Origin of the sequence: Paraburkholderia sp. BR14374 (assembly GCF_040948685.1) — a bacterium.
GTDB classification, from domain to species: domain Bacteria; phylum Pseudomonadota; class Gammaproteobacteria; order Burkholderiales; family Burkholderiaceae; genus Paraburkholderia; species Paraburkholderia youngii.
In genome coordinates this window covers 745,182-859,536 of the sequence record NZ_JBFPKF010000001.1, presented here as the reverse complement: position 1 = coordinate 859,536, position 114,355 = coordinate 745,182, and the positions used below count along the sequence as shown (strand labels likewise).

The 114,355-nt window shown below is 63.2% G+C and carries 100 protein-coding genes, 2 tRNA genes and 2 pseudogenes (2 of these 104 only partly in view); 51 read left to right on the top strand and 53 right to left on the bottom strand.

The features are described 5' to 3' along the window. Positions 1-24: the 3' portion of a type II secretion system protein N gene (locus AB3X86_RS03880; protein ID WP_176380605.1), read on the top strand. 756 nt of this gene lie to the left of the window's left edge; the window shows 24 of its 780 coding nt (coding positions 757-780); its start codon lies off the left edge, out of view; its stop codon occupies positions 22-24. Between the two features lie 106 nt (positions 25-130). Here the strand turns inward: AB3X86_RS03880 and AB3X86_RS03875 are convergent, their stop codons facing one another. Together AB3X86_RS03875 and AB3X86_RS03870 are read right to left on the bottom strand one after the other, a co-directional pair. Next, complete coding sequence (locus AB3X86_RS03875) at positions 131-1,726, bottom strand: efflux transporter outer membrane subunit (protein WP_368594974.1); 1,596 nt, start codon at positions 1,724-1,726, stop codon at positions 131-133. A 256-nt stretch (positions 1,727-1,982) separates the two neighbouring features. Further along, a complete protein-coding gene (locus tag AB3X86_RS03870; RefSeq protein WP_368594973.1) occupies positions 1,983-2,387 on the bottom strand; it encodes a hypothetical protein in 405 nt (134 codons plus the stop codon). A gap of 259 nt (positions 2,388-2,646) precedes the next feature. On the opposite strand from AB3X86_RS03870, the gene AB3X86_RS03865 reads away from it, so the two are divergent. Then, positions 2,647-3,153 (top strand): MarR family winged helix-turn-helix transcriptional regulator, encoded by a 507-nt coding sequence (locus tag AB3X86_RS03865; RefSeq protein ID WP_368594972.1) that lies wholly within the window; start codon positions 2,647-2,649, stop codon positions 3,151-3,153. A 212-nt stretch (positions 3,154-3,365) separates the two neighbouring features. Next, positions 3,366-4,928 carry a DHA2 family efflux MFS transporter permease subunit gene (locus AB3X86_RS03860; RefSeq protein WP_368594971.1) on the top strand — a complete coding sequence of 521 codons (1,563 nt, stop codon included), beginning with the start codon at positions 3,366-3,368 and terminating at the stop codon, positions 4,926-4,928. A gap of 51 nt (positions 4,929-4,979) precedes the next feature. Here AB3X86_RS03860 and AB3X86_RS03855 read toward each other — a convergent pair whose 3' ends face one another. From AB3X86_RS03855 to ada, 4 genes are all read right to left on the bottom strand, one after another. Continuing rightward, positions 4,980-5,495, bottom strand: coding sequence for a hypothetical protein (locus tag AB3X86_RS03855; protein ID WP_368588288.1), 516 nt, complete (start codon positions 5,493-5,495; stop codon positions 4,980-4,982). 220 nt (positions 5,496-5,715) lie between these two features. After that, positions 5,716-7,332 (bottom strand): glutamate--cysteine ligase, encoded by a 1,617-nt coding sequence (gene gshA, locus AB3X86_RS03850; RefSeq protein ID WP_368594970.1) that lies wholly within the window; start codon positions 7,330-7,332, stop codon positions 5,716-5,718. A 217-nt stretch (positions 7,333-7,549) separates the two neighbouring features. Continuing rightward, entirely contained in the window at positions 7,550-8,470 is a 921-nt protein-coding gene (locus AB3X86_RS03845; RefSeq protein ID WP_368594969.1) for a DNA-3-methyladenine glycosylase, read from the bottom strand. Then, positions 8,467-9,627 (bottom strand): bifunctional DNA-binding transcriptional regulator/O6-methylguanine-DNA methyltransferase Ada, encoded by a 1,161-nt coding sequence (gene ada / locus AB3X86_RS03840; protein ID WP_368595006.1) that lies wholly within the window; start codon positions 9,625-9,627, stop codon positions 8,467-8,469. Before ada ends, AB3X86_RS03845 begins: the two co-directional genes overlap by 4 nt. Before the next feature lie 437 nt (positions 9,628-10,064). Between ada and AB3X86_RS03835 the strand changes: the two genes are divergently transcribed. Continuing rightward, positions 10,065-10,490: a VOC family protein gene (locus tag AB3X86_RS03835; RefSeq protein ID WP_368594968.1), complete on the top strand. Its 426-nt coding sequence runs from the start codon at positions 10,065-10,067 to the stop codon at positions 10,488-10,490. A 44-nt stretch (positions 10,491-10,534) separates the two neighbouring features. Here the strand turns inward: AB3X86_RS03835 and AB3X86_RS03830 are convergent, their stop codons facing one another. Together AB3X86_RS03830 and AB3X86_RS03825 are read right to left on the bottom strand one after the other, a co-directional pair. Further along, complete coding sequence (locus tag AB3X86_RS03830) at positions 10,535-11,089, bottom strand: YaeQ family protein (protein ID WP_368595005.1); 555 nt, start codon at positions 11,087-11,089, stop codon at positions 10,535-10,537. A gap of 142 nt (positions 11,090-11,231) precedes the next feature. Beyond that, on the bottom strand, positions 11,232-12,209 hold the full coding sequence (locus tag AB3X86_RS03825; protein ID WP_176109880.1) for a LysR family transcriptional regulator: 978 nt from the start codon (positions 12,207-12,209) through the stop codon (positions 11,232-11,234). A gap of 170 nt (positions 12,210-12,379) precedes the next feature. Here AB3X86_RS03825 and AB3X86_RS03820 point away from each other — a divergent pair, with 170 nt between their 5' ends. The 4 genes from AB3X86_RS03820 (at position 12,380) to araH (ending at position 17,743) form a co-directional block, all read left to right on the top strand. After that, positions 12,380-13,828 carry an aldehyde dehydrogenase family protein gene (locus AB3X86_RS03820; RefSeq protein ID WP_368594967.1) on the top strand — a complete coding sequence of 483 codons (1,449 nt, stop codon included), beginning with the start codon at positions 12,380-12,382 and terminating at the stop codon, positions 13,826-13,828. 178 nt (positions 13,829-14,006) lie between these two features. Next, a complete protein-coding gene (locus AB3X86_RS03815) occupies positions 14,007-15,011 on the top strand; it encodes an arabinose ABC transporter substrate-binding protein (protein ID WP_176122396.1) in 1,005 nt (334 codons plus the stop codon). Between the two features lie 93 nt (positions 15,012-15,104). After that, positions 15,105-16,664 (top strand): L-arabinose ABC transporter ATP-binding protein AraG, encoded by a 1,560-nt coding sequence (araG, locus tag AB3X86_RS03810; protein WP_368594966.1) that lies wholly within the window; start codon positions 15,105-15,107, stop codon positions 16,662-16,664. A gap of 74 nt (positions 16,665-16,738) precedes the next feature. Further along, positions 16,739-17,743 (top strand): L-arabinose ABC transporter permease AraH, encoded by a 1,005-nt coding sequence (araH, locus tag AB3X86_RS03805; RefSeq protein WP_368594965.1) that lies wholly within the window; start codon positions 16,739-16,741, stop codon positions 17,741-17,743. A gap of 254 nt (positions 17,744-17,997) precedes the next feature. Here the strand turns inward: araH and sap1 are convergent, their stop codons facing one another. Further along, positions 17,998-18,336, bottom strand: a complete 339-nt coding sequence (sap1, locus tag AB3X86_RS03800) for a surface attachment protein Sap1 (RefSeq protein ID WP_013091020.1) — start codon at positions 18,334-18,336, stop codon at positions 17,998-18,000. A gap of 493 nt (positions 18,337-18,829) precedes the next feature. Here sap1 and AB3X86_RS03795 point away from each other — a divergent pair, with 493 nt between their 5' ends. Next, positions 18,830-19,009 carry a hypothetical protein gene (locus AB3X86_RS03795; RefSeq protein WP_176109876.1) on the top strand — a complete coding sequence of 60 codons (180 nt, stop codon included), beginning with the start codon at positions 18,830-18,832 and terminating at the stop codon, positions 19,007-19,009. A 204-nt stretch (positions 19,010-19,213) separates the two neighbouring features. Here AB3X86_RS03795 and AB3X86_RS03790 read toward each other — a convergent pair whose 3' ends face one another. Together AB3X86_RS03790 and AB3X86_RS03785 are read right to left on the bottom strand one after the other, a co-directional pair. Then, a complete protein-coding gene (locus AB3X86_RS03790; RefSeq protein WP_018436978.1) occupies positions 19,214-19,639 on the bottom strand; it encodes an HIT family protein in 426 nt (141 codons plus the stop codon). A 103-nt stretch (positions 19,640-19,742) separates the two neighbouring features. Continuing rightward, positions 19,743-20,678 (bottom strand): GlxA family transcriptional regulator, encoded by a 936-nt coding sequence (locus AB3X86_RS03785; RefSeq protein WP_368594964.1) that lies wholly within the window; start codon positions 20,676-20,678, stop codon positions 19,743-19,745. A 175-nt stretch (positions 20,679-20,853) separates the two neighbouring features. On the opposite strand from AB3X86_RS03785, the gene AB3X86_RS03780 reads away from it, so the two are divergent. Then, positions 20,854-21,693, top strand: a complete 840-nt coding sequence (locus tag AB3X86_RS03780; protein ID WP_368594963.1) for an SDR family NAD(P)-dependent oxidoreductase — start codon at positions 20,854-20,856, stop codon at positions 21,691-21,693. A 27-nt stretch (positions 21,694-21,720) separates the two neighbouring features. Here AB3X86_RS03780 and AB3X86_RS03775 read toward each other — a convergent pair whose 3' ends face one another. After that, on the bottom strand, positions 21,721-22,836 hold the full coding sequence (locus tag AB3X86_RS03775) for a diguanylate cyclase (RefSeq protein ID WP_368594962.1): 1,116 nt from the start codon (positions 22,834-22,836) through the stop codon (positions 21,721-21,723). A 235-nt stretch (positions 22,837-23,071) separates the two neighbouring features. Between AB3X86_RS03775 and AB3X86_RS03770 the strand changes: the two genes are divergently transcribed. Beyond that, on the top strand, positions 23,072-23,419 hold the full coding sequence (locus AB3X86_RS03770; RefSeq protein ID WP_368594961.1) for an ecotin precursor: 348 nt from the start codon (positions 23,072-23,074) through the stop codon (positions 23,417-23,419). Positions 23,420-23,500: 81 nt separating this feature from the next. On the opposite strand, the gene AB3X86_RS03765 is transcribed toward AB3X86_RS03770, so the two are convergent. The 3 genes from AB3X86_RS03765 to mnmE form a co-directional block, all read right to left on the bottom strand. Then, positions 23,501-23,662 carry a hypothetical protein gene (locus AB3X86_RS03765; RefSeq protein WP_176109870.1) on the bottom strand — a complete coding sequence of 54 codons (162 nt, stop codon included), beginning with the start codon at positions 23,660-23,662 and terminating at the stop codon, positions 23,501-23,503. 245 nt (positions 23,663-23,907) lie between these two features. Further along, positions 23,908-25,098, bottom strand: coding sequence for a tyrosine-type recombinase/integrase (locus tag AB3X86_RS03760; RefSeq protein ID WP_368594960.1), 1,191 nt, complete (start codon positions 25,096-25,098; stop codon positions 23,908-23,910). Between the two features lie 188 nt (positions 25,099-25,286). Continuing rightward, positions 25,287-26,681, bottom strand: a complete 1,395-nt coding sequence (gene mnmE / locus AB3X86_RS03755; RefSeq protein ID WP_368594959.1) for a tRNA uridine-5-carboxymethylaminomethyl(34) synthesis GTPase MnmE — start codon at positions 26,679-26,681, stop codon at positions 25,287-25,289. Between the two features lie 379 nt (positions 26,682-27,060). Between mnmE and AB3X86_RS03750 the strand changes: the two genes are divergently transcribed. Further along, positions 27,061-27,468 carry an XRE family transcriptional regulator gene (locus AB3X86_RS03750; RefSeq protein WP_176109867.1) on the top strand — a complete coding sequence of 136 codons (408 nt, stop codon included), beginning with the start codon at positions 27,061-27,063 and terminating at the stop codon, positions 27,466-27,468. Between the two features lie 123 nt (positions 27,469-27,591). Here AB3X86_RS03750 and yidC read toward each other — a convergent pair whose 3' ends face one another. From yidC to rpmH, 4 genes are all read right to left on the bottom strand, one after another. Beyond that, positions 27,592-29,250 (bottom strand): membrane protein insertase YidC, encoded by a 1,659-nt coding sequence (gene yidC, locus AB3X86_RS03745; RefSeq protein ID WP_368594958.1) that lies wholly within the window; start codon positions 29,248-29,250, stop codon positions 27,592-27,594. 30 nt (positions 29,251-29,280) lie between these two features. Beyond that, entirely contained in the window at positions 29,281-29,511 is a 231-nt protein-coding gene (gene yidD / locus AB3X86_RS03740) for a membrane protein insertion efficiency factor YidD (protein ID WP_013091032.1), read from the bottom strand. Between the two features lie 112 nt (positions 29,512-29,623). After that, complete coding sequence (locus AB3X86_RS03735) at positions 29,624-30,112, bottom strand: ribonuclease P protein component (RefSeq protein WP_368594957.1); 489 nt, start codon at positions 30,110-30,112, stop codon at positions 29,624-29,626. A 10-nt stretch (positions 30,113-30,122) separates the two neighbouring features. Then, positions 30,123-30,257, bottom strand: a complete 135-nt coding sequence (gene rpmH, locus AB3X86_RS03730) for a 50S ribosomal protein L34 (RefSeq protein ID WP_004198824.1) — start codon at positions 30,255-30,257, stop codon at positions 30,123-30,125. 383 nt (positions 30,258-30,640) lie between these two features. On the opposite strand from rpmH, the gene dnaA reads away from it, so the two are divergent. The 3 genes from dnaA to gyrB all read left to right on the top strand — a co-directional run bounded on the left by dnaA (position 30,641) and on the right by gyrB (position 36,422). Beyond that, complete coding sequence (gene dnaA / locus AB3X86_RS03725; protein WP_368594956.1) at positions 30,641-32,248, top strand: chromosomal replication initiator protein DnaA; 1,608 nt, start codon at positions 30,641-30,643, stop codon at positions 32,246-32,248. 484 nt (positions 32,249-32,732) lie between these two features. After that, entirely contained in the window at positions 32,733-33,836 is a 1,104-nt protein-coding gene (gene dnaN, locus AB3X86_RS03720; protein ID WP_176122385.1) for a DNA polymerase III subunit beta, read from the top strand. A gap of 114 nt (positions 33,837-33,950) precedes the next feature. Then, positions 33,951-36,422 carry a DNA topoisomerase (ATP-hydrolyzing) subunit B gene (gene gyrB, locus AB3X86_RS03715; protein WP_368588301.1) on the top strand — a complete coding sequence of 824 codons (2,472 nt, stop codon included), beginning with the start codon at positions 33,951-33,953 and terminating at the stop codon, positions 36,420-36,422. 295 nt (positions 36,423-36,717) lie between these two features. Here gyrB and AB3X86_RS03710 read toward each other — a convergent pair whose 3' ends face one another. The 9 genes and pseudogenes from AB3X86_RS03710 to AB3X86_RS03670 form a co-directional block, all read right to left on the bottom strand. Further along, on the bottom strand, positions 36,718-38,169 hold the full coding sequence (locus AB3X86_RS03710; RefSeq protein WP_368594955.1) for a hypothetical protein: 1,452 nt from the start codon (positions 38,167-38,169) through the stop codon (positions 36,718-36,720). 78 nt (positions 38,170-38,247) lie between these two features. Then, on the bottom strand, positions 38,248-38,958 hold the full coding sequence (locus AB3X86_RS03705) for a SprT family zinc-dependent metalloprotease (RefSeq protein WP_368594954.1): 711 nt from the start codon (positions 38,956-38,958) through the stop codon (positions 38,248-38,250). 3 nt (positions 38,959-38,961) lie between these two features. Next, positions 38,962-40,710 (bottom strand): type I restriction enzyme endonuclease domain-containing protein, encoded by a 1,749-nt coding sequence (locus AB3X86_RS03700; RefSeq protein ID WP_368594953.1) that lies wholly within the window; start codon positions 40,708-40,710, stop codon positions 38,962-38,964. Between the two features lie 1,060 nt (positions 40,711-41,770). Further along, on the bottom strand, positions 41,771-42,673 hold the full coding sequence (locus AB3X86_RS03695) for a plasmid partitioning protein RepB C-terminal domain-containing protein (RefSeq protein WP_368594952.1): 903 nt from the start codon (positions 42,671-42,673) through the stop codon (positions 41,771-41,773). After that, a complete protein-coding gene (locus AB3X86_RS03690) occupies positions 42,670-43,572 on the bottom strand; it encodes a plasmid partitioning protein RepB C-terminal domain-containing protein (RefSeq protein WP_368594951.1) in 903 nt (300 codons plus the stop codon). The genes AB3X86_RS03695 and AB3X86_RS03690 overlap by 4 nt, the downstream gene beginning before the upstream one ends. Next, a complete protein-coding gene (locus tag AB3X86_RS03685) occupies positions 43,569-45,134 on the bottom strand; it encodes a recombinase family protein (protein ID WP_368594950.1) in 1,566 nt (521 codons plus the stop codon). Before AB3X86_RS03685 ends, AB3X86_RS03690 begins: the two co-directional genes overlap by 4 nt. A 167-nt stretch (positions 45,135-45,301) precedes the next feature. Then, positions 45,302-47,179, bottom strand: a complete 1,878-nt coding sequence (locus AB3X86_RS03680) for a hypothetical protein (RefSeq protein WP_368594949.1) — start codon at positions 47,177-47,179, stop codon at positions 45,302-45,304. 9 nt (positions 47,180-47,188) lie between these two features. Further along, positions 47,189-48,862: an EH signature domain-containing protein gene (locus tag AB3X86_RS03675; RefSeq protein WP_368594948.1), complete on the bottom strand. Its 1,674-nt coding sequence runs from the start codon at positions 48,860-48,862 to the stop codon at positions 47,189-47,191. A 4-nt stretch (positions 48,863-48,866) separates the two neighbouring features. After that, positions 48,867-49,058 (bottom strand): annotated as a pseudogene (locus AB3X86_RS03670) (AraC family transcriptional regulator); the annotation flags it as partial. 324 nt (positions 49,059-49,382) lie between these two features. Between AB3X86_RS03670 and AB3X86_RS03665 the strand changes: the two are divergent. Continuing rightward, on the top strand, positions 49,383-50,777 hold the full coding sequence (locus tag AB3X86_RS03665; protein ID WP_368594947.1) for an ethanolamine ammonia-lyase subunit EutB: 1,395 nt from the start codon (positions 49,383-49,385) through the stop codon (positions 50,775-50,777). Next, positions 50,774-51,565 (top strand): ethanolamine ammonia-lyase subunit EutC, encoded by a 792-nt coding sequence (gene eutC / locus AB3X86_RS03660; protein WP_368594946.1) that lies wholly within the window; start codon positions 50,774-50,776, stop codon positions 51,563-51,565. The genes AB3X86_RS03665 and eutC overlap by 4 nt, the downstream gene beginning before the upstream one ends. A 29-nt stretch (positions 51,566-51,594) precedes the next feature. On the opposite strand, the gene AB3X86_RS03655 is transcribed toward eutC, so the two are convergent. After that, on the bottom strand, positions 51,595-53,745 hold the full coding sequence (locus AB3X86_RS03655; RefSeq protein ID WP_368594945.1) for a heavy metal translocating P-type ATPase: 2,151 nt from the start codon (positions 53,743-53,745) through the stop codon (positions 51,595-51,597). A 357-nt stretch (positions 53,746-54,102) separates the two neighbouring features. Here AB3X86_RS03655 and cadR point away from each other — a divergent pair, with 357 nt between their 5' ends. From cadR to AB3X86_RS03625, 6 genes are all read left to right on the top strand, one after another. Further along, positions 54,103-54,534, top strand: coding sequence for a Cd(II)/Pb(II)-responsive transcriptional regulator (cadR, locus tag AB3X86_RS03650; protein ID WP_176109857.1), 432 nt, complete (start codon positions 54,103-54,105; stop codon positions 54,532-54,534). A gap of 125 nt (positions 54,535-54,659) precedes the next feature. Beyond that, positions 54,660-54,860, top strand: a complete 201-nt coding sequence (locus AB3X86_RS03645) for a hypothetical protein (RefSeq protein WP_176109856.1) — start codon at positions 54,660-54,662, stop codon at positions 54,858-54,860. A 23-nt stretch (positions 54,861-54,883) separates the two neighbouring features. Beyond that, positions 54,884-56,287, top strand: coding sequence for an ATP-dependent RNA helicase DbpA (gene dbpA, locus AB3X86_RS03640; protein WP_368594944.1), 1,404 nt, complete (start codon positions 54,884-54,886; stop codon positions 56,285-56,287). A gap of 331 nt (positions 56,288-56,618) precedes the next feature. Continuing rightward, on the top strand, positions 56,619-57,773 hold the full coding sequence (locus tag AB3X86_RS03635; RefSeq protein ID WP_368594943.1) for a pyridoxal phosphate-dependent aminotransferase: 1,155 nt from the start codon (positions 56,619-56,621) through the stop codon (positions 57,771-57,773). 64 nt (positions 57,774-57,837) lie between these two features. Further along, positions 57,838-58,632 carry an ABC transporter substrate-binding protein gene (locus tag AB3X86_RS03630; RefSeq protein ID WP_176109853.1) on the top strand — a complete coding sequence of 265 codons (795 nt, stop codon included), beginning with the start codon at positions 57,838-57,840 and terminating at the stop codon, positions 58,630-58,632. Between the two features lie 141 nt (positions 58,633-58,773). After that, the gene (locus AB3X86_RS03625) at positions 58,774-59,640 is read left to right on the top strand and encodes an AraC family transcriptional regulator (protein ID WP_368594942.1); all 867 of its coding nucleotides are present in this window, start codon (positions 58,774-58,776) and stop codon (positions 59,638-59,640) included. Positions 59,641-59,689: 49 nt separating this feature from the next. On the opposite strand, the gene AB3X86_RS03620 is transcribed toward AB3X86_RS03625, so the two are convergent. Continuing rightward, the gene (locus AB3X86_RS03620; protein WP_368594941.1) at positions 59,690-60,277 is read right to left on the bottom strand and encodes a LysE family translocator; all 588 of its coding nucleotides are present in this window, start codon (positions 60,275-60,277) and stop codon (positions 59,690-59,692) included. 422 nt (positions 60,278-60,699) lie between these two features. On the opposite strand from AB3X86_RS03620, the gene AB3X86_RS03615 reads away from it, so the two are divergent. Together AB3X86_RS03615 and AB3X86_RS03610 are read left to right on the top strand one after the other, a co-directional pair. Beyond that, positions 60,700-60,993 carry a hypothetical protein gene (locus AB3X86_RS03615; protein WP_368594940.1) on the top strand — a complete coding sequence of 98 codons (294 nt, stop codon included), beginning with the start codon at positions 60,700-60,702 and terminating at the stop codon, positions 60,991-60,993. 26 nt (positions 60,994-61,019) lie between these two features. Beyond that, complete coding sequence (locus AB3X86_RS03610; protein WP_368594939.1) at positions 61,020-62,537, top strand: diguanylate cyclase; 1,518 nt, start codon at positions 61,020-61,022, stop codon at positions 62,535-62,537. Positions 62,538-62,824: 287 nt separating this feature from the next. Here AB3X86_RS03610 and AB3X86_RS03605 read toward each other — a convergent pair. Next, positions 62,825-62,900, bottom strand: a tRNA-Lys gene (locus AB3X86_RS03605). Positions 62,901-63,100: 200 nt separating this feature from the next. Between AB3X86_RS03605 and AB3X86_RS03600 the strand changes: the two genes are divergently transcribed. Both AB3X86_RS03600 and AB3X86_RS03595 read left to right on the top strand, forming a co-directional pair. Next, the gene (locus tag AB3X86_RS03600; RefSeq protein WP_176122373.1) at positions 63,101-63,505 is read left to right on the top strand and encodes a PaaI family thioesterase; all 405 of its coding nucleotides are present in this window, start codon (positions 63,101-63,103) and stop codon (positions 63,503-63,505) included. 70 nt (positions 63,506-63,575) lie between these two features. After that, a complete protein-coding gene (locus AB3X86_RS03595; protein ID WP_368587352.1) occupies positions 63,576-64,454 on the top strand; it encodes a patatin-like phospholipase family protein in 879 nt (292 codons plus the stop codon). Positions 64,455-64,512: 58 nt separating this feature from the next. Here AB3X86_RS03595 and AB3X86_RS03590 read toward each other — a convergent pair whose 3' ends face one another. After that, a complete protein-coding gene (locus tag AB3X86_RS03590) occupies positions 64,513-65,526 on the bottom strand; it encodes a D-2-hydroxyacid dehydrogenase family protein (protein WP_368594938.1) in 1,014 nt (337 codons plus the stop codon). Between the two features lie 385 nt (positions 65,527-65,911). On the opposite strand from AB3X86_RS03590, the gene AB3X86_RS03585 reads away from it, so the two are divergent. Next, positions 65,912-67,768 (top strand): phosphoenolpyruvate carboxykinase (GTP), encoded by a 1,857-nt coding sequence (locus AB3X86_RS03585; RefSeq protein WP_368594937.1) that lies wholly within the window; start codon positions 65,912-65,914, stop codon positions 67,766-67,768. A 16-nt stretch (positions 67,769-67,784) separates the two neighbouring features. Here the strand turns inward: AB3X86_RS03585 and AB3X86_RS03580 are convergent, their stop codons facing one another. Then, on the bottom strand, positions 67,785-68,069 hold the full coding sequence (locus AB3X86_RS03580; protein ID WP_368594936.1) for a hypothetical protein: 285 nt from the start codon (positions 68,067-68,069) through the stop codon (positions 67,785-67,787). Positions 68,070-68,108: 39 nt separating this feature from the next. Here AB3X86_RS03580 and AB3X86_RS03575 point away from each other — a divergent pair, with 39 nt between their 5' ends. Then, positions 68,109-69,212: a LysR family transcriptional regulator gene (locus AB3X86_RS03575; RefSeq protein WP_368594935.1), complete on the top strand. Its 1,104-nt coding sequence runs from the start codon at positions 68,109-68,111 to the stop codon at positions 69,210-69,212. Positions 69,213-69,407: 195 nt separating this feature from the next. Here AB3X86_RS03575 and AB3X86_RS03570 read toward each other — a convergent pair whose 3' ends face one another. The 3 genes from AB3X86_RS03570 to dprA form a co-directional block, all read right to left on the bottom strand. Continuing rightward, positions 69,408-72,074 carry a DNA topoisomerase III gene (locus AB3X86_RS03570; protein WP_368594934.1) on the bottom strand — a complete coding sequence of 889 codons (2,667 nt, stop codon included), beginning with the start codon at positions 72,072-72,074 and terminating at the stop codon, positions 69,408-69,410. A gap of 310 nt (positions 72,075-72,384) precedes the next feature. Beyond that, entirely contained in the window at positions 72,385-72,762 is a 378-nt protein-coding gene (locus AB3X86_RS03565) for a thioredoxin family protein (RefSeq protein WP_176380643.1), read from the bottom strand. A gap of 101 nt (positions 72,763-72,863) precedes the next feature. Then, complete coding sequence (dprA, locus tag AB3X86_RS03560) at positions 72,864-74,093, bottom strand: DNA-processing protein DprA (protein ID WP_368594933.1); 1,230 nt, start codon at positions 74,091-74,093, stop codon at positions 72,864-72,866. A gap of 278 nt (positions 74,094-74,371) precedes the next feature. Here dprA and def point away from each other — a divergent pair, with 278 nt between their 5' ends. The 14 genes from def to AB3X86_RS03490 all read left to right on the top strand — a co-directional run bounded on the left by def (position 74,372) and on the right by AB3X86_RS03490 (position 87,113). Beyond that, positions 74,372-74,875 carry a peptide deformylase gene (def, locus tag AB3X86_RS03555; RefSeq protein ID WP_368594932.1) on the top strand — a complete coding sequence of 168 codons (504 nt, stop codon included), beginning with the start codon at positions 74,372-74,374 and terminating at the stop codon, positions 74,873-74,875. A gap of 29 nt (positions 74,876-74,904) precedes the next feature. Further along, entirely contained in the window at positions 74,905-75,900 is a 996-nt protein-coding gene (fmt, locus tag AB3X86_RS03550; RefSeq protein ID WP_368594931.1) for a methionyl-tRNA formyltransferase, read from the top strand. A gap of 116 nt (positions 75,901-76,016) precedes the next feature. Further along, on the top strand, positions 76,017-76,658 hold the full coding sequence (locus AB3X86_RS03545; RefSeq protein WP_176367364.1) for a LysE family translocator: 642 nt from the start codon (positions 76,017-76,019) through the stop codon (positions 76,656-76,658). Positions 76,659-76,763: 105 nt separating this feature from the next. Beyond that, a complete protein-coding gene (htpX, locus tag AB3X86_RS03540; protein WP_013088049.1) occupies positions 76,764-77,621 on the top strand; it encodes a zinc metalloprotease HtpX in 858 nt (285 codons plus the stop codon). A gap of 196 nt (positions 77,622-77,817) precedes the next feature. Next, a complete protein-coding gene (gene rsmB, locus AB3X86_RS03535; protein WP_368594930.1) occupies positions 77,818-79,257 on the top strand; it encodes a 16S rRNA (cytosine(967)-C(5))-methyltransferase RsmB in 1,440 nt (479 codons plus the stop codon). Continuing rightward, complete coding sequence (locus AB3X86_RS03530; protein ID WP_176109835.1) at positions 79,254-79,853, top strand: DUF4390 domain-containing protein; 600 nt, start codon at positions 79,254-79,256, stop codon at positions 79,851-79,853. The genes rsmB and AB3X86_RS03530 overlap by 4 nt, the downstream gene beginning before the upstream one ends. Continuing rightward, positions 79,843-82,269 (top strand): ATP-binding protein, encoded by a 2,427-nt coding sequence (locus AB3X86_RS03525; protein ID WP_368594929.1) that lies wholly within the window; start codon positions 79,843-79,845, stop codon positions 82,267-82,269. Before AB3X86_RS03530 ends, AB3X86_RS03525 begins: the two co-directional genes overlap by 11 nt. Next, the gene (esaR, locus tag AB3X86_RS03520) at positions 82,270-82,959 is read left to right on the top strand and encodes a response regulator transcription factor EsaR (protein ID WP_176109833.1); all 690 of its coding nucleotides are present in this window, start codon (positions 82,270-82,272) and stop codon (positions 82,957-82,959) included. 94 nt (positions 82,960-83,053) lie between these two features. Beyond that, positions 83,054-83,129, top strand: a tRNA-Phe gene (locus AB3X86_RS03515). A 395-nt stretch (positions 83,130-83,524) separates the two neighbouring features. Then, positions 83,525-84,256, top strand: a complete 732-nt coding sequence (queC, locus tag AB3X86_RS03510; RefSeq protein ID WP_176109832.1) for a 7-cyano-7-deazaguanine synthase QueC — start codon at positions 83,525-83,527, stop codon at positions 84,254-84,256. Between the two features lie 54 nt (positions 84,257-84,310). After that, on the top strand, positions 84,311-84,943 hold the full coding sequence (gene queE, locus AB3X86_RS03505) for a 7-carboxy-7-deazaguanine synthase (protein WP_368594928.1): 633 nt from the start codon (positions 84,311-84,313) through the stop codon (positions 84,941-84,943). Positions 84,944-84,952: 9 nt separating this feature from the next. Beyond that, the gene (gene queD, locus AB3X86_RS03500) at positions 84,953-85,396 is read left to right on the top strand and encodes a 6-carboxytetrahydropterin synthase QueD (RefSeq protein WP_368595004.1); all 444 of its coding nucleotides are present in this window, start codon (positions 84,953-84,955) and stop codon (positions 85,394-85,396) included. 203 nt (positions 85,397-85,599) lie between these two features. Next, positions 85,600-86,382 (top strand): HpcH/HpaI aldolase/citrate lyase family protein, encoded by a 783-nt coding sequence (locus AB3X86_RS03495; RefSeq protein ID WP_368594927.1) that lies wholly within the window; start codon positions 85,600-85,602, stop codon positions 86,380-86,382. Then, positions 86,379-87,113, top strand: a complete 735-nt coding sequence (locus tag AB3X86_RS03490) for a tetratricopeptide repeat protein (RefSeq protein WP_368594926.1) — start codon at positions 86,379-86,381, stop codon at positions 87,111-87,113. Before AB3X86_RS03495 ends, AB3X86_RS03490 begins: the two co-directional genes overlap by 4 nt. 80 nt (positions 87,114-87,193) lie before the next feature. Here AB3X86_RS03490 and rodA read toward each other — a convergent pair whose 3' ends face one another. The 5 genes from rodA to AB3X86_RS03465 form a co-directional block, all read right to left on the bottom strand. After that, positions 87,194-88,342, bottom strand: a complete 1,149-nt coding sequence (rodA, locus tag AB3X86_RS03485; protein ID WP_176109829.1) for a rod shape-determining protein RodA — start codon at positions 88,340-88,342, stop codon at positions 87,194-87,196. 10 nt (positions 88,343-88,352) lie between these two features. Continuing rightward, positions 88,353-90,728 (bottom strand): penicillin-binding protein 2, encoded by a 2,376-nt coding sequence (gene mrdA, locus AB3X86_RS03480; protein ID WP_368594925.1) that lies wholly within the window; start codon positions 90,726-90,728, stop codon positions 88,353-88,355. A 79-nt stretch (positions 90,729-90,807) separates the two neighbouring features. Next, positions 90,808-91,320: a rod shape-determining protein MreD gene (mreD, locus tag AB3X86_RS03475; protein WP_176109827.1), complete on the bottom strand. Its 513-nt coding sequence runs from the start codon at positions 91,318-91,320 to the stop codon at positions 90,808-90,810. After that, the gene (gene mreC / locus AB3X86_RS03470; protein ID WP_368594924.1) at positions 91,317-92,453 is read right to left on the bottom strand and encodes a rod shape-determining protein MreC; all 1,137 of its coding nucleotides are present in this window, start codon (positions 92,451-92,453) and stop codon (positions 91,317-91,319) included. The genes mreD and mreC overlap by 4 nt, the downstream gene beginning before the upstream one ends. 154 nt (positions 92,454-92,607) lie before the next feature. Then, positions 92,608-93,651 (bottom strand): rod shape-determining protein, encoded by a 1,044-nt coding sequence (locus tag AB3X86_RS03465; RefSeq protein ID WP_004189550.1) that lies wholly within the window; start codon positions 93,649-93,651, stop codon positions 92,608-92,610. Positions 93,652-94,024: 373 nt separating this feature from the next. Here AB3X86_RS03465 and gatC point away from each other — a divergent pair, with 373 nt between their 5' ends. From gatC to AB3X86_RS03440, 5 genes are all read left to right on the top strand, one after another. Further along, a complete protein-coding gene (gene gatC, locus AB3X86_RS03460) occupies positions 94,025-94,324 on the top strand; it encodes an Asp-tRNA(Asn)/Glu-tRNA(Gln) amidotransferase subunit GatC (protein ID WP_176109825.1) in 300 nt (99 codons plus the stop codon). 155 nt (positions 94,325-94,479) lie between these two features. After that, entirely contained in the window at positions 94,480-95,967 is a 1,488-nt protein-coding gene (gene gatA, locus AB3X86_RS03455) for an Asp-tRNA(Asn)/Glu-tRNA(Gln) amidotransferase subunit GatA (protein WP_368594923.1), read from the top strand. Positions 95,968-95,972: 5 nt separating this feature from the next. Further along, positions 95,973-97,448 carry an Asp-tRNA(Asn)/Glu-tRNA(Gln) amidotransferase subunit GatB gene (gene gatB, locus AB3X86_RS03450; protein WP_368594922.1) on the top strand — a complete coding sequence of 492 codons (1,476 nt, stop codon included), beginning with the start codon at positions 95,973-95,975 and terminating at the stop codon, positions 97,446-97,448. Positions 97,449-97,580: 132 nt separating this feature from the next. Further along, on the top strand, positions 97,581-98,420 hold the full coding sequence (locus AB3X86_RS03445) for a PPK2 family polyphosphate kinase (protein ID WP_368594921.1): 840 nt from the start codon (positions 97,581-97,583) through the stop codon (positions 98,418-98,420). A gap of 52 nt (positions 98,421-98,472) precedes the next feature. Further along, positions 98,473-99,252: an exodeoxyribonuclease III gene (locus tag AB3X86_RS03440; RefSeq protein WP_176109821.1), complete on the top strand. Its 780-nt coding sequence runs from the start codon at positions 98,473-98,475 to the stop codon at positions 99,250-99,252. 60 nt (positions 99,253-99,312) lie between these two features. Here the strand turns inward: AB3X86_RS03440 and AB3X86_RS03435 are convergent, their stop codons facing one another. From AB3X86_RS03435 to argB, 7 genes are all read right to left on the bottom strand, one after another. Further along, positions 99,313-100,560 carry a M48 family metallopeptidase gene (locus tag AB3X86_RS03435; protein ID WP_368594920.1) on the bottom strand — a complete coding sequence of 416 codons (1,248 nt, stop codon included), beginning with the start codon at positions 100,558-100,560 and terminating at the stop codon, positions 99,313-99,315. After that, the gene (locus tag AB3X86_RS03430) at positions 100,557-101,951 is read right to left on the bottom strand and encodes an AmpG family muropeptide MFS transporter (RefSeq protein ID WP_176122350.1); all 1,395 of its coding nucleotides are present in this window, start codon (positions 101,949-101,951) and stop codon (positions 100,557-100,559) included. Before AB3X86_RS03430 ends, AB3X86_RS03435 begins: the two co-directional genes overlap by 4 nt. Before the next feature lie 14 nt (positions 101,952-101,965). Further along, the gene (metW, locus tag AB3X86_RS03425) at positions 101,966-102,574 is read right to left on the bottom strand and encodes a methionine biosynthesis protein MetW (protein ID WP_368594919.1); all 609 of its coding nucleotides are present in this window, start codon (positions 102,572-102,574) and stop codon (positions 101,966-101,968) included. Further along, positions 102,571-103,716 (bottom strand): homoserine O-acetyltransferase, encoded by a 1,146-nt coding sequence (locus tag AB3X86_RS03420; RefSeq protein WP_368594918.1) that lies wholly within the window; start codon positions 103,714-103,716, stop codon positions 102,571-102,573. The genes metW and AB3X86_RS03420 overlap by 4 nt, the downstream gene beginning before the upstream one ends. A gap of 320 nt (positions 103,717-104,036) precedes the next feature. Further along, the gene (slmA, locus tag AB3X86_RS03415) at positions 104,037-104,735 is read right to left on the bottom strand and encodes a nucleoid occlusion factor SlmA (protein WP_176380663.1); all 699 of its coding nucleotides are present in this window, start codon (positions 104,733-104,735) and stop codon (positions 104,037-104,039) included. 41 nt (positions 104,736-104,776) lie between these two features. Beyond that, positions 104,777-105,544, bottom strand: a complete 768-nt coding sequence (locus AB3X86_RS03410; RefSeq protein ID WP_368594917.1) for a pyrimidine 5'-nucleotidase — start codon at positions 105,542-105,544, stop codon at positions 104,777-104,779. 163 nt (positions 105,545-105,707) lie between these two features. Beyond that, positions 105,708-106,607, bottom strand: coding sequence for an acetylglutamate kinase (gene argB / locus AB3X86_RS03405; RefSeq protein ID WP_013088074.1), 900 nt, complete (start codon positions 106,605-106,607; stop codon positions 105,708-105,710). 266 nt (positions 106,608-106,873) lie between these two features. Between argB and AB3X86_RS03400 the strand changes: the two genes are divergently transcribed. Next, positions 106,874-107,101, top strand: a complete 228-nt coding sequence (locus AB3X86_RS03400) for a cysteine-rich CWC family protein (protein WP_368594916.1) — start codon at positions 106,874-106,876, stop codon at positions 107,099-107,101. A 34-nt stretch (positions 107,102-107,135) separates the two neighbouring features. Here AB3X86_RS03400 and AB3X86_RS03395 read toward each other — a convergent pair. Further along, positions 107,136-108,770 (bottom strand): annotated as a pseudogene (locus AB3X86_RS03395) (tetratricopeptide repeat protein). Positions 108,771-108,896: 126 nt separating this feature from the next. Here AB3X86_RS03395 and AB3X86_RS03390 point away from each other — a divergent pair. Beyond that, a complete protein-coding gene (locus tag AB3X86_RS03390) occupies positions 108,897-110,207 on the top strand; it encodes an ATP-binding protein (protein WP_368594915.1) in 1,311 nt (436 codons plus the stop codon). Further along, entirely contained in the window at positions 110,204-110,746 is a 543-nt protein-coding gene (locus AB3X86_RS03385) for a response regulator transcription factor (RefSeq protein WP_013088076.1), read from the top strand. Before AB3X86_RS03390 ends, AB3X86_RS03385 begins: the two co-directional genes overlap by 4 nt. 92 nt (positions 110,747-110,838) lie before the next feature. Here the strand turns inward: AB3X86_RS03385 and hslU are convergent, their stop codons facing one another. The 4 genes from hslU to AB3X86_RS03365 all read right to left on the bottom strand — a co-directional run. Next, positions 110,839-112,185, bottom strand: a complete 1,347-nt coding sequence (gene hslU / locus AB3X86_RS03380) for an ATP-dependent protease ATPase subunit HslU (protein WP_176109812.1) — start codon at positions 112,183-112,185, stop codon at positions 110,839-110,841. 10 nt (positions 112,186-112,195) lie between these two features. Further along, positions 112,196-112,732 (bottom strand): ATP-dependent protease subunit HslV, encoded by a 537-nt coding sequence (gene hslV, locus AB3X86_RS03375; protein WP_368594914.1) that lies wholly within the window; start codon positions 112,730-112,732, stop codon positions 112,196-112,198. A gap of 339 nt (positions 112,733-113,071) precedes the next feature. After that, the gene (dksA, locus tag AB3X86_RS03370) at positions 113,072-113,491 is read right to left on the bottom strand and encodes an RNA polymerase-binding protein DksA (RefSeq protein WP_008923580.1); all 420 of its coding nucleotides are present in this window, start codon (positions 113,489-113,491) and stop codon (positions 113,072-113,074) included. A 683-nt stretch (positions 113,492-114,174) separates the two neighbouring features. Further along, on the bottom strand, positions 114,175-114,355 hold the end of the coding sequence (locus AB3X86_RS03365) for a GTP-binding protein (RefSeq protein WP_368594913.1). The gene runs 920 nt beyond the window's last position; the window shows 181 of its 1,101 coding nt (coding positions 921-1,101); its start codon lies beyond the right edge, outside the window — the gene reads right to left on this strand; the stop codon is at positions 114,175-114,177.

Genomic DNA, 114,355 nt, shown 5'->3' with positions numbered 1-114,355 from the left:
GTGGCGCTGACGTTCATGCACTGAGGTGCGCTTCGCGCGCGTAGCGCGATGAAAAAAGAGGCATGGCCGCGAATTGCGGTCATGCCTCTTCTATATTGCGATTCTGCTGCGCGGCGGGCGCAGCGGGCAATTATTTGCTTTGCACCCGCGCTTGCGGCGCATTGCCCTGTGCGATGGACGCCGCGCCGACTTCCGCAGCCGCACCCGCCGGAGCCGATGCCGGCAGCGGCGCGGGCGCCGCGACATCGCCGGTCTCGCGATTCATCTGCGACGCATCCCAGCCGCCGCCGAGCGCCTTCACGAGCCCCACCGACGACACCATCCGCTGCCCGGCGATATTTTCGAGCTTCTGTTCGGCCGTGAACGCCGTGGTCTGCGCGGTCAGCACGTTGACGAAGCCGACCGTGCCCGCCTTGTACTCGTTCGTCACGATGGCGAGCGCCTGGCGCGCCGAGTCGACCGCCTGCCGCTGCACGACGATTTCCTGCTCGAGGATGCGCAGCGACGCCAGGTTGTCCTCGACGTCCTGGAACGCGGCGAGCACCGTCTGCCGATAGGTCGCGACATCCGCGTCATAGGTGGCGCGCGCGGCCTCGGTTTGGGCCTTGCGCAGGCCGGCGTCGAAGATCGTCCCGGCCAGTTGCGGGCCGAGCGTCCAGAAGCGCGACGGCAACGTCAACAATTGCGAGAACACCGAGTTCTCGAAGCCTCCGGTCGCCGACAGCGTGAGCGACGGGAAGAACGCGGCGATCGCCACGCCGATCTGCTCGTTGGCCGCCGCGGCCTTGCGTTCCGCCGATGCGATATCCGGCCTGCGTTCGAGCAGCGCGGACGGCATCTGCGCGGGCACGGCGGGCGGCGTCGCGGTGAGCGGCATCGGCGGCAGCGAGAACATCGACGCGGGCACGCCGATCAGCACCGCGATCGCGTGCTCGTCCTGCGCGCGCTGGATGCCGTTCTCGATCGCGGCGGCCTGCGCCGATTGCAGCTGCGTTTGCGCCTGGATCACGTCCGAGCGCGCGGCGACGCCGGCCGCGTACTGATTCTGCGTGAGCTGCAGTGAGCGCTGATAGGCGAGAACGGTGTCGTCGAGCAGCTTCTGCGTGGAGTCGAGCGCGCGCAGCAGGAAGTAGGTCTGCGCGAGCGTTGCCTGAGCGGACAGGCGCGCGTTTGCGAGTTCGGCGGCCGCGCCCTGCTGGCCGGCTTTCTGTGCGTTGACCGAGCGCGTGACCGAGCCCCACAGGTCCGGCTCCCAGCTCGCCGTCATCTGGACGTTGAAGCTGTTATTGATGCCTTCGCGACTCGTCGCCGTCGTCGCATTGCCGCCGGTTTGCGCGCCGTTGCCCGAGCGGGTCGCGCCCGCCGACGCACCGATGGTCGGGAAGTACGCGGCCCGCGCTTCGCCGACGAGCGCGCGCGCCTGCCGGTAGTTCGCGGCGAATTGCGCGATGGTCTGGTTCGCTGCGTTGAGCTTGTCTTCGAGTTCGTTGAGCTTCGGGTCTTCGTAGATCGCCCACCAGTCGCCGCGGTCGTGTTGATCGGCGGGCTCGGCAACCTTCCAGCCGGGCGCGGCCTCCTTGAACGACGCGGGGATCTCGGTGGCCGGCCGCTGATAGTTCGGGCCGACCGCGCAGGCGGCGACGAGTGCCGAGCAGGCCGCGCTGACGGCAAGGGATAGGACGCGCGGTGCAAATGCCCGCGCGCGCGAGATTCGAACAGACTGCATGCAATGAATTCCCTCTGGACGCCGCGGTATGGCTGGGAAGGGCGCCAGCGACCGGGCGAGATCGTGGTCTGCCGGCATGTTAGCGTATGGGCCCGCGCAAGCGCGGGAAACCGAAAGCTGAAAGGTTAATGCGGGGCGGTGCGCAGGTGTGTTACTTGCGGTGACGCGATGGTTACGCGTTGTTACCGGCGGAGCGAGGAGCAGCGGGTTTGCGGTGTTTGAAATGGCGAGAAAGGCGCGGTGAATCGGTACCCCTTCAGAGCCTCGTTTCCGTTGATTGGGTCTGCTGGCGTTGACGCTGACGCTGACACGCGAGCCTGCCAGCCGCGGCCCGGCACGACGCATCACCGGATGCGAGGCAAGCGTTGCCGCTGTTGGCTGTCGCGGCGACGACGTTTTCCGTCTCAATCGCGAAGCTTTCCTTCGGCAATACGATTTCGCTGGATTCCACGATTACGGCGTTGCCCTTCTTCGCCCGCTTCGTTTCCCGTCGATGCTCGGCCCAAGCGAGCAGCGCGACGCCCACGGACCCGCCCGGCAGCACGAACAATCCCGCGAATAGCGCGAGCTTCCACCAGCGGTGCCGGCCCTGGAAGCTATGGAGTGCGGAATCGGTCAGTGAGCGGCTGAGGCCGCCAAGCGTGTTTTTGAGGTACAGCATCGGGGAAATCCTTTGGCGCGCGTCGCGAGGCGGGCGGCGTGCGGTCGATCGGTCAGAACATGGTCTCGAATGGCGCAGGACGCGCGAAACTCATTGCTTGTCATAATATTGACCATGCAAGCAAATTTCAAGGTACTGTGCGGCGCAAAAGATTCGACTGTTGTTTTTTTAGGTTGGCTCGTTGCGCACCGCAAAATGTGATTTGACTTGTCTGCTTAGGCAGCTAAACTTCGTCTTGCGTGGATGTTTCGGACCCCCCATGGTTGATGGCCCCTACAAAGCGGACGAAGTCGAGCTCACGAGCAGTCTTGGCTACTACCTGACGAAAGCGCGCAATGTGCTGGTCGAGCGCACGGACCGTGCGGTCAAGCCGCTCGGACTCACCGCGCAGCAGATCGGCGTGATTCTGATGCTGTCGTCGCGACGCGCGAGCACGCCTTTCGAGCTGTCGCGCGCGATGTCGTACGACAGCGGCTCGATGACGCGACTGCTCGATCGCCTGGAGAAGAAAGGCTTCGTCGTGCGCACGCGCAGCAACGACGACCGACGCATGGTGAAACTGGAGCTGACACCGCAAGGCCATGAGGCCGCGCGGCAACTGCCGAACCTCGGCGCGACCGTGCTGAACGACCAACTGCGCGGCTTTACCGCCGAGGAACACGCGACGCTGATTCACCTGCTCGCCCGCTTCATCGCAAACGGTCCCGAGGGGGAAGCCGACGTGGGTTGCGGACCGGCGCCACCGCCGGACGAGCCGCAGCGATGAGCCGAAGCATGCGTCGAGGCGCGGTCGTCGTCGGAGGGCGGCGGCGCTCCATCACGAAGTACTAGCAAGACAATCACAAGGCGCCTTTCCAAGGCGCCATTGTCATCAGATATCTGTCTGGGCAGAGGGTGATGCGGCACGTAAGCATCATGTCTGGGACGCCCGATAAAGCTGCCACGACAAGCTTTTGCCGCCTGAGGAGAACCAAAGTTATGGATGCCACGGCTTCCAACGCCGCGCTGCCCGCAGCCGAACCCGCTCCGCTCAAAGGCGGCACGCTCGCGCTGCTGACCGTCGGGCTTGCGCTCGGCACCTTCATGGAAGTGCTCGACACGTCGATTGCGAACGTCGCAGTGCCGACCATTTCCGGCAGTCTCGGCGTCGCGGCCAGTCAGGGCACCTGGGTGATCTCGTCGTACTCGGTCGCCTCGGCGATTGCCGTGCCGCTGACCGGCTGGCTCGCGCGACGCGTCGGCGAGGTACGACTCTTCACGCTGTCGGTGCTGCTGTTCACGATCGCGTCGGCGGCCTGCGGTTTCGCGCATAACTTCGAATCGCTGATCGCATTCCGGCTCGCGCAAGGGCTCGTGTCCGGGCCGATGGTGCCGCTGTCGCAGACGATTCTGATGCGCTCGTACCCGCCCGCGAAGCGCGGCCTCGCGCTCGGCTTATGGGCGATGACGGTGATCTGCGCGCCGATCTTCGGCCCGGTGATGGGCGGCTATATCACCGATAACTTCACGTGGCCGTGGATCTTCTACATCAACGTTCCGATCGGCCTGTTCTCGGCGTTCTGCGCGTATCTGCTGCTGCGTGGCCGCGAAACGCAGACGACGCGCCAGCGCATCGACGTGGTGGGCCTCGTGCTGCTCGTGACCGGCGTGTCTTGCCTGCAGATGATGCTGGACCTCGGCAAGGACCGCGACTGGTTCAACTCGACGTTCATCGTCGCGCTCGCCGTGATCGCGCTCGTGTCGATTGCATTCCTGCTCGTGTGGGAGTTGACCGAGGAGGAGCCGATCGTCGACCTGTCGCTGTTCAAGGACCGCAATTTCGCGCTTGGCGTCGTGATCATTTCGTTCGGCTTCATGGCGTTCTTCGGCTCGGTGGTGATCTTTCCGCTATGGCTGCAAACGGTGATGGGCTACACGGCGGGCCTCGCCGGTCTCGCCACGGCGCCGGTCGGACTGCTTGCGTTGTTTCTATCGCCGATGATCGGCAAGAACATGCATCGGCTGAATCTGCGCATGGTCGCGAGCTTCGCGTTCATCGTGTTCGCGATCGTGTCGTTCTGGAACTCGACCTTCACACTCGACGTGCCGTTCGGCCACGTGATCCTGCCGCGGCTCGTGCAGGGCATCGGCGTCGCGTGCTTCTTCGTGCCGATGACGACGATCACGCTGTCGAGCGTGCCCGACGAGCGTCTTGCGAGCGCGTCGGGTCTGTCGAACTTTTTCCGCACGTTGTCGGGCGCGATCGGCACTGCGATCAGCACGACGTTCTGGGAAAACGACACGATCTATCACCACGCGATGCTCGCCGATACGGTCAACACGTATTCGGCCAACACCAGCGCCTATACGAATGCGCTCGCGGGCGCCGGGCTGTCCGGCGACAGTCTCACCGCGCAGTTGAACCAGGTGGTGACTAGCCAGGCGTACATGATGGCCACCAACGATTTTTTCCGCATCTCGTGCGCGGCGTTTATCGTGCTGGCCTTGCTCGTGTGGATCACCAAGCCACGCAAGGGCAGCGGGCCCTCGTTAGGACACTGAAGCAAAAACGCGGCAGCGGCGAATGCATCGCCGCTGCCGCCACAGCTTCAGCTATTGCGACATCGCCTCGCCATTCGGCAGCCTGGTGGTCTTTCCGGGCATCGTCTCCGGATGCGTCGCATCGGGCGCGTTCTGCGATGGCGTCGCACTGCCTTGCGGCGCGCTGGCGGCTGTGCCCGTGGTGCCTCTCACATACTGCTTGAAATCAGCACCGGCTTCCCACGGATTCGGCTTGCAGCCGAGCGAGCTGTCGCAGTGCGCGGAAAAGCCGATCGTAACGGTGCCATCGGGTTCCGAGGCGCGCGTGATCTGAAACGCGAGAGCCCGCTTGCCACCGTCGGGGCCGGCGGTCTGGATCAGCGAGTCGTTAGCGGTCTCGATCTTGTACTTCGAATGACTCGCGACCCACGATTGCGCCCGTTGCCACCAGAGATCGCATTCGGCCTTGTTCGAACACGTCAATGGCTTAGTCGCGATCTGCATGACGTCCGGATTGACCTGACCCTGCGTTGAGCATCCCGCAGTCGCTACGAGACACAGTGCGGCCAACAGAGCTTTGTTCTTCACGTCGGTACCTCCCCTGCGAAGCCTGTCATAACATTTTGGACCACCCCATCCGGGCGGTGTTTCACCCAGATCAGAGAATCGCGACGGCGCGTGGAGAATTTGCCGATTGCGCGCGCTCGAAGAGAGCAATCCGTAGAGCTTACTTGCGGTTTCGCACGACAAAGAAAAAGCGGCCACGTGGGCCGCTTGATCACTTCTCGAGTTGCTGTGGTCCGAGCGCTCAGACACTGAAGCGATTGAGCGTATAGGCGCGATACGCGGCGACGAACGCGTCGAACGAACCAACCTCCTCGCGTTCGAGCTTCGCCTGTTCGTCGAGCGATTGCACTGCGAGGTCCGCAAACGCCTTGGACTGCTCGGCATCGAGCGGACGCGCGCGGAAGTACGCGGCGTGCGCTTCGCTTTGCGCGAGGCCGAACGCGAGAAAGCTCTGCTGCTGGTCACGCATCGTTTGCAGCACGCGCGCCGATGGCGTGAGCGATACGTCCGCGAGCTTCGCGCGTTGCGCGGCGACCGCGCGCGCGTGTTCGTCGCCGCCCCTCAAGCCGTCGAGCACGGCCGCCGCGGCGTCGATTTTCACGAGCAGTTCGTCGGCCCATTCGGTCATCGCGACCGGCTTGCCGTCGCGAACCAGTTCGAGGCCTGGCTTGCGGCCTTCCATCGTCACGCGGCCGAAGTTCTGATTCGCTTCGGTGTAGGCGGGCGGAGGCAATGGCGCGCTGTCGTCGAGCGCGCACACGAGCAGGTACGCGTCGAGAAAGCGCGATGTTTCGAGCGAAATGCCGCTTGGCTCGAACGGATCGATATCCATGCAACGCACTTCGACGTATTGCACGCCGCGCACGGCGAGCGCATGGAGCGGCCGCTCACCCGGATACGTGACGCGCTTCGGACGGATCGTCGAATAGAACTCGTTTTCGATCTGCAGCACGTTGGTGTTGATCTGCACCCACTCGCCGTCGCGTTGCGTACCGATTTGCTCGTAGGCGGGATACGGCTGGCTCACGGCTTTCGCGAGCGCGTCGAGATAGCCCGGCAGCGTGTCGTAGTCGGCGTGCAGCGCGGCTTGCGCGGTCGTGTTCGAATAGCCGAGATCGCTCATGCGCAGGCTCGTCGCGTACGGGCGATACAGCGTGTCGGCGTCGAACGTGTCGAGAGTGTGTTTGCGATCGCGGAGGAATCGACGATCGAGCGCGGGGGACGCGCCGAACAGATACATCAGCAGCCAGTTCGTGCGGCGGAAATTGCGGATCAGCGCGAGGTAGCGGTCGGACTGGAAGTCGACGGCGTTCGCGGTGGATTGCTGATCGGCGTGCAGCAGGCGCCACACTTCTTCGTTCAGCGAATAGTTGTAGTGGATGCCCGCGATGCACTGCATCGTGCGGCCATAGCGCAGCGCGAGGCCGACCCGGTACACGTACTTCAGCTTGCCGATGTTCGATGTGCCGTAGTGCGCGATCGGAATGCCGTCGTCGGTGTCGGGCAACAGCCCCGGCATCGAGTTGTTCCACAGGATCTCGTCGCCGAGCTCCGCGTAGACGAAACGATGCAGCACGTCGAGCTGCGCGAGCGTTTCGGCGGCGTCCTGCTCGGCCGGCGTGATCAGCTCGAGCAGCGCCTCGGAGTAGTCGGTCGTCAGCGACGGATGCGTGAGCGCCGAGCCGAGCGCGCGCGGATGCGGCGTCATCGCGAGCTGGCCGTCGCGCGTTACGCGCAGGCTTTCCCTTTCGATGCCGCGCAGGCCGCGTATCAGCGCATCGCGCTGCGGGCTCGAGTCGAGCACGGACAGGCGGTGCGAAAGCACGTCGGTCGTGCCGGATGGTGTGGTGTTTGGCATTGATGCAGGTCGGGCGTTGCCGGTCGCCGTGTATCGCCAGACGATTCACAGGCGATACAGCGGCTGACAACGTTCGGCGGAATTTTCAGTAGCGGGCACTTTAACATCTCGCCAGAACGGCTGCTTGCGGCCGCTTCGGCGGGATTTGAGCGCGCATGGGGGGGCGCGCTGAACTGCGCCATCGCCATCAGCGCGTCGTGACGACGCTCAGCTCAACTTACCCGCCGCGCGCCGCGCCCGCCCGATCCGCTACCTCGTTCCACAGATGCATCGCGGCATACGCGCGATACGGCCGCCACGCGTCGCTGCGGCTGCGCTGCTGTGCAGGCCGTATCAGCGAAGGATCGCGCGCACAGATCGATTGCATCAGCACGAGATCCGACGCGGGCCATGCATCGGGATCGCGCCATGCGCGCATCGCGACGTATTCGACGGTCCATGGGCCGATGCCCGCGAGCGCGAGCAACGCAGCGCGCAGGCTCGCGGCGTCGACGGTGTCGCTGCTGTCGAGCGGGACGTCGCCGCTCGCGACCGCGCGCGCGAAGCCCTGTAACGCGGCGACGCGTTTGCCGGGCATGCCGATCTGCGCGAGATCGACTTCGGCGAGCGCGGCCGGCGTCGGAAAACGCCACGCGGTGTTCTGGTGCGGATGGCCGTCGATGCGTTGGCCCGCGCGCTGCACGAGCCGTCCGATGATGGTCGTCGCGGCCTTCACGCTGACCTGCTGACCGACGATCGCACGCACCACCAGTTCGAAGCCGGACCACGCGCCCGGCACTCGCAGGCCAGGCACCGCGGCGACGAGCGGCGCGAGCCACGGGTCCGCGGCGAGTCCGGCGGCGATCTTCTTCGGATCGGCGCGCAGATCGAACATCTTCGCGATCGGCGCGGCGAGTGCATCGGCATGCCGGCTCGCCGGCCCTTCGATGCTCGCGACGACGCAGCGCTTGCGAGGATGCAGCCGCACGCTGAGTGTGCCGCTGTCGCCGTTCCAGTCGATCGCGCGACGATACGCGCCGTCCTCGACGGCTTCGACGCCAGGCGTCGCGCGGCCGCTGAAAAAACGCAGCAGCCGCAGCCAGTCGAACGGTGCGTTGAACGGTAATTCCAGAGTTGCGACGTCGTTAAGCGTGCTCAAGCGGCGTGATCCAGGTTGGAGTGGCGGGAATCGCCATCGGGGCGGCTTGCGTGGCGGCGGGGCGCGTCGCCGGCTGAAGCGCCGCCTGCGTGCTGCGCCTCATTGTCGAGCAACGCGGCCTTGCGCGGCAGCCCCCAGCGATAGCCGGCGAGCGACCCGCCCTTTTGCACGACGCGATGGCAAGGAATCGCGAGAGCGACCGGATTGGTCGCGCATGCGCTCGCGACAGCGCGCACCGCGCGCGGCGAGCCGACCGCCTCGGCGATCTGCGAGTAGCTGCGCGTTTCGCCGTACGGGATGCGTCGCAAAGCATCCCACACGCGCTGCTTGAACGCGGTCGACGCGATGTCGAGCGGCAGGTCGAAGTCCTGGCGCGTGCCGCGCAGATACGCATCGATCTGCGCGATGAACGGAGCTAGGCGCCCCGCGTCTTCGCGCAGCTCGGCGTTCGAGAACTCGCCGCGCAATTCGTCGATCAACAGCGCGGTGTCGTCGCCGAAACCGATCTTGCAGATGCCCTTATCGGTCGCCGCGACCAGCACGAAGCCGAGCGAGGTCGGCGCGCTCGCATAGCGCACCGTGAGCCCGGCGCCCTTGCGCCGGTATGCGGACGGCGCCATGCCCAGCTCGGCCGGCGCGCTGTCGTACATGCGCGACGGCGAGCCGAAACCGGCGTCGAGTGTCGCTCGCGTGACATCGGCGCCGCCCTGTAGCGCGTCGCGCAGCGCGGCGCCGCGCTGCGCGGCCTGGTACTGACGCGGCGACACGCCGACGACGCGCTTGAACAGGCGCTGCAAATGAAACGGGCTCACGTGCACGGCGTCGCTCAGCTGCGCGAGCGTGAGGCGCTGCTGCGGATCGGCGTCGAGCGCCGCGCACGCCCTCGCGACGATGTCGAGCTCGCGTGGCAGGCCGCCCGGCTGGCAGCGCTTGCAATCGCGGAAGCCCGCGGCGCGCGCGGCGGCGGCATCGGTGAAGAAGGCGACGTTTTCGCGGCGCGGCTGGCGGGATGCGCACGACGGCCGGCAGAACACGCCGGTCGTCCTGACCGCGTAGAAGAATGCGCCGTCGGCATCGTGGTCGCGGTGGGTGACGGCGTCCCAGCGCTCGTCGTCGGTGCGCCACTGGGTGGCGTCGGCGTCCGCGGCGGTGCGCATAGGGGTGGAATGGCGAGTGGTGGCGTTCATGATGTCTTGGGGCCAGAATGGGCAGTCAGTGTCGATGCTCATCAATCTAGGCCTGTTCGCTACACAGTACGCGCCGGTTCTTGCTCTGTCATTCGGACGCGCTTGTCCTCACCCCTAGTGGGGTCAAACCGGGCAAATCGCAATCCAAAACGCCGCGGAACGTCCCGGCGGCCGGGCGTTTTGCCTCAAAGTGCGACAATTTCGCACGATATCGGGTTTTCCCTTAAAAAGTTATTGCGTCGCACCAAGCCGATGTGTATATTAGTCCCTGTCTCCTCCATGTCTCCTCCTGATATGGATTCAGCCCGCTCCACTTGAGCGGGCTTTTTTTTGCCCGCCGATCCGCCCCCCGCCCTTTCTCCTACACTTCCTAATCGGTTCTCCGAACTAGCGAAAGGGCGTTCCACATGAAAATCCACATTCGCGAGATCGACCACGTCGTGATCCGGGCGACGCACGTCGAGACCCTCGCGCGCTTTTACTGCGACGTACTCGGTTGCAGCGTTGAAAAGGAGCAGCGCGAACTCGGCCTCACGCAGCTGCGCGCGGGCCGATCGCTGATCGATCTGCTGCAGGTCGGCGCTAAGCTCGATCGCGCGGAAAACGGTGAGGCGGGCGCGGGGCGCAACATGGATCACCTGTGTCTGCGCGTCGAGTCGTTCGACGCCGACGCGCTGAAGGCGCATCTGAGCGCGCATGGCGCGCGGCTCGGCGAACAGGGGGTGCGTTATGGCGCGGACGGGTTTGGACCGTCGCTGTATCTGTTCGACCCGGAGGGCAACATGGTCGAACTGAAGGGGCCGCCGGAGGCGGCGCGAATCACGTCGCTCTGAAAGCGAAAACGAAACTGCGCAAAAACCGGTTCAGACCGGTTCCATCACGCGTCGGCGGGCGCTTTCAGTACGGTCCAGTCGATCTTCACCGCGTCGGCTTCGGCACTGCCGAGCCAGGCTTCGCCGTCCTGCACCGTGCATTGCAGCCGCATCGTGCGCTCGGTGAGTGAGCCGAGCGATGCCGCGACGTCCTCGCCCAGTGTCCAGACCGTCACGTTGCGCAGGCGCTCGACCTTGTTGCGCACGCCCTGCCACCAGATTTCCGAGGTCCGCCCGCCATACGCGATCAGGATCACGTGATTGGCACGGCCGCTCGCCTTCGCGATGCGGCGCTCGTCGGGCTGGCCGACCTCGATCCAGGTGTCGATCGCGCCGGTCAGATCCTTCGCCCACAGATCCGGCTCGTCGACATCCGACAAACCTTTGCAAAACTCCAGCCGCTCCTGTGCGAACAGCGCGAACGCGGCGACGCGGACCATCATCCGTTCGTCGGTTTCCGAGGGGTGACGGGCGATCGTCAGTGAATGGTCGGCGTAATAGTGCCGGTCCATGTCCGCGATCTGCAATTCAGCCTTGTATATCGTCGATTTGAGAGCCATGCCGTTGCTAAACCAGGCGCTCGCTCCACCGGAGCGCAGCGAAAATGAATCGTCGACGGCGCGTTGCCGTTTCTTGTGTTTGCTGTACATCGTCTGTTCCTCCCGCGCCGTCGGCCGGTGCCTATGACACGGAAGGAAGCATTTAGCGGGCCACCACCGGTTCCATGGCGGTGCCGTACACGTCGCGAGCCGCCTCCCGCAGCGCCTCGAGCACGACGGCGGCCGCCGGAGACAACAGATGCGACTGGCGCGTGATGATACCGAATGTGTCCATCCTGCACGGTAAATCGATCGGTACGCGTTTCAATACCCCGTACTGTTGGTACTGACGCGCCACTTCATCGGGCAATACAGCCAACATGTCGCTTTGCAGGAGCAGGCTCGAAATCGCGAGGAAGTTATTCGTATTGACGACGTTCTGCGGCGGATTCAGGCCAATCTGCGAAAACATCAGATCGAAGCGGTGGCGCAGCACGCTGCCAGGCGGATGCAGCACCCACGCCGCGTTGACGATACCGCGCAGCGTCAATCCCGTTTCGTTTTCGAGCGGATGGCCAGGACGGGCGACCACGCACAGCGGTTCGTCGGCGAGCGGTTCGTAGCGCACGTCGGTCTTGAACTGATTCTGCCGTTCGAGCACGCGGCCGATCATGATGTCGAGATCGCCTTCGGCGAGCCGCGGCAGCATCACGTCGGAGGTCTCGACCTCGGTCCAGATCTGCAGCTGCGGATAACGCTCCTTCACGCTCGCGATCGCGCGCGGCACCATCGTCGCGGCAGCCGCGGCGATCACGCCGATGCGCACCTGACCCGCGAGCCCCGAGCGCAGCGCCGAGATTTCGTCGTGCGCCTGGCTCAGGTTCGACAGCACCATGCGCGCGTGGCGGATCATCACCTCGCCGTACAGCGTCGCGTGCATACCGTGCGGCGTGCGGTCGAACAGGCTCACGCCGAGCATGTCCTCGAGTTCTTTCAACAGGCGCGACGCGGCCGGCTGCGTCATGCCGAGCACGTCAGCCGCGCGGCGCACGTTGCCCTCCTCCTCCATCGCGGCAAGCAGCAGCAACTGGCGCGTCTTCAGGCGCGCGCGCACGAACCAGTTCGAATAGCTACGCGTCATCGCAGGGGTCTCCAGGTTTTTATGGCGATGTTTGTACGTTCTGCTTTGAAGTTCCCATGATGCCATATCGAAACTGATATCGGAGAAGCCTAAAAAGGGATTGGAAAGTTATTGGGACGACTCATACCATTCGTGGACTTTTGTGAACTTCCGGTGCGCCTTTTCCGCCGATGAACCGCGATCCGCTCGTCCCCCTCGTTACCAGCCCGTTTCGCCATTACATCAATGGCGGATGGGAGACGGGTGCGACCGCGGGCGTGTCGCTCAATCCGTCGGATCTCGACGAACCGGTCGGCGAATACGTGCGGGCCGACGTGCGGCAGACAGACAGCGCAATCGAGGCGGCGCACGCGGCGTTTCGCGACTGGTCGCTCGCCTCCGCGCAGCGCCGCGCCGACGCGCTCGACGCGATCGGCAGCGAAATGCTCGCGCGCCGCGAGGAACTGGCGCGTCTCCTCGCGCGTGAAGTCGGCAAGGTGCTGCCCGAGGCGCTCGCCGAAGCGACGCGCGCGGGGCAACTGTTCAAGCTGTTCGCCGCCGAGGCGCTGCGCGCGTTCGCCGAACCGCTCGCGTCCGCGCGTGCCGGCGTCGAAATCGACGTGACGCGGGAGCCGCTCGGGGTGGTCGGCGTCATCGCGCCGTGGAGCGCGCCGCTCGCGATCGCCGCGGCGAAGATCGGTGCCGCGCTCGCGCATGGCAACTGCGTCGTGTACAAGCCGGCCGAATCGGTGCCGGCCTGCGCGGCGGCGCTCGCGTCGATCGTCAGTCGCGCGGGCTTGCCGGCCGGCGTGTTCAACCTCGTGATGGGCAGCGGCCGCAAAGTCGGTGCGCGAATCGTCGCGCATCCGCTCGTCGCCGCGATCAGCTTCACCGGTTCGTCCGATACCGGCACACGTGTGCTACAGGCCGCCGCGACGCGCCAGGCACGCGTGCAGCTCGAGATGGGCGGCAAGAATCCGTTCGTCGTGCTGGCCGACGCCAATCTCGACGGCGCGGTCGATGCCGCGCTGACCGGCGCCTTCAGCGCGACGGGCCAGCGCAGCACCGCGGCCGCGCGGCTGATCGTCGAGCGCGCGGTATTCGCGCAGTTCGTCGACGCGTTGCAGGCGAAGCTCGCGAAACTCACCGTCGATCACGCGCTGAAGCACGGCAGCGACATCGGCCCGGCGGCGAACGCCGCGCAGCTCGAACGCAATCTCGAATACGTGCGCATCGGCGAACAGGAAGGCGCGCAGTTGCTGCGCGGCGGTAGGCAGCTGCAGCGCTCGACGCGCGGCTATTTTTTCGAGCCGGCGCTGTTTGTCGGCGAACCGGAGCATCGCATCGCGCGCGAAGAGATTTTCGGGCCGCTCGCGGTCGTGCTGCGTGCGGACGATTACGAACACGCGCTGCATCTCGCGAACGACACCGCGTACGGATTGTGCGCCGGCATTTGCACGCGCTCGCTCGAACGCGCGCGGCATTTCCGCCGCCACGTGCAGAGCGGTCTCGTCACGATCAACCTGCCGACCACGGCCGTCGAACATCACGGACCCGGCGGCGGGCGCAAGGCGTCGGCCTATGGCGCGAGCGATGCCGCGTTCTGGACCGCCGTGAAAACAGCGTACGTGGCGGGCTAGAACCGATGGGCCGCACCACGGTTTTCGCCGCGCCACTGGCCGTGCGCCCCGCTCCACGAATCGCCGGGCTTGCCGAGCCGAGCTCCACCGCGATCCGCGCGTCGGCTGGCGCCGCCCGCGTTACCCCGCTGCAACTACCACGACATCAATGCAGCTTTTCAACCTCAGGAGACAGTAGATGACCAGCAAGCTTCGCCGTTTGACTCTGACCGCGATCGCCGCCGCCGCCCTCGCCGCGCCGTTTGCCGCGCAACTGTCCGCGCATGCGGACGAGCCGCTCAAAGTCGGCTTCCTCGTGAAGATGCCGGAACAGGCGTGGTTCATCAACGAACAGAAAGCCGCGACCGCGCTCGGCCAGAAGGACGGATTTTCGGTAGTCAACATCGGTACGCCCGACGGCGAGAAAGTGCTGGCCGCGATCGACAACCTCGGCGCGCAAGGCGCGAAGGGCTTCGTGATCTGCGCGCCCGACGTGCGTCTCGGACCGGCGATCCAGGCGCGCGCGAAGCGCTACAACATGAAGTTCGTGACGGTCGACGACCAGCTGGTCGATTCGACCGGCAAGCCGCTTGCCAACGTGCCGCACCTCGGCATGTCCGCGTTCAAGATCGGCAATCAGGTCGGCACGGCGATCTCCGAGGAAATGAAGCGCCGCGGCTGGAAGCCCGAGGAAGTCGGCGCGCTGCGCATCACCGACTACGAACTGCCGACCGCGAAGCTGCGCACCGACGGCGCGACGCAGTCGCTGCTCGCCGGCGGCTTCAAGAAGGAAAACATCTTCGACGCTCCGCAGAAAACCACCGACGACGAAGGCGGCTTCAACGCGGTGTCGCCGGTGCTCGCGCAGCATCCGAACATCAAGAAGTGGGTGATCTTCGCGCTCAACGAGGAAAGCGTGCTCGGCGGCGTGCGCGCGACCGAACAGCTGCATATTCCGGGCACGGACGTGATCGGCGTCGGCATCAACGGCGCGGGCGAGGCGTTCGCCGAGTTCCAGAAGAAGGAACCGACGGGCTTCTACGGCACGATTGCGGTCAGCTCGACGAACCACGGCAAGGAGAGCACCGAAAACCTCGTCGAATGGATCAAGAACGGCAAGCAGCCGCCCGCTGATACGCAGACCACCGGCAAGCTGATGGTCCGTAGCAACTGGCAGGACGTGCGCAAGGAACTGGGTATTTAAGCGAAGTTCTCGCAGCAGACGGCGGGCCGCATCGCGCGTTGCGTTTAGCGTGAGCGTGGCCCGCTCTGGTTCCATCCGTTCGAGGTTTTTCCGATGACGTCCTTATTCACCGGGTCTCATGCCGGCGACGCGGCGCTTGCGCCCTCGCCTGCACCGACGCCCGCATCCGATGCTCCCTATCTCCAGCTCGAGGGGATCACCGTGCGCTTCCCGGGCGTGCTCGCGCTCGACCAGGTGTCGCTCGAAGTGCGCCGCGGCGAGGTGCACGGCCTGATGGGCGAAAACGGCGCCGGCAAGTCGACGCTGCTGAAGGTGCTGTCCGGCGTCAATCATCCCGTGTCGGGCACGCTGTCGCTCGATGGCGTCGAGCAGCAGTTCGCGACGACCAAGGCGGCAATCGCCGCGGGCATCGCGATCATCTATCAGGAACTGCATCTGGTGCCGGAGCTGACCGTCGCCGAGAACCTGATGCTCGGCGCGCTGCCGAATCGCTTCGGGGTTCTGGACGAAAAGGCCCTGGTCGCGCGCGCGATGCGGGAGCTCGAACGGCTCGGCGAAAAGCTCGATCCGTCGCAGCAGGTCAAGCATCTGTCGATCGGTCAGCGGCAGATGATCGAAATCGGCAAAGCGCTGATGCGCGACGCGCGGGTGATCGCGTTCGACGAACCAACCAGCTCGCTGTCGTCGCGCGAAACCACGCAACTGTTCCGCATCATCCGCGCGCTGAAGGCCGAAGGCCGCGCGATCATTTACGTCACGCACCGGATGGATGAAGTCTACGAACTGTGCGATCGCGTTACCGTGTTTCGCGACGGCCGCCGCATCGACACCTTCGAGGCCGGTGCGGGACTCGATCGCGATCGGCTGATCAGCTGCATGGTGGGCCGCTCGATCACCGATGTGTACGGCTATCGCGCGCGCGAGCACGGCGACGTGCAGCTTCAGGTCGACGGTCTGATGGGGCCGGGCCTGCGCGAACCGGCGTCGTTTTCGGCGCGCAAGGGCGAGATCGTCGGCTTTTTCGGGCTCGTCGGCGCGGGCCGCTCCGAGTTGATGAAGCTGATCTACGGCGCGGTCAAGCCGAGCGCCGGCGGGGTCGCGCTGAAAGGCAAGCGTGTGCAGTTCGCCACGCCGCGCGACGCGGTGCGCGCCGGTGTCGCGCTGTGTCCCGAGGATCGCAAGCAGGAAGGCATCGTGTCGATCGCGTCGGTGTCGGACAACCTGAACATCAGCTGCCGCCGCCACTTCAGTCGCTTCAACGTGCTCAACGGCCGCAAGGAAGCGCAGACCACGCGCGAGTTCATCGGCAAGCTCGCGATCAAGACCCGCAACGGCGACACGCCGATCGGCACGCTGTCCGGCGGCAATCAGCAGAAGGTGATCCTGTCGCGCTGGCTCGCCGAAGAGATCGACGTGTTCCTGATGGACGAGCCGACGCGCGGCATCGACGTCGGGGCGCGCAGCGAGATTTACGGGCTGTTGTATGGGCTCGCCGAGGCGGGCCGCACGGTCATCGTCGTATCGAGCGATCTCGCCGAGGTGATCGGCGTGACCGATCGCGTGATCGTGATGAAGGAAGGCTGCATCGTCGGCGATCTGCCGAAGGCGCAAGCCACGCCGGATGCGCTGATCAAGCTGGCGTTGCCGCGCTGATCGGCCAACGGCTCTCGCCACCAGACCTCTTATCGAATACCGCAACGAAAACGGCATTGAATGGAACAGACATCATGAGCATACCTTCCACCGATTCCTCGACCCCCGCCGTCGCCTCCGCCGGCTTGACCGCGCGTGCCGCGCGCACCTGGGACCTGATCAACAAATCCGGCATCGTGATGGTGTTCATCATCCTGTTCACGGTGCTGTCGTTCACGGTCCCGGGCTTTCTGAGCTCGCGCAATATCCAGGGCTTGCTGCTGTCGGTCACGCTGATCGGCTCGATCTCAGTCACGATGATGTTCGTGCTTGCGCTCGGCGAGGTGGACCTGTCGGTCGCGTCGATCGTCGCGTTTTCCGGCGTGGTGGCTTCCGTGCTGATCACCGCGACACATAGCGTATTCATCGGCGTCGCGGCCGGCGTGCTCGCGGGCGGCGCGGTCGGGCTCGTCAACGGCACGCTGGTCGCGCGCTACAAGATCAACTCGCTGATCGTCACGCTCGCGATGATGGAGGTCGTGCGCGGCCTCGCCTACATCACGTCGAACGGCGACGCGGTGATGATCTCCGAGGAGCGCTTCTTCGATCTCGGCGGTGGCTCGTTCCTCGGCATTTCGTATCCAATCTGGAGCAACATCATCGGCTTCGTGCTGTTCGGCTTCCTGCTGAAAAAGACCGTGTTCGGCAAGAACGTGCTGGCCGTCGGCGGCAATAGCGAAGCGGCCGTGCTCGCGGGGCTGCCCGTCACGCGGATCAAGATCACCGTATTCGTGCTGCAAGGGCTCGTGACCGGCTTCGCGGGCGTGATGCTCGCGTCGCGCATGAGTCTCGGCGATCCGAAGACGTCGGTCGGGCTCGAACTCGGCGTGATTTCCGCTTGCGTGCTCGGCGGCGTGTCGCTGACAGGAGGTGTCGCGACCATCTCCGGCGTGCTGGTCGGCGTGCTGATCATGGGTTCGGTACAGGACGCGATGAGCCTGCTCAACGTGCCGACGTTCTATCAATACCTGATCCGCGGCGGCATCCTGCTGCTCGCGGTGCTGTTCGACCAGTTCCGCCGCAGCAAGCGCGTGCACTGACGCGCCGCTGCACCTGGCCGGTTTCCTGCGCTTTGCGAGAAGGCGTACTGCCGATGCGGGTCGATAAAACCCGCATCGGCTTTTTTATTGTGCGTGAAGCCTGGCCTGTATGAAAAGTAATAAAAAAAACGGCTTGGCATCTGAATGCCCAAGCCGTCCTTTTTTAGCTCACGCGTTCACGGCTGCGACTTTAAAGCCGCAGTGGAGACGCATGCGACCGTGTTCCGGCTTTTGCCGGAATACCGGTGTTGTACTTATTGCTTGATAAATCGGTCGTTCGCCCAGAGCCCCTCGGTGTCGCTATTGGCCGCATTCACGAACTCGACGTCGTGGCCGACCACGCGCACCACCCGGAAACTCGAGTCGGTCGGTGTCGATACGCATTGATATCCGGAGAAGAATTCCTGCATCTGCTGCTGTTCACCGGCTTGCGCATGGTGATCGACGGCATCGAGCTTGTCCTTCGATACGCAGCCATACGCATTGGCCTTGAACTGGATCGTTTGCTGCGGCTTGATCACGACGTCTTGCGCCTGAACGCTAGCGGCAGCCAAACCCGCGATGGCGAAAACAACGGCAATTCGAGTTTTCATTTATTCCTCCGGGGCGGGGCCGAAAAAATACTCGGTTAGCTATGTATTTAACTCTAACGATGGACCCACAGCTTGCACTTTAGGAGAAGCAAGAAGAACGACAAGCACATCTTGTGTGCGGTCGCAACAGTGGCTAATTGTCGCACCCGCTCTCAGGGCTGATTAAAGCTCGAGCAGACGCCTGATCGAATGGCAATGAAAAGAATTACTAAAAGACCAACTCGCTCATCGCTTTAGCTGGTAAAGCTTTGCGCCCGCCTTCGCGTAAACGCGGAGCGCCAATTAAGTGATTTAGTACAATTTAATCAATCAGTTTGTGCATCGCACACAAAGTCATTCGGCGGGCGAAAGCCGCTACGTGCAATAACGCGGCAGGTGCAGAAAAAAAATAGTGCCAGCCGTCTCTCTCAGCTTTCGCGAAGGGCCTGCAACGGCTTGCGGGTACAGGCGCTGCTCTACAATTGGAACAAATCTCCCGCACCTGGAGGCTATCGTGAACGAGCACGTAATACTCGGGATTTTTCTGGTCGTTCCGCTGCTCATCGTGATGTTTCTTTTTTCCGACGAACTGTGGCAAGAACATCGCGACCTGCACGACGGTCGGCCGTTGTCACCGCGTCCGCGGCGCATCGACTGGCGCCATCCGCTACGCCGTTCTCGCGATCGGCTCTGAGGCTGCGAGCGGACCCCCTGAAGAAAAAAGCCTGCCACAAGGGCAGGCTAAAAAAGAGATCCACACTCAATGCCTTGAACACAAGGCAATAGCAGTCTAGTCGCGACGCGCCAATCGGTGGGTTTCAACGGCTTTTACAGTTGTTACCGCACGTGACCGTCATGCCTCGCGCGGCAACGTGTCCGCAGGCCCACGCGTCGCGCTTCAATGGGCGCGCCAGTGCGCGCGAATCCGTTTGGCGAGCGCTTCAAGCGTGTCGGCGTCGGCGACCTCGCGCGCATGCAGCTTCAGCGGCTGGCCTTCCCAGCGCGGAATCACATGGAAATGGACGTGCGGCACCGTCTGTCCCGCCGCCGCGCCGTTGAACTGGCCGATGAAAACGCCGTCCGGACGCAGCGCCGCGCGCACCGCGATCGCGAGCTTTTGCGCCATGCGCGCGGACGCGACGAGCGCCACATCCGACAGATCGAAAATCTCCGCGACCGCTTCCTTCGGCACGACGAGCAGATGGCCGTCGGCTTGCGGCATCAAGTCCATGAAAGCCAGCGCCTGGTCGTTTTCGGCCACCTTGATACACGGTAGTTCGCCGCGCAAGATTTTGGCGAACGGGTTGCTGTCGTTGTAGCTCATCGCGTTTCCTTTCGTTTGGTCTGGTTTCGATTCATGGGTCGAGCGGGACGCTGCTGTTTCGCGCAGCTTCGCATCGCGGGCTTCCTATTTTCTACCCGAATGCTTACGCCACGCGTGCGGCGCGCCGGATCGCTTGAGGCGGCTGGCCGAACGCGCGCAAAAACGCGCGCCGCATCCGCTCGGGGTCGATGAAGCCAGTGTCGGCGGCGACCGTTTCGATCGAATGACGGCCGGTTTCGAGCATCGTGCGGGCCGCTTCGACGCGCAGCGCCTCGATCGCGCGGGCCGGCGACTGGCGAGTCTCGTCGCGAAACGCGCGGCTGAACTGACGCGGGCTCAGATGCGCGACGTCCGCGAGCTGCTCGACGCTCAGCGGTTCGCGCAGATGACTCTTCGCATATGACAGCGCGTTCTGGATCCGATCGGACTTCGGTTCGAGATCGAGCATCGCCGAGTATTGCGACTGCCCGCCGGTGCGGCGGTGATAGACGACGAGCTTTTTCGCGATCGCGCGCGACGCCGCGACGCCGAGGTCGTTCTCTACCAGCGCGAGGCACAGATCGATGCATGCGGTCATGCCGGCCGACGTCCACACCGAGCCGTCGACGATGAAGATGCGGTCCTCGTCGACCCGCGCGCGCGGAAAGCGCCGCTGCAGATCGCGTGCATGCGCCCAATGAGTGGTCGCGTGGCGGCCGTCCAGGATGCCCGCTTCGGCGAGGACGAACGCGCCGGTGCAGATGCTCGCGGTGCGGCGTGAGGCGGCGAGGGCCTCGTTCAGAAACCCGAGCAGTCCCGGCGACGACGGCGCGATTTCCATCGCGCCGGTGACGATCACCGTGTCGTAGGCGGGATCGCCGAACGGCCGCGTCGCGACCTCGACGCCCGCCGAACTGCGCACCATGCCGCCGTGCTCGGAGATCACCGTGACGTCGTACGCGGGTTCGTCGGTGTCCTGATTGGCGAGTTCGAAAATCGATATCGCGACCATGTCGAGGATCTGGAAGCCCGGAAACACCACTACACCGATGCGTTTCATTTGCGATGTCCTGATACGAGGGAAATACGACATTTGAGACAAGACGGTACGCGCTTAGACTCAGCTCGTCAACACCGCCGCATCAGTGCGAAAGCTGCGAGACGGCGAGTTCACGGATGTTCCCATTCACCAGTCAGGGCGGTCGCATCGTGCGCAGCCCGCAAGGAGAGCTTCAATGACAACGCAGGCAGAGAAGGGCGTACAACGCGATTCGAACGGAGGTAAGGGCACGGCGGTGATCACTGGCGCATCGTCGGGAATCGGTGCGGTCTACGCGGATCGGCTCGCGCGACGCGGCTACGATCTGTTGCTGATCGCGCGCGACAGCGCGCGCCTCAGCAGCCTCGCCGAGCGGCTGACGAAGGAGACCGGGCGGCGGGTGAGCACCGTCAGCGCCGATCTGACCAACAAGGCCGACGTGCGCCGCATCGAGAACCAGTTGCGCGCCGAGCGCGGCATCACGATGCTGGTCAACAACGCGGGCGTCGGCGCGACCGCGACGCTGCTCGACTCCGATGTCGATGAACTCGAGAAGATGATCGACCTGAACGTCACGTCGCTCACGCGCCTGACGGCGGCCGTGTTGCCGGGTTTCATCGCGCGTGGCGCGGGTACCGTGATCAATATCTCGTCGATCGTCGCGCTGTCGCCGGAATTGCTGAACGGCACCTATAGCGGCACCAAGGCGTACGTGCTGAACCTCACGCAGTCGCTGCATCACGAGGTGGGCGGCAAGGGTGTGCGGCTGCAGGCGGTGCTGCCGGGCGCGACGAGTACCGCGTTTTGGGATCGCGCGGGTCTCGCGGTCGAGAACCTGCCTGCGCAGATCGTGATGAGCGCCGAGGACATGGTCGACGCGGCGCTCGCCGGTCTCGACCAGGGTGAGTTGGTGACGATCCCGTCGTTGCCCGATGCCGCCGACTGGGAGCGTCTGAACAGCGCGCGTCTGCATCTGCAGCCGAATCTGTCGCGCAGCGCGCCGGCCGAGCGCTATACGCGCGCCGTGGCGGCGTGAAACAAAGGGGGTAGGGCAGCGCAAGACTCAGCCGCTCACCGCGACCTGATTCTTGCCGTCGTGTTTCGCGCGATACAGGCCGACGCTGGCGGCCTCGATCAGCGACGTGACCGGTTCGGCCGCCGACGGCAGCACCATCGCCGCGCCGATGCTGATCGTGACGACACCCTCTGCCGAGCCCGCATGCGTGATCGCGAGGTCTTCGACCGCGATGCGGATTTTCTCCGCGAGCAGGCGCAAGCCGCCCGCCGACGTGCCAGGCACGACCACCGCAAACTCCTCGCCGCCGAAGCGCGCGGCGAGATCCGGTGAATGGCCGAGGCACGCTTCGATCGTATGCGCGACGCTCTTCAGCACTTCGTCGCCGGCGACGTGCCCGTAGGTGTCGTTGTAGGCCTTGAGGTGATCGACGTCGATCATCAGGAGGCCGAGGCCGGTCTTGTCGCGCGTGCCGCGGCGCCATTCGTCGGCCAGATGCTGGTCTAGGTAGCGGCGGTTCGCCAGGCCGGTCAGACCGTCCGAATGCGTGCGCCGCTGCAACTCCAGATTCGTCGCCAGTAGTTGCTGCTGTAACTGCCGCAGCGCGCGGTATGCCTCGTCGCGCTGCTGCAGGTTCAGATACGAGCGCGAGTGATAGCGGATGCGCGCGATCAGCTCGATGCGATCCGGCAGCTTGACGAGGTAATCGTTCGAGCCGGCCGCGAACGCCGCGCTTTTGACGAGCGGCTCTTCTTTGGTCGACAGCGCGATGATCGGGATGTCGCGCGTGGCCGCGTTCAGCCGATATTGCCGCACCAGCGTCAGACCGTCGGCGCCCGGCATCGCGAGATCTTGCAGAATCACCGTCGCGCGAGTTTCCTCGGCGCAGCGCACCGCGTCTTCCCAGGACGCGCAGTAGTGAAAGTCGACGCCCGGCTCGTCGGCGAGCGCCTCGCGCACCGCGTCGGCGATGACCGGCTGGTCATCGACCAGCAGCACCGTGATCGGGCACTCGCCCGCCGGCGCGTCGGCGAGGATGCGCGCGAACGAGTCGTCGATGGCGAGACCCGGTGGATCCTCCGCGACGAGCGCATGCGCCTGCGCCTGTCCTTCGTCTGCGGGATGCAGCGTTGCGACGTTCTGGGGCGGTTTCGAGGTGTCCATGTGGTTCAGCGCGAATGAAGGTCAGGGAAGGCCCGTCAGGTTATTGCCATTGGTCAGATAATAGTCGGCGCCCGCGACAAGACCAGTCCGGCTGAAGCCGCGCAATGCTCTGCGTGGACTGACGCTTCCGACGTTATGCGCCTGTTACAGAGTTAATGTCCGGTTACCAACTGCAGCATCTATTTCCGCCAGCGCCAGCGACAATTCGTCCATGCCTGAACGGCGGGAGCTCAATATGAAAAAGTTCGCAGTGGCGTTGGTAATGGCGGGTAGTTTGACGGTGGCGGGCCAGGCGTCCGCGCACGGACACGGCGGCGACGTGGTGGGTGCGCTGATCGGCGGCGCGGTGCTGGGCGCGGTGGTCAGCTCGGCGTCGACGCCGGCACCATTGGTCGCGTATCCGCAGCCGGTTTATGCCGAGCCCGCGTATCAGCCCGCGCCGGCCTACGTGGCACCGCCGCCCGGGTATTGCTATGACCAGTATCAGCGTGCCTATGTCGCGTGCGGCGCACCGCCGCCCGGACAGTACGGCTATGCACAGCCGCAACCCCGAGCCGCAGTGGTGAACGTGGCATGGTTCTGATACGCGGATGATCCAGACGGGCAGCGCGCAGACAAAAAGGCCGTCGCTCGATGCGACGGCCTTTTTTTATTGAGGCACGCCTTAATGCTTGTGATGCAGCCACTCCGCGTAATGCGTGTCGAGCCAGCGCTCGAGCTTGGGCGGTTTGGACGGGTCGCGGTGACGCGACATCATCCAGATGGCAAAGCCGACCACCAGCATGACGGCAGGCCCCATCAGATAGGCGAGCATTGATTCAGGCATCGAAACCTCCGTATCTGCTTGCATCCATCTCTCAGTGTAGGCGAAGGAAGCGGGGAAAGAACGATGATGTGAAACGGTCGTGAATCGCGGAAAAAGGCGCATTTTCGCGCGCTGTAGAAACCTTATTTTTTTATGACTTTCCTTTGTTCGATTAGGTTTTGGACGAGGTCGCATCGGCCTGTGTACCATCCCGATTCCGGCGTGGCGGCAAGCGTCACATCTCGCCAAAACCCATGACGATGCCGTCAAGCCGTCCCGTTCGCGGTCTGCCGTGCGACTTCCATCTGGCTATCGACAAAGTCCGCCCAACTCTGAAGCATGCGACGGTCCCGCGCTGCTTCGTCGGTTGCTTCACGATTCGTGATGTCGCGTGTCGCGGCTGATTGCTGCTCCATGTCGCGCAGATGCGTCGACGCGGTGCGACGAAAGTCATGCAGCACGAAATGCTCCACGTCGAGCCCCAATGCCTTGACCGCCTGGTTCAGCGTACTTTTCGCGATCGGCCGATCGTCGCCCCTGACGCTCGGGAACACGTACGTCTCGCTGGTGCGCGCGCGCTGCAGCTCGCGCAGCAGCGCAACCGCCTGACGCGGCAGACGTACGATGCGCTCCTCGTGCGCGTTCAGGCGGGCAGCGGGGATTGTCCATAGCGCGTTGTCGAGATCGAACTCGGCCCATCTGGATTCGATGAGGTCCGATTTGCGCGCCATCGTCAGCACCAGCAGGTGCAGCGCTAGCTTCAGCGGGCGGCGGATATTCGACGTATCGATGGTGCGCAGCATGACGCCGATCTCGGCGCCGGACAGCACGCGGGTGCGGCTGACGAAGGTCGCGATCGAGCGCGCCGGGACGACTTCCGCGGGGTTGCTGGTCGCAAGCTGACGTGCGATCAGGTATGCGTACAGGCGCTTCACGACGTTGCGCGTGTGCAGCGCCATTTTCGGCGCGCCGCGGCTTTTGATGCGCTCGCAGATCGCGACGATGTCGTCAGCGGTGACCGCGCCGATCGGCTTGTTGCCGATCGCGGGCAGCACGTCCTTGTCGAGCGCGCGCCGGGTGGTGCGGCGATATTCGTCCGACTTGCCGGCTAGCGCCGTCGCGACATAAAGCTCGGCCGCTTCGCGCAGCACGTCGGCCTTGCTTTCGGCACCTCGATCGCGCCGCGCGGTCGCGACCGGCGAGATGCCCTGCGCGACGAGTGCCGCGTACCTCTGGGCCTTCGCGCGCGCGACGCGCAGCGAAATCATCCGGTAATCGCCGATCGTCGCGAGCGGCTGACGCTTGCCATTCAACGTATAGCGGAAGCGCCAGACCTTGGTGCCGGTCGTCATGACTTCGATCACGAGGCCGTTGCCGTCGGCGACACAGTAGCGGGTCGCGCGCGGTTCGAGCGCGCGGATCTCGGATTCGGTGAGCGGGGTGGCGAGGCGGGGCATGCTTTGGGGACGCTGTACGTCGTTAAGGTTCGGACAGCGGGGATTTTAGACTTTTACCACGGTTGTGTACCAAAAATCTGAGGGTTTTTTGGTTGACAGAATGCGATTTTCGATTGCGTGCCAGCAGCGGCTATTCGACCGCGGAACCTTAGGTCGCCGCGGAATCCTGCCGACTCGCGAGTTCGGCGTTACTTGCCGATACAGAATCGGCTGAAAATCACTCCGAGCAGATCGTCCGAGCTGAACTCACCCGTGATCGAATTCAACTGATCCTGCGCGAGCCGCAATTCCTCGGCGAACAGGTCGAGTGCCTGTGCGTTCTGCTCCGCATGCGCGGCGGCGGTCGCCAGATGTTCGTCGGCCGCGCGCAATGCAATCAGGTGACGCTCGCGCGCGAGATAGACGCTCTCCGCGCCCGCCTGCCAGCCGGCAATCCGCAGCAGTTCGTCGCGCAACAACGAGACGCCGTCACCCTTCTTCGCCGACAGCCGCACCTCGCTGAGTTCGAGATCGGCGTCGAGCGCCTGCGTGGCGGGCGCGAGCCCGGTGAGGTCGGTCTTGTTCAGCACACGCACGACCGGCACGCCGCGCGGAAAACGTCCGGCGATCGTTTCGTCGTCGGCCGTCATGCCGGCGCGCGCGTCGAGCAGATGCAGCACCACGTCCGCGCGCTCGATCTCGCCCCATGTACGCTCGATGCCGATCTTCTCGACCTCGTCCTCGGTGTCGCGCAGGCCCGCCGTGTCGATCACGTGGAGCGGGATGCCTTCGATCTGGATGGTCTGCGCGACCTTGTCGCGAGTCGTGCCGGCGATCGGTGTGACGATCGCGAGTTCGGCGCCAGCGAGCGCATTCAGCAGCGACGACTTGCCGACGTTCGGCTGCCCCGCCAGCACCACCGACAAACCCTCGCGCAGCAGCGCTCCCTGGCGTGCCTCGCTCAGCACATGCGCGAGACGCTCGCGAATGCGCGCGAGCTTGCCGCGCGCATCGGCGGCTTCGAGGAAGTCGATTTCCTCTTCCGGGAAGTCCAGCGTCGCTTCGACCAGCATCCGCAGCGTGATCACCTCTTCGACCAGCGCGTGGATGTCGCGCGAGAACGCGCCGTCGAGCGAGCGGCCGGCCGAACGCGCGGCGGCCTCGGTGCTCGCCTCGATCAGATCGGCGACGGCTTCGGCCTGCGCGAGGTCGAGCTTGTCGTTCAGAAACGCGCGACGCGTGAATTCGCCGGGCTCGGCGAGCCGCAGGCCAAACGCGCGGCCGGCGTCGATGCAGCGCTGCAGGACCAATTGCAGCACGACCGGCCCGCCATGGCCCTGCAGTTCGAGCACGTGCTCGCCGGTATACGAATGCGGCGCCGGAAAGTACAGCGCGATGCCGCGGTCGAGCGGATTGCCGCTCGCGTCGAGAAACGGCACGTAGCTCGCGTGACGCGCCGCGAGCGTCTGGCCGGTGAGGGCCTGCATCAAAGGTTGGGCCGCCTCCGCGCCGGCACGGCCGAACGAAATCCGCACGACGCCGATGCCTCCCCGGCCGGGCGCGGTAGCAATGGCAACGATGGGATCGGAGTCGGTCGTGAGCATGTGAAGTCTGCGAAACGGGAGGGGAAGGGCAGGCCGCGTTGGTCGAGTCGGCGCGAGGCATTGTAACGCGCGCGCTTCGGACGAAAGGGCTCGCGGGAAGGACACGAAGCGGAGGACGCGTCTGTTTTCGCTATCGCTTGAACATCTCAGATTTATCCCAACTAAGCTAGGATTATTATCGCGCTACTTAAGAATAATTGAGACTCGGCAGCACCTGCCGTTCAGGCAAAGCCAAGCCAGGCAATAAAGAGATGAAAAAAATCGAATTCGCGCAACGCTTTATCGGGCGCACGCTGCAAGCTAAAACTATCTCAAATAAGAGAAAACAAAGCTTGGTCGGTTGTCAACTGGTTGAACTCTGAATTGCACAATCTGGCCCATGCCGACCGACAAAGAAAAAGCCGCCTTCGCCAAGAGGCTGAAGGATCTGCTCGAGCCGCTGAAAATCCGCGGCGGGACCAAGCTCGCCGAGCAGTTCAATCTTCGCTATCACGGCGAGCGTCCCGTAACACCCCAGACCGCGCACAAATGGCTGACGGGTACGACGATTCCGAAGCCGGACAAATTGCGCACGCTCGCCGAATGGTTGAACGTCAAGGAGCACTGGCTCCATTACGGACCGCCGCCCGGCGCCAGCGCACGGCCGATGGCCCGTGGCGAAAAATATCCGCCGACACCCGAAACGATCGAGCTCGCGTCGAAGATTGCATCGTTGACCCCGAAGGATCGGAATCTGGTCGAGGAAATGATCGTGCGCTTTTACGGCGAAGATTCCGACGAAGAGTGAACGTCGAAACCATCGCATTTTCTTCGACCGCACCATGAAAAAAGCCGCCCGGTTGGCGCCGGGCGGCTTTTCGTTTTCAGCTTTGCGACACGGCGGCCATGCAGGCCGCCGTGCGACGCGATATCAGGCCGGCTTCGCCTTCGAAGTGCCCATCATCCGCGTGATGTAGTACTGCTGCGCGATCGACAGCACGTTGTTCACAACGTAGTACAGCACGAGACCCGCGGGGAAGAAGAAGAACATCACCGAGAACGCGATCGGCATGAACATCATCATCTTGGCTTGAACCGGGTCTGGCGGCGTCGGGTTCAGCTTGGTCTGCAGGAACATCGATACGGCCATCAGCACCGGCAGGATGAAATATGGGTCCTGCTGCGACAGATCCTGAATCCACCAAATCCACGGCGCGCCGCGCATTTCGACCGACGACAGCAGCACCCAGTACAGCGAGATGAACACCGGAATCTGGATCACGACCGGTAGACAGCCGCCGAACGGATTGACCTTCTCGGTCTTGTACAGCTCCATCAGCGCCGCGTTCATCTTCTGCGGATCGCCCTTGAAGCGCTCGCGCAGTGCCTGCATGCGCGGCGTGATAGCCTTCATGCGCGCCATCGACTTGTAGCTCGCGGCCGACAGCGGGAAGAACACCGCCTTGATCAGCAGCGTGAGCAGCACGATCGACCAGCCCCAGTTGCCGACGTAGCTGTGGATCTTCGACAGCAGCCAGAACAGCGGCTTCGCGATGATCGTGACCCAGCCATAGTCCTTCACCAGATCGAGGCCCGGCGCGATGCCCGCGAGCATCTGCTCTTCTTCCGGACCGGCGAACAGACGCGCGGACACGCTGACGGTCTGGCCCGGCTGGATGGTCGGCATTGCCTGCTTCATACCGACGCGATACAGCGACGGATCGATCTTCTCGGCGTAGAAGTCACGCTTCACGCCTTCCTGCGGAATCCAGGCCGACGCGAAGTAGTGCTGGACCATCGCGACCCAGCCGTCGTTGGCCGACGCCGCGAAGTTCTGCTTGTTCTTGTCGAGATCGCTGAACGTCATCTTCTGGAAGTGATGCTCGTCCGTGTAGACGGCCGGTCCGATGAACGTGTGCGAGAAGCGCGGCGTTTCGACCGGCTGGTCGTCGCGCACGAGTTCCATATAGACCTGCGGCGTCACCGGCGAGGTGCCGACGTTCTGGACCTTCGTCTCGACGCCGATCACGTAGCTGCCGCGCGTGAAGGTGTACGTCTTGATGACCCGGAGGCCGCCCTTTTCCGGCGACTCGAAACTCATCTGGAACGAGTTCTGACCTTCAGCCAGCTGGGTCGGCTGGTTCGGCATCAGCGTGAAGACGTCGTTGTGATTCGGGAAGTCGCCGCCGAGCAGGCCGGTGCGTGCGAGATACGTGTGGCTGTTGGTCTTGTCGAACAGCGTGATCACGAGATCCGGCTGCTTGCCGTCGCCCTGCTTGATGAGCGACAGGCGCGACAGTGTGCCGCCGCGGGTGTCGATTTCGCCGGTGTAGACATCTGTGCCGAACTTCACGAGATGCGATTGCTCGGCCGCCGGCGCGTTGCCGGGCGCGGCCGCGTTAGTGGCCGGCAGGTCGGCCGGCTGGGTGCCCGGCGTCGTGGTGCCCGGCGCGGCAGTGCCGGCGGTCTGGGTCGGCGTCGTGCTCGGGAAGAACATCGACGGGCGTCCGTGGTCGCGTTGCCAGTTGTCGAACAGCATGACAGCTGACATAAAAAAGATGACCCATAGGACGGTGCGTTTGATATCCATGCGTTGTCTCAGTGTCGATGGAACGGCGCGTCAGCGCTTTTCAGAAGTGGGTGGCGGGACGAGATCGATGCCGCCCGCGGAAAACGGGTGACAGCGGCAAACACGCCTCACGGCGAGATAAGTCCCGCGCGCGGCGCCATGATACTGGATTGCCTCGCGCGCGTAATCAGAGCAGGAAGGGTAAAAACGGCACCGGTTGCCGAGCATGGGGCTCACGGCAAGCTTGTAAAAACGCAATAAAGCGAGAAGTACCGTTTGCATGGCAGATGCGGCCGTACGGCGCCGCGCAACGTGAAGTACCGGGCGACGCCCGCGCCCTGTAGCTGCCGGCGCAACGCCCGTTGCGGCGACCGCTGTGCGGGCGGTCACTGCGTCATTCCGTCCTGGGCGCCTCCGCGGGCGGCGCCTGACGACGGGTAATTTCGCGCGCTGCCTTGTCGAGCAACGCCGCGATTTCGCTGCGGCACAGTGCCTTCAACGGCGGCGATGACGCGCTCGGCAAAGCTTTTTTGTCGAAACGCGTGTGTAGACGCAGCAGCACATCCCAACCGCCGAATTCCGCGCGACGCAGCCGAAAAGCTTCACGCGCGATCCGACGCACCAGATTCCGCGTGGCCGCGCGCGGCGCATACTTCTTCCCGATCACGAGGCCAAGACGCGCCTCGTTGCCGGTGGGCCGGCCGTACACGACGAAGTGCGCGGTACGGCGCCACGGCCGCAAACGAAAAACGGATGAAAATTCATCCGTTTTTAGCAGCCTTGCGGCTTTGGGGAAGGCGGCTTGCGCTCGCAACGGAACCGAGCCCGGTTGCTGCGCCCCGGCCGCTCCCGCTTCGCCGCGGGCTTCGGTCACAGCGCGCAATCCGCTTGCCTTAGATCGCGAGGCGCTTGCGGCCCTTCGCGCGACGTGCGTTGATGACCTTGCGGCCGCCAGCGGTCTTCATACGAACGCGGAAGCCATGGGTGCGCTTGCGACGGGTAACGGAAGGTTGGTAAGTACGTTTCATGTTGCTCTCACTTGATCGAAAAAAACCGCGCGATCATCGCTGAAAGCGCAATGGCCGGTGGTTTACTGGAATTGGTTTTCGCGGAACCCGCTATTTAAACTGGTTTTCCGTTGGCCGTCAATAGTTTAGCCTGCTTCTGACTCAGCCGGGGTTTGCCGGGCGCGGTGATCGGACCCTGTGGATAACTCACTTTCGGGTCCGTTTTGGCGTTAGAATCTCGCCTTACTTCCCAAAAATGTTGCACGTCGCTCCGGCACGCTTGTCCCGCAGACCCTTGTGGCACAAGCGCCTGGGGCCGTTACGCCTGGCTGCTGAGGGCCTTGTTGCGGGCGCGCGACAGGGGCAGCGGCGACCGCCGTGCACACCATAACGATAGCAACTTGATGAACGAATTCTGGCAACACTGTTCCGCATTGCTGGAGCGTGAGCTTACGCCCCAGCAGTACGTGACGTGGATCAAACCCTTGGCCCCGGTCGCCTTCGACGCCGATGCGAACACGTTGAGCATTGCCGCGCCGAACCGCTTCAAGCTCGACTGGGTCAAGAGCCAGTTCTCCGGCCGCATCGCGGATATGGCCCGCGATTTCTGGCACGCGCCGGTGGACGTGCAATTCGTACTGGATCCGAAGGCCGGTATGCGCGGCCCGGCGGCCGCTGCGCCGACTCCGTCGTCGGCGCGCCCGGCTTCGACCGCGCCGCAAGGCGGTAATGCCGGCGGCGTCGCAGCCGTGGATGCCGCCGTCGGCGCCGTGCAGGCCGCGCATGCCGCGCATGCCGCGCGCGCGAATCCCGCAGCCGCGGCAGCGGCGCTCGCCGCGCAAAACTCGAATCCGCGCAGCGCCGCCGAAGACGCCGCCGACCTCGATCTGCCGAGCCTCGACGCGAACGAAGCCGCCGCTGGGCGCCGCACGTGGCGGCCGGGCCAAGGCGCGGGCGCGGCGGCAACCAGCGAAAGCGACTCGATGTACGAGCGCTCGAAGCTGAACCCCGTCCTGACCTTCGACAACTTCGTGACCGGTAAGGCGAATCAGCTCGCCCGCGCTGCGGCGATTCAGGTCGCCGACAATCCCGGCATTTCGTATAACCCGCTGTTCCTGTACGGTGGCGTGGGCCTCGGCAAGACCCACCTGATCCACGCGATCGGCAACCAGTTGCTGATGGACAAGCCCGGCGCGCGGATTCGCTACATCCACGCGGAACAGTACGTGTCCGATGTCGTGAAGGCGTACCAGCGCAAGGCGTTCGACGACTTCAAGCGCTACTACCACTCGCTCGACCTGCTGCTGATCGACGATATTCAGTTCTTTTCGGGCAAGTCGCGCACACAAGAGGAATTCTTCTACGCATTCGAGGCGCTGGTCGCAAACAAGGCGCAGGTGATCATCACGAGCGATACGTATCCGAAGGAAATCTCGGGTATCGACGACCGCCTGATCTCACGCTTCGACTCGGGCCTGACGGTGGCGATCGAGCCGCCCGAACTCGAAATGCGCGTCGCGATTCTGATGCGCAAGGCGCAATCGGAGTTCGTGAGCCTGAACGAGGACGTGGCGTTCTTCGTCGCGAAGCATCTGCGCTCGAACGTGCGTGAACTCGAGGGCGCGCTGCGCAAGATCCTCGCGTATTCGAAGTTCCATGGCCGCGAAATCACGATCGAACTGACCAAGGAAGCGCTGAAAGATCTTCTGACGGTGCAGAACCGGCAGATTTCGGTGGAAAACATCCAGAAGACGGTCGCCGACTTTTACAGCATCAAGGTCGCGGACATGTATTCGAAGAAGCGTCCGGCGAATATCGCGCGGCCGCGGCAGATCGCGATGTACCTGGCGAAGGAACTGACGCAGAAGAGCCTGCCGGAAATCGGCGAGCTGTTCGGCGGGCGCGACCACACAACGGTGCTGCACGCTGTGCGCAAGATCGCCGACGAGCGCAGCAAGGACGCGCAGTTGAACCACGAACTGCACGTGCTGGAACAGACACTGAAGGGCTGATTGGGCTGGCCGCACGCGATTGCGAAACGGACGGCGGCACCAATCGCTGTGACATAGAGAAACGGGCAGGGGACCAACAACCCGGCGGCGCAGCCGGGTCCTGACGGGGAATGGCAAGGAACGCGACGGCAAGCGGGCAGAAGCGACGCAAAAACGCGGCGAACCCGCGATGAATTTGCGGTGAAACCGGCCCGAAGTGACGGAAAAACGCGCCTGCGAACCGGTAACGCCGGGCAGCGGCGTGAAAAACCGTCGGTAACCCGGACTACGCCCCGCAAAATCGACCTGTTTATTCCCGAACTCGCCCCCATTTTAGTGAGGCGGTCCCGTTTTCAGGCACAATACAGGTTTAACCGCCCGGCGGCGACGGGCGGATTTCACGCCGTGTCGGGCGCTTTTCAGGGCGCCGGCGGGGAGCCGTGGCTGCACGCTGAAATGCTTGTCCCGTAAGGCGTGCAGGCCGTTATATCAACGAAGGAACCCTATGCAACTGGTCAAGACCGAACGCGACAACCTCCTCAGGCCGCTGCAAACCGTGAGCGGCATCGTCGAACGCCGCCATACGTTGCCGATCCTCGCCAATTTGCTGATCACCAAGAACGGTCCTGACGTATCGTTCCTGTCGACCGACCTCGAGTTGCAGATCACCACGCGCGCCGATTTCGGCGTGGGTGGCGATTCGGTCGCGACCACGGTGGCGGCGCGCAAGCTCCTCGACATTCTGCGCGCGATGCCCGACGGCCAAGTCACGCTGACGTTGAACGACAAGCGCCTGACAGTGCAATCCGGCAAGAGCCGCTTTGCGCTGCAAACGCTCGCCGCCGACGAATTCCCGACTGTCGCTCAGGCTAAAGACTACGGCGCGAGCCTCGTGGTTCCGCAAAAGACGTTCCGCCAGCTGCTCGGCATGGTTCATTTCTCGATGGCCCAGCAGGACATCCGCTACTACCTGAACGGCATGCTGCTGGTGGTGGACGGCGACCAGCTGATGGCGGTCGCGACGGACGGCCACCGTCTCGCGTTCTCGTCGATGAAGATCGAGGGTTCGTTTGCGCGCCAGGAAGTGATCATTCCGCGCAAGACGATTCTCGAACTGCAGCGCCTGCTCGAAGACATCGACGACACGGTCAAGATCGACATCGCGCAGACCCAGGTCAAGTTCACGTTCGGCCAGGTCGAACTCGTGTCGAAGCTCGTGGAAGGCAAGTTCCCCGACTTCCAGCGCGTGATTCCGAAGTCGCACAAGAACAAATTCCAGATTGGCCGCGAAGAACTGCAGCGCTCGCTGCAACGCGCGGCGATTCTGACGTCGGATAAGTTCAAGGGCGTGCGCTGCATCGTCGAGCCGGGCCAGTTGAAGATCATGTCGACCAACGCCGATCAGGAAGAGGCGCAGGAAGAACTGGAAATCGCATACGACGGCGACAGCGTCGATATCGGGTTCAACGTCACGTACCTGCTCGACGTGCTCGCGAACCTGAAGGTCGACATGTTGCAGGTGAGCCTGGGTGATGCCAGCTCCAGCGCGTTGATCACGATTCCCGAGAACGACGAATTCAAGTACGTGGTGATGCCGATGCGCATCTGACGCGTCCAACATCAAGAAGAACACCAAGGGGCGCAGCGCCCCTTTGGCGTTTTTATGGCGTTTTGAAAAGTCCAGAGCAGCAATCTCGCAGTAACGCAGAACCGGAAAAAATCCATGACTGACATGAACAATACGCAGCCCGATAACAGCTACGGCGCCTCGTCCATCCAGATCCTCGAAGGTCTGGAAGCCGTGCGCAAGCGGCCTGGAATGTACATCGGGGATACATCGGATGGCACCGGTCTGCACCACCTCGTGTTCGAAGTGCTCGACAACTCGATCGACGAAGCGCTCGCCGGGCATTGCAACGACATTCAGGTGATCATCCACGCAGACAACTCGATCTCGATCACCGACAACGGCCGCGGCGTGCCGACCGGCCTGAAGATGGACGACAAGCACGATCCGAAGCGCAGCGCCGCCGAAATCGTGATGACCGAGCTGCACGCCGGCGGCAAGTTCGACCAGAACAGCTACAAGGTGTCGGGCGGCCTCCACGGTGTCGGCGTGTCGTGCGTGAACGCGCTGTCGGCGTGGCTGCGCCTCACGGTGCGCCGCGATGGCAAGAAGCACTTCATGGAATTCCACCGTGGGGTGCCGCAGAACCGCGTGCTCGAAGAAATCGACGGCGTGACCACGTCGCCGATGCAGGTGGTCGGCGACACCGAAAACCGCGGCACCGAAGTGCATTTCATGGCCGATGACACGATTTTCGGCAATGTCGAATACCACTACGACATTCTCGCGAAGCGGATTCGTGAGCTTTCGTTCCTCAATAACGGCGTGCGGATTCGCTTGCTCGATCAGCGCTCGGGCAAAGAGGAAGATTTCGCGTTCGTCGGCGGCGTGAAGGGCTTTGTCGAGTACATCAACAAGAACAAGTCCGTGCTGCACCCGAACATCTTTCACATCATGGGTGAAAAGGATGGTGTGGGCGTCGAAGTGGCGATGCAGTGGAACGACAGCTACAACGAAAACGTGCTGTGCTTCACGAACAATATTCCCCAGCGCGACGGCGGCACGCACCTTACCGGTTTGCGTGCGGCGATGACGCGCGTGCTTAACAAGTACATCGCCGATCACGAGGTCGCGAAGAAGGCGAAGGTCGAAACGTCGGGCGACGACATGCGTGAAGGGCTGTCGTGCGTGCTCTCGGTGAAGGTGCCGGAGCCGAAGTTCAGCTCGCAGACGAAGGACAAACTGGTGTCGTCGGAAGTCCGCGCGCCGGTGGAAGAAGTAGTCGCGAAGGCGCTCGAGGAATTCCTGCTCGAGACGCCGGGCGACGCGAAGATCATCTGCGGCAAGATTGTCGATGCGGCGCGTGCGCGCGATGCGGCGCGCAAGGCGCGTGAGATGACGCGTCGTAAAGGCGTGCTCGATGGCGTTGGTTTGCCTGGGAAGCTCGCGGATTGTCAGGAGAAGGATCCGGCGAAGTCGGAGATTTATATCGTCGAGGGTGACTCGGCGGGTGGGTCGGCGAAGCAGGGGCGTGATCGGAAGTTCCAGGCTATCTTGCCGCTGCGCGGTAAGGTGCTGAACGTCGAGAAGGCGCGTTACGACAAGCTGCTGTCTTCCGAGCAGATCGTTACGCTGATTACCGCGCTTGGATGCGGCATCGGCAAGGAAGACTACAACCTCGACAAGCTGCGCTATCACCGCATCATCATCATGACCGATGCTGACGTCGATGGTGCGCACATCCGGACGCTGTTGTTGACGTTCTTCTATCGGCAGATGCCGGAGATGATCGAGCGCGGGTACATCTATATCGCGCAGCCACCGCTGTACAAGATCAAGGCGGGGAAGGATGAGCGGTATCTGAAGGATGAGTCGGAAGTTAATGCGCATATTCTTCGGCTCGCGTTGCAGGGGTCGGAGTTGGTGGCTTCTGAAGGTGCGACTCCGATTACTGGGGATGCGCTCGGTGAGTTGGCGCGGTCGTATCTGTTGGCACAGGCGGTGGTTGATCGGTTGAGCCGACTGTACGACGCTGGCGCGCTCGAGGCGGTGATGGATGGCGTCGCTGTCGATCTCTCCAGCGAGCAGGCGGCCGAGGCTTCGGCTCGCGCGCTCGAAGCGAAGCTGCGGGATGATGCGCTGAAGCCTGATGTGACCGTGACCACGATGTACGACCCTGTGCGGGAACTGCGCTCGCTGCGCGTCGCGCGCACGCATCATGGGAATCAGAAGATTTCCGTGATCGATGAAGAGTTTCAGTTGACTGCCGATTATCAGCAGCTTGTTAATACCGCTAATACCTTTAAGGGGTTGATTGGGGCTGGCGCTGTGATCAAGCGCGGGGAGCGGAGTATGGCTGTCACCGACTTCAAGAGTGCAATGAAGTGGTTGCTGGCTGACGCTGAGCGGAATATGTCCAAGCAGCGCTATAAAGGCCTCGGTGAGATGAATCCTGAGCAGCTTTGGGAGACGACGATGGATCCGCAGGTGCGGCGTCTTCTTCGGGTGCAGATTGAGGATGCTATTGCAGCTGATGGCATCTTTACTACGCTTATGGGGGATGATGTGGAGCCGCGTCGGGCTTTCATTGAGTCTAATGCGCTTAGGGCGGGGAATATTGATGTTTGAAGTGGATTGTAGATGGACGCATATCCTGAGAAAAACGGACGCATAAACCGAGAAATTTATGGGGCGCGCCGCCCTGATAGTCCAGTTTGATTGCGCCGCAGAGCTGTGATGACCAAAGCCCGGAAGGCCTGTAAGCCAAGATACTTACAGGCCTTCTTTGTTTTGTGGTCAGGATTTTGGCCGAGGAGCGACGGAAACACACAAGGGCTCGAGCACATCCCAGTGGCCTGGTGCTTCTATCACGCCGTGACTGCGAGCAAATCACTCGACTCCAGAGCCGCAACCGCGTGCTGAGTCAGGTCTTCGACCCGGATATTTTGTTGTCCCGGCTTGCATCAATAAGTACGATGTCTTCTCTATCCTGAAGCTTGAGGTCGCGGAGAATGCCCGTAATTTTCACCAGCTCGGTATCCGAAAAATACAAAATAACCTTGATAGAACGGTCCGTTTGACTTGCCTTCGCATAGACTTCGACCTGTTTCTCAAGGTTACGCCTCAGGCTTGAATTGCTCGCTAACTTGAATTCAACAAGGCTAGCGTTTCGCTTTCCCTTCGAGACCTTGTAATCCACCGGACCGCGCCCATTGTTGACCTCGGCGTTTACGTCGAACATCGTTGCGTACCAAGTCAAGCGAAACATGGTGTGAAGGTCGCTCTCACGCTTGACGGGCGTACCGCCCACATAGAAGACCCGATAGCCGTCGTTGTCTTCTATGACATGTTTCAGGTACTTTACTCGCTGCAGAGCCTCCTCGTATGAGTCTCCCTTCTCGTAAAACTCTGTGCCGACCAAGTGTTTCAGAACCAACTCGCGAATGTTATCCACGAACTGCGTGTGGGTTTCTTGAACCTTCTTGCTGCTGACCACATGCGCTTCTGACGCATTCTCCTCCTTCCATTTAATGTAATGGTCAATCAGCACAGTGAACTGCTCAATAGTTCGCAGAGCTGCGGCTTTCCGTTCATCCTGCGTTGAACGTTCGTTGATTTGCCGCAGGAAGTGGTCATTGACCTGAGCGCGGAGCTGCTCGTCCGGCAATGATTGTCGGAGCTGAAAGAACTGACTCAGCATGTCCCCCTGGTTAATCCATGCTTCGTCGCGGGTCAGAATCTCACATGGCGTGAGGATGACGTAGTCGCCGGCATGCCATGGCAGCACAAAGTGTCCAGACTGCCAGCGTCTCGTCTCGTAGTTAAAGTTGACCCGCTCGACATGAACTTGCTTTAACTGGTTCGAGTGCAGATGCTCCTTTGCAAAATCCTCGGTGTACTTGAGCAGGTAACCCTTGATGAGATTCGTCGTGAAATCGCTCAAATGGTCTCGCCCAACACCGCCGCTGAGCAGGCCGAGTTTTTCCAAATGTGAGCTCTTCGTCAGAGTCTCCGTCCCAAAATCGCGAAATACCCTTTGAAAGTTCCGGGCAAGCGCCAGAGCAAACTGTTTCCCAAGCCCAGTGCCACTGTTCCCCTGCCGGCTGAATCCAAGCCAATTTTGTTTGACCTCCCGGAAGAAAAGCCACTGGGATATGGCACCCTCGGTTAATTCATCCGCCTGAGCCCGGTCACGCACAAATACCAGGTACTTAATGATGTCGTCGTGTAAGGTCCGGAATTCCGGGCGCTTACTATCGAACAGGAGAAACGGGTCGACGAAAAGCGGCAGGTCGTTAACAAGCGCAATATTGAAAGCACCATGGGCATCGAGAACATCCGGCTCGACATTGAATACATCCGAGAAGTAAATCACCTGCCACGCCTCCTTATTTTCTTTGCTGTGTACATAGCCGCACACCCGTAGACTGGCTTGTGCGATTGCGCTGCCTCGCTATATCTCGCCCCCGAACACAGCCCGCTCTAACGCTTCATGTTCACGCCTCCACCCCGGCATTATCTGGGTAACCAGATTCCAGAAGAGCCGGGTGTGGTTCTTCTCAATGGTGTGGCATAGCTCGTGAACAATGACGTAGTCCTGCACGCTGCCGGCCAGCTCCATCACTCTGGGGTGGAACTGCAAGACATTCGCAGCATCGCAGCTCGCCCATCGGCTTTGAAAATGCCGGATGAAGGCCCCTGCGGCTTTCAGCCCTGTTTCGCGCTCCCAATGACGGACCCTTGGCAGCAGTTTTTCTTCCGCGCGCTCGCGGTAAAAGCTCTCCAACAGAGGCACCAAAGCATCGGACGTGATTGCGCTGCCCGAAGGGGACTCCACCACGAAGCGTGACGCGGTAAATGCCAGCCGTGGCGTCGCCAAAGCAGACATGTGACGGACCTCCGTGAAGTAGCTGCGCCCACAATACCTGAGCCGGCTGCCGGTCACGATGACGTCTTCGAGTTGCGGCTTGTTGACCAACTCCAACTTCTCACGTATCCACCGGGCGCGCCGACGCACCAGGGCCTCTTGTTCTGATACGTCCACCCACGGTCCGCGCAACAAAACTGGGTGGCCACGCTCGACCGTCACATAATGGCGCTTCAGCCCTGCGTCTGGCCGAAACTGCCACTCGATTGTGGTCTCTCCATAATGCAAGCGCGGCATAGCTCAGTTCTTCAGCAAAATGGTCAGCAAGTGACTAGCGTGGTCTCGCGCGACGGCGCGCTGCCAGCCCGCCAGCGGCACCAGCAAGCTGCTGATGCGCTTCTTGATTTCCGGGTGCAAGTCGGGCATGGCTTTCCAGTTGCCGGATGCCATAGTGTGGCTGAGCTCCGCGTCCTCGAACAACTTCGTTGTCACGCCTCGGGCCACATCGCTCGACAGATGCGACTCCAGATAGTGAAACGCGGCGGAATGGGCCGGACTTGAAAAGCCGGTGTTGTCTTTCTCCTTGATGCGCTGACCGAAGAGGTCCAACTGCTCCAGAAACTTCGCTTGGGTAATACGGCCTGCCTTTTCTTCTTCAAGCAGCTTTTCCAACTCTTCCGCCAACTTGTCAAAAAACACGGGGTCCTTGTCGCGGCCCGTCTCGATGGTGTGTTTTAGCTGGTTTTTCATCACCAGCGCCTGGCTGCCGGGGCTGGCCAGTTTTTTGAGCCGGTCCATGTCTGAGGCATCGAGAATCGACACCTCTTTGCCAAGCAAGCTCTTGGCTGGGCTGGCGCTGATGTATTCGTCCAGCAATTGCTGGAGGAGCACGGATTCGAGCTTGGTTATGCGTTCCCGATATGCCGTGCCGGGCAATTTGTCGCGCAACATCAGGCGGATTTCGGCAAACAGTGTGAAATACGGTTTGAACTCTACCCCGCGCACATCGGGCAGGATAATGTCGATACTGCGGTTGAACTGTTTGACCAGCTCCAGAAAGTCCTCCACCTTATCCAAGCGGGCTGCCGGGTCGAGGAAGGTTTCAGCATCGGCCTTGTAGTCCTCACGTTGGCTAACCGGGTCATGCTTGCGCGGCAGGAGCTTGAGAATCCGTTCGAGAGTCGCTTGCAGTTTGGGCAGTTCGCTTTCCACGCCTTCCCACACTTGGGCCGCCTTGACCTCGCCGCCGTAGATTTTGAGAGCGTGGTCCAAGTGCTCCACTACACCGTGGTAGTCCACAATGTAGCCCGCATTCTTGCCTGCCAGAGTGCGGTTCACGCGCGCGATGGCTTGTAGCAGGGTGTGCTCCTTGAGAGGCTTGTCGAGGTACATAGTGCCGACAATCGGCGCATCCCAGCCAGTGAGCAACATGTCGGATACGATGATGAGCCCGACGTTGTTGGCGTGTACCTTTCCGTCCTTCCCCTTTGTTTCATCGCCATAGGGCAGAGGAAACAGCTTGCTGACGAAATTGGCAATCTGCTCCGGCGGCATGGCGACCGGTACTTTGCCAGCTTTGATTTCTTCACGCACGCGCTCTTCGATGGTGCGTACCTTGCCGACGTCGATACCTCTCACGGCAGCGGCTTCCTTCTCAGATGCACCGGTCCGCGAGGCCGTGATGTTGGCCAGCGACACCACAACGCGACTCTCGAAGGTAGGCAACCCTTGCTTCCCACGCTCCGTCATGATGGCGTCGAGCAGGTCTTTGTATCGCACGGCCATCTCGCGGCCGTCACATACCAGCATGCCCTTGAGACCCTTGGCCCGCACGTTGGTCAGAAAATGTTCCACCAAATGGTGGGCCACTTTCTCCATACGGTCGCCGGCTTGTCGCCAGCGTGTGAGCAGTTCCTGCTTCAGGGCGTGCTGGCGAGCCTCTGGTTCGTTGATGAACTGGTCTTTAAACGCCTGGTCGAGATTGACATCGGGCAGCAGCGCCACCCAGGCGTCCTGATACTTGATGGGCAACGTGGCCCCGTCGGCCACGGCCTCATGCAGCCGATACTCATCGATATATTCACCCCCGCCAAATTCGGCTAGGGTAGAGATGTATCTGTATATGTGCGCAAGACGGGGCATGAAATGAAAATATTTGAATATTCTGAAATCTCACAGAGAACCTCGCCTTTCTTGACGAGGCAAGACTGCCCGACTTGTACTCTGCATCGCGTCCACTTGTACCGCGCATCGCTCGCGCTTGTACGTGGCATCGCTTCAGCTTGTATTCCGCATCGCTTTTGCGGAAACGATGTGAAAAACGACCGAGGACTCGCGGAGTTATTGCGAGTCGCTATGCCCCCTAGTACTTATAGACTTAATAATCGGGGTAGGCAGGCCAGCAGGCCCCAGAGCTGGTGAACCGCACCGATGCCCGGTCTCCGGTGCCCGCGCATTAGCGGACGTCAAACTCCCGAGCTGCTTGCATCATGGACGGGGCACGCGAACGAGTGACCGAAAAAATCGCCACTTCGCGTATTACCGTCGAACTATGACCTGCAGTCGCCAGCTCCGGTCAGCCAGATGTTCCGCAGCTTGGAAGCCGCTTTGGCCACCAAATTTTTGGGCGGCGGCGACATGATAGCTATCGTAAGTACGATGTGACTTCATCTCCAGAATTTAGCAGTTTGCGTCCGGCTGGCCAGGATTCGCGAAACGGCGCAGGAATCTGTTTTTGCTCGTCGCCGGCTTAGCGCGCTGCATCGCACGAAGCGCACGTACAGTCTCCCCATTGAAAGGATGCATCGAGACCACCGCAGTCCGGGCATCGTCAACGAGCGAGCGGCGTACTCGAGAGATGGGCCATTCGGAATTGTGCGAAAGGCGGCTGTCCAGAAAGAAAACCGACAGGCTGCTCACTCATCAGCAGCGCCTGCCTCATCACATAGGCACCCCGGCGGGCGCGATGATTCACTTGCGGCCAGCTCATCCTGGTTGCCCGCTTTTCACAATACCGCTCCCGTGCCGGCGCGCGAAGATGTCGAGGCTGTAGCGCTCAGCGTGCGGAGCGTCGCAACCAATTTGAAAATGCCTCTACGAGGAATTTCGGCTAGAGGGCCGCGCTGAATTGCTGCTGGTCCAGTGAAATGGTTGCAATGATGGACTCGAACTCCATCATCAGGTCCGGATGGTGTTGAGTAACATATTGTCGTGCAGATTCGTTTTCGAGGAGTTTGGCGAGATAACCTTTTGCAAGGACCAGATTCAATACATCCTGACCGTAAGTCTGTTCCACGAGCTTGTACTGACCCTGAAGGTTGCTCATTTCCCGCTCCATCTTCGCCATTTGCTCCGGGCTAACGCCAGTCAGTTTGCTGGGCTTCTTCCCCTCTGCAAGCAGCGCCGCGGGCGTGGCGACCAACAAGGCTTCGGCGTAGGAGACGGTTACATTATTCGCGGCCACCATCAGTTCAACGCATTCCACCTGCCGCGTCGGCTTCATTTTGCGAATTGCACGAACAAGCTCCGGGGAGAACTGCCGGTCGCCGAGAAGTTCAGCCGCCTCCGGGCACACGCCGTCGAGGAGCGACATCTTCTTGATAATCAGCGATACATCCACTGAGAGCGCTTTCGCCAGTCGTTCAGGTGATACGCCTCGCTCCACTACGCGACGTATCATGTAGTGCTCCTGGATTGTCGAAAGACGATTGACGCGGTTGTTATACGTGTAGCTTTCGTCATCCGTCGCGACAAGACAGGCAGCGCGCTCGTGCCCGAGGTCCTGGATGGCGAGCAAGCGCAGATGACCGTCCAGTAGAACATGTTGCCCGGAAGACTGGTCCGCAGCCGTTACGGAGAGCGGCTCGATAAGACCCACCTCCTCAATGGAGGTCCTTATCTGCTTGTATTTTCGTGATTCGACCACGGGCGCCGGTATCCTGCGCGAAGGCAGGATGTTGCAGACTGGCACCGACAGGGGTTCTGGAATGAATCCGAGAGTGACGCCCGTCATGAAACACCCCCGCTTGGCCAGACGCGTTCGGCAAGATATTTCGGCAGGCTGGCTAGCCCTTCTGCGCGCAGGAGGTTGATGAAGTTCTCTTCGGCAAACAGTTGCCTCAGTGCACCGACGACAAACAGTAACCGCTGTTGTGTGAATTCTGCCTTTCTGACCATGGATTTCTGACGTTCTACCTCGCGCTCATAGGTGCGTACGAGACTCGAAGTCGTGACGGCAGCGGACTTGCTGGTCATGTTGCGCGCGGCGCCTCTCCCGAGCGCCTTTCTGCGCTCGATGACACGGCGTGCGTTCATCAGCTGCTTGCCCCGCAATTTGCCGGACTCGTAGGCCTCCTGGAGTGCGGCCTGTATGTCGGCGTCGTCGTCGCCGGCACCGACAATCGTGAGGGCGGCATTCAGGGGAACGAGGCCTTTCTCTACTGCAACCACGAGCCTCTCTTCGCCTTGATGCAGCAGCGTGAGGATGCCCTGAACGTAAGTCGGCGTGAGACCTGTTTTCTCGGCTATGACCTTCGGCGCGTACCCGTGCTGCTGCAATTGCCGAATGCCGGCAAGCCGTTCGATGGGGCGGCACTGTCTGCGCGCAATGTTTTCAGTCAGACTCATGACGAACGCGTCCTCATCGCTGACGCTTACCACGAGCGCGGGAATCGTCGTTTCGCCGAGCGTGCGGAACGCCTTCAGTCGCCCCTCGCCGCACACGAGCAGGTATTTCTCTATGCCGCTGGCCGTGGCTCGTGGTGTGACCACGATAGGCTTTTTGAGACCGATGGTCTTGATGTTGTCGACGATTTCCTTGAAGACCCGACCATTCCGTTCTCGCGGATTGATAACTTCAATCTGGGAGACGGGGACCATCCGGATTTCTCCGGGCTGCTGCCGCGTAGTCACGCTACCCTCCTGAGACGGGCGCGTTCGGCCATGCCATAGAGGTAGTCCAGCGTATCGAAGCGATAGCTCTCGAACTCGATGGGATTCTGGTCTGCCAGATGAATGCGAGGCTGGCAAAAATCCAGGTGTGGCAACAGGTAGTAGTCCAGGGTCGATTCATTCGTCTGGTTGAGACGCACGGCGACCGTGATGTCCGGCAGAAGGCTGGTGTCAAAGCGCACCTTCCAGTGATTGCGGCCATTGTCATGTGCCTGACAGCGCGCGAGTACGATGCAGGCTGTGAACTCCTCATTGACCGTCAGCAGGTCCGTTGCCGGGTCGCGTATCACTGCGCCACCCAAATCCGCGATTTTTGTCTCCGTTTGCGCGACGATTTCGGGATGAAGTTGCCGCAGGAAGCGGTTGGTTTCGATGTAACGATAGTCTCGGCCAGGCGTAAAACCGACTGTCTGGTAGGCACGAATCAGGCTGCCGAAACGGTACACATAAACCGACGTGGAAGGCATGCCGTCGGTTTCATCAATCACAACGCCCGACAGAAACCCACGACTGCGGTATAGGTTGCGCAGTCGTTCGATTAGCTCCTCACTGGAATAGCGACGAGCTCGCGCTCTCATGATGCCCTGAGCGGTGTAGAACGTCTCGCTCGGCACGATTGCCTGAAATGCACCTTCCTTTCGAATCCACATGTCAGGTGTATTGGTCACCCGCACTTTTTTCAGCTTGAACGACACACGGTTGTACACGTTGTTGCCGATGTATTTCTCGTTGGTCAATACCTCCCGTACCGTGGCTCGAGTCCATTCCCGGTCAAGGTCAGTCCGCACGCGCATACCGTTCAGACGCGCCGCAATTTCGTATTCGTCGAGCGACTCGTCGATAAACCAGTCGTAAATCAGGTTGACGGTTCGCACCTCGCATTCCGGTCCCGGCATGAGAATTACCCGGTCTGTCTGCAGGCTTTTATGTTCGCCGCGGCGCAATTCCGTTTTCATGAGACCGTGGTCGTCGACCAGCACGCGGCGCAGTCCATAACCGGCGGGACCTCCTTGCCGGAAACCCATCTCAATCAAACGGCACTGGCCGGCGAACACCTTCGCCGACAGCTCCCGGCTGTATTCGCCGGCCATGGCCCGCTTTACCCCTTTGACGATAGTCGAGACAGGTGAGCCGTCGTTCTCGAACTGCTCGGCGCAGTACGCGACCTGGATGCCAGCACGGCGGCAGATGTACTCGTAATACGCGCTTTCGTCGGCGTCCTGGAATCGCCCCCATCGACTCACGTCGTAGACGAGGATGACGCAGAAATCGGCCTTGCCATTGACCACATCGGCAATGAGATTTTGAAGCGCCTGCCTCCCGTCGATTCGAAGGCCGCTTTTTCCCTCGTCGGCATAGGTGCGGACAATCTGGAATCCGCGTCGGGCTGCGTAGTCCCGAATCCGGTCGCGCTGATTCTCGGTCGAATACTGCTGGTGTTCGGTCGACATGCGGACGTACTCCGCTGCGCGCCCGGCAGATGAACTGGCGACGACCGGTGCATCCGCGAAATCGAATGACATGCTCCACCCCGCAACTCAGAGACGGACACGCGGCAGGCACCAGACGCAAGGGTGCATCGGATACGAGCGTCGCGGCTTCACATCAGTAGGTCGCATTCAAAAGCGAACGGCGACAAGGCAAAGGTAGCAGGCCCGACACCAACGCGTATCAGGTCATCTCTTTGCAATCACATCGGCGGCGCTGTCGGCGCAGACAGCACGGCGATGTGGACTGTCCACGCGTTCATTTTTGCAACGCCGGCATCGTCCGCGTGAGATAGCAGGTAGAAGCCAGAGTCCAGCGGCCGGGGGAGCCTGATGACGTCCATCTTTGCAACTGGCCTGAAACCCCGTCGTGCGTTGCGCAAGCGCTGCATACTGCGATTGCGCTCGCGATACGCCGGATGGGCAGCTCGATATTCGCGCCAGTAGCTCGAGTGGTTTGCGCGCCATTTCGCCTGCGCCCGGGCCTGATTGTCGCGATAGTCGCTGTCGTTACGGAGCCGGTTGCTCTGCCAGTCGCGACGACGGGCGCGCTGGCAGGCCTTCGAGGAGCAATATCGCTGACGGGGAACATGCGGCAGCGGCACAAACGCGTTGCCACAGGCAAGACAAAGGCGGGTCGATTTCATGGGCCCCTCCGTGTCGGGTCGAGACGAGCGCCCGCGACCGGCTGACCCACCAGCGAAATCGCTGGCCTGAGAGGGGGTAGTGAACCAACCCTCACCTTCATCTTTCTTCGCGATATACGGCGAATGGTAGGGCTTCTCCACACCAATCGATTCGATGCGCGAAGAGTAGCCACCCAGGTCATGGACCTGCGCGTAGGAGACCAGCGTTGGAGGGTTGCGACGTTGCGCGAGTGCAGCCGACAATTCCTCGAGGTGCTGCTCCGAATCCCCCTGCAGAGCAAGGTCGTAGCCCTGCCAGGCAAGCAATTGGTGGCCAAGCGCGAGCGACCGTGAAAGGGCCGAGACGAACGTGGAAAGCTCGTTGTCGTCGAGCCAATGCGTCTTCGAGGAGCTCGGCCCGCTTGCCACGGCCGATTCGATAAGCAGGCCGACGCGCAGTGGATAGCCCGCACCGTCGCGCTCGAACGTCGGTACAAAGCGTTCATAGTCGAGACCGGCGTCTTCACGAGCGCGCTCGAACTGTGCCTCTTCGATGACGTCGACGGCATCAGCGCCCAGCGCCGCATAAGGATTGAGCAAAAACGCCTGTGCCCGTGAGCCCGCAACGCGCCGTCCGGGCAAGCGCTTGATTTCACGAAGCACCGTCTTCACTTTCGGCGTGACCAGAACCTGGACGATTCCCTCTCGGGTCGTGATGTCATATCGGTCACGAATCTCGCGAACTCTATCGAACGTGTCGAGCCAGTCGTCTGGCGCCCCGTCGAAGCTTGGCTCGATTTCGACTACGTGGTCGTCCGCCACTTCAACCGACCGCCTCAGACCTATATTGAGCTTTTCGGGACTCAACACCACCGAGCGACAGAGAAAATCATCAAGTCCTGCGTCGGCGTCGAGCGCGAGCTTGCGAATCCGCCCCCAACCTTGACGGTTGGCCAAATCAGAGCGGTCCTCGTCACCACGGCGCGAGAACGCAACCACCGCTTTGAAGAGCTTCCATTGCGCGGGGCGCATCAGCGTCTCTGCGGTGCCTTCCGACATCACCGGCCCCGTGAGAGTGCCTTGAAATTCGCGGCCGCCATCGACGCGCCATCCATCTACCGCAATACCGAACTCGCGGTCGACCAGCGAATGGCCGCTTCGCAGGTACGGACGGAAGTCGGTGAAAGGCGGAATTCGAAGAACCTCGCGCAGCTGCCCGTAGTCCTGCCGTTCGAGGATTTCATATACGGACTGCCAGTCCAGCAAGAATCCGTCCCCGACCGGGTTGGCGAGGCCGTCATCGGTGAGCTGCGTGAGGTAGCCCCCGACGAGATCTCCGTCGACCGTCGCACCCGGGCCTTCAATTCGACGCGTCAGAACGATGCCCTTATCCGACCACTGCCGCTTCCAGGTGGCGGCGTCTCGCGCTTTTGCCTGCTTGAATAACTTGAACACAGTTTCGCCTTATTTCCACCAGCCCTTGCCCGGCTTCGCATGGAAGCCCCAATCCGCCAGGACTTGGCCGATATGTCCATCATCCTCATCTCCACGCACCCACAAGTTTCCGCCGACTGCAGTCCTGTCGTCGATTTGCAGACCATGCGTTGCCGCGAATCGCTTTAGCGCGACATGCGAGTAGGATTCGTGCGTCTGGGTTCGGTTTTGCGACGAGCGAGCGTTCTCGCGTTGGGGTGTGAAACTCGTCGGCTTCGCACGTTCGTTTGCGGCCTGGGTTCTGACTGAAGCACGTGAAGTGTCGACTGAGGGAACAATCTGAAAACTCTCGCGAAGCGTTGCCTCGAACATGTCCTCCCAGCGATTCCAGCCATGAATGCCATCCCCATGCTTGAGCCAGAGCATGCGATTCGAACGCTTGAGCGAATTCCGCTCGTCTTTCCCGAGCTTCAATGTCTGACTCGTATTAAAGGGCAGCGAACGACTGGCGTCATAGCCATAAAACGCATTTCCGAGGCCACTAAACTCCACCGCGACCAACTTACCCATCGTCATGATGAAAGCGTTGTTGGCACCGGAGGCGTCGAGTTCGCGAGTCAGGCCCTTCATTTTCTTGCGCAGGGCAACGAGGTCAGGTTCACGCGAATTACGTGCGGTCGAGCCTAATGCAAACTCGATGTCGTCGATGGACTTGACATATCGCTTCCAAAATTCCATTCGGCGACGGTCGGCGAGCCCGTCCTCTGCCAGCTTCGTAAAGAAGGTCTCGATAAATTCGAGCTTCAGCCAGTCAGAGACCATCGTTCGAGCCGCGGGCGCAACGCCACCCCATCGTGTCGCATTTGACGGCAGCCACGGATTGCCCCACCAGGTAACAGCATGGTCGCGAAGTCTGGGATGGAGCGGGCTGCCAGAGACCCGGGCGTATCGGTCAAGGACCAGAATTGTTCCTCGGTCACGGAGCACTTCGTTACGGGCCAGCAGGCCGAGCAAGCGAGGTAGCAGGCTCACAAACTCGTCGTCACCGAGTTTCGTCGCACCCTCAACCTGCGTCAGCACGAGCTGGCGCAGAAACCACGACTCCTTTCCGATTTGAAGCTGCTCACAAATACGGTCGATATGCGATTCGTCTCCGCGCAGCAGCTGGCTCACATAGGGAGTGCAGGGCGCTTCGTTGAAAAGCTGTCGATTCTCAATTGCTGTGTCAACCCATGCGGGGCCCGGTCTGCTGTCCCGTATCTCACGGTTACGGTCGTGAAGATAGCCTTCGACAACCACGCGCTTCAGTATCCGCTTGCCCAGGTCACCGTTTGCCAAGGTCAGGATTTCAGGGACGAATTGACGCAACACGGCTTCCTGCTCGGGCGCCAGATTTGATTTCCCAAACGCAAAGCGCGCGCGGTCCCCAAAATCGATGACATGCCGGTCACGGTCTATCTTGATGCCGTTGTACCGCTTCGCTGTGGCTTGAAACCGGTCGAGAATAAGCTCTATATCCTTCCGATGCTGCTCTTCCCGCTTTTCTTTCTCCGTTACATTCTTTGTCACGGCGAGCAAAGCTACTCCCATGACCACGAGAAAGAGGACCATCAGCGCAGTCATCAAGTCAGCAAAAGAAATCCAGAAGGGCTTTTCCGCCTCATCACGGCCTCCACGCCTGACGACGATTTGAGTCCCAAACATCGTCTAAGCGCCGCACGGTGGTCGCGACCGTCTCGCCATACATCGCCTGATAGATCCGGTGCCAGTGATATGGCGACAAACAGGCAATCTCCGCCAGCCGTCCGATATCGAGCGGTTCGTCGAGGTGATCGTAGATATGGTCGAGTACGCGTGCGAGTCGCGTTTCGTATCGAGCCCGATGATCTGATTCGTGCATGACTGACTGGACCGCAGAAAATTGGCGCGAGAGGATGCGAACAAGGTACCACGCTGCGGCATGCCAGCCGTTTACCAAAATCTGCGGATTTAACGTAATCCGCGACAAGCGGATTAAGCGCCTGTTGACCGCGCGATGCGCGCGCACAAACGGGAGTGCCCGGCGCAGCCCCGGTAGGGCAGCCAACGCCGGCAACGTGACGTTGCCCCGATTTGGCGCTATCGTCTAGTACGCACCACCGGCAGCAAGCAGCAAGCAACCCGCAGCATCAAACCGCCGTTCCCATTCCTACCCGCGCTCGCGCGAAGCAATGGAGCCGCAACCATGAGCTACACCGAATCGATCGGCAGTCGCACATACCGCTTCGCCGATCTGAAAACCGTGCTCGCAAAAGCGAGCCCGCAACGCTCGGGGGACCAGCTCGCCGGCATCGCGGCAGCAAGCGAAGAAGAGCGTGTCGCCGCCAAAATGGCGCTAGCACAAGTGCCGTTGCGCACGTTCCTGAACGAACCGCTGATCCCCTACGAAACCGACGAAGTCACCCGCCTGATCATCGACGATCACTCGCCACAAGCCTTCGCCGAAATCTCCCATCTGACGGTAGGCGACTTCCGCAACTGGCTGCTGAGCACCGCAACCGACACCGACGCACTCACTCGCATCACCCAGGGCCTCACACCAGAAATGGTCGCCGCGGTCTCGAAGCTGATGCGCAACCAGGACCTGATCGCCGCCGCCCGTAAACGCCCGGTCGTCACCCGCTTTCGCAACACGATCGGTTTACCGGGCCACATGTCCGTACGCCTGCAACCGAACCACCCAACCGACGACGTCAAAGGCATCGCCGCCTCGATGCTCGACGGACTGATGTACGGCTGCGGCGACGCCCTGATCGGCATCAACCCCGCCAGCGACAACCTCACCGCGATCACAAAACTGCTGCAGATGATCGACGACTTCCGCCAGCGCTATCAGGTCCCGACGCAATCATGCGTGCTGACGCACGTAACCAGCACGATCGCCGCGATCGAAAAAGGCGCGCCGGTCGATCTCGTGTTCCAGTCGATCGCGGGCACGGAGAAAGCGAACGCGAGCTTCGGCATTTCGCTCGCGCTGCTGCAGGAAGCGTACGAGGCGGGGCTGTCGCTCGAACGCGGCACCGTCGGCAGCAATCTGATGTACTTCGAAACGGGGCAGGGCAGCGCGTTGTCGGCGGATGCGCATTTCGGCGTCGATCAGCAGACCTGCGAGGCGCGCGCATACGCGGTCGCGCGCAAGTTCAAGCCGTTTCTGGTGAACACGGTGGTCGGTTTCATCGGCCCCGAGTATCTGTACGACGGCAAGCAGATCACGCGCGCGGGTCTCGAGGATCACTTCTGCGGCAAACTGCTCGGCGTGCCGATGGGTTGCGACATCTGCTACACGAATCACGCGGAAGCGGATCAGGACGACATGGACAATCTGCTGACGCTGCTCGGCGTCGCGGGCATCAATTTCATAATGGGCGTGCCGGGTGCGGACGACGTGATGCTCAACTATCAGAGCACGTCGTTTCACGATGCGCTGTACGTGCGCGACGTGCTCGGTTTGCGGCGCGCGCCTGAATTCGAGGAATGGCTGGAGTCGATGCAGATCATCGACGAACGCGGCGCGTTGATCGGCGCATCGGCGCGGCAACCGCTGCTCGAAGGCGCGCGCGACTGGATGGGGATCGCATGAGCGAGAACGACGCACTCGACAAGGACCCGTGGAACGCGCTGCGTCGGTTTACGCGGGCACGCATCGCGTTGGGCCGCGCGGGCAACAGCCTGCCGACCGCGCCGCTGCTCGCGTTCAATCTCGCACATGCGCAGGCACGCGACGCTGTGCATCATCCGCTCGATGCGGACGCGCTTCACGCACAATTGCAAGAACAGGGTTTCAACACGCTCGATGTGCATAGCGCCGCGCCGGATCGCGAGCATTATTTGAGGCGACCTGATCTTGGGCGGCGTCTGTCGGATGAGAGTCGCACCACGCTTGCGCGTCTGCCAACGCAATTAAACGATGTGCTGTTCGTGATCGGTGATGGCCTATCGGCGTTTGCCGCATCGAAGCAGGCTGTACCGTTGCTGCAAGCGATACATCCAAAGCTGGCGGATTGGACCATCGGTCCTGTAGTGGTCGCGCGTCAGGCACGCGTCGCGCTTGGCGACGAGATTGGAGAACTGCTCGACGCGAAAATCGTCGTGATGCTGATCGGCGAGCGGCCGGGTTTGAGTTCGCCCGATAGCCTCGGCATCTACATCACGTACGCGCCGAAAGTGGGTTGCAGCGATGCGCAGCGCAACTGCATTTCGAACGTGCGCCCCGAAGGGCTCGACTATCCGCAGGCCGCGCATAAACTGCACTATCTGCTCACGCAGGCGAGGACGCTGAGACTCACGGGAGTCGGTTTGAAAGACGACAGCGATGATCTGCTGGCAAACGCGCCGACGCCCCCAGCCGTGAGCGACGGTTCAACGTAGGATGCAACGAGCGTAAACCTCGGAGCCACTCACTTTCGCAACAACCTCAACCCATTTCCCACCACCAGCAAGCTCGCACCGACATCGGCGAACACCGCCATCCACATCGTGCCGAAGCCCATCAACGTCAGCACGAGAAACACGCTCTTGATGCCCAGCGCGAGCGAGATGTTCTGCACCAGCACCGCGTACGTCGCTTTCGACAGCCGGATGAACGCCGGAATCTTGCGCAGATCGTCGTCCATCAGCGCGACGTCGGCGGTCTCGATCGCCGTGTCGGTTCCCATCGCACCCATCGCGAAGCCGATATCGGCGCGCGCGAGCGCGGGCGCATCGTTGATGCCATCGCCGACCATGCCGACCGTCGCGCCATCGCTGGACCATTGCGCGATCGCGCCGAGTTTGTCCTGGGGCAACTGATCGCCGCGCGCCTCATCGACGCCGACCTGATGTGCGATCGCCTCGGCGGTGTGGCGGTTGTCGCCGGTCAGCATCGCGGTGCTGACACCGAGCCGCTGCAATTCGCTGACGGCGGCGCGGCTCGTCTCCTTCACCGTGTCGGCGACGGCGAACAGTGCGAGTACGCGTTGCGCGTCGGCGAGCAGGACGACGGTCTTGCCCTGCTCTTCGAGCGCATCCAGACGCGCTTCGAGTTGCGCCGAGCAGCGGCCCAGTTCTTCGATCAAGCGATGATTGCCGAGCCAGTACTCGATACCGTCGATATCACCGCGCACGCCGCGTCCAGCGATCGCTTCGAACGCATCGACGTGCAGGTGTTCGACGCCGTCGTCATTCGCGGCAGCAGCAATCGCCATCGAAACAGGATGATCGGAGCGGCCCGCAAGGCTCGCCGCAAGCGTGCGGTATCGCAACGTTTCACCCGCATCGCCAACCACCTCGAACTCGGTCTGCACCGGCTTGCCATACGTAATGGTGCCGGTCTTATCGAGCGCGAGCCGGGTGAGCTTGCGCCCCTGTTCGAGGTAAACGCCGCCCTTGATCAGAATCCCCTTGCGCGCGGCAGCCGCGAGCCCGCTGACGATCGTCACCGGCGTCGAAATCACGAGCGCGCACGGACATGCGATCACGAGCAGCACCAGCGCCTTGTACACCCACGCGTGCCACGCTCCACCAAACACGATCGGCGGTATCAGCGCGACGGCGAGCGCAATCGCGAACACGATCGGCGTATACACGCGCGCAAATTCATCGACGAAGCGCTGCGTCGGCGCTTTCCTGCCCTGCGCCTCCTCGACCGCATGGATGATGCGCGCGAGCATCGTGTTGCCAGCCGCAGCCGTCACACGGTAGTCGAACGAGCCCGCCTGGTTGATCGTGCCGGCGAACACATCGTCGCCGACGGCTTTGTCGACCGGCAGGCTCTCACCGGTGATCGGCGCCTGATCGACGCTCGAGCGGCCCGCGACGATTTCGCCATCGAGCGCGATCCGCTCGCCCGGCTTCACGCGCACCAGCGCGCCGGGCGCGATCGAGTCGACGCGCACGAGCTGCCATGCGCCATCGGGCTGCTGCACGCTCGCCTCGGCGGGCGTGAGCCGCATGAGCCCTTCGATCGCGTTGCGCGCGTGGTCGAGCGAGCGCGCCTCGATCAGCTCGGCGATCGTGAAGAGCACCATGACCATCGCAGCTTCGGGCCATTGGCCGAGCAGTGCCGCGCCGGTCACGGCGATGCTCATCAGCGCATTGATGTTCATGTTGCCGTTGCGCAGTGCGACCCAGCCCTTACGATACGTCGTGAGCCCGCAGGAGGCGATCGCGACGACTGCGAGTCCCGCCACTACCCACACAGGCGCACCAAGCCAACTAGCGGCTTCTGAGGTCGCCGCGATCACGCCCGAGAGGATCAACGGCCACCACGGCTTCTGTACGGCGCCAGAAGCCGCAATGGACGCCGCGCTGGCATTGCCAGCGCTGGCATCGCTCGCCAGTTCGGGCGTGAAGTCGAGCGAGCGCAGCGCGGCGAGGACCGGTTCGAGCGCATCCGACGCGTGGACGACGGTCAGCACGCGCTGCATCAGGTTGAAGTCCATGCTGCGCACGTCCGGCATGCGAGCGAGTTTCTTGCGGATCAGCGCTTCTTCGGTCGGGCAGTCCATCTGCAGGATGCGGATCGCGGTGCGCAGGTCGTCGCCGACGGCCTCGGACGCCGGCAGGCGCATCGGGGTCGGCGTGAACCCGGTGGAGGCGCAGCAGGCGCCGTGAGAGTGACCGTGGTCATGGTCATGGCCATCGTCATGATCGTGTCCTTCATGCTGATGACCACTACCCGCGTCGGCACCATGAACGTGCTCATGCCCATGCAAATGCCCGCATTCCCCATCCGTATCCATGCCATGAGCATGGTCGTGCCGTGCATCAACCTCCCCGCAAGCCCCGTGGCTACAGGCTTCGCCCACTTCTGGACGATCGGTGACAAAAGGGTTGACTTCAGGCATTGGTGGCTTCCTCGTGCGATTTGTGGTCTAGTAAACACCTTGAAGCCACTACAAGGTCAAGGCCGCGTGGAGGAAAGGTCCATGAAAATCGGCGAACTGGCGAAAATCGCTCATTGCACGACGGAAACCATCCGTTTTTACGAAAAAGAGCGCCTGCTGCCCGAGGCGGAGCGCACCGAAGCCAACTACCGCAGTTACACGGCGAAGCACGTCGAGCGCCTGCGTTTCATCCGCAATTGCCGCGCGCTTGACATGACCCACGACGAAATCCGCGCATTGCTGCGTCTGACCGACGCGCCGGCGAACGGCTGCGGCGGCATGCATACGCTGGTCGAAGAGCACATTGCGCATGTCGACACGCGTATCGAAGAACTGCATCAATTGAAGGCGCAACTGACGACACTGCGCGACCAATGCCACGGCGAGCATCCGGTCGAAGACTGCGGCATCGTGCACGGCCTGACCGACATGGATGTGGCCGTGCCGCGTCCGCGGCATACGCATCTCGGCTGACGCTATGCCGGCCGTCGTCGTGCGTTTCGAAGGCACGACGCGGCGCCGGCGCAACAACCCCATACACGGCAAGGCCGCGCGAGCGACCTTGCCGATCGATCATCGAATCCAGTTGGAGAATCAACGTGTTCACCTGTAGAAACCAGTCCTGCGGCGCGCAGTGGGAGCAATCCGACGTCGTCATCAAGAACGAAGGCCAGGGGCTCCTGTTCCGCTGTCCGCTGTGCGGCGCGCGCAACTACGTCGAGCGTTTCGACGGCGACGACGGCGAGGTGCTGTACGAGCAGCTGCCGGGCCGCCCCGATCATGGCCCGATGGCCGAGTAATCGCGATTTCTACAGACGACCCTATGAATAGTCCCACCCCCGCCGGCGCCGCATTCAGCGAACTGCCGCTCCCGCCCGCGACGCTCGCGAACCTGACGCAGCTCGGCTACCTCGAAATGACGCCGATCCAAACCGCGAGCCTGCCGATCGCGCTCGCTGGCCATGATCTGATCGCTCAGGCGAAAACCGGTAGCGGCAAGACCGCGGCGTTTTCGCTGGCGCTGCTTGCGCGCCTCGACGCGCGAAAGTTCGACACGCAGGCGATGGTTCTCTGCCCGACGCGCGAACTCGCCGATCAGGTCACACAGGAAATCCGCCGTCTCGCGCGCGCGGAAGAAAACATCAAGGTGCTGACCTTGTGCGGCGGCACGCCGATGCGTCCGCAGACGGCGAGCCTCGAACACGGCGCGCACGTCGTGGTCGGCACGCCGGGCCGTATCATGGATCACCTCGAACGTGGCACGCTCGTGCTGCAAGCGCTGAACACGCTCGTGCTTGACGAAGCCGACCGCATGCTCGACATGGGTTTCTTCGACGACATCGCGAAGGTCGCGCGGCAATGCCCGAAAGAGCGGCAAACGCTGCTGTTTTCGGCGACGTACCCGGAGGGCATCGCCAAGCTGAGCCAGCAATTCTTGCGAAACCCGAAGGAAGTGAAACTCGCCGAGCGGCACGACGACAGCAAGATCCGTCAGCGTTTCTACGAAGTGACCGAAGACGAGCGTCTGCACGCGGTCGGCCTGCTGTTGAATCACTACCGTCCGGTCAGCACGATCGCGTTCTGCAACACGAAGCAGCAGTGCCGCGATCTGCTCGACGTACTGCGCGCGCAAGGCTTTCATGCGCTCGCGCTGCACGGCGAACTCGATCAACGCGAGCGCGATCAGGTGCTGATCCAGTTCGCGAACCGCAGCTGCTCGGTGCTGGTCGCGACCGACGTAGCCGCGCGCGGCCTCGATATCGCGCAACTCGAAGCGGTGATCAACGTCGACGTGACGCCGGACCCGGAAGTGCACACGCACCGCATCGGCCGCACGGGCCGGGCCGACCAGGAAGGCTGGGCGCTGAGTCTCGCGAGCATGGAAGAGATGGGGCGTGTCGGCGGGATCGAGCAGGCGCACAAGCGCGACGTCGAGTGGCACAAGCTGGCCGAGCTGAAGGCGGCCAGCAACGACCCGCTGCTGCCGCCGATGGAAACGCTGCAGATTCTCGGCGGCCGCAAGGACAAGATCCGTCCCGGCGACGTGCTCGGCGCGCTGACCGGCGACGCCGGTTTCGCGGGTTCGCAGATCGGCAAGATCAACGTGACCGACATGTCGACTTATGTCGCGGTGGAGCGCAGCATCGCGCGCGAGGCGGTGCGCCGGCTCAGCGCGGGCAAGCTGAAGGGGCGTAAGGTCAAGGTCCGTTTGATGGACGAAGCGTGATTCAAGCGCAGCGCCGGCTTTCCTTGAAAGTCCGATAACTCGAAAACGGCCGCGTCTGCGGCCGTTTTCGTAGGCAAACCGCTCAGCATCACATTCCTTCATAGCTACGCGGGTTCCCGCATTCGCCACCGCCTCCCCACAAACCATGATCCCGCTGGCTTACCCCGGCGCGCAGCGGCCTACCGCGAGCCATGACGAAAACGCATGCCGCGCATGACAAAGTTTCGATTGTGAGCGTTCTTTGGCTGATGCCTAATCACCCCACTGGAAGGAACGCCCCGCCGCCGCCGTTTCGTGCGGCCGCCGCGGCTGAAGAAAGGGAGAAAGTCTTATGCAGAGCGCCACGCAAGCCCGCTCGAAACTGCCGGACGTCGGCACCACCATTTTTACCGTGATCGGCCAGCTGGCCGCGCAACACGATGCATTGAACCTGTCGCAGGGCGCACCGAATTTCGCGCCGGACCCGAAGCTCGTCGACGGCGTCGCACAGGCGATGCGCGCCGGTCACAACCAGTACGCGCCGATGGCCGGCATCGTCGCGCTGCGCGAAACGCTCGCGGACAAGGTGGAAACGCTATACGGCGTGCGCTACGACCCGGCCAGCGAAGTGACGGTGCTCGCGAGCGCGAGCGAAGGGCTCTACTCGACGATCAGCGCGCTCGTGCATCCGGGTGACGAAGTGATTTACTTCGAGCCGTCGTTCGACAGCTATGGCCCGATCGTGCGCCTGCAGGGCGCGAAGCCGGTTGCGATCAAGCTGTCGCTCGATCACTTCCGCGTGAACTGGGACGAGGTCGCCGCGGCGATCACGCCGAAGACGCGCATGATCATCGTCAACACGCCGCACAATCCGACCGCGATGATCTTTAGCGACGCCGATATCGCGCGGCTGAAGGCGCTCACGCGCAATACCGACATCGTGATTCTGTCCGACGAGGTCTATGAGCACGTCGTGTTCGACGGCGCGAAGCATCAGAGCATGGCGCGCCATCGCGAACTCGCGGAGCGCAGCGTGATCGTGTCGTCGTTCGGCAAGTCGTATCACGTGACCGGCTGGCGCGTCGGCTATTGCCTCGCACCCGCCGCGCTGATGGACGAAATCCGCAAGGTCCACCAGTTCATGGTGTTCTCCGCCGATACGCCGATGCAACACGCGTTCGTCGACGCGCTCGCCAATCGCGACAGCTATCTCGGCCTGTCCGACTTCTATCAGAAGAAGCGCGATCTGCTCGCGCATGCGCTGCGCGAATCGCGCTTCGAGTTGTTGCCGAGCGAAGGCAGTTTCTTTATGCTCGCCCGGTTCCGCGGCTTCTCCGATGAAAGCGACAGCGATTTCGTGCTGCGCCTGATCCGCGATGCGCGCGTCGCGACGATTCCGTTGTCGGCGTTCTACACCGACGGCACGGATTCGGGGCTGATTCGCCTGAGTTTCTCGAAGGACGACGCGACGCTGCTCGAAGGCGCGCGGCGTTTGTGTGAAATCTGAGCGCGCGAGAGGACACTCCACGTATCGAAGTGATCAAGGTATTCGAAGAAAGAAGGGAGACGTTATGAAGATTCTTAAGTGCTTGTTGGCGCTGGCCTGTGCCGGCGCGTCGCTTGCCACATGGTCGGCCGCCAGCGCCGCCGATACCGCGACGCTGCGTTTCGGCCTCGAAGCGCAGTACCCGCCGTTCGAATCGAAAGGACCGAACGGCGAACTGCAAGGGCTCGATATCGACGTGGGCAACGCGGTCTGCGCGGCCGCGCATATGACGTGCAAATGGGTCGAAACCTCGTTCGACGGCCTGATTCCGGCGCTGCAGGGCCGCAAGTTCGACGCGATCAATTCGGCGATGAACGCGACCGAACAGCGCCGTCAGGCGATCGATTTCACGACCGTCGTCTATCGCGTGCCGTCGCAGCTGATCGCGCGCAGCGACAGCGGTCTGCAGCCGACGCCCGAGTCGCTGAAGGGCAAGCGCATCGGCGTACTGCAAGGCTCGATTCAGGAGACCTTCGCGAAGGTGCATTGGGAACCGGCCGGCGTGACCGTGCTGCCGTATCAGGACCAGAACCAGGTCTATACCGATCTGACCGCGGGCCGTCTCGACGGCACGCTGGTCCTCGCGCCGGCCGGACAAACGGGCTTTCTGTCGAAGCCCGAAGGCAAGGGCTATGCGTTCGTCGGTCAACCGGTGCGTGACGACAAGATTCTCGGCAGCGGCATCGCCTATGGCATTCGCAAGGGCGATACCGCGCTGCGCGATCAGTTGAACGCTGCGATTGCGAAGGTGCAAGCCGATGGCACGGTAAAGACGCTCGCCGCGAAATATCTCGGCAATATCGACGTCAGCGCCAAGTAATCGCGTCGCGTTCGGCCGGCGGCGCCGTTTGCGGGCGGCGTCGCGCGTTCGCTTGTTGGTCGGGCGTTTGACGGCTACGATACGGAGGCTTCGCGAAGTCGCAGACAACGGCGAAGTCGGCGGATCAACCGGAGAGCGCGCATGAGCGAGACGATCGAAGAGGCGAGCGCTGCAAACACCGCGCGCGCAATAGGCGCGGACGCGCCGCGCTTCTGGCGTAGCGACGCGCTACCGTTCATCGAAGCACGCTCGATCGACGATGGCCGCAAGGTCTGCTACGCCAAGCATTCGCACGAAACGTTTTCGATCGGCGCGGTGACGGGCGGACGCAGCGTGTATCTGAACCGCCACGCGCGAGAATGGATCGGCGCGGGCGCCGTCGTGATGATGAACCCCGACGATGTGCACGCGTGCAACCCGGTTGCCGGCGAGCGCTGGTCGTACCGGATGCTGCACGTCGACGTTGCCTGGTTCACGAAACTTCAGCACGAGCTGGGCTTCAACGAGAACCATGCGTTCCGCGCGTTTTCGCAGATCATGACGCTCGACGCCGCGTTGTTCGATGGCCTGAACCGGCTGTGCGCGATTCTCGCCAGCAACGATGGCGACATCGACACGCTGCGCAAGGAAAGCGCGGCCATCACTTTCTTCTCGAACGTGCAGCAAACGCTCAATCCGGCGAGCCTGCCCGAGCGTGCCGCGAGCGGCCAGCTCGCGCGTGCCGCGGAGTACATCGCCGAAAACTGCACACGCGCGCTGAAACTCGACGACGTATGCGCAGCTGCCGGGCTGTCCGCTTCACATCTGATACGCGCGTTCAAGCTGCGCTACGGCATGACGCCGCACGCGTATCTGATCAACCGACGCATCCAGTACAGTCGTGCGCAACTGCGGCGCGGCGCGCTGATCGCCGATGTCGCGCTCGATGCAGGCTTCGCCGATCAGGCGCACTTGCAGCGCACCTTCAAGCGGCTGGTGGCGGCAACGCCGGGGCAATATCGCAGCTGAGCATGACGCCGCGTGGTGAAGCCGCATCGGCAAGCAGGCGCGACTCAGGTCACTCCACGAGCAGATACATCGCACTGAGAGCGAGCAGCGCCGCCATCACGCGATTGAACACCCGGACTCGTTTCGCCTCACGCAGATGCCTGCGCAAAAACGTGCCGGCATAGGCCCAGCTCGCGATCGACAGATAGCAGAGCACGAAGTACAGCGCCGCGAATTGCCAGACGAGCCCGCCGTCGCCGCCTGCCGCATATGCGCCCATGCCGGCCAGCGATGCGAGCCACGCCTTCGGATTGAGCCATTGCATCGCCGCGCCGTGCGCGAACGACGGCCCACGCGCCAGCTTGCCCGCGCCGAGCTGGCCGTTATCGATGGTGAGCTTGTAGGCCATATAGAGCAGAAAGCCAACGCCCGCCCATTTGACGATCTCGATCAGATTGGGAAAGCGCGCGAGCAATTCGTGCAAGCCAAGGCCGATCAACAGAAGCAGCAACGTGAAACCGACCGTCGCGCCAGTGACGTGCCGCAGACTCGCGGCGAGCCCGTGCTGCGCGCCGGCGCTCAGCGCGACGACGTTCACCGGGCCGGGAGAAATGGAACTGGCGAGCGCGAACGCGGCCATCGAAAGTAATGCGGTCATCGGATGCCTCGAAACGTGAGTGTGCGAATGAATTGCGACGCTCAACGGTAACGAGACGGCGAGGGCATGTATTGAAGGAAATTACCCAATCGAAACCAAAACATAATCCGACGACGCGGTGATTCGATAACAAACACGCGTTTGAATTTCGAGCTAATTACGCGCAAACGTTACCCAAAAAATTAATTTCTGAATTATCAGGCAAATTGTACCGATCGATAGCTATGATATGTCCCTATGCAGCGCGCAAGTATTCGGCTCGATAAACAGGCCGAGACCTCGAAAAACCAGCGATACAGGGCTTAACGACTTACGCGCACGAAGTTAAATGCATCGAGCGCGCGGTGAATGCTTTGCATCAGTATCAATAGGCTGTTCCGTTTCTGCTGGAAGCGGCCAGTCGAATGGATGAAGGAGTGCATGTGGGTCCCCATGTGAGCAGGCAGAAAATTGCGGACGAATTGAACGAGCTGTGTCTCGCGTTATTCGACGGTTGGTGCGAGCGCAGGTGCGTGATTCCGCTTGCGTATCTGCTGCACGTTGGGCCGATCGTCGATGCGACGCAGCGCTCGTTCAAGCGACTACGCGACAACCTGCGGGATCTCGAATGCTGGCACCTGAACGACCTGTCCGACGAAGATAGCGGGAGGATTCGCTATCTGCTGAGTGTTCTGTCCCAACAAACCGGAAGCCTAGTGAGCACTTCGACAAACTGACTCCCGCCGTTGGAAACGCAGAGCACATGATCTATCGAAGAAAGGGCCGGTTTCGCCTGCTGATCGCACGGGCGCGCGGATGGCGGGTGCCACGCGATGGCGTCATCTGCGCCGGATGCGGCGTGGTGCTGGCAATGCTCGCGCTGTGCGGCTACACGCTGTATCAGAGCCGCGAAGATGCGATCGCGCGTGCACTGGATTCGACGCGCGATGTCGCGACGATCACCCAGCGCGACATCGCGCGCAATTTCGAGCTGTACTCGCTGTCGCTGCAGGCAGTCGCCGAGGGCCTCGGCCGTCCGGGTGTGCTCGATTCGCCGCGGTTGTGGCGCGAGATCCTGTTCGATCGCGCGGCGACCGGGCAATACGTCGGCGCGATGGTGGTGCTCGACGCAGTGGGCAACGTCGTGATCGATTCGGAAAACGACGTGCCGCGCCGGGGAAACCTCTCCGACCGCCAGTACTTCAGGATTCATCGCGAAGATCCGAATTTCGGGCTCTATGTCAGCGCGCCGTATAACTCGAGACTCAGACCCGGTTCGCGCAGCATCGCGCTGAGCCGGCGACTGTCGCGGCCGGATGGATCGTTTGCGGGAATCGTCGCGCTCGGTATCGATCAGGAGTATTTCGCCAGCCTGTTCGCGGATCTGAGGATAGGGCAGCACGGCTCGGTGTCGATCGTCAGAACGGACGGCACGATCATCGTGCGACGGCCCGACGATCGAAACGTAACCGGCACCGATATCAGCAAGACGGAGCTCTTCCAGCGGCTGCTTGCGAAAGACGAGCGCAGCTTTATCGCGTCTTCGCCGCTCGATGGCGTCGAGCGCCTCTACTCGTTCAGACGGATTCCACAATTGCCGCTGATCGTGCTGGTCGCCGATTCGACTGCCGATATCTACGCGGGCTGGTGGAAGCGCGCGCTGACGATCGGTTCGCTGATGCTGATCCTGGGGATCGGCGTGATCGTGCTGGCGGCGTGGCTCGGCGCCGAGTTGCGGCGACGACAGCAGGTGGAGCACGAACTCGAACGGCTTGCCGGCACGGACGGGCTCACCGGCTTGCCCAATCGCCGCGCACTGTGCGAAACGCTCGATCGCGAATGGCTGCGCGCGCGCCGCACCGACAGCGTGTTGTCGCTGCTATTCGTCGATATCGATCACTTCAAAGCCTACAACGATACGTATGGTCACCAGGCCGGCGACGTCGCACTGACCGCGGTCGCGCGCTGCATCCGCGGAGTGATCCAGCGGCCGGGCGATTGCGTCGGCCGATACGGCGGCGAGGAGTTCGTCGTGGTGCTGCCGGATACCGACGTGAGCGGCGCCGGGGTGGTCGGCGAGAAAATCCGCGCGGCGATCGGCGAGCTGGGCATCGCGCACGACGGCTGCGAGTTTGGGCGAGTGACGGTCAGCATCGGCGCGACCACGTCTCGGCCGGATCGGGTGACGGATGTCGGAGCCGTCGTTCGGGCTGCCGATGAGGCGTTGTATGCGGCAAAGGCCGGTGGCAGGAATATGGTCGCGCAGACGGGAGTTGGGTGACCGGTCGCTCGTGATGGCTCTCCGTCGGAAATGTTCGTTGGCGACGCTCAAGATGCGAGTCTGATACGTTCTGCTGCACGCTGGCCAATCATTTGAATTTATTCCTTTGTTGATACTCGTCCCTCCATTCATGTGAGGAAAGGAAGGGCATGTGAATGTCGGCTGCTGTTTGAGAAACTTGAGGGAAATTAGAGAAATTATGCGAAATGAGTAGAGAATGGTCGATATAACTGCGCCCAGAACGCAAAAAGCCCGGTCGTAGTGACCGGGCTTTTTGCTGAATCTTGTGGTGGGGCGTGAGTGACTCGAACACTCGACCTACGGATTAAGAGTCCGCTGCTCTACCAACTGAGCTAACGCCCCAACAGAAGCGAAATTATGCAGCATCTTTTCGAGATTGCCAAGCCCTATTCGCAGTTTTATTAAAAGAATCGCATCGCCCGAACTTGAGCGTTCCCTCGACAAAGCCGCCGTCCAGAAAACATCGTCGCGTCCAACGCGGCCGGTATCATGTCGCGGACACTACGCTGCGTGCAGCATCGCGGCTTTCGACCGGGATTGCCATGGATGACAAAGAGATTACCCAGTTGCTCGACCGAGTTCTCGCGCCATGGGTCCGGGCGCTCACGCTGACGCCGGTCAAGGTCGACGAGGAAAGCGCCACGCTGCGTCTGCCGTTCTCTGGGGAGTGGCGTCACTCGGGCGGCATGATCAGTGGCCAGGTGTTCATGGCGGCCGCGGATACGGCGATGGTCGTCGCCATCACCGCCGCGCTCGGCGGCTTCAAGCCGATGAGCACAGTGTCGCTGAACATCAACTTCATGCGCGCGGTCCGCAAGGGCGATGTGCTGATCAAGGCGCGCGTGCTACGCATGGGCCGCAATCTCGTGTTCGGCGAAGTCGAACTGTTCGACGAAGGCGGCAACATGGCCGTTCATGCCACCACGACCTACGCGTTGCTCGAGTGAACGCCCGACGGACCCGAGCCGGCCAACCAATCCACCGTAGCAAGAGCAAAGCAAGGCAAGGAAAAGCAGCATGTTCGATCAGGTCGTTTTCGCCGGTGGCGGCAACCGCTGCTGGTGGCAGGCGGGTTTCTGGGACGTCGTGCAGCCGCGGCTCGACATCCGTCCGCGCGTGATCACCGGCATTTCGGCCGGCGCCGCCACCGCCTGCATGATTTACACGCGCGGTGATTCCGACTGGGTCATGCGTTATTACGAGGACGCGTTGCGCCACAACACGCGCAACGCCTACTGGGGCAACCTGCTGCGCGGCGAGTCGGTGTTCCCCCATTACCGGATCTACCGGCAGGCGCTGCTCGATATCTATGGCGACAAGTTTTCGAGGCTCGCACAGGCGCCGGAAATCCGCATCGGCGTGTCGCATCTGCCGCGCTGGCTCGGCGCGCGAAGCGCGGTCGCGGCGGGGCTGGTCGCGTACAACATCGAAAAATACCTGCGCAAGACGCTGCATCCGACGCTTGGTCGGACGCTCGGCTTTCATCCTGAATTCGTGCGCGCGCAGGATTGCGCGAGCGTCGACGAGTTGGCAGACCTGATCCTGCAATCGTCGAGTACACCGCCGTTCACGCCGGTTCTGCGGCGCAACGGCCGGCCGGTGCTGGACGGCGGCATGGTCGATAACGTGCCGGTCGGCGCACTAGATGCCGACACGCCCGGCAACGTGCTCGTGATGGTCACGCGTCTTTATCCGCGGCCGCAGATGTTCGTCGTGCCACACGGCGTGCAGCAACGGCTTTACGTGCAGCCGTCGCGCAAGGTGCCGATTTCGAGTTGGGATTACACGAGTCCATCGCAAATGGTGCACGCCTATAACCTTGGCCGTGCCGACGGCGAGGTCTTTCTTGAACGCATCCCCGCATTGATGGAGGCGGGAGCGCACGAAGCGCGGTAAGCGAATGCGGCAGGGCGGGGCGGGACACACCGGACCCGCCGGCCACCTCGCCCACCCATCACCGCCGACGCCCGCCCTGCAGTGCCTCCGGATTCGCGACACTGGCGGTATCGCCGGCATCGAAAGCGAGGATGTTCTTGAACGCCGCCGAAAAATATAGCTCGTAGCTCTCGCGCTCCACGTAGCCGATGTGCGGCGTGCAGATCACATTTTCCATGCGCAGCAGGCTGTAGCCCTGCAGGATCGGCTCGCTTTCGTAGACGTCGATCGCGACCATCCCCGGACGGTTGTGCGATAGCGCGTTGACCAGCGCGTTCTCTTCGAGCAACTCGGCGCGGCTCGTGTTCACGAGCAGCGCGGTCGGCTTCATGCGCATCAGATCGTCCTGCTTGACGATGCCACGCGTGTCGTCGTGCAGACGCAGATGCAGCGACAACACATCGCTGGTCTCGAACAGTTCCTCACGACTCGCCGCGACGCCGTAGCCATCGGCGCGAGCGGCTTCGCGCGAATGCTCGCGGCCCCAGGTCAGCACGTTCATGCCGAACGCCTTGCCGTAGCCGGCGACCAGCCGGCCGATCTTGCCGTAGCCCCAAATCCCCAGCGTCTGGCCGCGCAGCACTTGCCCCAAACCGAAGTTCGGCGGCAGCGCCGACGTCTTCAGCCCCGACTGCTGCCAGGCGCCCTGCTTAAGGTTTGCCACGTATTGCGGAATACGGCGTTGGGCGGCCATGATGAGTGCCCACGTCAGTTCGGCCGGCGCGACCGGCGAACCGCTACCCTCGAGCACGGCAATGCCGCGCTCGGTACAGGCCGCCAGATCGATGTGGCTCGCCACTTTGCCGGTCTGACTGATCATCCGCAAACGCGGCAGCTTATCGAGCAGTTGCGACGTGATGCGAGTACGTTCGCGGATCAGGACGAGGGCGTCGACTTCCGCAAGACGGCTCGCAAGTTGTCCGAGACCGCGCACGGTATTGTTGAATACTTTGACTTCCTGGTCGGCCAGCAATTGAAAGCAGTCGAGCTTGCGAACGGCGTCCTGGTAATCGTCGAGGATGGCAATCTTCATGGTATGTAATTTGCGGCGCACCCGGGTGGTGCGAACCGAATGTTATGCTGACTGTCCCAGCATGTGACTTAGGTCACACGCTGGTCTGGCTAGATGCCCTACCGTAGAAGTTGCCGCACCAAAAAAGAACGGCAGCGCTACGTGAAGGCGAATTGAGAACGTTTTTAGCAGTTTGTTGCGTGTTGAGGCAAGCCGCTTTACACAAGGTTGCAGAAGCCTTGTAGACGCGGGCCTCCGCCTGGCAAGCTGTGTGGCCCAGGACGATCTGCGCAATCATGCGCCGGCAGTCGGAAATTGGCACGTCGGCGTGATGAATTCAATGCCTCTCGCATGCAGCGTCCCAGGGCTTGTACCGTTTTTTTTTGCTTCAAACGGAGACAAGTCGATGAATCTTCCCTCGTTCGAAGGGCCGCCCACTATCGAGGCGCCCACATGGGTCAAACACCGAAAGCTGATCGACTGGGTCCAGCGCGTCGCAGCGCTGACCAAGCCCGCACAAGTGGTCTGGTGCGACGGCTCGCAGGAAGAATATGACCGCCTGTGCGCGCAGATGGTCGAAGCAGGAACCCTGAAGAAACTCAACCCCGCCAAGCGTCCCAATTCCTACCTCGCCTGGTCCGATCCGTCCGACGTCGCGCGCGTCGAAGATCGTACCTTCATCTGCTCGCAGCGCGCCGAGGACGCCGGCCCGACCAACAACTGGATCGCTCCGGCCGAAATGCGCGCGACGCTCGACGGCCTGTTCGACGGCGCGATGCGCGGCCGCACGATGTACGTGGTGCCGTTCTCGATGGGTCCGCTCGGCTCGCCGATCGCTCACATCGGCGTCGAGTTGAGCGACAGCCCGTACGTCGTGACCAACATGCGCATCATGACGCGCATGGGCCGCAAGGTGTACGACGTGCTCGGCGAGGACGGCCCGTTCGTGCCGTGCGTGCATTCGGTCGGCGCACCGCTCGCGGCGGGCGAGCAGGACGTGTCGTGGCCTTGCAACAAGACCAAGTACATCGTGCATTTCCCCGAATCGCGCGAAATCTGGAGCTTTGGCTCGGGCTATGGCGGCAACGCGCTGCTCGGCAAGAAGTGCTTCGCGCTGCGCATTGCATCGACGATGGGCCGGGACGAGGGCTGGCTCGCCGAACACATGCTGATCCTCGGCGTCACTTCGCCGGAAGGGCGCAAGCATCACGTGGCTGCGGCGTTCCCGTCGGCGTGCGGCAAGACCAACTTTGCGATGCTGATTCCGCCGGCCGGCCTGAACGGCTGGAAAATCTCGACGATCGGCGACGATATCGCGTGGATCAAGCCGGGCAAGGACGGCCGCCTGTACGCGATCAATCCGGAAGCCGGCTACTTCGGCGTTGCGCCGGGAACGAGCGAAAAGACCAACTTCAACGCGCTCGCCACCTTGAAGGAAAACGTGATCTTCACGAACGTCGCGCTGACCGACGACGGCGACGTGTGGTGGGAAGGCATGACCGACGAGCCGCCGGCGCACCTGATCGACTGGCAGGGTAAGGACTGGACGCCGGCCGACGCAAAGGAAACCGGTCGCAAGGCGGCGCATCCGAACGCGCGCTTCACGGCGCCGGCTTCGCAGTGCCCATCGATCGATGCGGACTGGGAGAATCCTGCGGGCGTCGCCATCGACGCGTTCATCTTCGGCGGCCGTCGCTCGACCACCGTGCCGCTCGTGACCGAAGCGCGCAACTGGGTCGAGGGCGTCTACATGGCAGCGACGATGGGCTCCGAAACCACCGCCGCGGCCGCTGGCCAGCAGGGCGTGGTGCGCCGCGATCCGTTCGCGATGCTGCCATTCTGCGGCTACAACATGAGCGACTATTTCAGCCATTGGCTGAAGACCGGCGAGCGTTTGCAGCAGCTGAGCGCGAAGCTGCCGAAAATCTTCTGCGTCAACTGGTTCCGCAAGGGTCCGGACGGCAAGTTCGTGTGGCCCGGCTTTGGCGAGAACATGCGCGTGCTGAGCTGGATGGTCGGTCGCATCGAAGGCACCGCGCAGGGCGAAGAGCATGCGTTCGGCATTTCGCCGCACTATGGGGACATCGACTGGAGCGGTCTGAACTTCACCCGCGAGCAGTTCGAGCAGGTGATTTCCGTCGACGCCGCTGCATGGCGCGACGAGCTCGCGTTGCACACGAAGCTGTTTGACACACTGCAACACGGTCTGCCGCCGGCGCTATCCGAAGCTAAGCGGGCGCTCGAGGAAAAGCTCACAGCTTGACTATGTGAGTGCCCACTCAGCCTGGAAAGCCGCCCTCGGGCGGCTTTTTCTTTGGGGCTGGGTTTGTGCCCATCCTTTCGATTTCCGCAACACCGGGGCGACCGTTGCATCTGTTCGAACAAAAAAGACAGTGCAAGCTGCAGCGCAGCAGATTGTTTTCTATTTGGGAACAATCGCTGGTCAGGCCCGGTTTTATCGACACGGTCGTAGCAAAATCGACAATATTTCCTGTTTTGCGGGCAACTTCTGCACGATATTGCGAGTCGTAGGAGAATTCCAAGTTCGCTTCACTGGTTTTCACCTATTGTCAGGAAGCAGTAACAAGGCAGGGAGTTGTCCTATGGATCATTTGCAGTCGATGCGAGTTTTCGTCAAGGTGGCGGATCTCGGCAGTTTTGCCCGCGCCGCGAGCGCGATGGATATTTCCAATGCGGTTGCCACCCGTCATGTTGCCGACCTCGAAGGCCGTCTTGGTACGCGGCTGCTCAATCGCACGACACGCAGCTTGTCGCTGACCGAATCCGGTCAGGTCTATCTCGAGCGCGCCCGTCAAATTCTCGACGAACTGGAAGACGTCGAACAGATGGTGGTCGCTCGCAATCACGAACCCGTCGGCACCCTGCGCATCGTCGCGCCCGTCGTGTTCGGGCTGCATAACCTCGCGCCCGTGCTGCAAACGTATGCGGAGCGCTATCCGAAAGTCATTCCCGACGTCACGCTGGTCGATCGTCAGGTCGATCTGGTCGAGGAAGGTTTCGACGTCGGCGTCGTGATCGCGCGGCAAATGCGCAGCGCGAGCATCGTCACGCGGCGTTTGACCACCGGCTGTATGACCGTCTGCGCGACGCCGGCTTATCTGGAAAAGCATGGCACGCCGACGCGTCCCGAGCATCTGCTCGAACACCCGTGCCTGAGCTTGCCGTCCGAATACTGGGGCGATGAACGCGTGTTCACGGGGCCGGAAGGCGAAGTGCGCGTGCGGCCGTCGAACGTCATCGTCGCGAACAACACTGAGATGCTGCGGCAGTTTGCGCTGCTGGGCATGGGCATCGCGATTCTGCCGAGCTATCTGATCGGTCGCGACATGACGCGTGGCCGGCTCGTGCGTTTGCTCGGCGATTACCGTTTGCCGCAGGTCGAGATCAACATTGCGTACCCGAGCCGCCGTCACCTGCCGGCCAAGGTGCGCACGTTCATCGACCATCTGGTCGAGCACTTCAGCCAGACGCCGAACAGCGTGCTCGGCGAACAGTGGATCAAGGACGGTTTGGAGCGCCCGGCGACGTCGGCAGCGTTCGAAACTGCCGAGTCCCGCGCCCCCGAAGCGTTCGATGGCGCGGAGCCGCTGTCGCGGCTGCTCGATAGCGAACTGTCGCCTGCCGTGCCGAAACCGATGACGAAGTCGTCCCGCAGCAGCCGCCCGACGGCGTTGTCGCCGCTCTAAATCGCTGAATGTCTTAGCCCGCAGCGATGCGGGCGGACAATAAAAAGGCGCAGTCACCTGAAGTGACTGCGCCTTTTTCTATGGGCAGATGCGAATGCGGAGCAAACCGCGGGCTATGCACGGATCGCCGATCGCGGCGGCGGAATGTAGCCATTCCTTCTACCCCCGCGAGCAGCCGATCCGAATCCCGCCTAATCAGCCGATTTTACGCGCCGCGGTCTTTTTCGCCGGGGCCTTCTTGGCCGCCGCGGTCTTGGCGGCGGGCGCCTTCTTCGCCGCCACCTTCTTTTCCGCCGGCTCGGCCTTCACTGCCACCGCGGTATCGCCTTCGTCCGCTTCCGGCATCGCCTTCGCCGCCGAACGAGCACCTGAAGTCTTCGCTGCCGCGGTCTTCGCCGCCGCCGGCTCCTTCTTCTCGAATTCAAAGCCGATCTTGCCGTCGTTCTGCTTGACGAGGAACGCCTTGAAGTTTCGGCCGGTGCGCGACGACTTGAAGTTCGTCAGCAGATCGGTGCGCCCTTCCTCGAGCAGCTTGGCCATCTGCTCGCGGGCGATTTCCTGCTGCAGGATCACCTTGCCGGAGCGGAAGTCGCACGACTTCGGACTCGCGACCGAGTTTTCGCAGACGTAGCTCATGCCGTGCTCGAACACGCGGCCCTGACACTTCGGACACGCGCCGACCGGCTGCTGATCGGAAAAGTCGGGCGGTTCGCCGTCTTCGCCGGCAGCGTCCTGGCCGAAGTCGAACTCGAGCTTGTAATTCTTGATCTCGTCGTCGAGCGACAGTTTCAGGATCGCCGAGAACGGCCGACCCATCTTGCTGCGGAAGCCAGACAGCGGTCCGATCGTCTTGTTCTGCAGCAGTTCTTCGACTTCGCCGATCTCGAACTGACGGCCACCCGGGATCTTCGAGATCGAGAATTCGCATTTCGAGCACGCGAAGCGCCGGTAATTTTCCTTCACCTGGCCACCGCAATTCGGGCAAGGCGTCTGCAACGTCGCGTAATCGCCCGGGATCGTATCCGAATCGTATTCCTTCGCGCGTTTGACGATGGTTTGCGTCATGCGCGCGATTTCCTGCATGAACGCGTCGCGCGGCAGGTTGCCACGCTCCATCTGCGACAGCTTGTATTCCCATTCCCCGGTCAGTTCGGGCGCGGTCAGTTCCTTCACGCCGAGGCCGCGCAGCAGCGTCATCAGCTGGAAGGCCTTGGCGGCCGGAATCAGATCGCGGCCTTCGCGGATCAGGTACTTTTCGGTCAGTAAACCTTCGATGATTGCCGCGCGCGTCGCCGGCGTGCCGAGCCCCTTGGCCGCCATCGCCTCCCGCAATTCGTCGTCTTCGACCAGCTTGCCCGCGCCTTCCATCGCCGACAGCAGCGTCGCTTCGTTGTAGCGTGCGGGCGGTTTGGTGACCAGTTGCTGCGCGGCGATCTTGTCGGTCTTGACCTTTTCGTCTTTCTGCACCGGCACGAGGTTCGCATCTTCGCCGCTGGTTTCGCGGCCGTAGACCTGCAGCCAGCCCGGCTCGACGAGCACCTTGCCTTCGGTCTTGAAGTAATGGCCGACCACCTCGGTGATGCGCGTCGTCACACGGTATTCGGCGGCCGGGAAGAACACCGCGAGGAAGCGTTTGACGACGAGATCGTAGAGCTTCTGTTCCGGCTCGGACAGATTCTTCGGTGCCTGCAGCGTCGGGATGATGGCGAAGTGGTCGCTGATCTTCGAATTGTCGAAGATGCGCTTGTTCGGCTTTACCCAGCCCTTGTCGAGCACCTGTTTCGCGAACGGCAGGTAGTTGTTGCTCTCCTTGAGCATGCCGAGCGTCTGCTTGACCGTGTCCAGATAGTCTTCCGGCAGCGCGCGCGCGTCGGTTCGCGGATAGGTCAGCACCTTGTGCTTTTCGTACAGCGCCTGAGCGAGGCCCAGCGTATTCTTCGCCGAAAAGCCGAAGCGGCCGTTGGCTTCACGCTGCAGGCTGGTCAGGTCGAAAAGGGCAGGCGACAGCTGGGTCGATGGTTTCGACTCCTCGGTCACCACGCCCATCTGGCCACGGCAGGCCGCGACGATCGTCTCTGCCGCGGGCAGCGACCAGAGGCGCGAATCGCGCTTTTCCGGATCGAACTCGTCGCGCTTGAATTTCGGGTCGAACCAGCGGCCTTCATAAAAGCCGGCCGCGCAGACGAACTCCGCCTTCACTTCCCAGTAGTCGCGCGGCACGAAGCGTCGAATCTTCTCTTCGCGTTCGACGACGATCGACAGCGTCGGCGTCTGCACGCGGCCGACCGTGGTCAGGAAAAAGCCGCCGCCCTTGCTGTTGAACGCGGTCATCGCGCGCGTGCCGTTGATGCCGACGAGCCAGTCCGCTTCCGAGCGGCAGCGCGCCGCGTCGGCGAGCGGCTGCATCTCTTCGTCGCTGCGCAGGCGTGCGAAACCCTCGCGGATCGAGCCGGCCGTCATCGACTGCAGCCACAGCCGTTGCACCGGCTGTTTGGCTTTCGCGTGCTGAGCGATCAGGCGGAAAATCAGCTCGCCCTCGCGCCCCGCGTCGCATGCGTTGATCAGACGGTCGATATCCTTGCGCTTCATCAACTTGGTCAGCACCTTCAGGCGCGACTCGCTCTTCGCGATCGGATTCAGATCGAAATGCGGAGGAATGACGGGTAGGTTGGCAAAGCTCCACTTGCCGCGCTTGACTTCGTATTCGTCGGGTGCGGCGATTTCCAGCAGATGGCCCACTGCCGACGAAAGAACGTAGTCGTCGCTTTCGTAGTACTCGTCATGCTTGGTAAAGCCGCCCAAAGCGCGCGCGATGTCGTTCGCGACAGAAGGCTTTTCGGCGATGATCAGTGCTTTGGACATGACTCGATGTGAGGTTGGTAGATCCGGGTTGGTGGCCTTGAGCGCCAACATGGCGCGCGACGCTCGCTTGAGACCTCTTTCGACCCAATAACGACCGCTTTATAGCACAAGGCGCGAACCCAACGGGTCAAGTGCGATAAAAGCGCGCCATCATAATTGCGCGTCCGGCGGTTGATCAACTGCGGCAAACGCCGCGTGCGGACAGCGATGCCAGCGGCGATGCTGTCCCAGAAATGGTCGGCGACGGCCCGTGCCACAAGCCGCGCTTCGCGAGGCTTTCCGTTTGGCCGTGCGGCGCGCCAAGCCGCCTTCAGGCGACCGCCAGCGCAGGCCGCAGCTTCGGCGCACCGGTCACGCCGGGCAGTGCGGTCAGATCCGACAGCATCCGCTCGACGATCGACACCTGTGGCAAAACCGTACCGAAAAACCGTGTCGTCACCGAGTCTTCGATCAGGACGGTCGGGAAATTCTCGACGTCCAGATCGTCGAACCGATCCGCATGAGTTTCGATGTCGATCCATGCGAAGCAGACTTCCGGGTGCCGCTCGGCCAGCTGGTTGAAGGCGTCCCGGTACTCGCGACACGTTCCGCACCACTCCGCGCACAGGCATGCAACGAACAGAGTGTCGGGGTCGTTGACGCGCTCGGCGATCCGGTCCTGGTCGGTGTCGAGGTTCAGCGCGGGCATGAAGTGATTTCCTTGTGTGCTTTGTCGGGTGCTTTGGCGCGAATGTAGCATGGCCGGTCGCGAAGAGTTGCCAATCTGCGTTGATGCCGGTCAGTCTCGGCTCAGTCATGATGGGCTCGCATGAAGCGGCCGCCGGGCAGCAGTGTGACCTCGCCGGCGAGTTCGAGCCGGAGCAGGGCGGCGTGCAGGGCCGCGTCCTGCATCTCGGTGCGAGCGGCCAGAATTTCAAGGGTGGTCGGTGAGTGGCCGAGCGCGGCGAGCAGACGTTGGGAGTCGGGGGCGAGCGCCGGCTGTGGGGCCGGCCCGATCGGCCGTGTATCGGCGAAGGCAGCGCTCGCAGCTCGCAAAGCGGTCCCGCCCGACGAAACGCGCAAACGCGCCTGATCCAGCGGAGCTGCCTGTTTCGCTGCGCGTCCCGCGTGGTTCGCCGTCCGTCGGACAAAACCCAGCTCTTCCAGCACCTCGTCCGGTGTTTCCACGAGCCGTGCGCCCTGCTTGATCATCCGATGACAGCCGCGCGACAACGGCGCGTAAATCGATCCTGGCAGCGCGAACACGTCGCGCCCCATCTCGTTGGCGAGCCGCGCGGTAATCAGCGAACCGGAGCGCATAGCCGCCTCGACGATCACGACTCCGCTGACCAGCCCGGCGATCAGCCGGTTGCGCTGTGGGAAATTGGCGGCGCGCGCCGGCGTGCCGAGCGGCCACTCCGACAGAATTGCGCCCTGCGCCGCGATCTGCCGCGCGAGCGCCTGATGCGCGGCCGGATAGACGAGGTCCGCGCCGGTGCCGATCACCGCGACCGTCCCGCCGACACCTTCGAGCCCGCCCCGATGCGCGGCGCCGTCGATGCCGAGCGCGAGCCCCGAGACGACCGTCACGCCCGCCGCCGACAGCGCTCGCGCGAACCGCCGCGCATCCTCGATGCCCTGCGGCGTCGCGCTGCGGCTGCCCACCAGCGCGACCGCGCGCGTATGCAGCAGATCGAGCCGGCCCTTTATATATAGAAGCGGCGGCGGATCGGGCATCGTCAGCAGCGCGGGCGGGTAGGCGGGGTCGTCGAGCGTGACGATCTGGTTGCCCGGCTGCTCGCGCCATGCGAGCACCGCCTCGAGCTGGCCGTCGAACGCCGGACCCGGCGGCGCCAGCACCGCGCGCGCAGCGGTCTCACCGGCGACCTCGGCGAGCGCATCCGGCGACTGCGCAAACAGCGCTTCCGGCAGTCCGAATGCGGCTAGCAACAGGCGCAACGCCGCGGGTCTGAGGCCCGGCGCAAGCGACAACCGTAGCCAGGCGGCCAGTTCGATACGGGTTGCGGGCAAGGTGTGCATGTGGGTCGCTCCTCTGGCGGGGCCTGCGGGCAGGCGGGCGCCATGCTAAAATTTTCATGATCCGAAATAAAACCGTGCTGCAATAGAACGGCAATGAGCCGCGAATACCGCGGCGCCGCGCGTGAGCGCGCGGGTTCGTCGTCGGGCGCGCGAGGCGCGTTGAATCGAACTGGTTCGACACCATCTATCCTCTGCGTATTACGACGGGCTCACAACCTGGCCGAATGGCCAACGCGAGCCTCCAATGGTTAGCGGCGTCTGAAATCACACTCGAAATCATGGCTTTACTGAATATCCTCAATTACCCCGACAAACGGCTGCACAAGGTGGCGAAGCCAGTCGAGGAGGTCAACGACCGTATCCGCCGCCTCGTCGCCGACATGGCCGAAACGATGTACGCGGCGCCCGGCGTCGGCCTCGCCGCCACCCAGGTGGACGTGCACGAACGCGTGATCGTGATCGACGTGTCGGAAACGCACGACGAATTGCTCGCGTTCATCAACCCGGAAATCATCTGGTCGAGCGATGAGAGGAAGTTGTCGGAAGAGGGCTGCCTGTCGGTGCCCGGGATCTACGACAACGTCGAGCGTGCCGAGAAAGTGCGCGTGCGTGCGCTCAACGAGAAGGGCGAAACGTTCGAGCTCGATTGCGAGGACCTCCTCGCCGTGTGCATCCAGCACGAGATGGATCACCTGATGGGCCGCGTGTTCGTCGAATATCTGTCGCCGCTGAAGCAAACGCGCATCAAGAACAAGATGAAGAAGCTCGCCCACGCGATGTAACGCGCTTTCAACTTGCCCGCCGCTCATTCATGACTCATTCGTTGCGCGTCATCTTTGCCGGTACGCCGGAATTCGCCGCGGCCGCGCTGGCCGCGATTCATCGCGCCGGGTTTGCCGTGCCGCTCGTCTTGACGCAGCCGGACCGGCCCGCGGGACGCGGCATGAAGCTGCAGGCGAGCCCCGTCAAGCGCTACGCACAGGAGCATGGCCTCGCGGTTGCGCAGCCCACGTCGCTGCGCCGCGCCGGCAAGTACCCCGAGGAAGCCGCCGCCGGCATCGAGCAACTGCGCGCGACGCCGCACGACGTGATGGTGGTCGCCGCCTACGGGCTGATCCTGCCGCAGGAAGTGCTCGACATTCCGCGCTTCGGCTGCATCAACATTCACGCGTCGCTGCTGCCGCGCTGGCGCGGCGCGGCGCCGATTCATCGCGCGATCGAAGCGGGCGACGCGCAAACCGGCATCACGCTGATGCAGATGGACGCCGGCCTCGACACCGGCGCGATGATCTCCGAAGTCCGGACCCCGATCTCCGCCGACGACACCACCGCCACGCTGCACGACCGCCTCGCCGAGCACGGCGCGCAACTGATCGTCGATGCCCTGACCGAGCTCGAGCGCAGCGGCAAGCTGGCCTCGACCCCGCAACCGGCCGACGGCGTGACCTACGCCGAGAAAATCGCCAAGCACGAAGCGGCGCTCGACTGGCGCCGCCCGGCCGAGGCGCTTGCGCGCCAGGTGCGCGCGTTCGATCCGTTCCCCGGCGGCGCCGGCACGCTCGCCGACGGCAGCACCGTCAAGATCTGGGCCGCCACCGCCGTGGCCTCGCCGACCTCCGGCAACGACAAGACGCCTGGCACCATCACCGAGGTTTCTCCCGACGGCGTGCTGGTCGCTTGCGGCGAAGGCGCACTGCGTCTGACGCAATTGCAGAAGCCCGGTGGCAAGCGCCTGCCGGTGCGCGAATTCCTTGCCGGTTCGCCGTTCGCCGCAGGCCAGCGCTTCGAGCTTCCCGAGGCGCAATAAGCGCGGCGCGCGCCCCGGAGCATCGTCGATTCCGCCGGCGTTCCCTGCGCGCGCCGCGAGCCCGCCGCGCGTTAGAATCCTCCATGCGGCAGACCAGGTTTTCGAGGGTTCATCACATGTTCGGCATCGTCCATTTCGAGTTTTTCATCGTCGCGGTTTTTCTCCTGAACATCACGCCGGGGCCGGATACCGCTTATATCGTCGGGCGCAGCGTCGCCCAGGGCCGCGGCGCGGGGCTGATGTCGGCGCTCGGCATTTCGGCGGGCTGCTGCATTCACTCGCTGGCCTGCGCGTTCGGGCTGACCGCGCTGCTGGCCGCGTCGGCCACCGCGTTCACCATCGTCAAATTCGTCGGCGCGATTTATCTGATCTATCTGGGTGTGCGCCTGATCTTCACGAAGCCGGCCGCGGTTGCACCTGCCGGCGACGCGCGTGCGCCGTCCACGCCGAAGTCGCTGCGGCAGTTGTTCCTGCAAGGCTTCTGGACCAATGTGCTGAACCCGAAGGTCGTGCTGTTCTTCGTGTCGTTCTTCCCGCAGTTCGTCGCGACGGGCAGCGAACACAAGACCTTCGCGTTTCTGGCGCTCGGCGCGGTCTTCGTGCTGATGAGCATGGTCTGGAACAGCTTCGTCGCGTGGATCGCGGGCAGCGTCACGCAGCGTTTCTCGGGCAAGCCGACGGTCAAGCGTTGGCTCGATCGCGGCGTCGGCAGCGCGTTCGTGGGCCTCGGCATCAAACTCGCGACCGCCTCGCGATGATTGAATTTTCCCGCATCGCCCATATCTAACGTTTCGCTTACAATCTGGCGCCGCAATCGCGCGGCACGGAGACGAAGGCCACGCTCGGGGCAAGGAGTTGCAGACATGTTCAATTGGGTGAAAACCGCGATGTTGATGGCCGCGATTACGGCCCTTTTCATCGTGATCGGCGGGATGATAGGCGGGTCGCGCGGCATGATGCTCGCGCTCGTGATCGCCCTTGGGATGAATTTCTTTTCGTACTGGTTCTCGGACAAGATGGTCCTGCGCATGTACAACGCGCAGGAAGTCGACGAAAACAGTGCGCCGCAGTTCTATCGGATGGTGCGCGATCTCGCCACGCGCGCGAACCTGCCGATGCCGCGCGTCTACCTGATCAACGAAGACGCGCCGAACGCATTCGCCACCGGCCGCAATCCGGAGCACGCGGCGGTCGCGGCGACCACCGGCATTCTGCGCGTGCTGTCCGAGCGCGAAATGCGCGGCGTCATGGCGCACGAACTTTCGCACGTGAAGCACCGCGACATTCTGATCTCGACGATTTCTGCGACCATGGCCGGCGCGATTTCCGCGTTGGCGAACTTCGCGATGTTCTTCGGCGGCCGCGACGAAAACGGGCGTCCCGCGAACCCGATCGCGAGCATCGCGGTTGCGCTGCTCGCGCCGATTGCGGGCGCGCTGATCCAGATGGCGATTTCGCGTGCGCGCGAATTCGAAGCCGACCGTGGCGGCGCGCAAATTTCGGGCGACCCGCAGGCCTTGGCGTCGGCGCTCGACAAGATCCATCGCTATGCGAGCGGCATTCCGTTCCCGACGGCCGAGGCGCATCCGGCCACCGCGCAGATGATGATCATGAATCCGCTCTCGGGCGGCGGTATCGCGAACCTGTTCTCGACACACCCTGCGACCGAAGAACGCATCGCACGTCTGATGGAAATGGCGCGCACCGGGCGCTTCGACTGAGCCGCCGGGTCGTTCGGCGCGTCGATCCTGAAGTACTGAAGAGCGGGCCCGCGAGGCTCGCTTTTTTTCGCACCGTTCGTCGCCACCGCGCGACTGCGTCTGCCGCCGCCCCCGCACGGCGGCGCCCCACCGGCGCCACGCTACAATGTGCGCTGATTGCGCCGCGCGCACCGTGCGGCTGGCCCTTGCTCCCTTCATGACTTCAAAGCCTTCTTCGCGTTCTGCTTCCTCGTCGGCGCGCTCGCGCGAATCCCGTTTGTCGGCGCTGCACCTGTCGCCCGAATCGCTCGGGTTCGCGCTCGACTGCGCGGCTCAGGCCGTCGGCGCCGTGCGTCTCGGCGCGGCCTTGCCCGCAGCGCTGCAAAGCGTGTTCGTGTCGATGCCCGAGGGCAACGCCGCAGCGGCGCGCGGCGCGGTGCAGGACATCGCCTATCGCACGATGCGCCGTCTCGCGACCGCCGAGTGGCTGATTGGGAAGCTCGTGAAGAAAGCGCCACCGCCGCACGTCGCGCATGTGCTTGCGTGCGCGCTCGCACTGCTCGTCGACGACGAAGCGAGCGCCGCTTACACGCCGTTTACGGTCGTCGACCAGGCGGTCAGGGCGATCGGCGCGCGCCGCGAGTTCGGGTTCGCGAAGGGGCTCGTCAATGCGGTGCTGCGTAACTTCTTGCGTGAGCGCGACACGTTGCTCGCCGCCGTGCAAGCCGACGAAGCCGCGCGCTGGAACTATCCGGCCTGGTGGATCGACGCGGTGAAGCGCGCATGGCCCGAGGCGTGGCAATCGGTGCTGGCCGTCGGCAACACGCAAGGTCCGCTGACGTTGCGCGTGAACGCGCGCCATTCGACGGTCGACGCCTATCTGCAAGAGCTGCAACGCCAGCAGATCGCCGCGAGCAAGGCCGGCGAGCACGCGGTCACGCTCGCCACGCCGATGCCGGTCGAGCGCATTCCGGGCTTCAGCGAAGGGCTCGTGTCTGTACAGGACGCAGGCGCGCAACTCGCCGCGCAATTGCTCGGCGTGCGTGACGGCATGCGCGTGCTCGACGCATGCGCGGCCCCTGGCGGCAAGACCGGCCATCTGCTCGAACTCGCCAACATTCAACTCGTTGCGCTCGAAAGCGATGCGTCGCGCGCGCGCCGCATCGGCGAAAACCTGCGGCGTCTGAAGCTCGAAGCGGAAGTGCGCATCGGCGACGCGGGCAACGCCGCGCAGTGGCACGACGATCTTGACCAACCGTTCGACCGCATCCTCGCCGACGTGCCATGCTCTGCGTCGGGCATCGTGCGGCGTCATCCGGATATCCGCTGGCTGCGTCGCCAGTCGGATATCGCCGCGCTCGTCGCCGAACAGCGCCGCATTCTCGACGCGCTGTGGCCGCTCGTGAAACCCGGCGGCGAGTTGCTTTACGTTACCTGTTCGGTCTTCCCCGAAGAAGGCGAGTTGCAGGCTCAGTGGTTTGGAAACCGGCATCAGGATGCGGTACGATTGGACGCGCCGGGGCAGCTTTTACCCTCAGTTGCTCGCGCGCCCGCCGACTCATCGGCCGGTTCTCATGCTGGACGACCCGCTGAATTCAGCGCCGGCACGAACTCAGACCACGACGGATTTTTCTACGCGCGCTTTCAGAAACGGTGACCATAAAACGCTTCTTCCCGCTTCGGCTCGCTGCCGTGCTCTGGATCGCGCTGGCCGTCTGGCTTGCAGCGCCGGGCGCGGCGCATGCTGACTCGATCGCGGTGCAGCGGGCGTCGCTGCAGGCGGACAACGGCGGTTGGAGTCTCGATGCGCATTTCGAATTCGAGCTGAACAGCAATCTCGAAGATGCGGTCAACAAAGGCATTCCGCTTTATTTCACGACCGATTTCGAATTGAGCCGGCCGCGCTGGTACTGGTTCGACGAGCAGCCGGTCAGCGTGTCGCAAAGCTTGCGGCTGTCGTTCCAGCCGCTCACGCGCGAATATCGCGTGTCGAGCGTGCAGTCGGGCGGCTTGCAGCTCGGCTTTTCCACGCTGAAGGATGCGCTCGCTGTGATCAAACACGTGACGTCGTGGCACGTGATCGACCGCAATGAGGTGCGTGTCGGCGAAACCTATAACGCGTCGGTGCGCATGCAACTCGACATCGGGCTGATGCCCAAGCCGTTCCAGATCGACGCGGTGAACAACCGCGACTGGAACCTCGCCTCCGATTGGAAGCGCTTCACTTTCACGGCGGCCGATCGTGCTAAATAAAGTGCGCTCATCTTCCACCAGTGTCAGCAGCATCGTCGTGCGCGTGCTGGTGTCGACGGTCGCGGTCACGGCCGTGCTGCTGCTCGTATTGCTGGCCGCCGCGAGCGCGAACACCGAATTCTTCGACCGCTATTACCAGTGGCTGTACGCGGCCAACGTCGCGGTCGCGATGATCTTTCTGCTGGTGGTGGCGACGCTCGTCGTCATCATCGTCGTGCGCTTACGCACGGGCAAATTCGGCACACGGCTGCTCGCGAAGCTCGCGTTCTTCATGGCGCTGGTCGGCGTGGTGCCGGGCGGCATCATCTACATCGTGTCGTATCAGTTCGTGTCGCGCAGCATCGAGTCGTGGTTCGACGTGAACGTCGAAACCGCGCTAGCGTCCGGCCTCAATCTCGGGCGCGGCATGCTCGACGCGTCGCTGTCCGATTTGCAGACGAAGGCGCGTCTGATGTCCGAGCAGATCGCGAGCGCGGATGCGGCCGGCACCACGCTGACGTTGCTGCGTCTGCGCGACCAGTTCGGCGTGCAGGACGCGACGATCGTCGAGCCGACCCGCAGCATGTCGGGCGCGACGCCGGACATGCACGTGGTCGCGCAGGCGTCCAGCAATTACGCGATGCTGCTGCCGAACGATCTGCCGACACCGTTGATGATCGAGCAGGCGCGAGGCCACGGCTATGCGGCGATCGAAGGCGAGGTGGACGGCGACGCGCACGCGCAGGGCGGCAAGGGCGCGCTGCGTCTGCGCGTGGTGCAGCGTATTCCCGATGCGAACGCATCGCTATTGCAGCCCACCGAGCGCTTCCTGCAACTGACGCAGCCAGTTTCGACGACACTCGCGCGCAATGCCGACGCGGTGCAGCGCGCGTATCGCGAGTATCAGGAGAAGGCGCTCGGCCGCACCGGCCTGCGCAAGATGTACATCGGCACGCTGACGCTGTCGCTGTTTCTCGCGACCTTCATCGCGATGATGCTCGCGCTCGCGCTCGGCAATCAGCTCGCGCGGCCGCTGTTTCTGCTCGCGCAGGGCACGAAGGAAATCACCGAGGGCGACTACACGCCGAAGCGCGAGATCAAATCCCGCGACGAACTCGGCTTCCTGACTCAGTCGTTCAACGCGATGACGCGGCAGTTGGCGGAAGCGCGCGGGGCCGTCGAGAAAAATCGTATCGCGCTCGAGCATTCGAAGGCGTATCTCGAGAGCATCCTCGCGAACCTGACCGCGGGCGTGTTCGTATTCGACCGGCAGTTCCGGCTGACCACCGCGAATCGCGGCGCCGAGCGGATTTTCCGTCAGCCGTTCCAGACGGTGCTCGGTTCGTCGCTCGATCAGATCGGCGTGCTCGGCGAATTCGGCGCGATGGTGCGCAAGGCATTCGCCGATCGCGAAGCGGCGAGCGAAGACGGCCATGACGACAACGGCCATTGGCAGCAGCAGTTCTCGGTGCCGGTTCCCGGCGAGACCGAGCCGCTGACGTTGCTCGTGCGCGGCGCACGGCTCGTCGCGGCGAACGAGCGCGATGCCGAAGACATCCAGACCTCGGGCTACGTGGTCGTGTTCGACGACATCTCCGACGTGATCTCCGCACAGCGGTCGATTGCATGGGGCGAAGTCGCACGGCGCCTCGCGCACGAGATCAAGAATCCGCTCACGCCGATTCAACTGTCGGCCGAGCGTTTGCAGATGAAGCTCGCCGACAAGCTCGCGCCGTCGGATGCGGACGTGCTGAAGCGCGGTGCGACGACGATCGTCAATCAGGTTGCGGCGATGAAGCAGATGGTCGACGATTTCCGCGACTACGCGCGCACACCGCCCGCGGTCCTCGCGCATCTGCAATTGAACGATCTGGTCAGCGAAGTGCTCACGCTGTACGGTATCGAGGAAGGCAAGGGCGTGATCCAGGTCGAGCTTGCGGCCTTGCCGGCAATACGTGGCGACGCGACGCAATTGCGTCAGGTGATCCACAACCTGCTGCAGAACGCGCAGGACGCGGTCGCGGAAGTCGCGCATCCGCGTGTTTTGCTCGAGACGAGGACAGTAGAATACGGAGACCCCGACGTGCAAGGCAAGGCGCGCGTCGCGGTACGTCTGACCGTGTCGGATAACGGACCGGGCTTCCCCGCGCGCATCCTCACGCGCGCGTTCGAGCCGTACGTGACGACCAAGGCCAAAGGTACGGGTCTGGGACTTGCGATGGTCAAGAAGATCGTCGACGAACATGGCGCGCGCATCGACATTCGCAATCGCATGAAGGCTGGCGACGTGATCGAAGGCGCGCAGATTTCGATTCTCTTCCTTCAACTGGCGGACGAGCCCGCGCAGCCGGGTGCACCTGGTTCGGGTGCGCATCTGGCGCATGGTGGCGCGTCGCAGGGAACGACAAAAGCAACAGTGCAGACAAGGGCAGCGTAAATGGCAACCATCCTGGTGGTAGATGATGAAATGGGCATCCGGGAACTGCTCTCGGAGATCCTCAGCGACGAGGGACATGTCGTGGAGGCCGCTGAAAACGCGCAGGAGGCGCGCGAGTTCCGGCTGCGTCAGGCGCCGGACCTCGTGCTGCTCGACATCTGGATGCCGGACACCGACGGCGTAACGCTGCTCAAGGAATGGGCCGCGCAAGGTCAATTGACGATGCCCGTCATCATGATGTCCGGTCACGCGACGATCGACACCGCGGTCGAGGCCACCAAGATCGGCGCGCTCAACTTCCTCGAAAAGCCGATCGCGTTGCAAAAGCTGCTGAAGGCGGTCGAGCAGGGACTTGCGCGCGGCAACTCGGCGGCCGTGCCTGGCGGTGTGGCCGCGAAGCCGGCGTTGCCGGTCAGCGCATCGTCGGTCGCGTCGGCGGCCGCGTTGCCGATGCTGTCGGCCGATGGCGTCGGCGGCGGTGCGCTCGCCGCGCAAACCGCGTCCATCTCGTTCGACATTCCGCTGCGCGATGCGCGCGACGCGTTCGAGCGCGCGTACTTCGAATATCACCTCGCGCGCGAGAACGGCAGCATGACGCGCGTCGCGGAGAAAACCGGTTTGGAGCGCACGCATCTTTATCGCAAGCTGAAGCAACTCGGCGTCGATCTCGGCAAGAACAAGGGCGAGTAAGCGCCACGTGTTGCATGCAAACGCGGCCCGGCGATATTTTTTATGAAAGGGCTTGCTGAACTGCAGATCGCTTGATATAGTTTCGTTCTTCGTTGGCCCGGTAGCTCAGTTGGTAGAGCAGCGGATTGAAAATCCGCGTGTCGGTGGTTCGATTCCGCCCCAGGCCACCAGGATTCAGCCCCAGGAAATCGCAAGATTCCTGGGGCTTTTCCGTTTGGCGGACAAGTCGTCACTTTGGCTCGCCATGCAGTTGGAGCCGCGACGCGTAGGACAACAGGCGTCGGTGACATTCGGTGTCGCGTGATAAAATCGCGCCAGTTCAAGGACTTGCATGCAGGCGTCGCACGCGGTCGTATACCGCGCGAATGCGGTGCCGAGCGTATCGCACCGAAGCACCCAATCCTTCGCCCGACGATCGGCGGTATAAGCGCCCAGCCACGTTCACGCGCAACGCGCGACCTATACTGCTTTGGGCCGGCACAATGCCGGCACACGTCGCGCCGCGTTGCTCGCATAGCGCATCTCGCGCAGCGCGACGTGGCGCTCTCATTCACGGAGTATCACGGTGATCCGCAAAGACGCTAAGCGTAGCGCGCTAGTGCTGTTTTCCGGCGGCCAGGATTCCGCCACATGTCTCGCGTGGGCGCTCGATCGTTACGACACGGTCGAAACGATCGGCTTCGACTATGGTCAGCGTCATCGGGTCGAGCTCGAATGCCGAGAGGGGTTCCGTCAGGCCGTCGTGCGTGCGTTTCCGGCGTGGGCCGATCGTCTCGGCGACGATCACACGATCGACCTGTCGCTGCTCGGCGCGATCAGCGACACCGCGATGACGCGCGAGATCGAGATCGAAGCCACGGCCAATGGGTTGCCGAACACGTTCGTGCCGGGCCGCAATCTGATGTTCATGACGATCGCCGCGGCCATCGCGTATCGGCGCGGTTTGCAGGTGCTGGTCGGCGGGATGTGCGAGACGGACTTCTCGGGCTACCCCGATTGCCGCGACGACACGATGAAGGCGTTGCAGGTTGCGCTGAATCTCGGCATGGACAAGCGTTTTGCGCTGGAGACACCGCTAATGTGGCTCGACAAGGCCGACACATGGCGTCTCGCGCACGAGCTCGGCGGCGACGCACTGGTCGAACTGGTGCGCGTCGAGACCCACACTTGCTACCTCGGCGAACGCGCCGAACTGCATTCATGGGGCTTCGGCTGCGGCGAATGCCCGGCATGCCGGTTGCGCAAACGTGGCTATGAGGCTTACCTCGCCGGTGAGAAAGTCACCGAGCCCGTGTGACGGTTCGCGCAAGAGCGCGCATCATTGATTCAGGAACACAGGACAGAAAGCAGCATGACGTACGCGGTCAAGGAAATCTTCTACACGTTGCAGGGTGAGGGCGCGAATGCCGGGCGGCCGGCCGTGTTCTGCCGTTTTGCAGGCTGCAATCTGTGGTCGGGCCGCGAAGAGGATCGCGCGGAAGCCGTCTGCCGTTTCTGCGACACCGACTTCGTCGGCACCGACGGAGAGAACGGCGGCAAGTACCGTACACCTGACGAACTCGTCGCGATGATCGCGTCGCAATGGCCGCAAGGCGAGGGCGAACGCTTCGTCGTGTGCACCGGCGGCGAGCCGATGCTGCAGATCGATCAGCCGCTCGTCGTCGCGCTGCACGCGGCCGGCTTCGAGATCGCGATCGAGACCAACGGCTCGCTGCCGGTGCTCGACACGATCGACTGGATCTGCGTGAGCCCCAAGGCCGACGCGCCGCTCGTCGTGACGAAGGGCAACGAACTGAAGGTCGTGATCCCGCAGGACAACCAGCGCCTCGCCGACTACGCGAAGCTCGACTTCGAGTATTTCCTCGTCCAGCCGATGGACGGTCCGTCGCGCGACATCAACACGAAGCTCGCGATCGACTGGTGCAAGCGTCATCCGCAGTGGCGCCTGTCGATGCAGACTCACAAGTATCTGAACATTCCCTGATTTGCCGTGCTGACGATTACCCGAAAACTCGAATTCGACGCGGGCCACCGCATCCCCGATCACCGCAGCCAGTGCCGTAATCTGCACGGCCATCGCTATGTGCTCGAAATCACGCTGCAAGGCGATCTGGTCGACACCGAAGGCGCGCCCGACCGCGGCATGGTGATGGATTTCGCCGACGTGAAGTCGCTCGCAAACGAGCACCTGGTCGACAAGTGGGACCACGCGTTTCTCGTCTACGAATGCGACACGCAGGTGCGTGGCTTTCTCGACAGCATGGCGGGTCACAAGACGGTCGTGATCGATCGCATCCCCACCGTCGAGAACCTTGCCGCGATTGCATTCGATATCCTCGCGAACGTCTACGACGCGCACTACGGCGTGAACCTGCGCCTGCATAAAGTGCGTCTGTACGAGACGCCGAACTGCTGGGCCGACGTGGTCCGCGACTAGCTTCCCGCCTGAATCCACATCTCGCCGCGCGAGCGAACTCTCGCGTTATTGTCACGGTATGATCGTTCCGACCAACACCCGGAGCGAGACATGCCGGTCACCGCATCGCGTCGCAGCAGGCATCGAGGCCGTCAGCGCCCCGGTGCCTGCCTGATTCGCTATCTGGCCCCGCTTCGCATTGCAAACCTGCGCGAGGCCAGCCGATGAGCACCTTCACCAACTCCCTCAAACAACGTCTGAAGGACAACGCGCCGCTGTTCGGGCTGTGGTTGTCGCTCGGCAGCGAGGCCGCCGCCGAAGCGCTCGCGCACGCCGGCTTCGACTGGCTGCTGATCGACATGGAGCACGCGCCGAACGATAGCGGCGGCGTCGAGTCGCAATTGCGCGCGATCGCCGCCGCCCATCTGCCGAGCGAGCCGGTGGTGCGCGTGCCCGCGAGCGAGCCGTGGCTCGTCAAGCGCGTGCTCGACGCCGGCGCGCGCACGCTGATGTTCCCGAACATCGAATCCGCTGAAGACGCGGCACGCGCCGTGCGGCTCACCCAATATCCGACCGCGGAGGCGCTCGACGGCCTGCGCGGTGTCGCGGGCGTCGTGCGTGCGGCCGGCTACGGCATGCGGCGCGACTACGTGCAGACGGCGAACGCACAAATCGCGACGATTGTGCAGATCGAATCGGCGCGCGGCTTGCGCGAGGTCGAGCAAATCGCGGCGACGCCGGGCGTCGACTGCGTGTTCGTCGGGCCGGCCGATCTGGCCGCGAGCCTCGGTCATCTCGGCGACGCGAAGCACGCGGACGTGCAGGCGGCGATGGCGCGCATCGTCAGCGCGGCCGGCCAAGCCGGCATTGCCGCCGGCATCTTCGCGATGGACGTGGCCGGCGCGCGGCAGCATCGCGACGCGGGCTTTCGCTTCGTGGCGCTGGCCGCGGACGTGATCTGGATGTTGCGCGCGACGCGCCAGGCATTACAGGAGGTGAGGTCATGAACGGCAGAGTGCAGCGGGGCGCCGGGCCGAGGATTGCGCGGGCGGCCGCGCAAGTGACCATTGCGGCGGCGCTGCTCGCGAGTACCGCGTGGAGCGTCGCGTACGCACAGGATCACGTCGCCAGGTCGAACGATCCGCAGACGCAATCCGCGGTGGCCGATTACAACGCCGGCAACCTCGCCGCTGCGCTGACCGAATTCCGCGAGGCCGCCGAGCGCGGCAGCCGGCTCGCCCAGTTCAACTACGCGATGATGCTGCTCAACGGCGAAGGCACGCCGGTCAACGTCGACGAAGGCAAGAAGTGGCTGCGCAAGGCCGCCGATGCGAACATGTCGCACGCGCAATACGTGTACGGCAAGATGTACGACGATGGCGAGTTCGTCGAGCGCGACCCGGTGGAGGCGCATCGCTGGTTCATGAAGGCCGCCGCGCAGGGTCATGTGCAGGCGGAACTCGCGCTCGCGAATCAGTTCCTCGACGGACGTGGTACCGAGCGCGACAACAAGCAGGCGTTCGTCTGGTACAAGAAGGCGGCGCAGGGCGGCGACATGACCGCGCAGTATGTGACCGGCTCGTTCTACGAGCGCGGCGGCGATGGTGTCGACCGGAATCTGAATGTGGCGCGCGCGTATTACGCGGCCGCGGCGGCACAGGGCGATCCGGCCGCGCGCCTGAAGTATCAGCAGTTGAGCGCGCAGTTGCGCGATCAGAAGGAAGTGAAACCCCAGTAGTGAAGCAGCAATCAAGCAAAAGGGCGCTCGCAACGAGCGCCCTTTTGGCATTTTCGATTGCTGCGTGCCGTTAGCGACGCTTAGCTCTGCATCAACCGCTTCTGTCGCGCGACACTCATGATCAGCCCGGTCGCGACACCCAGTGTAGTCAGCGCGGTGCCGCCGTAACTCATGAACGGCAACGGCACGCCGACCACCGGCAGAATGCCGCTCACCATGCCGATATTGACGAACGCGTACGTGAAGAACGCCATCGTCAACGAGCCGGCCAATAATCGCCCGAACAAGGTCGCGCCATTGGCCGCGATGTAGAGCCCGCGCGCGATCAATAGCATGTACAGCGTGAGCAGCACGATCCCGCCCGCCAATCCGAACTCTTCCGAAAACACCGCGAAGATGAAGTCGGTGTGCTTTTCCGGGATGAACTCCAGATGCGCTTGCGTTCCCTTCAGCCAGCCCTTGCCGAGCGGGCCGCCCGAACCGATCGCTATCACCGCCTGAATCGTGTGGAAGCCTTTGCCGAGCGGGTCCGAGGTCGGATCGAGCAGCGTGCAGATACGGTGCTTCTGATAGTCGTGCATCAGCGGCCACTGCACTTCGGGCTGACAGATCTTGTCCTGGAACGCCGCGATCGACACAACCGCGATCACGCCTGCGATCAGCACCGGCACGATCAGCTTGAAACTCAGCCCCGCGAAGTAAATCACGAACAGGCCGGCGGCGAACACGAGCACGGCCGTGCCGAGGTCGGGCTGCTTCGCGATCAGGCCGACCGGCACGATGAGGATCGCGAAGCCCACCAGGTAGTCGTACCAGCGCATCACGCCTTCGCGGCGCTGGTAGTACCAGGCGAGCATCAGCGGTGTCGCGATCTTCAGTATTTCCGATGGCTGGATCACCACGCCGACGTTGATCCAGCGCTTCGCGCCTTTGCGCGTGAGACCGAACATCGCGACCGCGACCAGTAACGCGATCCCGAACGTGTAAAGCGGGACCGCGAAGCGCATCAGCGTGTTGGGCGGCACATTGGCGAGCCCCCACATCAGCACGAAGGTGAGCAGGATGTTGCGCAACTGGTCTTCGACGCGGCCCGGCATATCGAGACTCGCGCTGTACAGCGTGACGATGCCGACGCACAGCAGCAGAAACACGATCAGGGCGAGCGGACGGTCGAAGCCCGCGAACATCCGCTTGATGCGGTCGAGCCAGGCGCGCTTGTCGAATTGCATGCCTTTCTCCTTATTCGTCGACACCGCCGGTGGCGGGCTGGCGCGGTGACGCGCCCTGGACGCCGTCCTCGCGCGATGGGGCCGCGACGCTCGGCGCCGGCTCGCTGGCCGGACGGGGTTTGTGCGGGGCGTCGGACGTACGCGACGCGGATTTCTTTGCCGCGGCCAAAGCCGATGCCGCCCTGGCCGCCGACGCCGCCCGCGCCGCACTGGCCGAAGCCGCTGCCGGTGCGCTGGCCGGCACCGTTGCCGCCGCGCCAGCCGATGCCGCCACCGGCACGGACGCGCCGTTCGCGCCCGAAGCCGCAACAGCCGCCGACGCACCCGAGGCCGCCGCGGCAGCCGCCGCCCCCGGCACCGGCAGTGCCTTGAAGCCCGCCGCAATCCTGAGCGGCTGGGCGCCCTCGTGCTGCGCCGGCGTCTCACCGACCTGTGGCGCGGACGCTTCGACGGTGTTCGATGCCGCTGCCGCGACGGCTGCTTCGACCACGCCGGGCTTGTTCTTGCCGACCAGGTAATAGTCGAGCACCCTGCGCGCGATCGGACCGGCCGCCTCCGCGCCCCAGCCGCCGTTTTCGACGATCAGCGCGAGCGCGATCTTCGGTTGCTCGACGGGCGCGAACGCGATGAACAGCGCGTGATCGCGCAAATTCTCAGCGATCGCGTGACCCTTGTAGTTCGCGCCTTGCAGCGAGTACACCTGCGCGGTACCGGTCTTGCCTGCCGCCTGGTACGCCGCGCCGGTGAACACCTTGGCCGCCGTGCCGTTCGTGATCACGCCTTCCATCGCATGCTTGATGAAGTCGATGTCCTGCTGCTTGACCGCGATCCTGTCACTCGGGTCGCGCACCACCGGCCGCGTGTCCTTCGTGATCGGATTCTCGATGTCGCGCACGAGGTGCGGCTTCATCACGACGCCGTTGTTCGCGAGCGTTGCGGTGGCATGCGCGAGCTGCAGGATCGTGAACGAGTTGTAGCCCTGGCCGATGCCGAGGCTGACCGTCTCGCCTTCGTACCACTTCTGCTGCTCGGGTTTGCGGTACGCGTGGCGCTTCCAGTCGGTCGACGGCAGGATGCCCTTCGCTTCGCCGGCGATGTCGATGCCGGTGATCTGCCCGAAGCCCCACGGTTTCATGAAGTTCGCGATGTTGTTGACGCCGAGATCGTGCGCGAGCATGTAGAAGTACGTGTCGTTCGACACGACGATCGCACGGTTCATGTCCACCCAACCCTGGCCCGAGCGCACGTCGTTGCGGAACGTGTGGCCGCCGAACGTGTAGTAGCCGGGGTCCTGGAAGCCCCAGCTCGGCGTGCGCTTGTGCAGCGACAGCGCGGCGAGCGCCATGAACGGCTTGTAGGTCGAGCCCGGTGGGTACGTGCCGTGTAGTGGCCGGTTCAGCAGCGGATGGTCGGGCGAGTTGTTCAGCTCGTCCCAGGTCTGCTGGTCGATGCCGTCGACGAATGAATTCGGGTCGAAGCTCGGCGCCGACACGAACGCGAGCACGTCGCCGGTGGACGGCTCGATCGCCACGAGCGCGCCGCGACGTCCGGCGAACGCCTGCTCGGCGACCTGCTGAAGGCCGATGTCGAGCGATAGCACGAGGTTGTTGCCCGGCGTCGCCTGGGTGCGCGACAGCGTGCGCACCGGGCGGCCGCCCGCCGTCACCTCGACTTCCTCGAAGCCGGTCTGGCCGTGCAGCTCGGTTTCGTAACTCTGCTCGACGCCGATCTTGCCGATGTAATCGGTGCCCTTGTAGTTGTTCGCGTCCAGACGCGGATCGTAGTGGTCCGGATCGCTGTCGTTCTGATCGCTGGCGTCGTCGATGCGGTCCTGGTCGCGCTGCGAAATCCGTCCGATGTAGCCGATCACGTGCGCGGCGGTCGGCCCGAGCGGGTACTGACGGAACAGCCGCGCGCGCACTTCGACGCCGGGGAAACGGAAGCGCTGCGCGGTGAAGCGCGCGACTTCGTCGTCGGTCAGGCGCGTGCGGATCGGCAGACTTTCGAAGTTCTTCGAGTCTTCCTGCAGCTTCTTGAAGCGGCGGCGGTCGCGCGCGTCGATCGAGACTACCGTAGCGAGATTGTCGACCACGTTATCGAGCGTGTCGTTCAGCTTCGAGGGTGTGATTTCGAGCGTGTAGGCCGAGTAGTTTTTTGCGAGCACGACGCCGTTGCGGTCGGTGATGATGCCGCGGTTCGGCACGATCGGCGCGACGGAGATGCGGTTTTCATCGGCCTGCAGCGAGTACTTGCTGTAGTGCCAGACCTGCAGGAACAGGAAGCGAAAGCCGATCAGCCCGAAGCAGACGAACACGAACAGGCCCGCCGCCGCGACGCGCAGGCGGAATTTCGTGAGCTGCTGTTGAGTGTCCTTGAATTCGGTCATGCGATTCTGCAAAAGGCCGGCATGCGGCCATCAAGAGTGTGCGCCCAAATTGGCCGCGGGCCGTGGGCCCGATGCGGGTTCAAATGGGGCGCGTATCGTCCGGGTCGGCGGGGCGGCGCTGCGGCATCAGCAGCAAGATGCTCGCGAGCGGCCACAGCGCGGCTTCGACGAAACCGTCGATCAGATAACTCCAGCCCGGAAACGCCGCACCGGTCAACAACCGGATCACGAACGGCACCAGTTGCGCGACGACGAGTAGCGGCATCACCGCGAAGGTTTGCACGCCGAGCGACATCCACAGCACGCGGCGGTGAATCGTGATCGCGCCGTACGACAGCAGCGTGTAGGCGAGCGCGTGCTCGCCGAGCAGGCTCGCGTTGTGCACGTCCATCAGCAGGCCGAGAAAAAACGCGATGCCCATGCCGACCTTGCGCGGCTGATGCACATTCCAGAACAGCAACACGAGCGCGACGAAATCGGGCACGCCGGCGAGACGCCCCCACGGCATCAGGTTCAGCAGGAACGCGGAGGCGAGGCTGAACGCGATGAAGTACGGGTTGACCGGCTGCAGGATGTATTGCGGGCGATTCATGGCTGAGCCCCCGGCTCGGCTTGCGGCTTCGCGTTCTTCGCGGCGGCCGGTTTGTCGGCTTTTCGGTCGGCTGCGGGCTTTTCGGACTTCTTGTCGGCGGCGGGTTTGGCCGGCGCCTTTTCCGCGGATTTGGCGGCGGGTTTTTCGGCGGGGGCTTTGTCGGCGGCGTTCTTGTCCGCCGACCTGGCGGCGGATTTGTCCGCCGCGCCCTTGCCTTCCACGGCTTTGGCGCCCTTCTTCGCTTTCGCTTCTTTCGCGACCGTCGCCGCGTCGGGCTCGTCGGCCGGACGCGGTGGCGCGGTGTTCTGGACGTGCAGCACCAGCACCTGACGCGCGCCGCGCACCGCCGCGACCGGCAGACTGACCACGCGCGCAAACGCGGTGTCGGCCTGCCTGTCGACGCGCACGACCTTCGCGACCGGCAGCCCCGGCGGATACACGCCGTCGAGACCGCTGGTGACGAGCTCGTCGCCGGTCTGCACGTCGGCGCTGATCGGCACGAAGCGCAGATCGAGCGTGTCGCCCTTCGGCGTGCCGTAGATCACGCTGCGCAAGCCGGTGCGCAGAATTTCGACCGGCACCGCCTGGTCCTTGTCCGTCAGCAGCGTGACTTCGGCCTGCAGCGGGAACACCCGTGTGACCTGGCCGATCACGCCGTCCTCGTCGACGACCGGCGAGCCGTTCTGGATGCCTTGCTGCGCGCCACGTCCGATCACGACCTTCTGCGTGAACGGATCGCGCGTGTCGTACTGGATTTCGGCGGGAAGCGATTGCGTGGTCAGCTGCTGCGACAGTTGCATCAGTGCGCGCAGATGACTATTTTCGGCAGCGAGCGACGCGGCAGTGTTGGCCTGCTGCGACAGCTGCAGGTCCTTCTCGCGCAGCTTTGCGTTTTCGTTGCGCAGCGTCGCGCTCGTCACGGCGAGGTCGGCGGCGCCCATGAAGATGTCGCGCGGCACGAGCGCCGCGCGCTGCAACGGATAAAGACCCGCGCCGAGCACGCCGCGGACGATTTCGAGCGTCCGGAAGCGGGCGTCGGAGATCAGCAGGGCAAGCGCCAGCACGACGAAGAACACCAGTCGCGCGAGAGCGGAGGGGCCTTGCTTGAACAGGGGCGGCGGACTGTATTCCATGGTCGGCGCCGGGGGCGTGAGCGGTTGGGTGAGACGGCGGCGCGCTAGGCAAGCGCGTTCAGCGCGCGGAGGCTGGTCGGCCCAGCCAACGACAAAGCGGCCCGCAAGGGGCCGTGTGCCAGATCCGCGCTACTGACATGGGAGGAAGGCTCGCTTACTCGTACGAGAAAATGCTGCCGAGCTTGTCCATGCGCTCGAGCGCCATGCCCGAGCCACGCACGACGCAAGTCAGCGGATCTTCGGCGACGAGCACCGGCAGGCCGGTTTCTTCGGCGAGCAGTCGGTCGAGATCGCGCAGCAGCGCACCACCGCCGGTCAGCATCATGCCGCGCTCGGCGATGTCCGCGCCGAGTTCCGGCGGCGTTTGTTCCAGTGCGATCTTCACCGACGACACGATCTGGTTCAGCGGATCGGTCAGCGCTTCGAGGATTTCGTTGCTGGAGATCGTGAAGCTGCGCGGAATGCCTTCCGACAGATTGCGGCCCTTCACTTCCATTTCCTTGACTTCGGAGCCGGGGAACGCGGAGCCGATTTCCTTCTTGATGGCTTCGGCGGTCTGCTCGCCGATCAGCATGCCGTAGTTGCGGCGGATGTAGTTGACGATCGCTTCGTCGAATTTGTCACCGCCGACGCGCACCGAGCCCTTGTACACTATGCCGCCGAGCGAGATCACGCCGACTTCGGTCGTGCCGCCGCCGATGTCGACGACCATCGAACCCGTTGCTTCCGACACCGGCAGGCCCGCGCCGATCGCGGCGGCCATCGGCTCTTCGATCAGGTACACCTGCGAGGCGCCCGCGCCATGCGCGGCTTCCTTGATTGCGCGACGCTCGACCTGGGTCGAACCGCACGGCACGCAGATGATGATGCGCGGCGACGGCGAGAACATGCGCGATTCGTGAGCAGTCTTGATGAACTGCTTGATCATCTGTTCGGTGACGGTGAAGTCGGCGATCACGCCGTCTTTCATCGGGCGGATCGCCTCGATGTTGCCCGGCACCTTGCCGAGCATCTGCTTGGCTTCCTTGCCGACTGCCTGAATGGTCTTCTTGCCATTCGGGCCGCCTTCCTGGCGGATCGACACGACCGACGGTTCGTCGAGAACGATGCCCTTGCCGCGCATGTAGATAAGCGTGTTGGCGGTGCCGAGGTCAATGGCCAGATCGTTGGAGAAGTAGCTGCGCAAAAAACCGAACATTCAAAATCCTGTCTCGCTGGGGGCCGGGCCTCGCACCGTATGCGTAGGACGGCAGCGGAATAAATAACAGCTTCAACCGGGCGGTAGCGACGCCACATGAACTTGAAGCCGCGGGGGAGTCTACCGGAGGCCGTTGCAAAGCCAGGGCGGAAAACGCCGGACGTTCTTTGAATTGTCCGTAAGGCCTTGGTAAGTCGGTCCGGGTTTGGGTCGAACGCGTAATCATACCTTATAATTTTGGATGTTTTGAAGGAAACGGAGCGTACATTTTGCCGTTCCCGCTCCTTTTTTTAGATTGTCCTATCTTGTCGTAACCCGCTGTTAAAGCGCGACTTTTTAACCGTAGTGACATTCCACCCTTTCCGGTGATTGCATGGCTCTGACCCTGACCGATGTAAAACGCATCGCGCATCTCGCGCGGCTTGAACTGGCCGATTCCGACGCCGAGCACACGCGTGCCCAGCTCAATGATTTTTTCGGCCTCGTCGAGCAGATGCAGGCGGTCGATACCACCGGCATCGCCCCGCTTGCCCACCCGATCGAGCAGATCGAAGACGTCGCGCTGCGTCTGCGTGACGACGCCGTCAGCGAGACGGTCGAGCGCGAGGCTTTCCAGCGCCCCGCGCCGGCCGTTCAGGACGGCCTGTACCTCGTGCCGAAGGTGATCGAATAAGACCCGTCGGGCAGACCCCGCCCGGCGCCGGCACGAGCCTTTCGTGCGCAGGCGCGCGGCTTCGCCGCGAGCCGTGCCGGGCCGTCTGCCGACGGGCAACCGAACGCCTCCACGGCAGCGTGACCACGCTGCCGCGCTTTCCAGGATAAAACGCAATGCATGAAAAAAGTTTGACCGAACTGCGCGCCGCGCTTGCGGCCAAGGAATGCTCCGCAGTCGAACTGGCGCAGCTGTACCTGAAGCGGATCGACGCGGCCAACAGCCTGAACGCGTTCATCCAGGTCGATCCCGAACTGACGCTCGCGCAGGCGAAAGCCGCCGACGCGCTGCTGCACACCGGCCACGCCGGCCCGCTCGTCGGCCTGCCGATCGCGCACAAGGACGTGTTCGTCACGAAGGGCTGGCGCTCCACGGCCGGCTCGAAGATGCTCGCGAACTACGAAAGTCCGTTCGACGCGACCGTGGTCGCGCGTCTCGCGAACGCCGGCATGGTGTGCGTGGGCAAAACCAACATGGACGAGTTCGCGATGGGCTCGTCCAACGAGAATTCGTACTTCGGGGCCGTGCAGAATCCGTGGGACCGCAAGGCCGTGCCGGGCGGATCGTCGGGCGGCTCCGCGGCCGCCGTGGCCGCGCGTCTCGCGCCCGCCGCGACCGGCACCGACACCGGCGGCTCGATCCGCCAGCCGGCGTCGTTCTCGGGCATCACCGGCATCAAACCGACGTATGGCCGCGTGTCGCGTTACGGCATGATCGCGTTCGCGTCGTCGCTCGATCAGGGCGGCCCGATGGCGCAAAGCGCCGCGGACTGCGCGACGCTCCTCAACGCGATGGCCGGCTTCGACGAGCGCGACTCGACGAGCCTGTCGCACGAGCACGAGGACTACACGCGCTACCTCGGCAAGTCGTGGGGGGACGGCGGCGCTGACAAGCCGCTCGCCGGCCTGCGCATCGGCCTGCCGAAGGAGTACTTCGGCGCCGGTCTCGCCGACGACGTGCGCGCATCGATCGACGCCGCGTTGAAGCAATACGAAGCGCTCGGCGCGACGCTCGTCGAGGTGTCTTTGCCGAAAACCGAACTGTCGATCCCGGTCTACTACGTGATCGCGCCGGCCGAAGCCTCGTCGAACCTGTCGCGTTTCGACGGCGTGCGCTTCGGCCACCGCGCGGCCGAGTACCGCGATCTGCTCGACATGTACAAGAAGTCGCGCGCCGAAGGCTTCGGCCCCGAAGTGAAGCGCCGCATTCTGGTCGGCACCTACGTGCTGTCGCACGGCTACTACGACGCGTACTACCTGCAGGCGCAGAAGATCCGCCGCATCATCGCGCAGGACTTCCAGGAAGCGTTCAAGCAGTGCGACGTGATCATGGGACCGGTCGCGCCGTCGGTGGCATGGGACATCGGCGCGAAGGGCGACGACCCGGTGCAGATGTATCTGGCCGACATCTACACGTTGTCGGTGAGCCTCGCCGGCCTGCCGGGCATGAGCGTGCCGTGCGGTTTCGGCGCGGGCGCGAATGCGCAGCGCCCGGTCGGTCTGCAGATCATCGGCAACTATTTCAATGAAGCCCGGATGCTTCAGTTGGCCGACGCGTTCCAGCGCGCGACCGACTGGCACCGTCAGGCACCGGCAGGAGTGTGAGCACCATGACCAAACAATGGGAAGTCGTGATCGGTCTGGAGACCCACACGCAGTTGTCGACGCATTCGAAAATCTTCTCGGGCACCGCGACGCAATTCGGCGCCGCGCCGAACACCCAAGCCAGTCCCGTCGATCTGGCGTTGCCGGGCACGCTGCCCGTGATGAACCGCGGCGCGGTCGAACGCGCGATTCAGTTCGGCCTCGCGATCGGCGCAACGGTGGCGCCGCGCAGCATTTTCGCGCGCAAAAACTACTTCTACCCCGATCTGCCGAAGGGCTATCAGATCAGCCAGTACGAAATCCCCGTCGTGCACGGCGGCCAGGTGACGATCCAGGTGCCGGCCAATGAAAAGACCGGCACGCAAGCGTACGAGAAAACGATCAACCTGACCCGCGCCCACCTCGAGGAAGACGCGGGCAAGTCGCTGCACGAAGACTTCGCGGGCATGACCGGCATCGACCTGAATCGTGCCGGCACGCCGCTGCTCGAAATCGTCACCGAGCCGGAAATGCGCAGCGCCGCCGAGGCCGTTGCCTACGCGAAGGCGCTGCACACGCTCGTCGTGTGGCTCGGCATCTGCGACGGCAACATGCAGGAAGGCTCGTTCCGCTGCGACGCGAACGTGTCGGTGCGTCCGGTCGGCCAGAAGGAATTCGGCACCCGCACCGAGACCAAGAACCTGAACTCGTTCCGCTTCCTCGAAGAAGCGATCCAGTACGAAGTGCGTCGCCAGATCGAGCTGATCGAAGATGGCGGCACGGTGGTGCAGGAAACGCGTCTGTACGATCCGGACAAGCGCGAAACGCGCTCGATGCGCAGCAAGGAAGACGCGCACGACTACCGCTATTTCCCCGACCCCGACCTGATGCCGCTCGTGATCGACGCCGCATGGGTCGAGCGCGTGAAGAGCGAGATGCCTGAGCTGCCGGAAGCGATTCAGCGGCGCTTCGTGTCGCAGTACGGCCTCACTCCCTACGACGCGAACGTGCTGACCTCGAGCAAGGCGACGGCCGCATACTACGAAGCGGTGGTCGCGAAAGTCGGTCCGGCCAACGCGAAGGTCGCGGCGAACTGGGTGATGGGTGAAGTGTCGTCGCAGCTCAATCGCGAAGGCCTCGACATTGCCGCGTGCCCGGTCTCGGCCGTGCAGCTCGCGCTGATTCTGCAACGCATTGCCGACGGTACGATCTCGAACAAGATCGCGAAGGAAATCTTCCTCGCGATCTGGGAAGAGAAGGCCACCGACGAAGCCGCCGCTGATCGCATCATCGAGGCGAAGGGCCTGAAGCAGATCTCGGACACCGGCGCGCTCGAAGCGATCATCGACGAAGTGCTCGCCGCGAACCAGAAGTCGGTCGACGAATATCGCGCCGGCAAGGAAAAGGCGTTCAACGCGCTGATCGGCCAGGCGATGAAAGCAACCAAGGGTAAGGCCAACCCTGCTCAGGTCAATGAATTGCTCAAGAAAAAGTTGTCCTGAGTTGAAGTGCCGCGGCTGGGCATGATCACGGCCGTGTCACTGCGGGCCGTTGCCGGATCGAAGCAGGGCAACGGCCCGTTTTATTTTGCGGACCCGCTTCAGCCGGTTAAGCGTAGACCACGGAGTGTGTGCATGACAAATCATCCCGATCTCGACGATTTCCGCGTGCCGTACTTCGACGACGGCAAGAAGAAGAACCACTTCTCGCTCGACCATTACGATCCGAAGGCGAAGCCGTTTTCGAGCGGCTCGAAAGACGCGGACCGCGCGCGTCTGTCGCAAGTGGGCCTGCTGCTCGACAACCTGCAGGAGCGGCTGCACGCGCAGCGCAAGCGTCGCGTTCTGCTGGTGCTGCAAGGCATGGATACGAGCGGCAAGGACGGCACGATCCGCGCCGTATTTCACGAAGTCGACCCGCTCGGCTTGCGCATCGTGCCGTTCAAGGCGCCGACGCCCGTCGAACTCGCGCACGACTTCCTGTGGCGCGTGCATTCGCAGGCACCCGCGGCCGGCGAGCTGACGATCTTCAATCGCAGTCACTACGAAGACCTGCTCGTGCCGACCGTGCAGGGCGAACTCGACGCGGACGAGTTCCAGCAGCGCTGCTGCCACATCCGTCAGTTCGAGCAGTTGCTCGCCCACAGCGGCGCGACGATCGTCAAGTGCATGCTGCATATTTCGAAGGACGAGCAGCGAGTGCGTTTGCAGGAGCGCATCGACGATCCGCTGAAGCACTGGAAATTCGACGTGTCGGATCTCGAAGCGCGCAAGCAGTGGGACGCCTATCAGTCCGCGTATCGCGACGCGCTGGCCGCGACGTCGACCGAATACGCGCCGTGGTACGTGATTCCGGCCGACTCGAAGACGCATCGCAACGTGATGGTCGCCGAACTGCTGCTGCGCACGCTCAATGCGCTGAAGCTCGAATATCCGCCAGCCAAGGAAGCGCTGAAGGGCGTCAAGGTCGAGTGAACGCGGCCTCGCTCTTTGGCTTCAGAAACGAATCGAACAAAAGAGGAACGACATGTTGCGTGTGATTACCGCCAACCTCAATGGCATCCGCTCGGCGGCGAAAAAGGGCTTTTTCGAATGGTTCGGCGAACAGGGCGCCGACGTGCTGTGCGTGCAGGAAATCAAATGCTCGCAGGACGACATGACGCCGGAGTTCATGGCGCCGCACGATTTCACCGGCTATTTTCAGCACGCGGTGAAGAAGGGGTACAGCGGCGCGGGCGTCTATACGCGTCATGAACCGGACGAAGTGGTGATCGGCTTCGGCAGCGAAGAGTTCGACCCGGAAGGGCGCTATGTCGAGCTGCGTTTCGGCAAGCTGTCGGTGGTCTCGGTGTATGTGCCGTCGGGGTCGAGCGGAGACGAGCGCCAGCAGGCCAAATTCCGTTTCATGGACGAGTTCATGCCGCATCTCGCCGAGCTGGCGAAGGAACGCGAGGTGATCGTATGCGGCGACGTGAACATCGTGCACAAGGAAATCGACATCAAGAACTGGAAGAGCAACCAGAAGAATTCGGGCTGCCTGCCCGAAGAGCGCGCGTGGCTCGACAAACTGTTCGACGAAGTCGGCTATGTGGACGTGTTCCGCACGCTCGACCAGCGGCCCGAGCAGTACACGTGGTGGAGCAATCGCGGTCAGGCGTATGCGAAGAACGTCGGGTGGCGGATCGATTATCAGATCGCGACGCCGGGCATCGCAAGCAAGGCGAAGCGCACCGACGTGTTCCGCGACATCAAGTTCAGCGACCATGCGCCGCTGACCGTCGACTACGACCACAAGGTCAACAAGTAAGCCCACCAGCCGCGGCGCGTGCAGCGCCGTGGCCCGCCAGCAGTCGGTAGAAGCGGGGTGTCAGTCGCGCGCCGTCTTGCGGGTCGGCCGGCCGATGCCCGCGTAATCGGGCAATTCGTCGACGCTCTTGCCGATTGCCTTCGCATACAGCGACAGCATGTCCGGCAGCCGCTTGATGATATCGTCGCGGCGCGCCGGTGTGTACGGGTGCACGTAGATGAAGCCCTGCTCGCGATTGCCGCGCGTCGCTTGCGCGAGCTTGTCCCACAGCGTGACCGCCGCGCGCGGATCGAAGCCGGCGCGCGACGCGATATCGCTGCCGATCACGTCGGCTTCGGTTTCGTCGGTGCTCTCGTACTTCATTTCCAGCAGACGCGAACCGATGCCTAGCGGCGCCATGCCCAGGTCGGCGAGGCCGAACAGTTGCGGGATCGTGCCGGACGAATCGAGCCGGCTCGCCTGCAACTGACCGAGCCGCATGCGCGCGTGCTCGCGCAACGCGTGCGCGATCTCGTGGCCGATCAGCATGCCGACCTCGTTGTCGTTCAGGCGCACGCGATCGAGTATCCCGCTGTAGACGACGATCTTGCCGCCCGGCAGGCAGTACATGCGGATGTCGTTCGAGCGCACCACCGCGACTTCCCACTTCCAGCCCTTGGCTCGCTCGTTCCATTTCAGCGAGTACGGAATCATCCGGTCGATGATCGAGCGCACGCGCGTCACGCGCGCGTCCGTGTCGCCGTACAGGCGGTTCGCGTGGCTGGCGCCGTAGACGATCTGGCTGAACTCATCGGCGGCCTGCGCCTCGAGCATCGACGACGGAATCAGGTTGCGGAACACCATGTAGCCGCCGTAGCGCAGTTGCGGGCTCACGTAGTAGGGCGGCGGGACGGCCGCGGGGGCCGACGCGCCGGCGCTCGGAGCGCTGCCGCTAGCGCCGGACGCGCCCGCGGCACCGGCGTTGGCGTTGGCGTTGGCGTTGGCGCCGGTACTGTTATTCGCGCCAGGGATGGCGCCGCCGGCGCCGCTGTTGTTGCCGGCCGCAGCCGAGGTCGCGTTTTCGGCGCTGGAGCCGCTTGGCGCGGACTTGGCCGCAGGCGTCGGGGCCGGGTTGGCTGTCGCACCGCTCGTGGTCGCGGCGGCAGCAGGCGCGGGCGCTTGCGCGCCGCTCACCGGGCTGGCGGCAGTCGCTGGCGTGCCGGCCGCATAGGCGCCCATCGGCGTCGCCAGCGCGACGCTCGCGCAGCCGAGCACGCCTGCGGCGCTGAGTGCGGTGCAGCGCGCGCGGGTCGGAAACGGTACCTTCACGACCGGTCCCTCCACGGCGCGATGCGCACCAGCAGCAGCATGCCCGGCAGCGCGAGCGCGGTGCAGAGGATGAAATAGTCGAACCAGCCGATCCGCGCGACCACGAAGCCGCTCGCCGCCGACGCGAGCGTGCGCGGCACCGACGCGAGGCTCGTGAACAGTGCGAACTGCGTCGCGGTGTAGCGCGGATCGGTGGTGCTCGCGATGTATGCGGTGAACGCGGCCATCGTCAGACCGGTGGCGAAGGTCTCGAAGCCGTACACCAGCGCGAGCGCGACCGAGCGCGGATCGAGCTGCACGCTCCAGTCGATGCCGACCAACGACAGCAGCTTCGTCGTCCCCTGGCTCAGCGCGACGGCGATGTTGTAAATCGCGGCAAGTCCGGGTGAATCCGGGCCGAGATGCGCGAGCCACGCGAAGCCGAGCGTCGACACCATCTGCAGCAATCCGAAGATCCACAAGCCACGGCCGATGCCGATCCTCATCAGCCAGATGCCGCCGATGATGCCGCCCGCGAGACTCGCGCCGAATGCCGTGGTCTTCGCGATCACGCCGATCTGCGTGCGCGAAAAGCCGATGTCGAGGAAGAACGACGTGGACAGCGTGGTCGCCATCGTATCGCCGAGCTTGTAGAGAAAGATGAAGCCGAGCACGAAGAGGGCACCGCGCCAGCCGTCGCGCTGAATGAATTCCCTGAACGGCTCGACGATCGCCTCGCGCAGATTCTTCGGCGGCTGGCCATGCACCTCGGGCTCGCGCACGACCAGCGTCATCAGAACGCCAGGCAGCATGAACGCAGCCGTCACGATGAACACGGTGCTCCACGGCAGATGATCGGACAAAATCAACGCGAGCGAACCGGGCACGAGCGCCGCTATTTTGTACGCGTTCACGTGCACCGCGTTGCCGAGGCCCTGCTGCGTGTCGCTGAGCAATTCACGCCGGTACGCGTCGATCACGATGTCGGAGCTCGCGCCGAAGAACGCGACCAGCGCGGTCAGCGCGGCGACGCTCCAGATCGCTTCACGCGGCGACACGAAACCGAGCGTCGCCATCGCGCCGGCCACGAGCAATTGTGTGACGAGCATCCAGCCGCGCCGTCGGCCGGGCCGCCAGCCGGGCACGCGCGGCACGTAGCGGTCCATCAGCGGCGCCCAGACGAATTTCCAGGTGTACGGAAACTGGATCAGCGCGAACAGGCCGATTTCCTTCAGATTGACGCCTTCCGAGCGCAGCCACGCCTGCACGAGGTAGACGAGCGTAAACAGCGGCAATCCCGACGTGAAGCCGAGAAAGACGCAAATCAGCATGCGCGTATTCAAAAACGCGCGCCAGCCGGGATGTTCTTCGTGAGCGGTAAGTGCGGGCGCCTCGTGCGGCGGGTTCGACATGTGGATAACTGAGGTTAGCTTTTCTTGACGCGATAGACCGCAAGACTACCACGCCAGTTCACGCCCCACCGCACCACCTGTCCGTCGTGCAGCACGACACGATCGAGAATCTCGATGCCGACTTCGGGCGCGAGCGCTTCGAAGTCCTTGATCGTCAGCACGCGCACGTTCGGCGTGTTGTGCCATTGATAAGGCAGCGACTTCGACACCGGCATGCGCCCCTGCAGCACCGACAGCCGATGCGCCCAATAGCCGAAATTCGGAAACGACACGATGCATTGCTTGCCGACCCGCACCGTCTCGCGCAGGATCGCAGCGGTCTGATGAATGGTCTGCAGCGTCTGCGACAGCACCGCGAAATCGAAGCTGCCGTCTTCGAACAGGCGCAGGCCGTCTTCGAGATTCTGCTGGATCACGTTGATGCCGTTCTGCGTCGCGGCGAGCACGCCGGCGTCGTTGATCTCGATGCCGTAGCCCTGCACCTCCAGTTCCTCGTTCAGCAGCGACAGCAGCGAGCCGTCGCCGCAGCCGAGATCGAGCACGGTCGCGCGCGGTTCGACCCAGCGGGCGATCGCGCGGAAGTCCGGGCGCGATGCCAGGTAATCAAGTGCTCGCTGGTTCATGCGTTGACCTCGTTTGCAATGCGTTCGTAGTAGGCGCGTAGCAGGTTGTGATAGCGCGCGTCGTCGAGCAGGAAGGCGTCGTGGCCGTGCGGCGCGTCGATCTCCGCGTAGGTGACCGTGCGCTTGTGATCGAGCAGCGCCTTCACCAGTTCGCGCGAGCGAGCCGGCGCGAAACGCCAGTCGGTCGAGAAGCTCGCGATCAGATACTTCGCGGTGGTGTGCGCGAGCGCGGCGGTCAGATCGCCGTCAAAGGCCTTGGCCGGATCGAAGTAGTCGAGCGCGCGCGTGATCAGCAGGTAGGTGTTGGCGTCAAAGTAGTCGGCGAACTTGTCGCCCTGATAGCGCAGATAGGATTCCACTTCGAACTCGACGTCGAAGCTGAAGTTGTAGTCGTCGAGCGCGCCTTCCGCGCGACGCAGCGAGCGGCCGAATTTCTCGGCCATGTCGTCGTCCGACAGATACGTGATGTGGCCGATCATGCGCGCGACGCGCAGGCCGCGCTTCGGCTTCACGCCGTGCGCGTAGTAGTTGCCACCGTGGAAGTCGGGGTCCGACAGAATCGCGGAGCGCGCGACCTCGTTGAACGCGATGTTCTGCGCGGACAGCTTCGGCGTCGACGCGATCACGATGCAATGGGCGACGCGCTCCGGATACATCATGCTCCACGCGAGCGCCTGCATGCCGCCGAGGCTGCCGCCCATCACGGCGGCGAAGCGCGTGATGCCGAACGCGTCGGCGACGCGCGCCTGCGCATTGACCCAGTCTTCGACGGTGACGACCGGGAATGCTGCGCCATACGGCTTGCCGGTGGCGGGGTCAAGGCTCATCGGGCCGGTCGAGCCGAAGCACGAGCCGAGGTTGTTCACGCCGATCACGAAAAACCTATTGGTATCGAGCGGCTTGCCCGGGCCGACCATGTTGTCCCACCAGCCGATGTCCTTCGGATTGTCGGCGTACACGCCCGCCACGTGATGCGATGCGTTCAGCGCGTGACACACGAGCACCGCATTGCTGCGCGCGGCATTGAGCGTGCCGTAGGTCTCGACCATCAGGTCGTAGCCCGCGAGCGAGCTGCCGTTGCGCAATCGCAGCGGCTCGGTGAAATGCATTTCTTGGGGAGCGACGATGCCGATGGAGTCCATTCATTCCGCCATTGAGTCAACAGGGCGGCTAAACGGCGTCGGCGAAGCACGAGGAGAAGGGCGGTGTGCGCAGCTGACGACCTCTTTAGCCGCATTTATAGTGAACCGCGGGCCTGAGGCCCAAGGTTCGCGCGCCCGCAATCGAGTCAGCAAATCGGCGCGTGAAAGGGGGTGAAACCGGGTGCAACGTGTTCGGGATGCCTTGGGGCGGTCTGTTATGCATCGTGGGACCGCGGCGGCGTCAGGCGCAAAGTATAGCGGAAAATTCCTCGCGGCAGCGGCGCGGACGGTGCCGCGCGAAGGGAGCGAGTCCTCGCGGACTACTGAAGAATCAGCAGCAGTTGCTCGTCCGCGTGCTCGGCGGGCGGGCGCGCGAAACCGCTGCGCACATAGCGATGCCAGCGGCCGATCACGTAGCTCACCAGCAGGCTCGCGCGAATCGCGGGATCGTAGCCGGCGGGCAGTGCGGTGGATTGCGGCGCAATCTGCGGGTCGGTATGGCCAGTGGCGTGGTTATCGGCACGGGCAAGCGCTTCGGTCTGCGCGAGCCGCAAGCACTGCTTCAGCGATGCCTCGACCCGTTCGAGCATCTGGTTCACGCGCTCGGTCAGCCGTTCGTGCTCGCCGACCAGCGCCTCGCAGGTCAGCACCCGCGTCATGCCGGGATTTTTCGCGGGGAAGTTGAGCAGCATCAGCGCGATCGAGCGCGCCTGCAGCACGCCGTTGCTTTCGTGACCGGTGATCTGGTTGATGAGGCCGAACAGCGTCTGCTCGATGAACTCAATCAGCCCTTCGAACATCTGCGCCTTGCTGGCGAAATGACGATACAGCGCGGCTTCCGACACACCGAGCCGGGCGGCGAGCGCGGCCGTGGTGACCTTTTCGCTCTTCGGCGCCTCTAGCATGCTGGCGAGCGTCTGCAGGATGTGCACGCGACGCTCGCCCGGCTTCGGACGCGTTGCGCGTGTCGCGGCGGAGGATGCCGCTGAGGCTTCGTCAGGCTTGTCGATCGGCTGCATGGCTGTCGTCCCCCGGCTGATGTCGTTGGCGGCTTTCGTCCCTACTGTCTCGGCTTGCGTCCCTTCCATCGAACCGCGCGCGTGCCCAGTCGTAGCGATTTTAGCGAACGAATGCTGCGGTCGACATAATGCGGCCGGCCGGTGCCCGGCAGTCGCATCGGTACGCCGTCCGCGTGCGGCTTGCGCGGCAGGTGCCCGGTGATCCACACGGTGCGGATGCCGAGCCGCCGATAGTTCTTCAGGTGCGAGCGCGTGTCCTCGACGAGGATCGCGTCTTTCAGCGACACGTGCGCGTCGCGCATCGCGCGGCGCAGCATCGCGTGATCGGGCTTCGCGCGCCATTGGCGGCGATCGCGCATGTGCTCGATCGCGATCACGCGCTCGAACAGCCGCTCGATGCGCAACTCGGCGAGCACCGCGCGCGCGTAGCTTTCGGGCGCATTGGTCAGCACGATCTTGCGGCCCGGCAGTGCCGCGACCAGCCGCGCGACGCCGCGCTCGTGGCGGATCATCGAGCCGAGGTCGGGGAACGTGTGCACGGCCTTCAGGAAGTCGTGCGCGTCGAGCGGATGGTGGCGCGTGAGCCCGAGCAGTGCCGCGCCGTAGCGCAGCGTGTAGCCGGTGCGCAGACGGTTGGCTTCGTCGATGTCGACTTGCAGCGCGTCGATGATGTACTGGGTCATGCCGCGATTGATCGCGGGAAAAATGGCATGCGACGCGCGATGCAGCGTGTTGTCGAGGTCGAACAGCCAGACTGGCTTGCCGCTCGCGATGTCAGGACGGCGGCGCCGCGAAGTGGGGGTGCGCATGGTGGAGGTCTTCAGCCGCTGACGGGCGTTTCATGCTGCGGATGCGGATGCGGAGAGTTTGCCGCATCGACGCCCGGGGGCGCGCATAGGCTGCCGGCCGCGAGGTGCGGCACAGGCGTCGCGCCGCTCGGACGCAACCCCTGTGCCGGGAATGCCGCAACGCTCAATGCGAGCGGATCATCGTGCCGAATGGCTGTTCGGTCAGGATTTCGAGCAGCACCGAGTGTTCGATGCGGCCGTCGATGATGTGCACCGAGCGCACGCCGCTCTTCGCCGCATCGAGCGCGGACGAGATTTTCGGCAGCATGCCGCCGGAGATCGTGCCGTCTTCGAACAGGCCGTCGATTTCGCGCGCCGACAGGTCGGTCAGCAGATTGCCTTCCTTGTCCATCACGCCGGGGATGTTGGTCATCATCACGAGCTTTTCGGCGTTCAGCACAACCGCCAGTTTGCCCGCGACGAGGTCCGCGTTGATGTTGTACGACAGACCGTCTTCGCCGAAGCCGATCGGCGAGATCACCGGAATGAACGCGTCGTCCTGCAGTGCCTTCACGACCGCCGGGTTGATCGCTTCCACTTCGCCGACCTGGCCGATGTCGACGTACTGGCCAGGCTTTTCTCGATCCGGCATCAGCATCTTGCGCGCGTGGATCAGGCCGCCGTCCTTGCCGGTCAGGCCGACCGCGTGGCCGCCGAAGTGGTTGATCAGCATCACGATGTCCTGCTGCACCTCGCCGCCGAGCACCCATTCGACGACTTCCATCGTCTCTTCGTCGGTGACGCGCATGCCCTGGATGAACGTGCCCTGTTTACCGATTTTCTTAAGCGCCTGGTCGATTTGCGGACCACCGCCGTGCACGATGACCGGGTTGATGCCAACCAGCTTCAGCAGAATCACGTCGCGCGCGAAACCCTGCTTCAGACGCTCTTCGGTCATGGCGTTGCCGCCGTATTTGATGACCACGGTCTTGCCGTGATACTGGCGGATGTAAGGCAGCGCCTCGGCCAGAATTTCGGCTTTCAGGGTGGGCGCAATCTGCGAGAGGTCGGGAAGCTCGGACATGGCGGCAGGCTCGGGCACGGAACAGTTAAAACAGCGCGAATTGTACAGGACTGGCGCGCTGCAACAGGGTTTTCGGCAGCGGCGCGAGCGACGGTCGATGCAGGCTTGGCGGACCGCACCATGACGGGCCACGGGGGCGGGGAAGCAGCAAGCGTAACGCACTTGCGTGACGGCCGTGCATTGGCCGAACGGACGGCTGCACCTAGGCGTATCAGTCATGGCATCATGATCTGACCGATGCCCCCGGCCTTTCGCGCCCATCCGCAATGAAACCGTCTTCTACCCGTTCCGGGAGCAGCGCGCGCTGTCCGCGCTGCGGCAGTGCCTTCGACTGCGGCATGCAGGGCGAGACATCATCTCCGTGCTGGTGCCGTGCTTTGCCACCGCTGCCGGCAGAGCGGCTGAAGCCGGGGGGCCGCTGCTTGTGCCCGGAATGTCTCGCCGCGGAGATTGCCCAGGCGACACGCGAGGCAAGTGGCATTGAACGGCCGTAAACGCTGCATTTGCCAACGGCCGATCTGAACCCGCCTATGCACCGCGATGCTGCGCCACCAGCGCTCGCAGATCGCGCGCCACTGCTTGCAGCGCCGGCTCCCACTCGCCGAACCGCGGCTGCCGATACAACGTGGCGCTCGGATACCACGGGCTGTCGCCGCGCTCCAGCAACCAGACCCAATGCGGATTGACGTCGAGCAGCACCCACGTGCGCTGGCCGAGCGCGCCGCTCAGATGCGCGACCGATGTGCATACGGTGATCACGAGGTCGAGCGCGCCGACGAAGGCGGCGGTGTCGTCGAAGGTGGCGAGGCTCGCGGTGTGATCGATGATGCGCAGGCCGGCCGCGCGGGCGGCGGCGACCTCCGCGGCCGCGCCCGGCTGCAGCGAGTAGAAGGTGACGTCGTCGATGCCGGCGAAATGCGCGGCATAGCGCTGCCAGCCGACGCTGCGAAACGGGTTGCGCTGATGCCCGCGGCTACCCGTCCAGGCGAGGCCGACCTTCAGGCGGCGCCCGTCGGCAACGCGTCCGCGCCACGCCGCAAGCGCGGCCACATCGGCGAACAGGTAGGGCGCGGCTGGAATGGTCTCTTCGCGGGTATCGAAGATTAGCGGCAAGCTCAGCAGCGGAATTTCATAGTCCATCGGCGGCAGCGATTCGACGCCGCCGCCGGACGAGAAACCGTCGACATGAGCGCCGAGGCTGCGCGCGAGCAGCGCGCCCATCTGCGGAAACGAATTCCACACCACGCGGCCGCCGTCGCGATGCACACGCTCGGCCAGCATCGGGATATAGCGGCTGAACTGCAGCACGTCGCCCATCCCCTGTTCGCCCCAAACGAGCAGCGTCTTGCCGGCGAGCGGCTCGCCGCGCCAGATCGGCGCCGGCATCACGGGACGGCTGCCGCCGAGCTCCCTGGGGCCGTCCCAGCGCGCCTCGTGCGATGCCTACCCTTCGGCGTATCGGCCGCGCAGGAGTTGCAGCGTGCCGAGGTTCGAGCGCATCGTCGGGTTCTGCGGGGCGAGCTCGCAGGCCGTCGTGGCGGCCTGTTCGGCGTCGTCCCAGCGTTGCGCTTCACGTAACGTCAGCGCATAGTTGTTGTGAGCCAGCGGACTGCCAGGCGCGCGCTGCACGGCCTGGGCACCGGCTTCGAGCGCGTGGGGCAAGTCCAGACTCTGGCGATACGCGTTGGCGAGGTTGATCCATGCGTTGCCATCGTCGGGGGCATCGCGAATCGCGGCTTCGAGCAGCGCGAGCCGTTCGCTCAGATCTCCGTCGGTAAGCGTCAGCGCGCTCGCGAGATTGTTGCGTAGCTGCGGCAGCGCGGGGTCGAGCGCCAGCGCACGACGATACGCAGGGATCGCGTCGGCATGCCGGCCGGCCATCTGCAGCGCGTAGCCGGCGCGGAAGTGCGCGCCGGCGCTCCCCGCATCGAGTTCGGCAATAATGGCGGCGAGTTCGATCGCCTCCGCATGGCCCTTCTGCGCGAGCCACGCGGCGATCAGCGCGTCGAGCGAGGCGCCGTCGAGCGGATGCAGTTTGGCCGCGGCGTCGAGGGAACGGGCTTCGTCCGCCGTGGCGCCGCTGGCTCGGGCCGCGGCGGCATCGCGCAGCAAGGTCAGGAATGCGGACGAAGCGTCGGCTTCGCGAATCGCGGTGGGTACCATGAACGGATGGCGCGGAGCAGTCGTCAATGCAGCCTGGCGACGCTCGATGCTATTTCGAAGACAGTCATGTTACCGGCACTCGGCCGCCTGGTCAGCCATGCGGGTCCGAACGGGTAGACTAGGGTCATGCAACGTATAACCAACACCGGCCGGGTCAATCTCGGTCATCTGTTCTGGCTGCGCAGCCTCGCGATCATTGGTCAGCTGCTGACGATCGCGTTCGTGCAGATCTTCATCGGCGCCAATCTGCCGTTGCCCGCGATGCTGCTCGTGATCGGGCTCGAAGTGCTGTTCAATGCGCTCACATGGTTTCGCGTGTCGCAGCAGCGACCCGAGTCCAACATCGAGCTGTTCGGGCAGATCTGGGTCGATCTCGGCGCGTTGTCGGCGCTGCTGTTCCTGTCCGGCGGCACCACCAACCCGTTTGTATCGCTATACCTGCCATCGCTTGCAATCGCGGCGGCCGTGCTGCCGTGGTATCTGATGGCCTGGCTCGCGGCGTTCGCGGTCGCCTGCTACGCGATGCTCAGTTTCGATTCGGTGCCGCTCAATCTCGAGAATCCCGCCAACCTGTTCGACTACTACCGCTCGGGCATGTGGGTCAATTTCATGGTCAGCGTAGGGCTGATCGCGTGGTTCGTCGCGCGCATGTCGCGGGCACTGCGGCTTCGTGACGCAGCGCTTGGAGAAGCGCAGCAGCGCTTGCTCCAGGACGAACGGGCGGTCGCGCTCGGCGTGCAGGCGGCCACCGTGGCTCACGAAATCGGTACACCTCTGTCTACAATCGCGATGTTGTCAGAAGAATTGCGCGACGCGGCGCGCACCGACGCGGGACTCGCTCCCTACCGCGCCGATCTCGAACTGCTCGAGCAGCAGATGACGCTGTGCACGTCGGCGCTCGCGCGCTTGCGCAGCCGCGCGACGACCACGACGAACCGTCAGCCGGTCGACGAATGGCTCGAATCGTTTGCTGACCAATGGCGCCTGCGCCATCCGCACGTGAAGTTCGAGCGGCTCGGTACGCCGCCCGCCGATGTCAGTCTCAACGACACGGTGGCCGTCAGCCAGATACTGACGATCCTGCTCGACAACGCCGCGCGCGCGAGCCGCGATCACGTGACGCTGTCTTGCACGCTCGCGCCGCGCGGCGACCAGATCGTATTCGAAATATGTGACCACGGTCCTGGTATTCCAGTCGCGCTGCGCGGCTCGCTCGGCACGATGCCGGTGGAGAGCACGCAGGGCGGTCACGGCGTCGGCTTGTATCTGGCGTTTTCGGCGGCGGCGCGTCTGAAGGGATCGATCGAGCTGACCGACGCCAACGGCGGGCGGCCGCGCGGCACGCGTGCGGTGCTGCGACTGCCGCTCGGCGCGCGCAAGATTTCCGGAGCGAGCCCGCAAGGCGCCGCGCCATCCAACACGGAGAAACAGGCATGAGCGAAAAGAATTTTCTGGTGATCGACGACGACGAAGTGTTCTCCGGCATCCTGGCGCGCGGCTTGACGCGGCGCGGCTACACGGTGAGCGAAGCGCACAACGCGGACGAGGCGATCCGGCTCGCGAATCAGCAGAAGTTCAGCGAGATCACCGTGGACCTGCATCTGGGCAACGACTCCGGCCTGACGCTCGTCGCGCCGTTACGCGATCTGCAGCCCGATGCACGCATGCTGGTGCTGACCGGCTACGCGAGCATCGCCACCGCGGTGCAGGCGGTCAAGGACGGTGCAGACAACTATCTCGCGAAGCCCGCCAACGTCGAGACGATCCTGTCGGCGCTGCAAAGCGAGGCGAGCGCGTTGCAGGCCGAGGAGGCGATCGAGCATCCGCAGCCGCTGTCGGTGGCGCGGCTCGAATGGGAACATATTCAGCGGGTGCTTGCCGAACACAACGGCAATATCTCGGCGACCGCGCGCGCGTTGAACATGCATCGGCGCACGTTGCAGCGCAAGCTGGCGAAGCGGCCGGTGAGGCAGTAGGCCGCGATCGGGCGGCACAAAGCAAAACGGGCTGCCTATGCAAAGGCAGCCCGCTTTTCATGCATCAGCGCCTGGCGCTGTCACCGCGCATATCACAGCACGTAGCGCGACAGATCCTCATCTTCCGCGACTTCGTTCAATGCGCGATCGACATACGCCGCATCGATCTGCACGGTACGGCCCGAATGATTGCCGGCCGAGAACGACACTTCCTCGAGCAGTTTTTCGATGACCGTATAAAGACGCCGCGCGCCGATGTTCTCGGTCTTCTCGTTGACCGAGTACGCGATCTCGGCAAGACGGCGGATGCCGTCGTCGGCGAATTCGAGGTGCACGTCTTCGGTCGCGAGCAGCGCTTGGTATTGCTTGACGAGGCTCGCATCCGTCGACACGAGGATCGATTCGAAGTCGTTGACCGACAGCGAGTCGAGTTCGACGCGAATCGGAAAGCGCCCCTGCAGTTCCGGGATCAGGTCGCTCGGCTTCGCAAGATGAAACGCGCCGCTCGCGATGAACAGGATGTGATCGGTCTTCACCATGCCGTACTTGGTGTTGATCGTCGTGCCTTCGACGAGCGGCAGCAGATCGCGCTGCACGCCCTGACGGGACACTTCACCGCCGCCGGCTTCGTTGCGCGATGCGATCTTGTCGATTTCGTCTAGAAACACGATGCCGTTCTGTTCGACGTTCTGCACCGCCTTGGCTTTCACCTCTTCGTCGTTCAGCATCTTGCCGGCTTCTTCGTCGGTGAGCACCTTCAGCGCTTCCTTCACCTTCATCTTGCGGCGCGTCTTCTTGCCGCCGCCGATGTTGGCGAACATCGAGCGGATCTGCTCGGTCATGTCTTCCATGCCCGGCGGCCCCATGATGTCCATGCCGACCTGCGGCTGCTCGACGTCGAGCTCGATTTCCTTGTCGTCGAGCTGGCCTTCGCGCAGGCGCTTGCGGAACGTCTGACGCGTCGTGCTGCCTTCATCGGCGGTATCGGTCGAACTCGTGCTCGAACCGAAACCGACCGGCCGTGCGGTCGGCAGCAGGATGTCGAGAATGCGGTCTTCGGCCAGATCGCCGGCCTTGGTCCGCACTTTGCGCATTTCGGTTTCGCGAGTCTGCTTGACCGAAATTTCGATCAGGTCGCGCACGATGCTGTCCACGTCGCGGCCTACGTAACCGACTTCGGTGAACTTGGTCGCTTCGATCTTGATGAACGGCGCATCCGCGAGCTTCGCGAGACGCCGCGCGATTTCGGTCTTGCCGACGCCGGTCGGTCCGATCATCAGGATGTTCTTCGGGGTGATTTCCTGGCGCAGCGGTTCGTCGACCTGCTGACGGCGCCAGCGGTTGCGCAGCGCGACGGCCACGGCTTTCTTCGCGCGGCCTTGGCCGATGATGTGTTTGTCGAGCTCGGAGACGATCTCGGCGGGGGTCATGGTGCTCATCGATGGGTCCTTACTCGATCGTCTCAATGACGCGGTTATGGTTCGTGTAGATGCACATGTCGCCGGCGATTTCCAGCGATTTCTCCACGATGTCGCGCGGCGATAGCTCGGTGTTGTCGGCAAGCGCCCTCGCGGCCGCCTGCGCGTACGCACCGCCCGAGCCGATCGCGCAGATGCCGCCTTCGGGGTCGAGCACGTCGCCGTTGCCGGTGATGACGAGCGTGGTGGTCGCGTCCGCGGTGATCAGCATCGCTTCGAGACGACGCAGCATGCGATCGGTGCGCCAGTCTTTCGCGAGCTCCACGGCCGCGCGCGTCAGATTGCCCTGATGTTTTTCGAGCTTCGCCTCGAAGCGGTCGAGCAGCGAGAAGGCATCCGCCGTGCCGCCGGCGAAGCCGACCAGCACCTTGCCGTTATAGATGCGCCGGACCTTCTTCGCGCCGCCTTTCATGACGATGTTGCCGAGCGTCACCTGGCCGTCGCCGCCGAGCGCCACCTTGTTGCCGCGGCGCACGGAAACGATCGTCGTGCCGTGAAATTGCTCCATATGCGTTCCTCTTTGCAAAACGGGTAGGACGCGGCAGCGCTGCGCGCTACCGCATGAATCCAGTCAGCGGACGGCGCGCCGGCTGGCGCGCTCGTGAGCGCATGTCCGATCTATTTTAGGGCGGGCGCGGTCATATCAAGATCCGCCGGAAGGCCTAGGGAGAAAAACTGAAAATCCGCTCAGGAAGCCTGAGAAAAGAGGCGGGAACGCGAGGCGGGACGGGAGGGATGGCGGAGCTTGCGCGGATGTCGCGCAAAAAGAAAAGGCGCACGGTTCACCGTGCGCCTCTAGACGAAGCAGCGTTTTCAGGGCGCCAGGCCGAAGCCGCGCCTCAGCTAATCAGTCGCCGAACAGTTTCTGGCGCAGTTCGCGGCGCTCTTGTGCTTCGAGCGACAGCGTGGCTGTAGGCCGTGCGAGCAGACGCGGAATGCCGATCGGCTCGCCGGTTTCTTCGCACCAGCCGTAGTCGCCCGCCTCGATGCGCGCGATCGATTGCTGCACCTTCTTCAGCAGCTTGCGTTCGCGGTCGCGCGTGCGCAGTTCGAGCGCATGCTCTTCCTCGATCGTGGCGCGATCGGCCGGGTCCGGCACGATGACCGTTTCACGCAGGTTCTCGGTCGTCTGGCCAGCATTGCGGAGAATGTCCGCCTGCAACTGTTCGAGCCTGTTCTTGAAGAAGGCGAGCTGATCCTCATTCATGTAATCCTTGTCGCTCATCTTCAGGATTTCGGCTTCGGTCAAGAGTCGTTTCGTCGTCATCTGGCTTACTTCTTCAATGTGAGGCAAAACTCATAGTGCCCGCACTTTCGTATTGCCCGCAAACGCGTCGCGTGAACGCGCGGCGCAGGGGTGGTCACGAACGTTGGGCTGTCGTGACGCCGAAGCGCCTGGCGCCCACACACACCGGGCGTTGCTAGCTACGCCGCTGCGGGGCCGAACTCCTCTGGAAACCGATTCACACATGCTCCTGAGGCATCGCTCGCCGACAAGCGCTTGCCCTTTCAGGCCGTGCCCGCCGGCGTTTTCGGCGTGTCTCCGGACAAGATTTTCCGGCGCCGTTCAGGCCCGTCGCGGGATACGCGCGACCGGGCAATTCGTTGTCATTCTCCAGTGGGCACGTATTGTAACTGAATCACAATGCGGCACCGCAACTGCCGAAATTCCGCCTGCGGTGCAGCGATATCCCGAAAATATAACGCGCACAAAGCCAAAAAGCGATGGTCGTGCACGCTTTAATGCAGCAGGGTTTTCACGCGGTTTTCATATAGCCGGCAATCGCACGGTCTCGGTGCCGCGGCATCGCAGTTTCTGCAGAGGATTCACGCCCGCGCAGGCGGCGTCGGGCGTCTCGGCGCAATAGAAGTAGCACGACGCATGCCGCGCTATGCGCGGCGTGTCGTGAGCCTACTACGGGTTTGCTGGTGTGACGGCGCTGCGCCCGCTCAGGCGAGGCAGGCGTCGAGACCGTCGGTGATCAGGTCGCGCGGCAGTTCGATGCCGATGAACACCATCTTGTTGGTCTTCTTCTCGGCCGGTTGCCATTTCGCGGCGAGGTCGCTGCCCATCATTTGATGCACGCCCTGGAACACGACCTTGCGATCGACGCCCTTCATGTACAGCACG

What these genes read in the sequence shown, in the direction of transcription:
- gshA (WP_368594970.1), bottom strand. Translation starts at nt 7,332, where the DNA reads ATGCCAAACACCACACCATCCGGCACGACCGACGTGCTTTCGCACCGC.
- eutC (WP_368594946.1), top strand. Translation starts at nt 50,774, where the DNA reads ATGAGCGAGAACGACGCACTCGACAAGGACCCGTGGAACGCGCTGCGT.
- def (WP_368594932.1), top strand. Translation starts at nt 74,372, where the DNA reads ATGGCTTTACTGAATATCCTCAATTACCCCGACAAACGGCTGCACAAG.
- argB (WP_013088074.1), bottom strand. Translation starts at nt 106,607, where the DNA reads ATGTCCGAGCTTCCCGACCTCTCGCAGATTGCGCCCACCCTGAAAGCC.
- dnaN (WP_176122385.1), top strand. Translation starts at nt 32,733, where the DNA reads ATGCAACTGGTCAAGACCGAACGCGACAACCTCCTCAGGCCGCTGCAA.
- metW (WP_368594919.1), bottom strand. Translation starts at nt 102,574, where the DNA reads ATGAACCAGCGAGCACTTGATTACCTGGCATCGCGCCCGGACTTCCGC.
- AB3X86_RS03685 (WP_368594950.1), bottom strand. Translation starts at nt 45,134, where the DNA reads ATGTCATTCGATTTCGCGGATGCACCGGTCGTCGCCAGTTCATCTGCC.
- dksA (WP_008923580.1), bottom strand. Translation starts at nt 113,491, where the DNA reads ATGACGACGAAACGACTCTTGACCGAAGCCGAAATCCTGAAGATGAGC.
- AB3X86_RS03430 (WP_176122350.1), bottom strand. Translation starts at nt 101,951, where the DNA reads ATGTCGAACCCGCCGCACGAGGCGCCCGCACTTACCGCTCACGAAGAA.
- AB3X86_RS03865 (WP_368594972.1), top strand. Translation starts at nt 2,647, where the DNA reads ATGGTTGATGGCCCCTACAAAGCGGACGAAGTCGAGCTCACGAGCAGT.
- AB3X86_RS03465 (WP_004189550.1), bottom strand. Translation starts at nt 93,651, where the DNA reads ATGTTCGGTTTTTTGCGCAGCTACTTCTCCAACGATCTGGCCATTGAC.
- AB3X86_RS03765 (WP_176109870.1), bottom strand. Translation starts at nt 23,662, where the DNA reads ATGCCTGAATCAATGCTCGCCTATCTGATGGGGCCTGCCGTCATGCTG.
- AB3X86_RS03790 (WP_018436978.1), bottom strand. Translation starts at nt 19,639, where the DNA reads ATGAGCTACAACGACAGCAACCCGTTCGCCAAAATCTTGCGCGGCGAA.
- gyrB (WP_368588301.1), top strand. Translation starts at nt 33,951, where the DNA reads ATGACTGACATGAACAATACGCAGCCCGATAACAGCTACGGCGCCTCG.
- araH (WP_368594965.1), top strand. Translation starts at nt 16,739, where the DNA reads ATGAGCATACCTTCCACCGATTCCTCGACCCCCGCCGTCGCCTCCGCC.
- dnaA (WP_368594956.1), top strand. Translation starts at nt 30,641, where the DNA reads ATGAACGAATTCTGGCAACACTGTTCCGCATTGCTGGAGCGTGAGCTT.
- esaR (WP_176109833.1), top strand. Translation starts at nt 82,270, where the DNA reads ATGGCAACCATCCTGGTGGTAGATGATGAAATGGGCATCCGGGAACTG.
- mreD (WP_176109827.1), bottom strand. Translation starts at nt 91,320, where the DNA reads ATGAATCGCCCGCAATACATCCTGCAGCCGGTCAACCCGTACTTCATC.
- gatC (WP_176109825.1), top strand. Translation starts at nt 94,025, where the DNA reads ATGGCTCTGACCCTGACCGATGTAAAACGCATCGCGCATCTCGCGCGG.
- AB3X86_RS03830 (WP_368595005.1), bottom strand. Translation starts at nt 11,089, where the DNA reads ATGGCTCTCAAATCGACGATATACAAGGCTGAATTGCAGATCGCGGAC.
- slmA (WP_176380663.1), bottom strand. Translation starts at nt 104,735, where the DNA reads ATGCAGCCGATCGACAAGCCTGACGAAGCCTCAGCGGCATCCTCCGCC.
- hslU (WP_176109812.1), bottom strand. Translation starts at nt 112,185, where the DNA reads ATGAGCACCATGACCCCCGCCGAGATCGTCTCCGAGCTCGACAAACAC.
- AB3X86_RS03780 (WP_368594963.1), top strand. Translation starts at nt 20,854, where the DNA reads ATGACAACGCAGGCAGAGAAGGGCGTACAACGCGATTCGAACGGAGGT.
- AB3X86_RS03595 (WP_368587352.1), top strand. Translation starts at nt 63,576, where the DNA reads ATGTTCGATCAGGTCGTTTTCGCCGGTGGCGGCAACCGCTGCTGGTGG.
- AB3X86_RS03495 (WP_368594927.1), top strand. Translation starts at nt 85,600, where the DNA reads ATGAGCACCTTCACCAACTCCCTCAAACAACGTCTGAAGGACAACGCG.
- AB3X86_RS03760 (WP_368594960.1), bottom strand. Translation starts at nt 25,098, where the DNA reads ATGCCCCGCCTCGCCACCCCGCTCACCGAATCCGAGATCCGCGCGCTC.
- AB3X86_RS03610 (WP_368594939.1), top strand. Translation starts at nt 61,020, where the DNA reads ATGATCTATCGAAGAAAGGGCCGGTTTCGCCTGCTGATCGCACGGGCG.
- mreC (WP_368594924.1), bottom strand. Translation starts at nt 92,453, where the DNA reads ATGGAATACAGTCCGCCGCCCCTGTTCAAGCAAGGCCCCTCCGCTCTC.
- AB3X86_RS03870 (WP_368594973.1), bottom strand. Translation starts at nt 2,387, where the DNA reads ATGCTGTACCTCAAAAACACGCTTGGCGGCCTCAGCCGCTCACTGACC.
- AB3X86_RS03820 (WP_368594967.1), top strand. Translation starts at nt 12,380, where the DNA reads ATGAACCGCGATCCGCTCGTCCCCCTCGTTACCAGCCCGTTTCGCCAT.
- AB3X86_RS03440 (WP_176109821.1), top strand. Translation starts at nt 98,473, where the DNA reads ATGTTGCGTGTGATTACCGCCAACCTCAATGGCATCCGCTCGGCGGCG.
- AB3X86_RS03635 (WP_368594943.1), top strand. Translation starts at nt 56,619, where the DNA reads ATGCAGAGCGCCACGCAAGCCCGCTCGAAACTGCCGGACGTCGGCACC.
- AB3X86_RS03575 (WP_368594935.1), top strand. Translation starts at nt 68,109, where the DNA reads ATGGATCATTTGCAGTCGATGCGAGTTTTCGTCAAGGTGGCGGATCTC.
- AB3X86_RS03390 (WP_368594915.1), top strand. Translation starts at nt 108,897, where the DNA reads ATGCAACGTATAACCAACACCGGCCGGGTCAATCTCGGTCATCTGTTC.
- AB3X86_RS03400 (WP_368594916.1), top strand. Translation starts at nt 106,874, where the DNA reads ATGAAACCGTCTTCTACCCGTTCCGGGAGCAGCGCGCGCTGTCCGCGC.
- AB3X86_RS03585 (WP_368594937.1), top strand. Translation starts at nt 65,912, where the DNA reads ATGAATCTTCCCTCGTTCGAAGGGCCGCCCACTATCGAGGCGCCCACA.
- AB3X86_RS03410 (WP_368594917.1), bottom strand. Translation starts at nt 105,544, where the DNA reads ATGCGCACCCCCACTTCGCGGCGCCGCCGTCCTGACATCGCGAGCGGC.
- cadR (WP_176109857.1), top strand. Translation starts at nt 54,103, where the DNA reads ATGAAAATCGGCGAACTGGCGAAAATCGCTCATTGCACGACGGAAACC.
- AB3X86_RS03600 (WP_176122373.1), top strand. Translation starts at nt 63,101, where the DNA reads ATGGATGACAAAGAGATTACCCAGTTGCTCGACCGAGTTCTCGCGCCA.
- AB3X86_RS03565 (WP_176380643.1), bottom strand. Translation starts at nt 72,762, where the DNA reads ATGCCCGCGCTGAACCTCGACACCGACCAGGACCGGATCGCCGAGCGC.
- AB3X86_RS03445 (WP_368594921.1), top strand. Translation starts at nt 97,581, where the DNA reads ATGACAAATCATCCCGATCTCGACGATTTCCGCGTGCCGTACTTCGAC.
- AB3X86_RS03860 (WP_368594971.1), top strand. Translation starts at nt 3,366, where the DNA reads ATGGATGCCACGGCTTCCAACGCCGCGCTGCCCGCAGCCGAACCCGCT.
- hslV (WP_368594914.1), bottom strand. Translation starts at nt 112,732, where the DNA reads ATGGAGCAATTTCACGGCACGACGATCGTTTCCGTGCGCCGCGGCAAC.
- AB3X86_RS03655 (WP_368594945.1), bottom strand. Translation starts at nt 53,745, where the DNA reads ATGCGCCTGCCGGCGTCCGAGGCCGTCGGCGACGACCTGCGCACCGCG.
- AB3X86_RS03625 (WP_368594942.1), top strand. Translation starts at nt 58,774, where the DNA reads ATGAGCGAGACGATCGAAGAGGCGAGCGCTGCAAACACCGCGCGCGCA.
- AB3X86_RS03785 (WP_368594964.1), bottom strand. Translation starts at nt 20,678, where the DNA reads ATGAAACGCATCGGTGTAGTGGTGTTTCCGGGCTTCCAGATCCTCGAC.
- AB3X86_RS03770 (WP_368594961.1), top strand. Translation starts at nt 23,072, where the DNA reads ATGAAAAAGTTCGCAGTGGCGTTGGTAATGGCGGGTAGTTTGACGGTG.
- dbpA (WP_368594944.1), top strand. Translation starts at nt 54,884, where the DNA reads ATGAATAGTCCCACCCCCGCCGGCGCCGCATTCAGCGAACTGCCGCTC.
- gatB (WP_368594922.1), top strand. Translation starts at nt 95,973, where the DNA reads ATGACCAAACAATGGGAAGTCGTGATCGGTCTGGAGACCCACACGCAG.
- AB3X86_RS03875 (WP_368594974.1), bottom strand. Translation starts at nt 1,726, where the DNA reads ATGCAGTCTGTTCGAATCTCGCGCGCGCGGGCATTTGCACCGCGCGTC.
- AB3X86_RS03545 (WP_176367364.1), top strand. Translation starts at nt 76,017, where the DNA reads ATGTTCGGCATCGTCCATTTCGAGTTTTTCATCGTCGCGGTTTTTCTC.
- AB3X86_RS03490 (WP_368594926.1), top strand. Translation starts at nt 86,379, where the DNA reads ATGAACGGCAGAGTGCAGCGGGGCGCCGGGCCGAGGATTGCGCGGGCG.
- araG (WP_368594966.1), top strand. Translation starts at nt 15,105, where the DNA reads ATGACGTCCTTATTCACCGGGTCTCATGCCGGCGACGCGGCGCTTGCG.
- sap1 (WP_013091020.1), bottom strand. Translation starts at nt 18,336, where the DNA reads ATGAAAACTCGAATTGCCGTTGTTTTCGCCATCGCGGGTTTGGCTGCC.
- rsmB (WP_368594930.1), top strand. Translation starts at nt 77,818, where the DNA reads ATGACTTCAAAGCCTTCTTCGCGTTCTGCTTCCTCGTCGGCGCGCTCG.
- AB3X86_RS03385 (WP_013088076.1), top strand. Translation starts at nt 110,204, where the DNA reads ATGAGCGAAAAGAATTTTCTGGTGATCGACGACGACGAAGTGTTCTCC.
- AB3X86_RS03620 (WP_368594941.1), bottom strand. Translation starts at nt 60,277, where the DNA reads ATGACCGCATTACTTTCGATGGCCGCGTTCGCGCTCGCCAGTTCCATT.
- AB3X86_RS03665 (WP_368594947.1), top strand. Translation starts at nt 49,383, where the DNA reads ATGAGCTACACCGAATCGATCGGCAGTCGCACATACCGCTTCGCCGAT.
- rpmH (WP_004198824.1), bottom strand. Translation starts at nt 30,257, where the DNA reads ATGAAACGTACTTACCAACCTTCCGTTACCCGTCGCAAGCGCACCCAT.
- fmt (WP_368594931.1), top strand. Translation starts at nt 74,905, where the DNA reads ATGACTCATTCGTTGCGCGTCATCTTTGCCGGTACGCCGGAATTCGCC.
- yidC (WP_368594958.1), bottom strand. Translation starts at nt 29,250, where the DNA reads ATGGATATCAAACGCACCGTCCTATGGGTCATCTTTTTTATGTCAGCT.
- ada (WP_368595006.1), bottom strand. Translation starts at nt 9,627, where the DNA reads ATGCGCACCGCCGCGGACGCCGACGCCACCCAGTGGCGCACCGACGAC.
- AB3X86_RS03570 (WP_368594934.1), bottom strand. Translation starts at nt 72,074, where the DNA reads ATGTCCAAAGCACTGATCATCGCCGAAAAGCCTTCTGTCGCGAACGAC.
- htpX (WP_013088049.1), top strand. Translation starts at nt 76,764, where the DNA reads ATGTTCAATTGGGTGAAAACCGCGATGTTGATGGCCGCGATTACGGCC.
- dprA (WP_368594933.1), bottom strand. Translation starts at nt 74,093, where the DNA reads ATGCACACCTTGCCCGCAACCCGTATCGAACTGGCCGCCTGGCTACGG.
- mnmE (WP_368594959.1), bottom strand. Translation starts at nt 26,681, where the DNA reads ATGCTCACGACCGACTCCGATCCCATCGTTGCCATTGCTACCGCGCCC.
- yidD (WP_013091032.1), bottom strand. Translation starts at nt 29,511, where the DNA reads ATGCAAACGGTACTTCTCGCTTTATTGCGTTTTTACAAGCTTGCCGTG.
- AB3X86_RS03675 (WP_368594948.1), bottom strand. Translation starts at nt 48,862, where the DNA reads ATGTTTGGGACTCAAATCGTCGTCAGGCGTGGAGGCCGTGATGAGGCG.
- AB3X86_RS03695 (WP_368594952.1), bottom strand. Translation starts at nt 42,673, where the DNA reads ATGACGGGCGTCACTCTCGGATTCATTCCAGAACCCCTGTCGGTGCCA.
- rodA (WP_176109829.1), bottom strand. Translation starts at nt 88,342, where the DNA reads ATGCAATTCGACAAGCGCGCCTGGCTCGACCGCATCAAGCGGATGTTC.
- AB3X86_RS03835 (WP_368594968.1), top strand. Translation starts at nt 10,065, where the DNA reads ATGAAAATCCACATTCGCGAGATCGACCACGTCGTGATCCGGGCGACG.
- queE (WP_368594928.1), top strand. Translation starts at nt 84,311, where the DNA reads ATGACGTACGCGGTCAAGGAAATCTTCTACACGTTGCAGGGTGAGGGC.
- AB3X86_RS03630 (WP_176109853.1), top strand. Translation starts at nt 57,838, where the DNA reads ATGAAGATTCTTAAGTGCTTGTTGGCGCTGGCCTGTGCCGGCGCGTCG.
- AB3X86_RS03750 (WP_176109867.1), top strand. Translation starts at nt 27,061, where the DNA reads ATGCCGACCGACAAAGAAAAAGCCGCCTTCGCCAAGAGGCTGAAGGAT.
- mrdA (WP_368594925.1), bottom strand. Translation starts at nt 90,728, where the DNA reads ATGACCGAATTCAAGGACACTCAACAGCAGCTCACGAAATTCCGCCTG.
- AB3X86_RS03825 (WP_176109880.1), bottom strand. Translation starts at nt 12,209, where the DNA reads ATGACGCGTAGCTATTCGAACTGGTTCGTGCGCGCGCGCCTGAAGACG.
- gatA (WP_368594923.1), top strand. Translation starts at nt 94,480, where the DNA reads ATGCATGAAAAAAGTTTGACCGAACTGCGCGCCGCGCTTGCGGCCAAG.
- AB3X86_RS03420 (WP_368594918.1), bottom strand. Translation starts at nt 103,716, where the DNA reads ATGGACTCCATCGGCATCGTCGCTCCCCAAGAAATGCATTTCACCGAG.
- AB3X86_RS03775 (WP_368594962.1), bottom strand. Translation starts at nt 22,836, where the DNA reads ATGGACACCTCGAAACCGCCCCAGAACGTCGCAACGCTGCATCCCGCA.
- AB3X86_RS03815 (WP_176122396.1), top strand. Translation starts at nt 14,007, where the DNA reads ATGACCAGCAAGCTTCGCCGTTTGACTCTGACCGCGATCGCCGCCGCC.
- AB3X86_RS03590 (WP_368594938.1), bottom strand. Translation starts at nt 65,526, where the DNA reads ATGAAGATTGCCATCCTCGACGATTACCAGGACGCCGTTCGCAAGCTC.
- AB3X86_RS03705 (WP_368594954.1), bottom strand. Translation starts at nt 38,958, where the DNA reads ATGCCGCGCTTGCATTATGGAGAGACCACAATCGAGTGGCAGTTTCGG.